Below are 93806 nucleotides of genomic sequence, written 5' to 3' on the forward strand. Positions count from 1 at the left end.
CTCACAACTTCCCGCTTGACCTTGCAGCAGCTACTGCCACCCCCGTGGCACTGACCGCACCTGCAATCGGTTGATAGTCAACAGCCCAGCTACGGCTGGGTAATACGGAATCCCAAAAGCTCCCTTGCATAAGGGAGCTTTTTTGTTGCCTGGGTGGTGGGGCTTGGTGGGCAGGATGAATATCAACCGCAAATAGGAAAACCATCAGAGCAGCCCCTACCCTGAAGGCGCAAGTTGGCGCCGGCCATGCGGATTGCTATTTCTGGATCCCATTCTCTCGGGAAGTCCACGGTCGTAAATGATTGGGTTGCGCTTAATGGCGAATACATACGGGAGGAGGAGCCATATCGAGTTCTTAGCTTGCGGGGTCCCTATGAGATTCTTTTTCGCGATGCCTCCACGCGATTGCATAACGGGATTCAGCTTTACTACAGCATTAGCCGTCTTAATCGCTATTCCACGCCTGCCCAACATGTCATCTTTGACAGGGCACCAGTTGATTACATTGCCTATTCCCAGTACACGGCAAACCAGCGTTCGACTGATATTGATGACGACTTCGTCCTGTCAATGGTCTCAGCGGCAAGGGAATCTTTAGATCGTCTTGATATCTTGGCCTTCGTGCCTCAGTCTGATGATTGGCCGGTGGCCATGGAGGATGACGGTATTCGTCCGGTCGATCATTCCTACCGCGACGAGGTAGACGCTATTTTTAAGGAGATTTATCGAGATGATCGCTTTGATATTTTGCCGAAAAAGAGCCCGCCGTTGTTAATTGAGCTGGTGGGTTCGCCCGAGCACCGTTTGCTGCAGTTGGCCCAGGCTGTTGAACAAGTGCAGGTCGAAACCCGCTGACGATAATGAGCTGTGCTCAGGCTGTCACTATTAATTTTATTTCTTAAGCCGGTGATCGGATTTGAACCGACGACCTACTGATTACGAATCAGTTGCTCTACCCCTGAGCTACACCGGCAGCTCAATGAAATTAGCATTCAGGGGTTGGCCTTGATGGGACGGGTAAGTGATGGGATCCAAGCCAGATTCAATTGATCCCGCCCTTAAGGCGAGGTTGCTCCAAGAAGCTCGTACCCCCTGGCGTGGTCTGCGGCGCGGTCTCTGGGTGGCCTTGGCAGCTTCTGGTGCTGTGGGGTTAGCAACGATGGCAATGCGATTGGCAAGCGGAGCTGAAGTTGCCTCAACCGACCTACTGATCCAGGTCGGTGCGCTCAGTTTGTTCGGCAGTCTCATCTGGTTGGATCGGAACCGTGTCGGCGACTGAAGACTCTTCAGGTTGGACGAGAGCCTCTGCCGCTGGAGCAGCAGGCAAGTCGTCAATTACCGGTTTGGCTGGTGCTGACTGCCTGGCAGCCGGCTGGGTGGTCAGAAGCGGGTTCAGCAGCAACAGGGGCAGCCCTAGGGACATTCGCTGGCTGACGAGCTGCTGCAGGCTCAGGGGTGGACGCTCAGGGAGCGTGGCGGGGTTGCGGACTAGCAGGGCGCTTGCCTGGATCAGTTGTTGCCACTGCCAGGTGATTACCGCTAGCAGCGGGCAGGTCACTAGCAGACCCACGAAGCGAGGGCTAGCGGCCAGTGGGGAGAGCGGTGTGGCCAGGGCGGCGTGCTGGTCTATCCACCAAAAAAGGGGCAGCAGGGCTGCAGCGCCAGCTGCCATCAGGAGCTTGAGCACCAGGCTGCTCTGCAGTGCCGCCAAGCTGAGCTGGGCCCCGCTCCTGGCTTTGATTGGTACCTGAATTACCAGCAAAGAGCAAACGTCGGCTGGGCGCTGCCAGAGCAGGATTGCTGGCCCTAGGGCGCCGATTGCCCAGGCCAGCATCCGCTCCAGCCCAGGCAGGGGGCCAGGATCAGCCCCCGCCAGCACAAGTACCAACCCCAGAAGCTCCAGTGGCACGGCCCCAAGGGCCACCAGCTGGAGCCAGAGCAGGGGCTCGCTGCGGGGGTTCACGGAGGTCAGATGGTGAGGGTTCGGCGCTGGGTGGCCAGTTTGAACGCCTCCACCCGATCCCCTTCCTGCCAGCCGGTGTAGCGGTCGGTGCCGATGCCGCACTCGAAGCCGGTAGCAACTTCCTTGACGTCGTCCTTGTTGCGACGCAGGGAGTCGAGGTCGCCCTCGAACACCTTCTCCTTGCCGCGCCATACCCGCACTTTGCAGTTGCGTTGCAGCTTGCCGCTGGTCACATAGCAACCAGCCACGGCACTGCGGCCAATGGTGAATACGGCGCGCACCTCAGCTTCGCCGAGGGACTCCTCCACCAACTCCGGCTCCAGCAGGCCTTCCATAGCCATCTGGATGTCTTCCAGCAGCTTGTAGATGACGTCGTAGTCGCGCACGTCGACGCCGGTGGCATCGGAGGCGCGTTTGGCGCCAGGGGCCATGGAGGTGTTGAAGCCAACGATCACGGCGCCGGAGGCGGCTGCTAGATCGACGTCGGTTTCGGTGATCTCGCCCGGTGCGGAGAGCAGCACCCGCACCTGCACCTCGCCCTGAGGGAGCTGCTCCAGGGAGCCGAGAATTGCTTCCACGGAGCCCTGCACGTCTGCTTTGAGGATCAAGTTGAGCTCCTTGAGCTCGCCCTCGCTGGCCTGGCCCGACATCGAGGCCAGGGAAACCCGGCGTGAAGCCATTTGCTGGGCAAGACGGGTGGCCCGTGCCTCGTTGGCGCGGTCGCCCACCACCGAGCGGGCGGTCTTCTCATCTGGATAGACCTCAAATTCGTCGCCGGCGGTTGGGACTTCGCTGAAGCCGAGGGCTTCAACGGCATAGGAAGGACCTGCCTCCTTAACCCGCTTGCCGGTGTCATCCACCATGGCTCGCACCTTGCCCAGTACCGGGCCAGCCGCCAGCACGTCACCAGCTTTGAGGGTGCCGTTCTGAATCAGCAAGGTGGCAACAGGACCCTTGGCCTTGTCGAGGTGAGCCTCGATCACGGTGCCCCGAGCCATGCGGTCCGGGTTGGCCTGGAGGTCTTCCACCTCGGTGACCAGCAGGATCATCTCCAGCAATTTGTCGACGTTCTCACCCTTGAGGGCGCTCACAGGCACCATCACCGTGTCGCCACCCCAGTCTTCCGCCACCAGTTCGAGGCCGGAGAGCTCCTGTTTGACCCGGTCGGGGGAGGCGCCTTCCTTGTCGATCTTGTTGATCGCCACCACAATCGGCACCTTGGCGGCCCGGGCATGGCTTATGGCTTCCAGGGTCTGGGGCCGAACACCATCATCGGCTGCCACTACCAGCACAGCCACGTCTGTGACCTTGGTACCGCGGGCCCGCATGGCTGTGAATGCCTCGTGGCCCGGGGTGTCTAGGAAGGTGATCTTGCGTTGTTCGCCTGCGTGGGGGATCTCCACTTGATAGGCGCCGATGTGCTGGGTGATGCCGCCGGCTTCGCCCGCTGCAACCCTGGTTTTGCGGATTGCGTCCAGCAGGCTGGTCTTGCCGTGGTCGACGTGTCCCATCACGGTCACCACGGGTGGGCGACGGATCAGGTGGGCGCGATCGCTTTCCTCGATCATTTCGACCGTCTTGGCGGCCGCTGCCTCGACGTCGTCTTCGAGTACCGGTACGCCGAATTCCTCGGCCACCGCTTCGATTGTGGAGAGATCAAGGCTCTGGGTCACCGTGGCGATGACGCCCTTGAAGAAGAGGCTCTTGATGATCTCGGAGCTTTCCACGCCGAGCTTTTCGGCCAGCTCCTGCACGGAGAGGTTGCCCTCCGGCACGATCAGCATTTCGGGCCGAACAGCCTTGGCCTCGCGGGTTGCCCGCAGTTCCATGGCCCGGCGGCGCTGCCGCTGGCGGGTGGTTTCCTTCTTGCGCTTGCGCATCGCCGCCATGGGCTTGGCGGCAGGGGCGGGTGCGGTGCGGGGCTTGGCCGGGCGGGCCAGGCTGGCCTGCAGCACATAGGCCTCCTGTTCACCGGCGTAGCCACCGGTTTCAGCCGTGAGCGCATCATCGTTTTCGCCGATGATGTGAACCTTGGTGCGCTGCTTTTGCGGCGTGCGGCTGCGCAGGGCCTCCAGTTTGGCGCTGTCGTCCCAGTCAGGGCGACGGGGGCGTCCGGCTGCACCAGCGGGAGTTGGCGCCCGGAAGCCAGGCCTTCTGGGGGCTGCTGGCGGGGTTGCGCTAGGTCGCACCAGTTCCGGGGTGCCACCTGGGCTGCTGGGTGCACCTGCTGGGGCTTCGCTGCGGTCGCCGGGGCGCCGCGGCGGCGGAGCTGTGGGGCGGCCGGAGGGCTTCTGGAGCTGCATCAGCTCGCCAGGAGCCATGGGCTTGCGCATGCCGGCTGGCATACCCGGACGGCCAGGTGCAGCCGGGCGACCTGGAGCTCCCAGGCCAGTAGGTGCTCCAGGGGCTGCGCTATCGCGGCGCATCGGCTTGCCGACAAGCTCCAATGGGGTTGGGCCAGGACGGCCCCCAGCTCCAGGCTGGCCGGGACGGGTTGGAGCTGGCACTCCAGCGCGTTGGGGGCTGGCGGGACGCTGACTCAGGGGCGCCCTGCCTGCAGGCGGAGCCGGGCGGCTGCTGGTGGTGCCCGCAGGGGTGCTGATGGGCCTACCTACCAGCTGGGGCTTGCCGGGCGCTGGCCGCATCGGCAATTCCGGTTTGCGGCTCGCAGCTGGTGCCGGGGCTGCAGGGGCCGGGCGGGACGGGGCTGGGGTGGCGGGGCGAGCTGGTTTGGATGCAATCACCACAGGCTTGCTGGGCGCAGCAGCGGCGGGCCTGGCTGGTGCTGGCGGCTTGCTCGGTGCCGGTGGCTTGCTCACCAAAGTGGGCTTGCTGGCAGCCGCTGGCTGTTTTACAAGTTCTGATGGTTTTACAAGCTCAGGCTGTTTGGCAGCCTCTGGCTGCTTAGAGACCAGCTGGGGCTTGGCAACCACTTGTGGCTTGGCAACGACCTGTGGCTTGGAGGCCAGGGGTGGCTGGCTTGCCAAGGGCGGCTTGTTGGGCTGGGCTGGCTTACCCGCAGGAGCTGCGGCAGGACGGGCCGGTGGCATGACCGGCTTGGCTGCCGCCGGAGCGACCGGCCGGGGGCTGGTGGCTGGCTGGGGAGGGGCGGGCGATGGGACAGGGGCGGTCTCAGCCTTTTTGACGGAGAGGATCGCTTTTGGTGGAGCTGCAGAGGCCGGCGCCGCCGCCTTGCTGCCGTTCGAGCCGCCCTCGATCAAGGAGCGAATCCGTGTCGCTTCGTCGTCGCTGATAGAGCTGCTATGGCTCTTTGCCGCAACCCCCAGCTTCTCGGCGGCGTCGAGCACGTCCTTGTTCTCCAGGCCTAAGTCCCGGGACAGCTCATAAATTCTGACTTTGCCGCTGCTGGTCATTCAGGTCTCCATGGGTCGGGGCCCAAGGGCCGCCATGCGGGGCCGAGGGGCACACCAGGCCGCACGCGCGCTGCGGCCAATGTTCATCTTGCCTCAGAGGCGAGATCGGCGCCTGGGGTCAGGCGCTTTTCCAGCGTTTCGACAATTGCATCTGCAACCTGGCAGCGCAGGGCCCGCTGCAGACGCTTACGTCGTTTCGCCTCTTCTAGACACGCCTGGTTAGGGCAGAGATAGGCCGAACGGCCCATGCCCTGATCCAACCCGAGTCCCCCTTCGGCCAGCCGAATTACCCGCCAAAGCTGCTGGCGATCCAGCAGCGCGCGGCAGGCAACACAGCGCCGAAGCACGGCACGGCGACTCACCGGGCATCTGCCTCGGTTGCCTGGGGCGCCTCCTCTGGAGCGGGCTCGTATTCGGCCTCGGCCACCTCCTCTTCCTCGTAGTAATCGGCTTCGTCTTCTGGCAGCGGATATAGCTCCCGCAGACGGGCATCTTCCTCGGCCCGGGCGGCCTGTTCGATTTCGAGGCGGGCTTCGGCTTCGGCCTGAAGAGCCTCCTCCTCTTGCCGCTGGGCAATCAGCTCAGCTACCACTGCATCTTCCGAGGCCTGGTCGTATTCGCCGGCGTTTTTGATGTCGAGCTTCCAGCCGGTAAGGCGGGCGGCTAGACGCACGTTCTGGCCTTCGCGGCCAATGGCGAGGCTGAGCTGATCGGAGGGAACCAGCACGTGGGCGTGCTGGCCTTCAGGGTCGACCAAGCGCACCATCTCAACCCTTGCCGGGCTGAGGGAGTTGGCGATGTACTGGCCCGGGTCGGGCGACCAGCGAATCACGTCGATTTTCTCGCCACGCAGCTCGTTGACCACTTGCTGAATTCGGGAGCCGCGGGCGCCAATGCAGGCACCCACTGGATCAACTTCGCGCTCCACTGAGTCGACGGCCACCTTGGTGCGCGGGCCGACTGAGCGGGAAGGGGGATTGGCTTCCCTTGCTACGGCGACGATTCGGACCGAACCCTCCTGGATCTCGGGAACTTCATTTTCGAACAAATAGACCACCAGGCCCGCGTTGGAGCGACTAACGAATAGCTGGGGGCCGCGCCGCGCCACCTCGCTCACTTCCTTGAGGAACACCTTGAAGGTGGCATTTGCCCTGTAGTTGTCGTTCGGCAGCTGGTCGCGGCGGGGCAGCTCGGCCTCGACCTCGGGGCGACCCAGGCCAGAACTCACGGCCATGATCACGCTTTGGCGCTCGAAGCGGATCACCCGAGCGGTGAGCACGGGATCTTCCAGGTCGGCGAACTCCTCTTGGATCATGCGGCGCTGCTGGTCACGCAGCTTCTGAGCCAGCACCTGCTTGGTGGTGGCGGCGGCCATGCGGCCGAAGTCGTCTTTCTCCGGGGTGACATCCAGCACCACCGTGTCGCCGATCTGGGCGTCATCGGCAACCTGCTGCACTTCAGCAAGGGCGATCTGGTGGTCTTCGCTCTCAACTTCCTCAACAATTATCTTCGAGGCCAGAACTCGGTATCCCTCCTCCTCCAGGTCCAAACCCACATCGAAGTTGGAGAAGTAGTCCTCTTCGAAGGGGTCTTCGCTGATCCCGAGGTAGAGGGTGCGGCGGTAGCGCTCGTAGCCCTTGAGCAGGGCTTCCCGCAGGGCAGCCTCCACCACGGCGGGCGCAAGTTTCTTCTCGTCGCTGATGTCCTCGATCAGGTTATTCAGACCGGGGAGCAGAACCAGGGCCATGGATCAGGGGTGAGAAATGGTCAGGGAAAGGTCAGTCGGACTCGGATGGGGTGACCAGGCAGACGCTGATCACGGAGTCTCGGGGGATGCGCTGAGTGCGGCCGCGGATGTTGATGTGAACATCCGTCGCATCGCGCTCTAGGAGGAGCCCTTCGCGCCGCACGTCGAGCCCTTGGTTGTCACGGCAGAGCACGACAACGGGAAATCCGCGAAATGAGCGGAAATCCCGATCGTCGCGCAGGTCGTCGCTGACGCCAGGGCTGCTGACCTCCAGCACATAAGCATCACCAAGCAGCTCGGCTGCCTCGATCGCCTCGGCCAGCGGTGCACTAAGGGAAGCGCACTCATCCAGGTTTATGTCACTGCCATCAGCTCGCTGCACCAGCACCTGCACCGTCATGGGGATGCGATGGGTGAAGACATGCACTCCTTTGAGCTCAAAGCCAGTAGCAACCACAGCCGCTTGGGCTAGGCGCTCCAGATCTGGCAGGAGAGGGTGGGGCAATGGGGCGGGGAAGCTGGGGGCAGGCGGCCCGCCGGCTTGTGCAGTACTAAAACTGCCCTGCAAACCACAGCTGTTCAGTAAAAAACTGAACCCTTAGCGAAGCGCTGAATGCTCAGCGAGGCGCCAAACCGTGACTGGAGGGTATGCCCGCCGGGCAAGCATTCACCCTAGGGGATGGACGGCTCAGGGGCCAGGCGCCGCCGCCGGAGGTATTTCGATGATCGGGGCTTCGGCGAAGTAATCGCTTTGTTGGACGGTGCCCCTTTGGCTGGCGTCCTGATTTAGGCACTGGGCCTGCTGCTCCCCGGTTCGCAGGTATTGGCATACCCGTGCCCAGAGCTTTGCCCGGGTGCCGGGGCCTCCCTGGCTGAAGTGGACTAAGTCGTTGCCGCCAACCATGCCCTGGATTTCCACCTGGCAAAGGCTGCATCGCTGACGCGTGCCTGGGGGAATTACTGCCATTGCCGCTGTGCGATCTCGATTCAATTTAGGCCGTTGCAACCGCCTGCCTGCCCCTATCCCCATTCCCTGCCGCCTTGATGGGCTCCCTAGCCTCATAGCCATGCGTCAAAAAACGTCGATGAAGTGGGTGTTGGGGGCGAGCTTGTCCCTAGTCAGGCTGGTTTGGACGGTCGGCCTCGGCTTAGTCCTGGGACTTGGATCTTTCAGCGCTGCTGCCCTAGCTCTGGACCCTGCGGTCGACCCCATTGCCCAGGCCATTCCCCACAGCTTTGTGGCCGAGGCAGCTCGGGCAGTGGCGCCAGCGGTGGTGCGGATCGACACCGAGCGCGAGGTGGCTCGCCAAGCATTTGATCCCGCCCTGCTCGATCCTTTGCTGCGCGATCTATTTGGCGATCCCTCCGGCAGCATGCGAGAGCGGGGGCAGGGGTCTGGCGTCGTAATCGATGCTGCCAAGGGCCTGGTGCTCACTAACGCCCACGTGGTCGATCAGGTCGACAGCGTTGAGGTCACCTTGGCCGATGGGCGCCATGTGGACGGTGCGGTGGTGGGCGCCGATTCGGTTACCGATCTGGCCGTGGTCAAAATCTCCGGTCCGCGGGATTTGCGCTCCGCCCGCCTGGGCGACTCCGAGGCCCTGGAGGTGGGCGATTGGGCCATAGCCATGGGCAGCCCCTATGGGCTTGAGCGCACCGTGACCCTGGGCATCGTTTCGAGCCTGCACCGCAACATCAACAGCCTGGGCTTCTCCGATAAGCGTCTCGATCTGATCCAAACCGATGCGGCAATCAATCCAGGCAATTCAGGTGGTCCGCTTATCAACGCCAGTGGCGAGGTGATCGGTATCAATACCCTGGTGCGCTCTGGACCAGGCGCAGGGTTGGGATTTGCGATCCCTATCAACTTGGCCCGAGGTGTGGCCAGCCAGCTCAGCAGCGGCGCCCACGTGATCCACCCCTATCTGGGCTTGCAGCTCGTGCCGCTCACTGCCCGCCGCGCTCGGGACAACAATCGTGATCCCGAGGCTCTGCTGCAGCTGCCAGAGCGGGATGGTGCCTTAGTGCAACGGGTGCTGCCCGCTAGTCCGGCGGAAACGGCTGGCCTGCGCCGTGGTGACCTGGTGGTGGCTGTGGCAGACCAGCCCGTGCCCGATCCGGCGAGCCTGCTGGAGCGTGTTGAGCGCAGCAGCGTTGGCGAGCCCCTGGCGCTCACGGTGGTTCGGGGTCAACGCGAACTCAGCCTGATGATCAAGCCGGCGGCCTTGCCCCACTCCGGTTGAGCACTGCTACGGTCGCGACCGATTCAGGAATATTGAATGTCGGATCTGCAGGACCGGATGAAGCAGGCAGTGGCTGCTGCGGCCACTGAGCAGATTCAGAGCGGCATGGTGGTCGGCCTGGGTTCCGGCTCTACAGCAGCCCTAATGATTCAGGCCCTCGGCGCCAAGCTCAAAAGCGGTGAACTCAGCGATGTGGTGGGTGTCACCACCTCCTTCCAAGGCGAGGTGCTGGCAGCTGAGCTCGGCATTCCGCTCAGGAGCCTTAATGCAATTGAGCGAATCGATCTTGCAATTGATGGCGCAGATGAGGTGGATCCCGCTTTTCAATTGATCAAGGGCGGTGGTGCCTGCCACGTTCAGGAGAAGTTGGTAGCAGTGCGGGCCGAGCGCTTTGTGGTGGTGGTGGATTCCACCAAGCTCGTCGACACCTTGAATCTCAGCTTTCTGTTGCCCGTAGAGGTTCTTCCTGGTGCCTGGCGTCAGGTGCAGGCCCAGCTAGCAGAGATGGGTGGCGATGCCCAGTTGCGCATGGCCGTAAAAAAGGCGGGCCCGGTGGTCACCGACCAGGGCAATCTCGTGTTGGATGTGAAATTCGCCGCAGGCATCAGCGATCCGGCGGAACTAGAGGCTGCGATCAACAACTTGCCGGGCGTTTTGGAGAACGGCCTATTCGTGAACATCACCGACCAGGTGCTGGTGGGCGAGATCGTGGACGGCGAGCCCCGGGTGCGTGATCTGGTCAAGCGCTGAGGCTCAGCCCCCAACCCCGCTCCCGTCTCCGCACAGCTGCAGCAGCACCTGGCGCTGACGGGGGCCATCCAATTCCACCAGCAGCACGGCCTGGTAGCGGCCCAGGCCCAAGCGGCCGTCCACGACCGGCAGGGTGAGGTGGTTGCCCAGCTTCAGGGCGATCAGGTGGGCATGGGCGTTGCGCGGCTCATCGGCGGGAATGCCCGGCCGCAGGTGCAGGTCGTTGTGGGCGTAAGCCCGGTCGGGGGGCGTCAGAGCCAGGAAATGGCGCTCGATGTCGCCGAGCAACCGTTCCTCGGCCTCGTTCACTACCAGGGCGGTGGTGGTGTGCTGGCCGGCGGCCACCAGCAGACCATTGCTGATCCCGGTGGCATCCACGAAGGCTTGCAGGTCGGCGCTGATGTCGTCGCAGCTGATGTTGGCCGTGGTGGTGCGTTCCAGCCGGGTGGAGTGAAACGTCACCATGGCGAGGCAAACTCCCCCATCTCAGTTCAGCCTGCGCTTGACGGACTCGGCGTGACTGTGGAGCCCCTCGCTTTCGGCCAGGGTGATCACCGCGGACCCGGTGGCCTCCAGGGCCTCCCGGTTAAAGCGGATCAGGCTGGTGTGGCGCATAAAGGTCTCCACGCTCAGGGCCCCGGCGAAGCGGGCCGTGCCCGCGGTGGGCAGGGTGTGGTTGGGGCCCGCTAGGTAGTCGCCGACGGCCTCGGGGGTGTATGGACCCATAAAGATGGCGCCGGCGTGCTGGATCTGTTCGGCCAGGATTTCGGGGTCTTCCACCAGCAGCTCCAGATGTTCGGGGGCGAAGCAGTCGCTGAGTTGGGCGGCGCGGCCAAGGCTGTCGCAGAGCACGATCAGCCCCCAGTCTTTGAGGGCGGTGCGGGTGATTTCAGCCCTGGGGTGGTTTTCAAGTTGGGCCGCCAGGGCTGCTGGCATGGCGGCGGCCAGCTCCGGGCTGGTGGTCAGCAGGATGGCGGCGGCCAGGGGGTCGTGCTCGGCCTGGGCCAGCAGGTCGGCGGCTACTTGGTCTGCCCTGGCGCTGTGGTCGGCGATCACCAGCACCTCACTGGGGCCTGCCAGCGAATCGATTGCCACGCGGCCGTAGACCGCTTTTTTGGCCAGGGTTACGTAGAGGTTGCCAGGGCCGCTGATCACGTCGACCCGGGGAATGGTGGCGGTACCGAAGGCAAGGGCGCCGATCGCCTGGGCGCCCCCAACCCGATACACCTCCTCGACCCCGGCCAGGTGGGCGGCCGCCAGCACGGTTTCATGGGGTTCGCCGCCGGGGCCTGGGGGCGTCACCATTACGAGCCGCTGCACCCCGGCTACCCGCGCCGGCACCGCATTCATCAGCACGGTGCTGGGGTACGAAGCCCGTCCCCCAGGCACGTAAAGGCCAGCCCGCTGCACCGGCCGCCAGCGCCGGCCCAACAGTTCGCCATGGGGACCGGTGACGGCCAGGTCGGCCGGCAGTTGATGCTGGTGGAAAGAGAGGATTCGCTGGTGCGCCAGGCGCAGGGCGTCCTTTAGGGACGCCGGTGTGGCTTGCCAGGCGTCAGCCAGCCGCTGTGGCGGAATCCGCAGGGGATCGGGGCGCACGCCATCAAAGCGTTCGGTGAGCTCCATCAGGGCGGCATCGCCTTCCGCTTGCACCCTGGAGAGGATCTCCTCGACCCGAACCATCTCCTCGCGCAGGCGCCCGCCACTGGTGCGTTCGGCGATGGTTGCCAGTCGATCAGCGGCGGCGTTTGAACCGTCATCGCGCAGGCAGCTGATCGATAGGGCAACAGGCGTTGCGACCACGGAACGGCTCAGGGTTACGAGATTGTCAAGTTAGGCCGGCACAGCTCTTGCGGGCGGTGAGGGTTCTTAGGAGGGTCTGGCGGTAGGATCTACTTTCTCTGATCCAGCGTCCGTCCGCCTGTGGCCAATAACACCTCATCGAAGAAGCGCATTGAGGTTGCCGAGCGCAACCGTCTTCGCAACCGCACCTACAAGTCGGCCCTGCGCACCTTGATGAAGCGCTGCTTCACCGCTTGCAGCGCCTACTCTCAGACCCCTGGTGAAGACGCAAAGACAGCTGTTCAAACCACCATGAACGCTGCTTTCAGCAAGATTGATAAGGCTGTGAAGGTGGGTGTGCTGCACCGCAACACTGGAGCCCACCAGAAGTCGCGCATCAGTGCTGCTGTGAAGAAGGTGACCGCGCCGGCCGCAGCCGCCCAAGCCTGAACCAGGTCCCGTCCGTGATTGCCTCGCCAGCAGCGACTGAATCGGGTTTGCCCGTTTTGGTTGACAGCCACTGCCACATCGTTTTTCGCAATTTCGACGACGATCTGGAGGAAGTGGCCCAGCGCTGGCGCGATGCTGGAGTTCGTTCCCTGGTGCATGCCTGCGTTGAGCCTGGGGAAATTCCAGCGATTCGCGCCTTGGCAGATCGTTTTGAAGAGTTGCGCTACTCCGTAGGGGTCCATCCGCTCGATACCGAGCATTGGCAGCCCGACACGCCAGAGACTTTGCGTCAAGCCGCCCAGGCTGATAGCAGGGTTGTGGCGATCGGAGAACTCGGCCTCGATCTGTTCCGTGAGCAGAATCTGGCTGCCCAGCTGGCCATGCTCGAGCCCCAGCTTGATTTGGCAGTGGAGCTAGACCTGCCTGTGATCGTCCATTGCCGCGACGCTGCCGAGCCGATGTTGACCTTGCTGAGGCAACGGGCCTCCTTAGGTGGCTGCCCTCGTGGGGTGATGCATTGCTGGGGCGGAGATCCTGGAGAGATGGCTGGTTTCTTAGAGCTCGGTTTCTTCATCAGCTTTAGCGGCACGGTGACTTTTCCCAAGGCTGAAGCCACCCATGCCTGCGCCCGCCAGGTGCCTGCCGATCGCTACCTAGTGGAAACTGATTGCCCCTTCTTGGCGCCGGTGCCCCGCCGCGGCAAGCGCAACGAACCGGCTTTTGTGGCGGCGGTGGCAGCCCGGGTCGCTGATTTGCGTGGGCAAACCCTCACAGAAGTGGCTCATACCAGCAGTTCCAACGCGGCAAGGCTGTTCGGACTGCCGCTTCACAATGTATGATGTTTTATTGGTCTGGAAGCGGAAGCGCTGCTTGTTGTCGACGTCTGCATTCTTGAAGCGACCCCGTTAAGCATGCCCCCGCGGGCAGCCGTTCCCTACGAGGGGAGCGGCTGTTTGTGTGGTCGGTTGCGGAGCATTCAAGTCAGCGGTGATCGGCGTCAGATGCGTTCCACTGCCCAGTCCTTATCCACCCGTTCCTGCAGGTTCACCGCATGAGCAGCGCGATCCAGGTCGCCAAGACCGCCACTTACCTCCCCGATTTGGTGGAGGTGCAGCGCGCGAGCTTCAAATGGTTCCTGGAGAAGGGCCTGATCGAAGAGCTCGAGAGCTTTTCGCCGATTACTGACTACACCGGCAAGCTTGAGCTGCACTTCATCGGTAGCGAGTACCGCCTGAAGCGCCCACGTCACGACGTTGAAGAAGCAAAGCGTCGTGACGCGACCTTTGCATCCCAGATGTATGTCACCTGTCGCCTGGTTAATAAGGAGACAGGGGAGATCAAGGAGCAAGAGGTTTTCATCGGCGAGCTGCCCTTGATGACCGAGCGAGGCACCTTCATCATCAACGGTGCCGAGCGGGTAATCGTCAACCAGATTGTGCGCTCACCTGGCGTCTATTTCAAGGACGAACAGGATAAAAACGGCCGTAAAACCTTCAACGCCAGCCTGATCCCTAACCGGGGTGCCTGGTTGAAGTTTGAAACTGATAAAAACGACCTGCTGCACGTTCGTGTTGACAAGACGCGCAAGATCAACGCCCACGTTTTAATGCGGGCTATCGGCCTGTCTGACAACGACGTGCTCGATAAACTTCGCCATCCCGAGTACTATCAGAAGTCGATCGAGTCGGCCAACGACGAGGGCATTTCTTCCGAAGATCAAGCTCTGCTTGAGCTCTACAAAAAGCTGCGTCCAGGTGAGCCTCCCTCTGTCAGCGGCGGCCAGACCCTGCTGCACAGCCGCTTCTTCGATGCCAAGCGCTACGACCTAGGTCGCGTCGGTCGTTACAAGATCAATAAAAAGCTTCGCCTCACCATCCCCGATGCGGTGCGCACCCTCACCCCTGAGGACGTGCTCAGCACCATCGACTACTTGATCAATCTCGAGCTCGATGTGGGCGGCGCCAGCCTCGATGACATCGACCACCTCGGCAATCGCCGGGTGCGCTCAGTGGGAGAGCTGCTGCAAAACCAGGTCCGGGTCGGTCTCAACCGGCTCGAGCGCATCATCAAAGAGCGCATGACGGTCGGTGAAACCGAATCGCTTACCCCTGCCCAGCTGGTGAACCCCAAGCCCCTAGTGGCGGCGATCAAGGAGTTCTTTGGCTCCAGCCAGCTGAGTCAGTTTATGGACCAGACCAACCCGCTGGCGGAGCTAACCCACAAGCGCCGGATCAGCGCCTTGGGCCCAGGCGGTTTGACCCGCGAACGGGCCGGCTTTGCGGTTCGCGACATCCACCCGTCCCACTACGGGCGCATCTGCCCGATCGAGACACCGGAAGGACCAAATGCAGGCTTAATTGGCTCCCTGGCTACCCACGCCCGAGTCAATGAGTACGGCTTCATCGAGACGCCGTTCTGGAGGGTGGAAGAGGGCATAGTCCATAAGAGCGGTGATCCCATTTACATTTCTGCTGATATCGAGGATGAGTGCCGCGTAGCCCCTGGCGACGTGCCCACCAACTCCGATGGCTACATCACCGCAGATCTGGTGCCTGTGCGCTATCGCCAGGACTTTGAGAAGGTGCCCCCTGAGCAGGTCGATTACGTCCAGCTTTCGCCGGTGCAGGTGATCTCGGTAGCTACCTCCTTGATCCCCTTCCTGGAGCATGACGACGCCAACCGGGCCCTAATGGGATCGAACATGCAGCGCCAGGCCGTGCCCCTGCTGCGGCCAGAGCGTCCCTTGGTGGGTACCGGTCTGGAAACCCAGGTGGCCCGCGACTCCGGCATGGTGCCGATCACCCGGGTCAATGGCACGGTCACCTTTGTCGATGCCACAGCCATCGTGATTCGCGATGAGCAGGGCACCGACCATGTGCACCACCTACAGAAGTACCAGCGCTCCAACCAGGACACCTGCCTCAACCAGCGACCAATCGTTCGCCAGGGCGATCCGGTGATTGCCGGTCAAGTGCTGGCCGATGGTTCTGCCTGCGAGGGCGGCGAGATCGCCCTGGGGCAAAACGTGCTGATCGCCTACATGCCCTGGGAGGGCTACAACTATGAGGACGCGATCCTGCTGAGCGATCGTCTCGTGCATGACGATCTATACACCTCGGTTCACATCGAGAAGTACGAGATCGAAGCCCGTCAGACCAAGCTTGGGCCTGAGGAGATCACGCGGGAGATCCCTAATGTGGCTGAGGAGAGCCTGGGCCACCTCGACGAGATGGGAATTATCCGCATCGGCGCCTACGTCGAAAGCGGCGACATCCTGGTGGGCAAGGTGACCCCCAAGGGTGAATCCGACCAACCCCCCGAAGAGAAGCTGCTGCGTGCAATCTTCGGCGAGAAGGCCCGCGACGTCCGTGACAACTCCCTGCGAGTGCCTGGCACTGAAAGGGGTCGGGTTGTGGACGTGCGCATTTACACCCGCGAGCAGGGCGACGAACTGCCGCCCGGCGCCAACATGGTTGTGCGGGTCTATGTGGCCCAGCGCCGCAAGATTCAGGTTGGCGACAAGATGGCCGGCCGCCACGGCAACAAAGGCATCATCAGCCGGATCCTGCCCCAGCAGGACATGCCCTACCTGCCCGATGGCACCCCCATCGATATCGTGCTCAACCCCCTAGGGGTACCGAGCCGCATGAATGTGGGCCAGGTGTTCGAGTGCCTGATGGGTTGGGCGTCTTCCCACCTCGACTGCCGGGTCAAGGTGGTGCCATTTGACGAGATGCACGGCGCTGAAAAGTCGAAACAGACCGTGCAGGCTTACCTCGAGGAAGCCGCCAAATTGCCCGGCAAGGAATGGGTCTACAACCCCGATAACCCAGGCAAGATTCAGTTGATCGACGGCCGCAGCGGTGAGCCTTTTGACCAGCCCGTGACTGTTGGGTACGCCCACATCCTCAAGCTGGTTCACCTGGTGGACGACAAGATCCACGCCCGCTCCACCGGCCCCTACTCCCTGGTTACCCAGCAGCCCTTGGGCGGCAAGGCCCAGCAGGGCGGCCAGCGTCTCGGTGAGATGGAGGTCTGGGCTCTTGAGGCCTATGGCGCCGCCTACACCCTGCAGGAACTGCTCACCGTCAAGTCCGATGACATGCAGGGTCGCAACGAGGCCCTCAACGCCATCGTTAAAGGCAAGCCGATTCCCCGTCCTGGCACGCCGGAGTCTTTCAAGGTGCTGATGCGCGAGCTTCAGTCGCTGGGTCTAGACATCGCCGTCTATACCGACGCCGGCGAAGAAGTGGATCTGATGCAGGACGTCAACCCCCGCCGCAGTACCCCCAGCCGCCCCACCTACGAATCCCTCGGCGTCGCGGACTATGACGACGACTGATCGCTGATTGATCGCGGATCGCTCCTCCAGCGGGCGAAGCCGTGCCTCCCATTCCTTTCTCGATCTCCGCGAGCTGCAAGCCGATGTCCAACAGCAACCTCCGCACTGAAAACCACTTCGACTACGTCAAGATCACCTTGGCGTCGCCGGAGCGGATCATGCAGTGGGGGCAGCGCACGCTGCCCAACGGTCAAGTGGTGGGTGAGGTAACCAAGCCCGAAACCATCAACTACCGCACGCTGAAGCCCGAGATGGACGGGCTCTTCTGCGAGAAGATCTTTGGCCCGTCCAAGGACTGGGAGTGCCACTGCGGCAAGTACAAAAGGGTGCGTCACCGCGGCATCGTCTGCGAGCGCTGTGGTGTGGAGGTGACGGAGAGCCGGGTGCGCCGCCACCGCATGGGTTTCATCAAGCTGGCTGCCCCCGTATCCCATGTTTGGTATCTCAAGGGCATTCCCAGCTATGTAGCGATCCTGCTCGACATGCCCCTGCGGGATGTGGAGCAGATTGTTTACTTCAACTGCTACGTGGTGCTCGATCCGGGCGACCACAAAGACCTCACCTACAAGCAACTTCTTACGGAAGATGAGTGGCTGGAGATTGAGGACCAGATCTATGCCGAGGATTCGGATATTGAGAATGAGCCCGTAGTGGGCATCGGCGCCGAGGCCTTGAAGCAACTGCTGGAAGATCTTGAACTCAACGAGACCGCTGAGCAGCTGCGTGGGGACATTGCCGCCAGCAAGGGGCAAAAGCGCGCCAAGCTGATCAAGCGCCTGCGCGTGATCGACAACTTCATCGCCACTGGTGCCCGTCCCGACTGGATGGTGCTCGATGTGATCCCGGTGATTCCGCCCGACCTGCGCCCGATGGTGCAGCTCGATGGCGGCCGCTTCGCCACCTCAGACCTCAACGATCTCTACCGCCGCGTCATCAACCGGAATAACCGGTTGGCCCGTTTGCAGGAGATCCTGGCTCCTGAAATCATCGTTCGCAACGAGAAGCGGATGCTGCAGGAGGCGGTAGACGCCCTAATCGACAACGGCCGCCGTGGTCGCACCGTGGTGGGCGCCAACAACCGAGCTCTGAAGTCGCTGAGTGACATCATCGAGGGTAAGCAGGGCCGCTTCCGTCAAAACCTGCTTGGTAAGCGGGTCGACTACTCCGGTCGTTCCGTGATCGTGGTGGGTCCGAAGCTGAAGATGCACCAGTGCGGCCTGCCTAAGGAGATGGCGATCGAGTTGTTCCAGCCGTTCGTGATTCATCGCCTGATCCGCCAGAACATCGTCAACAACATCAAGGCCGCTAAGAAGTTGATTCAGCGCGCCGACGATGAAGTTATGCAGGTGCTTCAGGAGGTGATCGAAGGTCATCCGATCCTGCTGAACCGAGCTCCGACCCTGCACCGTCTTGGCATCCAGGCCTTTGAGCCCATATTGGTTGATGGTCGCGCCATCCAGCTGCACCCCCTGGTGTGTCCGGCCTTCAACGCCGACTTTGACGGTGACCAGATGGCCGTGCACGTGCCGCTGGCGATCGAAGCTCAAACTGAGGCCCGCATGTTGATGCTGGCGAGCAATAACATCCTTTCGCCTGCCACTGGCGAGCCGATCATCACCCCGTCCCAGGACATGGTTCTTGGCGCTTATTACCTCACGGCCGAAAAGCCTGGAGCCATCAAGCCTGAATTTGGCGACCGGGCCAAGACCTTCGCCAACCTCGACGATGTGATTGATGCCTATGAGGAGAAGCACCTTCACCTCCACGATTGGATCTGGGTGCGTTTCAGCGGCGAGGTGGAGAACGACGACGAGGACAAGCAGCCCCAAAAAGAAGAAACCCTCAGCGACGGCACTCGCATCGAGCAGTGGCTGTTCCGCCGCGATCGCTTTGATGAAGATGGCGCCCTTATCAGCCGCTACCTGCTCACCACCGTTGGACGCGTCGTGATCAACCACACGATCATCGACGCCGTGGCTGCGACCTGACGGCCGTTCCGGATTAAAGGTTCCGGGTTTCCGTTTTCCTTCCTCTTACGTCTATCAACTGCGCGCAGCCATGACAGCCACACCCGCTAAGAAAACCACCAAGAAGAGCGCCAAGAAGGCCGCTGAGGCAGCCGCTCTCGAAATTGCAGCTGCTGCAGCACTAAAGGCGAGCAAGGCGCTTAGCAAGCAGGCGCCACCCTTCCGCAACCGCATCATCGACAAGAAGGCGCTGCGCAATCTGGTCGCTTGGGCCTACAAGCACCACGGCACGGCTGCTACGGCCTCACTGGCTGATGAGCTCAAGGATCTCGGCTTCCACTACGCCACCCAGGCCGCCGTTTCGATCTCCGTCGACGACCTGCGCATTCCTGGTGACAAAGCTGCTCTGCTGGCTGAAGCCGAGGAGCAGATCACTGAAACCGAAGAGCGCTACCGACTTGGTGAGATCACCGAGGTTGAGCGTCACACCAAGGTGATCGACACCTGGACCGAAACCAACGAACGTCTCGTGGCTGCGGTTCGCCGCAACTTCAACGAGAACGATCCACTCAACTCGGTTTGGATGATGGCCAACTCCGGCGCCCGGGGCAATATGTCCCAGGTGCGCCAGCTAGTGGGCATGCGCGGCTTGATGGCTAACCCCCAGGGGGAAATCATTGACTTGCCGATTCGCACCAACTTCCGTGAGGGTCTGACGGTCACCGAATACGTGATCTCCTCCTACGGCGCCCGCAAGGGTTTGGTGGACACCGCCCTGCGTACAGCAGACTCCGGCTACCTCACCCGTCGCTTGGTAGACGTAGCCCAGGACGTGATCGTGCGGGAAGACGACTGCGGTACAACCCGCAGCATTCCGATCGATGCTGATGAGAAAGGCAGGTTTGGTTTCAGGTTGATCGGCCGCTTAGCAGCCGAGCCCGTGGTGGCAGAGGACGGCGAAATTATTGTTGATCGCGACGGTGAGATCGATCCGATCCTGGCGCGCCGGATCGAGGCAGGTGGTGTGAAAACGGTGAAGGTGCGTTCGCCGCTTACCTGTGAGGCCTCTCGTTCGGTGTGCCGTAAGTGCTATGGCTGGGCCCTAGCCCACAACCAGTTGGTTGATCTGGGCGAAGCCGTCGGCATCGTCGCTGCCCAGTCGATCGGTGAACCCGGCACCCAGCTGACGATGCGGACCTTCCACACCGGTGGTGTGTCTACGGCCGAATCCGGCGTGGTGCGCTCTTTAGTAGATGGCACGGTCGAATTCGGGCCCAAGGCTCGGGTGCGCCCCTTCCGCACCCCCCACGGTGTGGAGGCCCAGCTAGCCGAAACAGACTTCACCCTCAGCGTTAAGCCCACGGGTAAAGGCAAGCTGCAAAAGCTCGATATTATTAGTGGCTCGATTCTGTTTGTCGCTGATGGCGACACCGTGCCCGGGGACACGATCCTGGCCCAGATCGCTGCTGGCGTGGCGGTTAAAAAGAGCATTGAGAAGGCCACCAAGGACGTGATCTGCGACCTGGCCGGTCAGGTGCGATATGAGGATGCGATCCAGCCCAAGGAGGTCACCGACCGCCAGGGCAACATCACCCTCAAGGCCCAGCGCCTGGGCCGGATGTGGGTGTTCAGCGGAGACGTTTACAACCTGCCCCCCAATGCCCTGCCCGTGGTGGGCGGCAACAAGCCCGTCACCACCGGGGAAGTGCTGGCCGAAAGCCGCCTAGTGAGCGAGTACGGCGGCGCCGTGCGCCTGCGTGACAGCGCCGGTGACTCCCGCGAGGTACAGATTGTTACCTCCAGTCTCACCCTCAAAGACTGCAAGTTGGTTGGTGAATCCACCCACTCCGGCGAGATCTGGCACCTCGAGGGCAAGGACAACATCCGCTACCGCCTCAATACCGCTCCGGGCAGCAAGATCGCTAATGGTGAGGTGATCGCGGAGCTCGCCGACGACCGCTTCCGCACCCAGACCGGAGGCACCGTCAAGTTTGCCCCTGGCCTTTCGATCAAGAAAGCCCGTAGTGCCAAGAACGGCTACGAGGTGAGCAAGGGCGGCACCCTGCTGTGGATCCCCCAGGAAACCCACGAGATCAACAAGGATATCTCCCTGTTGATGATTGAGGATGGCCAGTGGATTGAGGCTGGCACCGAGGTGGTGAAGGACATCTTCAGCCAGACCGCAGGCATCGTCACGGTGACCCAGAAGAACGACATTCTTCGGGAAATCGTTGTGCGCTCAGGCACTCTGCACCTTGTTTCCGATAGTAAAACCATCAGCAAATTTGCTGACGGCAAGATGGTTACTCCTGGCGAGGAGATCGCCAAGGGTCTTAAGGCAGAGGCGATTCTGTTTGTTGAGTCAGTTGAAACCCCCGACGGTGGGGCCCTGCTGCTGCGTCCGGTTGAGGAGTACGCCATCCCAGATGCTGCCCACCTGCCCGAATTAGGAGCGGTTAAACAGTCTGGCGGCCCCTCTTTGAATCTCAAGGCCACCCAACGCCTGGCCTTTAAGGACGGCGAGCTAATCAAGAGCGTTGATGGAGTGGAGCTGCTGCGCACCCAGCTGATCCTGGAAACCATCGACACCACTCCCCAGATGACGGTGGATGTGGAAGCGGTGTCTGATAAGCGGGCTAAGACGATCGAGCGCCTGCAGCTCACGATTTTGGAAACCCTGCTTGTGCGTCGCGACACCCTCTCCGACGCCAGCCACGGCTCCACCCACACCGATCTCCAGGTGGAAGACGGCATTGCTGTGAAGCGCGGCGATGTGGTAGCCACCACCCAAATCCTCTGCAAGGAGGATGGAGTGGTTCAGCTGCCTGATCTGGTCGATGGCGAGCCGATTCGCCGTTTGATCGTGGAGCGCGATGGCGACACCCGCAACATCGAGCTTGGTTCGGCCAAGTGTGAGGTTGGGGTTGAGCAGCGCATCGTCGACGGGGACCGGCTGGCGGAAGGGGTCGAAGCCCCTTGCTGCGGTCAGGTGGAGGCCATCAACGGCAGCACCCTCACGATTCGCCTCGGTCGCCCCTACATGGTTTCGCCCGACTCCGTGCTGCACGTGCGTGATGGCGAGTTGGTGCAGCGCGGTGACGCCCTAGCCCTGCTGGTGTTCGAACGTCAAAAGACAGGCGACATCGTGCAGGGTCTGCCCCGTATCGAGGAGCTGCTGGAGGCCCGCCGTCCGCGGGAATCCACAATTCTCTGCCGCAAGAGTGGCACCGTGCAGATCAAGCAGGGTGATGACGATGACTCGATAACCGTCTCGGTTATCGAGCACGACGATGCCATCACCGAGTACCCAATCCTTTTGGGTCGCAACGTGATGGTGAGTGATAGCCAGCAGGTGCACGCCGGTGAATCGCTCACCGACGGCCCGATCAATCCCCACGAGTTGCTGGAGTGCTTCTTCGAAGATCTGCGCAGCCGCAAGCCCACCATGGACGCGGCCCAGGAGGCGATCTCCAAGTTGCAGTTCCGGATGGTCACGGAGGTGCAGAACGTCTACAAGAGCCAGGGAGTTGCGATTAGCGACAAGCACATCGAAGTGATTGTGCGCCAGATGACCAGCAAGGTACGCATCGAGGATGCCGGGGACACCACCCTGCTGCCCGGTGAGCTAATCGAGCTGCGTCAAGTGGAGCAGGTCAATAGCGCCATGGCAATCACCGGTGGCGCGCCCGCCGAGTTCACACCGGTGCTGCTTGGTATCACCAAGGCTTCGCTCAACACCGACAGCTTCATCTCGGCTGCCTCCTTCCAGGAGACCACCCGGGTGCTCACGGAGGCGGCCATCGAGGGCAAGAGCGACTGGCTGCGCGGTCTCAAGGAGAACGTGATCATCGGCCGCCTGATCCCTGCTGGTACTGGCTTCAGCGGCTTCGAAGAGGAGCTGCGGGCAGAGGCGGGCCCCCATCCCGACATCCTCGAAGAGGAGGCCATGGGCTATCGCCGTATGCAGAACCTGCGTCCCGATTACACAGTCGAGATGCCTGCCCCGGCGGCGTCGATGGCCGTGCTGGATGATCCCTCCGATGCGGATCTTGAGGCAACTCGCAGCCGCCATGGCATCGAAGCCAGCGCCAGCGGCACGGCAGCTTTTACCAGGCCATCCGTTGAGGAGGGTCTGGAGGAGGAGCTGATCGCTGATCCCGCTGCCCTCGAGGGCCTACAGGAAGAGGGTCTGCTCACCGATGAGTGATTCCGCCCGCACCAGCCTGAATACGCCGGTGCCCCAGCGCCGGTTGCCCCGATTTGGCTTCCACACCCACACCGAGCTGCTCAATGGCCGCATGGCCATGCTCGGTTTTATTGCCCTGCTTGTGGCGGAGTGGAAGCTGGGCCACGGCTTGCTGATCTGGCCTTGAGCACATCGCCCGCTGCGCCGCTAGCCACTCCCCTGCTGGGGATGGGTTTGCCGGCCCTTGAGCAGTGGGCTGTTGGCCATGGTCAAGCCGCCTTCCGCGGCCGTCAGCTGCACGATTGGCTTTACGCCAAGGGAGCCCGCAGCCTCGACCAGGTAACGGTGCTGCCAAAGGCTTTCCGGGACCAGCTGGCCGGCCAGCCCCCCAGTGGTGCATCCGACTGGATCGGTCGCTCGCGGGAGCTGCACCGCAGCGTCGCCCGCGATGGCACCACAAAACTATTGCTGGGTACTCACGACGGCCTCAGCCTCGAGACCGTGGGCATCCCCGCAGAAGGCAGGCTCACGGTGTGTGTGAGCAGCCAGGTGGGCTGCCCGATGGCCTGTCGTTTTTGCGCCACCGGCAAAGGGGGGCTGCAGCGCTCCCTGGCGGTGCACGAGATCGTTGATCAGGTGCTGAGCGTGCGTGAGGTGATGGACCAGCGCCCCAGCCACGTGGTGTTTATGGGTATGGGTGAGCCCCTCCTCAACAGCGAGGCGGTGCTGGCAGCGATCGATTGCCTCTGCACCGATCTCGGTATGGCCCAGCGCCAGATCACCGTGAGCACAGTGGGGGTGCCCAAAAGCCTGCCCACCTTGGCGGAGCAGGCCCTAGAGCGGCTGGGTCGGGCCCAGTTCACCTTGGCGGTGAGCCTGCATGCCCCTGACCAGAAGCTGCGGGAGGAGCTGATCCCCACGGCCCATGCCTACCCCCTGGAGGCGTTGCTGGCCGATTGCCGCCACTACGTTGAGCTCACCGGCCGGCGGGTGAGTTTTGAATACATCCTGCTGGGTGGGCTAAACGACCAGCCCCGCCATGCGGAGGCCCTTTCGCGGCTCCTGCGTGGCTTCCAGAGTCATGTGAATCTGATCCCTTACAACCCAATTGCCGAGGAGGAATTCCAGCGTCCGGCGCTTGGCGCAGTGGAAGCGTTTCGACAGGCCCTGATCGATCGCCACGTGGCTGTCAGTGTGCGGGCTAGCCGCGGCCTCGATGCCGATGCAGCTTGCGGCCAACTACGTCGCCGGCTTGAGGGCAGCCTGGAGCCGGCGTGAGCTGGAGCTTGATCAGGTGGCGTCGCGGCTGGGATCGAAGGCGCCGCGTGCTTCCTTTTCCCCCCAGGGGGTGAGCTGCAGCATCAGCAGAAAAGCGGGTATGGCGGCAGCGGCCGTAGCCAGGAAAAACATGGGCCAGCCCACGTTGCCCGCCACCACGCCGGCCGGGGCCGACAGCAGCGAGCGACTCAGTGCGTAGATGCCGGAAAGTAGGGCGTACTGGGTGGCCGAAAAGCGCGGGTTGCAGAGGCTCATCAGCAGCGCCACAAACACCGCGCCCACCATGCCTCCGCTCAGGTTCTCCAGGCTCACGGCGGCGATCAGCCCACCGAAGCCCCAATTGAACTGGGCCAAGGCCCAATAGGTGAGGTTGCCGCAAACGCCGGCGATTGCAAACAGCCACAGGGAGAGGTTCATGCCGATCCGGGCAAACAGCACGCCGCCAATCACGGTGCCGGCCATGGTGGCGGCAATCGCCCAGCCCCCCTGCACCAAGCCGATCTGGGCATCGCTGAACCCCTGCAATTTCAGGAAGGGGATGGCCATGGCGTTCAGTAGGCCATCGGGCCAGCGGTAGAGCAGCACCAGCAGCAGCAACTGCCAGGCCCGGTTTGGTCCCGCCCGGAACAGGAACTCCCGCGCTGGACCAAGCACCGCCTGCCGCAGGCTCTTGACCGGGTGTTGCACCGGTTGCAGGGCCGGGGCCCAGATGGTGAAGGGCACTACGGCCGCCAGCAGAGCTGCGGCGGCAAGGAAGGCGGCCGGCCAGCCAAAGCGATCAGCCAGCAGGAAGCCACCGGCACCCACCGCGAGCATGGCGGCCCTGTAGCCGAGGGTGGCTCCGGCAGCACCTGGCCCCCGCTCCGCTTCGGGCAGGAGGTCGGTGCGGTAGGCGTCGACAGCGATGTCCTGGGTGGCACTGCAGACGGCCAGCACCAGGGCCGCGATGCCGATGGCGGTGAGGCTGGCTGGATTAGTGCTGGGTTGCAGCAGGGCCATCGCCGCAATCACAGGCACCAGGATTAGCTGCATCAGCAGCAGCCAGCCGCGGCGGCGATCGGGCCAGGCGATCGGCCAGCGGTCTAAAAGCGGCGCCCAGAAAAGCTTGAGGGTGTACGGCAGCTCAGCTAGCGGGATCAGGCCAATCAGGGCGAGAGGTACTCCGCTGGCGGTGAGCCAGCCCTGCAGCAACTTGCTGCCCACCATCAGCGGGGTGCCGCTGGCTACTCCCTCGGCGGTCACAGCTGTTAGACGCCGCCAGCTGCCAGAACTCTTATCTGCCATCACATAGGCGTTATTCGGCGAACCCTAGGGGCGATGATGGAAGCCAGCACTCGCAAACGCCTCGGCTGTGCAATTTTTTCGCTCCACCCTGCTGCCGGCCGCGATTGTGGTGTTGTTTGGTCTGGCCCTGTTTGCCGTGAGCGCCCGCATCTGGTTGCCAGGTGACATGGCGGCCCCCGCCCCGATTGGCTGAGTCAACGTTGTGAGCGTTTCTCCCCAGTCCGATAAGCCGTCCGGTGGGGATAGTCCCTTCGGTGGCAGTCCCCAGGAGCTGTACCTCGACCCCGAGATGCTGGCTCAGGAGCTGGCAGAAGAGCTGCGCGGTGATCCGCTCGACGATCTTGATAGCAGTGATCCAACGGCCAGTGATGTAGCGGCCGAGTGCGATCTGGGCTTGGCGTTGTTGCGGGGCGATGCAGGGGCAGACAGCCAGGAGCGGTGCATGCAGGGTTTGCGCATTTTTTGTGAACACCGTGATCCCCGGGCCCTGCCCCTGTTGCTGCCGCTGCTGAAGGAGAGCTGCCCGATCCTGCGGATGAGCGCGGTCTACGCCTTGGGCCGCAACCCCAGCCCCCAGGCGGTTGAGCCCCTGCTGGGCCTGCTGGTCTCAGATGACAACGGCTACGTGCGCAAGGCCGTGGCCTGGAGCCTGGGCAACTACCCCGACGCTCCCATCCTTAATCCCCTAATCCGCTCCCTGCAGGTGGATATCTCCGCGGTGCGCCTCTGGGCTGCCAGTTCCCTGGCTGAGGCGGGCTGCACCGGGCCGGCAAAGGCCGATCCAGCTGCGGCCCAGCTGTTGCTCAGCATGCGCATCGACAGTGAGCCGGCGGTGCGCAGCAACAGCGCCTGGGCCCTCGGTCGCCTCTACGGCGAGCTGGTGGAGCCCCGGCAGCAGCTGGTGGTTGAGTCCCTTTTGCATTCCATGCTCAACGATTTCGAATCGGGTGTGCGCGATGAGGCCCGGCTGGCCCTTGAGCAGCTCGAGCAGCCGGAGGTGTTGGAGCGTCTGCAGACCCTGGTGGAGGAGGGGTTGCTCAGCTGAACAGGAGCAGGATTTCCTGGTTAACATCTTCAAACCTTTCCAGCGTGAGATGGATCAGCTCACCATCCGTTATCGAATCCATCCCGATGGGCGCGTCGATGAGCTGGTGGAAGGGCTGAATGGCATGGCGTGCGAGCAGCTCACTGAGCGCATTGAGGCCAGGCTTGGAGTTGTGCAGCAGCGCCGGTCAACGGCTGAGGCCTTTCTCTGCGAGCGACAGGCCCAGCAAAGCCAGGTCCAGCAAAGCCAGGTCCAGCAAAGCCAGGTCCAGTCTCTCTCCTGAACCAATTACCTCTTCCTAGATCGATGTCGCACTTCAGCACCATCAAGACCGAGCTCCGTGATCGCCAGTCCTTGCTCGAGGCTCTCGAGGATCTGGGCCATGGCCCAAGGCAGGGAAGTTTGATGGTGCGCGGTTATCGCGGCCAAACCGTGGAGGCCCAGTTGGCTGTGGCCCAGCCCAATGGCGCTGATATCGGTTTTCGCCTCAATCCTGAAACCGGTAGCTATGAGCTGGTGACCGATCTCGACCTCTGGAATCAGGCCGTGCCGGTAGAGCGCTTCTTGGCCCAGCTCAATCAGCGATATGCCCTGCGCAGCATCCTGGCCGCCACGGCTGAGGAGGGTTTCCAGGTGAGCGAGCCAGCCCAGCAGCAAGACGGCTCCATTGAATTGGTGGTTACCCGTTGGGCCTAGATCCGGGAGCTCACCCCGGCATGGTTGATCCCTCCCTGGCGTTCACCGCCACCGCCCTTTCCCCCGAGTCACGGCGTAGTGGTCACGAACCACTGCTGGGTGGAGCTTTGGGTCAGAAGGCCGTCTGGGTTGACGAGGCTGTCTGCATTGGCTGCCGCTACTGCGCCCACGTGGCCGTCAACACCTTTGCGGTTGAGCCCCACTGGGGCCGCTCCCGGGCGATTCGCCAGGACGGCGACTCCACCGAGCTGATACAGGAGGCGATTGATACCTGTCCCGTTGATTGCATCCATTGGGTTGCTTATGAGCAGTTGCCCGAGTTGCAGCAGCAGCTAGACGGCCAGGAAATTCTTCCCCTTGGTGTGCCATCGCCGGTGCGGCTCAAGCGCACGTTGCCGCGCCTAGGGGCTGCTTAGCCGGCAGCCCCACGGCCCTGGGATAGGTGCGCGGGCAGGGGGCCAGCGGTTTAACCACCAGGGCGTGGCGGCTACCCCGGCCACTAGGTAATTCCCTGGCCAGGCACTGGTCGATGCCAGCCTTCAGGGGGATAAGGGCGGCGTTGAGGTCCCGTTGGTCATTGGCTGACCACTGGCCGCGATAAAGCAGGGCTCGCCCCAGGGGTTGCAGCAGCGGTACCAGGTATTCGGCCACCACTGGCGCGCTGGCCACGGCCCGGGCCAGAGCCCAGTCGAACTGGCCCCGACAGGCCTGCTGCTGGCCGGTGCGCTCGATCCTTTCGCAGCGCAGCTGCACACGCTCCCCAAGCCCTAGCGCTGCGGCCATGGCCTGCACCGCCTCCACCTTGCGCCCCACCGAATCCACCAGGGTCAACTGGGCCTGGGGAAAGGCGATCGCTAGTGCTAGGCCGGGGAAGCCACCGCCGGTGCCCACATCGATCAGCCGCAGCGGTGCCTGGGCTGCCCCCGATTGCAGCAGGGGCACCAGGGGCCAGAGGCTGTCAAACACCTGGGCTATCCAGAAGTCGTCGTCCTCCACCAGCCGGGTCAAGTTGAGCTTGCTATTCCATTGGCGCAGCTGCTCCTGCAGGTCGCTAAGCGACTGTTCTTGGGCTGGGCTGGGCTGCCAGCCGAGCTCCTGCCAGAGGGCATTGCCGGTGAGGGTGCTAGCCATCCAGCTTGGTAACGGGTTTCTGATCTCTAGGATCCCGCAGACCGGATCGTTTTCCCGGCGCCCTGCCCTTGGCCAGCTCCCCACCTAGTTATTACACGTTGCTCCAGGTGCAGCAGAGCGCCTCGCCGCAGGAGCTACGCCAAGCGTTCCGGGGGCTGAGCAAGCGCTACCACCCCGATACCACCGTGCTGCCGGCTGGGGAGGCTGCATTGGCTTTCCAGCAGCTGCAGCAGGCCTACGGGGTGCTGAGCGACCCGGCCCTGCGCCAGCGCTACGACGACCAGCTGCGACCGCCTTCGGTGCCCAGTAGCCCCGTTGCACCGCCCCCGACCATCATTACTCGGCCTGCTTCGGTGCGGCGTGATCTTTCTGGTGGCGAGTGGCTGGCGCTGCTGCTGCTGGGTTTTGCCCTGGTGTTGAGCTTGGTTCTGGGTGTGGGAGTCGCCTGGATGCGCGGCGCCCAATTGGTGCAATTGCCTAGCTGGTGGACTGAGGGCGCCCCCACCAACGTGACAGGGTTGGTTTCATGACCGAGATGCCCAGTTCCCAGACACCGCTGTACCACCACCCCCTGCCAGCTTTGGAGCACTGGCTGGAGCAGTTGGGTGCCAAGCGGCAGCGCGCCAATCCCTGCCTCTGGGACCTGCACCGCCCCGAATGGAGCGCCCAGATTGAGCTGGAGGTGGACGAGCTCAAAGTGAGCTGGCACAGCGACGGCCAGGTGTGCGTGCGTCACTTTCCCTATGGCTTGTCGCGGGCCGATGCCGAGGCGGTGATCCTGGCGGGGCCTTAACGGCAGATGCGGCTCTGGCGCTCCTCTGCGCTGGAGAGCGGCCCGCAGTTGATCCAGCGAACCAGGGAGGTTTCTACGTCGGTGAACAGCACCAACACGCCGCCGCAAAGCAGTACTAGGGCGCCACTTATTAACCAGTGCTGCTTGCTCATCAGTGGGGGTTGCACATCAGTGGGGGTTGGGGGCTGCGCCCATGGCTGCCGTCAGGGTACGGCCCAGGTCTTGCGCCTGCCATTGGGCAGCCAGCCCGGAGGCGGTGAGCGGTTCTAAAGGTGGCAGTTGGGCTAACACCGGCGCTTGGGCCAGGGCGGCCAGGGTGGCGGGATTGTCGGGATGGAGCGGGCCATTAAGCACCAGTCCCAGCAGGGGTATGGAGCGCTGGCGCAGGGCCTCCACCGACAGCAGGGTGTGGTTGAGGGTGCCCAGGCCGCTGCGGGCCACCAGCAGCACCGGCAGCCCCCAGGCGGCTAGCTGATCGATTTGCAGCCAGTCGCGGCGCAGGGGCACCAGCAACCCACCGGCGGTTTCAACTACCAATGCTCGGGCCACTGCCGGCAGGGCCAGCCGGGCCGGGTCGATCGTGATGCCCTCTAGCTCGGCGGCCCAGTGGGGTGACACCGGCGTCTGCAGCCGGTAGGCCTCCGGCAGCAACCGCTCCGCTGGCAGCTGCAGCAGGGCCTGCAGGCGGCCCGAGTCGCCGCCACCTTCTAGTCCGCTTTGTACCGGTTTCCAGTAGGTGGCCCCGAGCCCCTGGACCACAAGGGCGCTCACCACGGTTTTGCCCACGTCGGTGTCGGTGCCGCAGATCACCAGGGCGTTGCTGCAGCTGCTCATGGGCCGGTTCGCTGACCAAGAAGCACTAATACTTCCCAGCTGACGCAGCCATCTGCTGGCCAGCAGTGCAGCAGCCGGCGCAACTGGGCCGCACTGAGGCGGCTGGCCCGGCTGGCGCTGGCCCCGAGGCCCTGTAGCTGCTGCAGAAAGCCGAGGCCGCTGCCGTAGGCGCGGCTGAAGCGCAGCCGGCGGCTGTAGTGAGCCATCAGGCCGCCCCTGCTGGCCGCCGCCAGCAGGGCTTCGGCGTCGGGCAGGCTCAGAGCTGTGCAGGGCACCCCTGCAGCCGCGGCGGCCTGGTGCCACTGGGGGAAACTGGCGCTTGTCGGCACCGCCAGGCCGAGCCAGCCCCCTGGCCGCAACTGCTCGCACCAGTGCTGTACCTGGGCTTGGGGATTCTCCAGCCACTGCAACGCGAAGCTGGAGGTGAGCAGGGAGGCCTGGTCCAGTTGCTCCGGCAGCCCCAAGTTGAGGTCCCAGCTGAGCTGGCCGCCGGCAGAGGTTTGGGGGTTATGGGCCAGTAGTTCGGGGCAGATATCAAGCTGCAGGAGGGCTTGCTGGCATCCCTGAGCCCGCAGCGCCTGCCCCACCAGCCCGGAGCCCGCGCCCAGATCGGCCCGGGGGCCGGCGGCAAGGTGGAGAGGAGCGCACAGGTGGGCCAGGCGCCAGGCCACCCCCTGCTGCAGGCGGGCATGGCGGGCATAGCCGGCTGCGTGGCGGCCGAAGCGGCTGCTCACTCGCGCGCTAAATCCTGCGTCATTTAGAAGCGTGTCATTTAAAAGCGTGTCTCTCAAAACCGTGTCGCGCACTGGATTTGCGTTCATGGCAGGCCCTCTATCCAGCCACACACGGTGGGCACGAGGGCCGGGCTGAGCAGGCAATGCCCCACGCCCGCCAGCACCAGGTTGTCGGCGGCAGGTAGGAGGTTGCGCAGCTGGTGGCGGGCTTGCGTATTCACGATCTGATCCTCGCCGCCCTCCACTATCAACACCCGCGCCTGGGGCGGGAAGCCAGGCGGTAGCCCCGCCGTGGCCGCCAACAGGTCTAGATCTTCCGCCAGCCGCTGGCGGCCAGATGCAGCAAGGGGGGCGGCGGCGATGCCAGGGGACAGCAGGCTGGGGGGCTGGGGGGCTGCGGCGCGCTCCATGAAGGTTTGCAGCATGGTGCTGGCTTCCGGGCCGGCCAGCTGGCTTCCCATGGCCGCCACGGCGCTGCGCAGCCGCCGGCCGCTGGCCCCCCCTGGCAGGAATGCTCCGAAGCTGGCGAGCAGCACCACCGCATCGGCCTGGGCCAGCACGGAGGCAGGCAGCAGATGGGGCCCTAGCGAGTGGGCGATCACCAGCTTCAGCCCCAGGCCGCTCTGCCAGGCCACCGGCCTGGGCGCTTGCCCGCCGTAGCCCCGTTCGCCGCATTGCCACGCCCAGCCACGGGCGCTCCAGGCGCTGTGGAATGGTTCCCAGCCCTGGGCATCGCCGGCCCATCCGTGCATGGCGATCAGCTGCATGCAGGACTCCCCAGAGCCGTGAGCAATCGCTCCAATGTGCCCGCCGGTAGGTCGTGGCGCAGCACCAGCCGCAGCCGCGCCGTGCCTTCAGGCACGGTGGGGGGGCGGATGGCGACGCTCAATAGGCCGGCCGCTTCTAAGCGTTGTTGCAGCTCGAGAGCCCGGTGATCGTCGCCCACCAGCAGCGGCAGGATCGGCCCGCTGCCCGGCGGCCGCGGCCAGCCGGCCGCTTCCAGACAGGCGCGCCAACGGGCGGCTCGCTGCAGCAGGGCCTCGCCGCGGGGTTCGGCCTGAATCAGGGCCAGGGCGGCCAGGGCGCCGGCGGCCAATGGTGGGGCTAGGGCCGTGGTGTAGCGGAAGGCGCCGCTGGATTGCAGCAGCCAGTCCCCCACCAGGGCATCGCCGGCCAGAAAGGCCCCGCCGCCACCAAAAGCCTTGCCGAAGGTGCCGCTGATTAGGGCGATTTCGGGCTGGTTGTGGCCCAAGCCCCGTCCGCCGGGGCCGAGCACTCCCAGGGCATGGGCCTCATCGAGCAGCAGGGCGGCGCCGTGTTCGGCGCAGATGGCCGTCAGGACCGCCACATCCACACTGGTGCCCTGCATCGAGAACAGGCTCTCGCTCAGCACCAGCAGCCGCTGGCCGGGAGCGCGCCGGCGGGCTGCTTGCAGCTGGGAGTCGAGCTGGGCCAGGTCGTTGTGGGCGAAGCGTTGCAGTCGGGCACCGCTGGCGCGCACCCCGGTGAGCAGGGAGTGGTGGATCAGCCGATCGGCCAGCACCAGGCTGTGGCGATCGGCCAGGGCCCCTACCGCCGCCAGGTTTGCCTGAAAGCCGCTGGGGAAAAGCAGTACCTGCTCGCGCCCCAGCCAGGCAGCCAGTGCTGCCTCTAGCTCGCCATGCACCGGCCGACTGCCGCTCACCAGCCGCGAGGCTCCCGCCCCCAGTCCCTGGCTGGCCGCGGCGGCCTGGGCGGCTGACACCACCTCGGGGTGACGGCTCAGACCTAGGTAGTCGTTGCTGGCTAGATCCAGCAGGGGGGCACTCCTGCTAAGCGGAGTTGCCAGATCAAGGGTGGCGGCGGTTGCGGCGGGGGCAAAGTTGCGCAGGCCGCGGCGGCGCTGGGGGGGAATGGCTGCAAGTTGACGCCGCAATTCATCCCGCCAGCTGGCGGCTCTTTCCCCTGAGGGGGGAGAGGTGGTGCCGGGTTGTGTCAACGACCGGACAGTGCTGCGCAAACGCTAAATCCGAGCTTGTGCCACGGCCTGTTGCTACTAGAGCTGGCCCGAGGCGGAACAGGCTCCTCCCTCATAGGATGGCTTCATGATCCAGCTCAAATAGCAGCGTGCCTGAAACGGCGCCCAATGGGCTGGATCCTGCAGCAATTTTCCCCTTCCCGCTCGACGACTTCCAGCTCGAGGCGATCGACGCGCTCAACCAGGGCCACTCGGTAGTGGTGAGCGCCCCCACGGGCTCCGGTAAGACCCTGGTGGGTGAGTACGCCATCTACCGCGCTCTGGCCCATGGCCAGAAAGTTTTTTACACCACGCCGCTGAAGGCCCTCTCTAATCAGAAACTGCGCGATTTCCGGGAGCAGTTTGGTGCCGACAAGGTGGGGCTGCTAACCGGTGATATGAGCCTCAACCGGGAGGCCCAGGTGGTGGTGATGACCACCGAGATCTTCCGCAACATGCTCTACGCGGAAGCCGATGCGGGAGATGACCCGCTTGAGGGCGTGGAGGCGGTGGTGCTCGATGAGTGCCACTACATGAACGATTCCCAGCGCGGCACCGTCTGGGAGGAGTCGATCATTCACTGCCCGCTGCCGATTCAGTTGGTGGCTCTTTCGGCAACGGTGGCCAATGCCGGTCAGCTCACCGACTGGATAGAGAGAGTGCATGGGCCCACCCAGCTGGTGCTCAGTGACCACCGGCCGGTGCCGCTGGCCTTCAGCTTTTGCAGTGCCAAGGGACTGCACCCCCTGCTCAACGACGAGGGCACCGGGCTCCATCCCAACTGCAAGGTGTGGCGCGCCCCCAAGGGCAGCCAGCGCAAGGGTCCGAAAACACCGAAACCACCCCAGCCCGAGGCTCCGCCCCTGGGTTTTGTGGTGGCCCAGATGGCGGAGCGCGACATGCTGCCTGCCATCTACTTCATCTTCAGTCGCCGCGGTTGCGATAAGGGCGTCAAGGAGCTGGGCAAGGCCGCCCTGGTGACGCCTGCTGAACAGGTGCGCATCAAGGCCCGCCTGGATCTGTTTATGGCAACTACCCCCGAGGCGGTGCGGGAAGGCGGCCACGCCGAGGCCCTGCTGCGGGGCATTGCCGCCCACCATGCCGGCGTGCTGCCGGCCTGGAAGGAGCTGATCGAGGAGCTGTTCCAGCAGGGGCTGATCAAGGTGGTGTTTGCCACCGAAACCCTGGCGGCCGGCATCAACATGCCGGCGCGCACCACGGTGATTTCGGCGCTGAGCAAGCGCACCGAGCGAGGCCACCGCCCTTTGATGGGCAGTGAGTTTTTGCAGATGGCGGGCAGGGCCGGCCGGCGCGGCCTTGATACCCAGGGCTACGTGGTGACCGTGCAGAGCCGCTTTGAAGGCGTGCGGGAGGCGGGCCAGCTCGCTACTGCGCCGGCAGATCCGCTGGTCAGCCAGTTCATGCCCAGCTACGGCATGGTGCTCAACCTGTTGCAGCGCTACGACCTGGCTAAGGCCAAGGAGCTGGTTGAACGCAGTTTCGGCCGCTACCTGGCCACCCTCGATTTAGTCGAGGACGAGGCCCGCATCGGCCAGTTGATGCAGCAGCTCGAAGGCCTGGAGGATGGCTCCGGCGAGGTGCCCTGGGACGACTTCGAGGACTACGAAAAGCAGCGAGCTCACCTGCGCGAAGAGAGGCGCATCCTGCGGATCCTCCAGCAACAGGCCGAGGAAACCGTCGCCCATGAGCTCACCTTGGCGCTGCAATTCGCCAGTGAGGGCACTTTGGTGAGTCTCAAGGCGCCCCAGCTACGCGGCCGGGTAACGCCGGCGGTGATTGTGGAGAAGGTGAAAGGGCCGGGGCAGTTTCCTTTGCTCAAGTGCCTCACCGACGAGAACCTTTGGCTGTTGCTGCCCTGCCACGGGGTGGTGAGCCTCCATGCCGAGCTCAGTTGCCTGCAGGTGAGCCAGGTGGATCCCCCCGAGTTGCGCCAGCTTGGCGAGTTGCGCCACGGCGATCAGGCCAGCGGTGGCCTGGCCCTTGCCGTTGCCCACATGGCCAGTCGCCACGACATGGCCACGCCCCAGTACGACCTGGCCGGTGAGGTGCAGGACCAGGCCCAGCAGGTGCATCAGCTGGAGGAAAGCCTGGAGCTGCATCCGGCCCACCGCTGGGGCGACCGCCGCCAGCTCAAGAAGCACCGCCGCCGCATGGAGGAGTTGCAGCTGGAGATCGAGGAGCGCCAGCAGCTGCTGCACTTCCGCTCTAATCGCCACTGGGATACCTTCCTGGCCCTGATTGAGGTGTTGCGCTTTTTCGGTGCTTTGGCGGGAGCTGATGGCCTGGAGCCCACCGAGGTGGGCCGCACCGTGGCCGCCCTGCGCGGCGACAACGAGCTGTGGCTGGGACTGTCGCTGATGAGCGGCCACCTCGATGAGCTCGATCCGCCCCAGCTGGCGGCGGTGTTTGAAGCCATCTCCACCGAAGTCAATCGGCCCGATCTGTGGTGCGGCTACCCGCCTCCGCCGGCCGCCGAGGAGGCCCTGCATGATCTGCGCGGCCTGCGCCGCGAGCTGGAGCGTCAGCAGGAGCACGCCAAGGTCAACTTCCCGCTTTGGTGGGAGCCCGAGTTGATGGGCCTGGTGCACGCCTGGGCTAAAGGTGCCAGTTGGAGCGACATGATTGCCAACACCTCCCTCGACGAGGGTGATGTGGTGCGGATCCTGCGGCGCACCGTGGATTTGCTGGCCCAGGTGCCCTACTGCGAGGCGATCAGCGAGCAGCTGCGCAGCAAGGCCCGCGCTGCCCTCAAATCGATCAATCGCTTCCCTGTTTGCGAGATCGAGGATTTGGTGGCTAGTGGCAACGGTCAGTTGGATCCTGCGATCGAGCGCCCCCAGCCTTGAGGTTGGTGGGCCGTAACCCGTGATCAATCCCGCCCGCATTCGCATCATTGCCGTCGGCAAGGTGCGCAAGGGCTGGGTGAGCGAAGGGGTAGAGACTTATCGCAAGCGGCTCCCGGGCCTGGAGATCGTGGAGCTGAGGGACGGCGGCATGGCCCGCGAGGCGGAGGCCATATCCGCTGAGCTGCGCGGCGGCGAGCAGTTGGTGGCCCTGTGCGAGGAGGGCCAGAGCTACGACTCGTTGGCCTTCGCCAAGGCGCTTGAAGGTTCTGGCTCGGAGCGGCTGGCGTTTGTGATCGGTGGGGCCGATGGTCTCGACCCGGCGCTCAAGGGGCGGGCCCACTGGCGCCTGAGCCTCTCACCGATGACCTTCCCCCACGAGCTGGCGCGGCTGCTGCTGTTGGAGCAGCTTTACCGGGCCAGCTCGATTCAGCAGGGCGGGCCGTATCACCGCGCCGGCGCTTGACTGGGGTGGTGCTTACGCCCCGCGATGACCACGATTGACAGCCGCTACGAGGGAGCCCTGCGCTGCCACTCCAGCCACGGGCCTTCGGGCTGCGAGCTCGAGACCGATGCACCCACCGACAACCAGGGCAAGGGGGAGCGTTTCTCGCCCACCGATCTGGTGGCCACGGCCCTGAGCACCTGCATCCTGACGATCCTGGGGATCGTTGCCGAGCGCCACGGCTGGCCGCTGCAGGGGGCCAGCGCTCGGATTGAAAAAACCATGACCCCCGAGGCGCCACGGCGCATTGCCCTGCTGGAGGTGTGGATCAGCTTGCCGGCGGGTCTCAGCGAGGAGCAGCGGGCCGTGCTTCACCAGGCAGGAGAGACCTGCCCGGTGAAGCTGAGCCTGGAGGGTGCTGTGCCAATGCGGCTGCACTGGGCCTGAACTGCCTGCCAGCTCAAATCCTTAGCTAAATCCCCAGTCGCTGCCAGATCACGCCCAGGTTGGCCTGGTGCAGATCAGTGCTGAAACACTCAGCCAGGTGCTCAGCGCTGAGCTTGCTGGTCACCTCTGCATCAGCTTCAAGGTTGGCGCGGAAGTTGCCGCCATCTTTGTTCCAGGCGCTGTGGGCGTTGCGCTGCACAATCCGGTAGGCGTCTTCGCGGTTGATGCCGGCTTCCACCAGGGCCAGCAGCACTCGCTGGCTAAACACCACGCCGCCATAAACGTTCATGTTGCGGGCCATGTTGTCTGGGTAGACCCCTAGGCCCTTCACTACCTCGGTCATCTCCCGCAGCATGAAGTGCAGGGTGGCGGAGCAGTCGGGCAGCATCATCCGCTCCACCGAGCTGTGGCTGATGTCGCGCTCGTGCCAGAGGGCGCAGTTTTCCAGGGCCGCCACCACATAGCTGCGCAGCACTCGGGCCAGGCCACTGATCCGCTCGCTGCGGATCGGGTTGCGCTTGTGGGGCATGGCCGAGCTGCCCTTCTGCCCCTTGGCGAAATTTTCCTCCACCTCGAGCACGTCGGTGCGCTGCAGGTTGCGGATCTCGGTGGAGAAGCGCTCCAGTGCCGCGCCCACCAGGGCCAGGGTCTGCACGTATTCGGCGTGGCGATCGCGGGCGATCACCTGGGTGCTTGCCGTATCTGGCTCCAGGCCAAGCTTGGCGCAGGCGATCGCCTCCACCTGGGGGTCGGTGTTGGCGTAGGTGCCCATGGCGCCGCTGATCTGGCCCACGCTCACGACCTGCTCGAGCCGCTCGAGGCGCTCGCGGTTGCGTTCCACTTCCGCCAGCCAGCCGGCCACCTTGAAGCCGAAGCTGATCGGCTCGCCGTGGATGGCATGGCTGCGGCCGATCATCACCGTGCCCTTGTGCTGGCTGGCTAGATCCCTAAGTGCATCGGCCAATTGGTCGAGCTCGGCGCGCAGTAGGGCCACCGAAGCTTTCATCTGCAGGGCCAGGCCTGTGTCGAGCACATCTGAACTGGTCATGCCCACGTGGATGTAGCGGCCCGCATCCCCCACGTGCTCATTCACATTGGTGAGGAAGGCGATCACGTCGTGGCGAACCTCGGCCTCGATCTCGAGGATCCGCTCTACCGAAAATCTGGCCTTCGCCTTGATCGTTGCAACCGCCTCAGCAGGCACTCGCCCTAACTCACAATTGGCCTCGGTGGCAGCGATCTCGACATCGAGCCAGCTTTGGAACTTCGCCTGCTCGCTCCACAGGGCGCCCATCTCGGACAGGGTGTAACGCTCGATCAAGGCCGCGCCTGGCTCACTGCCAGACCAATGTATGGGTGCGCCCCTGCTGACCCCTCAGGCAGCCCTCCTTAGGCAGCGGGAGTCAGGCGTTGGTGCTCCACCTCCCACTGCACCAGGCTGCCCCAGGCCTGCTGCCGCACCCAGCAGCGACCGCCGCGGCATTGGATCAGCTGGAAGGGGGGCAGGTCGGAGGGTTGATTGCGCAGTTTGACGAAGCTGCCGGGGTAGAGCAGTTCCAGCACATTGGCTGCAGCATTCGCGGTCCGGATTGAGGAGGCCATCGTTGCCGGATCAACTTCTGGACGCCATCCTCTGCCGGGTTTTGGTGCGGAGGCAGAGATGCTTGGAATCTGTTCCGTTTGCGTTGTGGTTTGATCACAAAAGGTGGAGCGCCATGGCTCGCAAGCAACGACTGGATTTGGAGCTCGTGGCCCGCGGCCTGGCGGCTAGTCGTCAGCAGGCCCAGCTGTTGATTAGGGCCGGGCGGGTGCGCCACGGCGACAAAGTGCTCGATAAACCAGGCACCGAGGTGTTGCCGGAGGCCGAGCTGCTGGTGCAGCAGCTTCCTCGCTATGTATCAAGGGGTGGCGAAAAGCTAGTGAGGGCCCTTGAGGCCTTCCCCATCGACGTGCAGGGGCGCGTTTGCCTTGATGGTGGCATCTCCACTGGTGGCTTCAGCGATTGTCTGCTTCAGTACGGGGCCTGCCGGATTTATGGAATTGATGTGGGCTACGGCCAGACGGCCTGGAGCTTGCGCAGTGATCCGCGAGTAGTGCTCAAGGAGCGCACCAACCTGCGTCACCTCACCCCGGATGCTCTTTACGGCCCCGAAGACCCCTGGCCCGATCTAGCGGTGGCCGATGTGTCGTTTATTGCCCTGGCCTTGGTGCTGCCTGCCCTGCTGGCGCTGCTGCAACCCCAGGCCCCCGTGGATCTGCTGTTGCTGGTTAAACCCCAGTTTGAGGTGGGGAAGGGCCGGGTGGGCAAGGGCGGTGTGGTGCGTGATCCGGTTGCCCACTGCGATGCCATCGAAGGGGTGATCACCGCGGCCTCTGGTCTGGGCTTGGTGGCTTGCGGCCTGGTGGCATCACCAATCACTGGACCTGCCGGCAACCACGAATACCTGCTCTGGCTGCGGCGCTCCGATTGCGATGGGCAGGTCGGAATGGGTGATGTTGCCGGGGATGTTGCAGAGGATGTTTGTGAGCCTGTTGAACAGCTTGTTGAATCAGCCCAAAGCGACCCGAAATTCCGCCCTGCGCCAATCAGCCCAGAGCAAATAAAAACCCTGGTAGCCAGCACGCTGACTCCCAGGGAATAAAAATCAAAAGGGGTGCTGGCGCTCAGATGGCGCCGCTGTCCCGATCGCCGGTGCGGATTCGAACCACCGAATCAATCGTGCTCACGAAGATCTTGCCGTCGCCGATTTCGCCGGTGCGGGCCGCGTCTTGAACGGCGCTAACCACGGTGTCGACCTTGTCGTCATCGACAACGATCTCAAGTTTGAGCTTCTGGAGGAATTCGACAGTGAATTCAGAGCCGCGATAGCGCTCCACCTGGCCCTTTTGACGGCCAAAACCCCGCACTTCGCTCACGGTCATGCCCACGATCCCCGCATTGACCAAGGCGACCTTGACGTCCTCGAGCTTGAAGGGACGAATGATGGCCTCAATTTTTTTCATAGGATCAGCTCGGGCTAGGTAGGAAGTCTCTCAGGAAATCCCTGCCGATGGTAGGGAGTAAAGCCATTACGCCCGAGCTTTGCGGGGGTCGTCGTAGCGATTGCTACCGGCTCGGGCAGCCGTTGGCTGCGGCCATTTTCCTTAAGATTACTTAGTGGCACTGGCCCTCTCCCTTTCCTTGCTCCGATGTCTTCCAGCCCCGCTTCTGCCAGCGCGTCCTCCCTCACCCAGACGCCCATGTATGGCGAGCGCGCCATCGCTGAAGCGGAGCTGATCTGTTTTGATAATCCCAGGCTTGGCCGTGCCTACGAGATTTCCATCGAGCTGCCGGAGTTCACATGTAAGTGCCCATTTTCCGGGTACCCCGATTTTGCGGTGTTGCGCCTGATCTACCAGCCCGGCCCCCGGGTGGTGGAGCTCAAGGCGATCAAGCTCTACGTCAACAGCTACCGCGACCGCTCCATTTCCCATGAAGAGGTGACCAATCGCATTTTGGATGATCTGGTTGCCGCCACCGATCCCCAGTGGATGCAGCTGGAGGCCGACTTTCACCCCCGCGGCAACGTTCACACCGTGGTGCGCGTTAGCCATGGCACGCGGCTGGCTTGTTAGAGCTGGGAGAGCAGCTGGGGCAGCTCGGCAGCGAAGCCGGTGAGATTGCGGTTGCAGAGGCCCGCAACGTGCAGCTGACCCGCTTGGCCGGCCGGCTGCTCGGCAATGGCCCAAAGCTGACGCGTAGCAAGCAAGCTGAGACCACCGCCGGCTAGGGCGATCGCAAATCCTGCATAAACCAGTGGAACCCCCGGATCACGCTTCAGCAGGATGCCACTGGCGGGGAGCACGCTTTCAACCCGTATCGGTAGCCCTTTCACTTCCACAGCTGCGCCGCCTGGGGCTAGGCGGGCTAAGGAGATTCCGTCGGCGCCGTAGATCTCTACAGGCCCTTGTTCGCTGCCCAAGCTGAGCAGCACCGGCTCGCTGCCATCGGGACGGGTGGGCAGCACGATTCCCCAAATCTGTTCGCCTAGTTGAGGAAAGCTCTGTAGCGGTAGCTCCAGTAGGGGGCTTTTGCCCAGTTGCAGGCTGATAGTGGCCAGGGCCCAGTCGGCTTGATAAAGGGTGACCCCCTGGAAGCGCAGCGGATGGTTAACGCTAATCTCAGCCTGCTTCAGCAGGCTGCCGCCGCTGCCATCGCCCTCCAAGATGCGCAACTGGGAGGTGAATTGCTCAGGTCTTCCGGCGGGATCGCGCTGGATTGAAAAGTGGTCGAGGGCGAGGGTGAGTTGGCTGCTGCCCCGGCTGTCCATCAGCTCCAGGCTGCGGCCGGGGGCGAGGTATTGCTCAGCCCTTTGCCCCCCAAGTGCCCCCCAGGCGGCTCCGAGCATCAGCACCACCATCCCGGCGTGCACCAGCAGGGGCCCGACCCGGCCCAGCAGCCCCTTGCGGGCGGCTAGGCGGTCGTCGTGGCGCTGAATTTGCCAGCCCTGGCGCTGCAGCAGTCCGGCCAGCTGATCGAGGCTCGCCTTGGGGGAGTTGGTGCTGAGAGTTTCGGCCACGCTCAGCTTGCTGAGCTGGCGGGGGGTGCTGTAGTCGATCCAGCGCAGGGCGGCCTGCAGGGCGGGCCACTGGCGGCGCCAGCTGCACAGCAGCAGGGCTAGGGCCAGCCAGGCCAGCAGCCCCAGGAACCAGCCACTGGAATACACATGGTCGAGCTGGAGGGCCAGCACCCCATCAGCGTTCAGCAGTCCGAGCCAGGGCTGGGGGTCGTAGAGCCGGTGGTAGAGCTCGGCAGGTTCCCGCTGGGGGATGGCCGTGCCGACGCCACTGGTGACGGCAATCACCAGCAGCAGCATGATCGCTACCCGCAGATCGGAAATCCAGCCCACCAGCCGCAGCAAGGCTTTCATCGCCAGTTGGCCACAAGGGTGAGGGCGCCGGTGGTCACCAGCACCACGCCGCTGATCGGTGGAACCCATTGGCCCAGACGCCTCAGGCTCAGCAAGCCCGGCAGGCTGGCGGCTGCCGTGCCGGCCAGCAGCAGCGGCACCACCTGACCCGCTCCAAAGCTGGTGAGCAGCAACATGCCGACCAGTGGTTTGCCGTTCTGGGCCATCCAGGCCAGCAGCACAGCCAGCACTGGCGTTGTGCATGGGGTTGCGGCCAATCCAAAAGCCAACCCTGCTGCCAAAGGAGCTAGGGGGGCTGGCACCCGGCGACGCCAGACTTCAGGATCGGGTCCGGCGGGCAGGGGCAGCTTCAGCAGGCCCAGCAGGTTTAGGCCCATCAGCAGGGCAAGCACAGCCACCACCGTCGGAATCAGCCCGGGGATTTGGCCGTAGATCCGGCCCAGTAGGCCGCTAACCAGGCCCAGGAGCACCAGGGAGGCCACGATGCCGGCGGCAAAGCTGAGACTGCGCTGCCAGGGAGCCTGGCTGGGTTTAACGCCGGGCGTGCCGCCAAAACCAGCCAGATAGGCAAGGGTGACCGGCAAAAGCGACAGGGAGCAGGGCCCCAGGCTCGTGAGCAGGCCGCCAGCAAAGACAACCCCAACGGTGGTGGGGGTGGGGCTGGCCAGGGAGTGCTGCAGCAGCGTCTCGCTGCTGCGGGCCCAATCGGCCAGTTGGGGCCCAAAACTGATCATGGAATCAGCCTATCGGGCAGCTGCGGTGCGCCGGCGCCTGGGGTTAGGGGCAAGACCGCCTGCCTCCAGGGAGCAGCGGATCAGTAGGCCGCAAATAAGCAGGCTGGCCATCAAGGAGTTGCCGCCGTAGCTGATCAGTGGCAGTGGCAGGCCGGTGGTGGGCATGGCACCGCTGGCTACGGCGATATTGAGGATGGATTGGCCCACCAGCAAGGTGGTGCAGCCAATGGCGATCAGGCGCTGCTGGTTGCTGCGGCAGCTGAGGGCAACCCTCAGGCCCACAAAGCCAAACAGCAGCAAAAACAGCAGCAGTACCAGCGAGCCCACGAAGCCAAATTCCTCAGCAAACACCGCAAAAATGAAATCGGTGCTCTGGATCGGCAGGTACTGCAGCTTCTGGGTTGAAAGGCCAAACCCCTCGCCTAGGAAGCCTCCTGAGCCGATCGCCATCAAGCTCTGCACCAGTTGGTAGCCATCCCCCTGGGCATCCCGCCAGGGATCCAGGAAGGACACCACTCGCAAGCGCTGGTATTCGTTGATCATGATGCTGGCGCTGCCAAGCAGCCCTCCCGCTCCGGCTGCGCCGAGCAGCATGGGCAGGGAAAGGCCCCCAGCCAGGGCCATCAACCAGAGCAGCAGCCCTGATAGGGCGGCGGTGCTGAGGTTTGGTTGCTTGAGGATCAGCAGGATCAGGGCCCCAAATGCCCCTAGCCAGAGCAGTTTCTGGTCGTTGCCGATGCGCTTCCAGTGGGCAAAAAGGGCAGCGCCCTGCAACACCACAAAAGGCTTGACCAATTCCGATGGCTGCAGCTGTACCGGTCCAAGCACCAGCCAGCGACTGGCGCCGTTGACAGTGCTGCCCATCACCAGGGTGGCTGCGACCAGAACGATCCCAACCCACAACCCCAGCGGAGCCAGGTGCAGCCAGCGTCGCAGGCTGGTGCGCAGGCAGAGCCAGAGCAGCCCCCAGCTGGCAGCCATCCAAACCAACTGGCGCTTGAGATAAAAGGCGCCGTCACCCATCTCCCTTTCAGCTACCCACCAACTGGCGGAGGTGAGCACCAGTAGTCCGATCACGCTCCAGAGCGCCACCATGCCCAGAAGCAATCTGGCCTCTGCTGGCCATTGGGACCAGGGCAACGGCAGCAGCGCCCCAGCCTTCGGAGATCCGCTGACTGCGTCGCGGTGGGGGGTGTGAGTTGCGGTGCGGGCCAAGGCTGGAATTTGGGAGTGGCAGAGGTGGGGCCATCGTCAACCCATTGAGCCGTGCCCGGGGGGGTGTTGTCGACCCCTGGCAATCAGAGTCAAACAATAAAAAAGCCCGGCATCTGCCGAGCTTGGGGAGAAACGAAAGGTACTGACTATCAGTTGCCGACGTTTTGTTGGCGACGCCCAGCGGCTAGTTCTACTTTGAGGATCTTGCCGCCCTGTTTCATGATCCGCTGCTGCTCAGCGAACCAGCTGTCGTAGGGCACCCATTTGGTGAAATAGGTGTTTTGAAGCTCACGCTGGGAGCGGCTCTTTTCCGGGCAAGGAATGCAAGCCGTGATCTTGAACAGACGCATGGAGATGATCCTCGGGTGTGCCGATGGCAGGGATCAGTTGCCCAGGCCGGAGCAGATGTAGTCGAAATAGACGGCCATTTCACGACCGGCATCAGGACCCACCAGTGCAGCGGTGGTTTCCTTCATTGCCTGGATGGATTGCACGGTGGCACCAATGGGTACACCCAGGGAGTTATAGGTCTCCTTGAGACCATTCAGCACCCGCTCATCGAGGATGGAGGTGTCCCCAGCCAGCATGGCGTAGGTGGCGTAACGCAGGTAGTAGTCCAGATCGCGGATGCAGGCTGCATAGCGACGGGTGGTGTACATGTTGCCGCCCGGACGGGTGACATCCGAATACAGCAGCGACTTAGCTACGGCCTCTCTGATGATCGCCGAACCATTGGCGCTGATGGTGGCAGCGGCGCGGACGCGCAGTTCACCACTGGTGAAGTACTGCTCCAGGCGGCCCATGGCGGAGTCGTCCAGGTACAGGCCCTGAACGTCGGCCTGGTTAATGACGTTTGTGATCGCGTCTTGCATGAATCCAGCTGTGGTGGCGGGGAGTAGTAAAAGAACGCTGACTCAGGAGAGGGCGCCAATGACGTAGTCGAAGTAGAAGCCGGCTTCTTCAGCGTCAGAGCCGGTGAGTAGACCCATGGCGGCGTTCTTCATTTCCCGCACGGACTCAGCCATGGCATCTAGCGGAGTGCCGAGGGAGCGATACATCTCCTTTGCTCCGATGATGCCAACCTCTTCGATGGGGGTCACATCGCCGGCGATGATCCCGTAAGTCACCAAACGCAGGTAGTAGTCCATGTCGCGGAGACACGAAGCGGTCATCTCCTCGCCGTAGGCGTTGCCGCCGGGGGAAATCACGTCGGGACGCCGCTGGAACAGGGCGCCACCAGCGGTCTTGACGATGCGCTCGCGGCTTTCTCCGAGAACCTGGGCGACGCGGATACGACGTTGACCAGCGCCCACGAAGGACTTGATCTGGTCGAGTTCGCCAGGGCTGAGATAGCGGGCTTCCGCGTCCGCGTTGATGATCGAGTTGGAGACGATGCTCATGCAGTTCTGCCTCGAAACAAGCGGCCGCCTTGACGGAGACCGATATCCGGTGGGTAAGGGAAAGGATCGACTTGCGCCGATCGCCAAATCATTCTGCGGCAAAGCCCCTCGCTGCCCCCCTGGCGGTAACAGTTCTTCATGGCGTTTGTGGTTGAAAAACCCCTTGCGGCGCAATGGCTTTGGGCGCTATTGGTAATAGCGGCTTGGCGCAGCAATTATTCATCATTTTGCTTCGCTAATCGCTCCACTTGTTTCGGCTTGCGGCTCAACTTTTGCGACAATTATTATCTTGATCATAAAAAAGCCCCCGAAGTGTCTCCGGGAGGCTCGAATTCGCTGAAGCAGCGCGCAGGGGTGGCATGGGGTTGAGGCGTTGCTGGACGTAGGGGCCTACTTCCAGCGGCGAGTTGGGGCAGGTGCTTGGCGGATGCTTCCCGGCCCTGCGATGAAGTTGTCTTCGGGCCGAGATGCCGTCATGGTTTCCCCCCCTACGGTCTGAGCTGTCCAGCTCCCCACGACAATCTGCCGGCGCCCTGGCAGATTGCGATTGGTTACATCTCCGGTAGTGCGTATGCTCTGGTCAAAGGGCACGTTTGGACGTTTGCCCTGGGTAAATTCATTGGCATAGGCAGAGGCGTCGAAGGGACGGTTGAGGCCGGGCACCTTGCGCGCATTGCGATCAGTAGCGGTGACAAATCGCTCGTAGGGAACTATATCTTCACCGTAGGTTTCGTTGTATTCGACGCTGTTCAGGATCCCGTCGACGACGCCGTAGAAGCCTGTGCGGGCAGCGGTATCGAAGTAGGCGTCAATTTCCCATCGCCCGAAGGTTGGGCGACCTAGCAGCCGGCGATGTATAACCTCGATGGCCTTGGTGATGTAAAGGCCGCTCCAATAACGGCGGCGGAAGGCCTTGGAGCGGGCGACCTGGCGGATGAATTCCCGCAGGCTGATATCGCCGTTCTCGAGCTTGATTTCCTCAACCTTATTGCGCTCTCCGGCGTAGCCAGCAGTGCCTAAAACTTGCACATAGACCGCATTAATAACGGCCTGGGTGCTGGCTTCAGTGCCACGGATGCTGGGTTGGCCGCCGCGGCGGGGCACGGAGCTGCCGCCGGTAGCAATCTGCTGGAGGCGTACAACCTTGGGCCCCACCCGGCGGGGCTGGGCCTTACGGAACTGGGCGCTGTCCATCTGGCCAGGCTGGGCTAAGCCATTGCCGATCAGGATGCGGCGGCTGTCGTAGCCGTAGGGCGCTGGCCGGGTGGCCACTGAGGCGGTGCCGGAAGGGAAAATCGCGCCGAAGTTGAGGGCCAGGGGATCGTTGCCGCCGCCGTAGACGTGCTGATCGGCGAAGGGTTGGCGATAGGACGCGTAGAGGGTGACGTATTGGGGTGCGCCTTCAAAAGGAGCGCTGAAGCGGAATAGCTTGCGGTTTGATCCCCAGCCGGCACTCTCCTGGGCTTCTTCACCGAGATCCCGCAGGTAGGGCACGGTTTCCTCGCCGAACACCCGCGCGTATTCAAGGGTATTGATCAGGGAATCCACTAGGCCATTCAGGCCTTGGACGCTGACGATGTCGAAGTAGCGGGTGAATTCCTCACGGGAGCTGATGCCGCGACCGAGGAAGTGGCGGAAGGCCAGCTCAACCGCCCGGCTATTGGAGAAGCGGCCGAAAAACTGTTGGCGATATTCCTTGCTGTGGCCGAGGGAGCGGATGAATTCCCGCATGGAAAGCTGGCCCTGGCGCACCTGGCTGGCTTCAACCGGGCAGGGCGTCTGGCTGTAGGCCTTGGCGATGTCCCGTTCAAAAACCTGGCGGTAGGCGGCCCGAATCACTTCGGCCTTTTGGGCACCACTTAGGCGCGGCCGCATGATGAAGCGCTGCTTGCCGTCTGCGGCTAGGGCGTAGGTGGCAGGCAGTTGCAGGCCCTGACTTTCAGGGCTGCCGAGGCGCTGCCGGGTGCTTGGTGTGGCCACCTGCAGTTCGGCGAGCAGCACGTTGAAGTACTGGATCACCAGCTCGCGGGCCTGGGGATTGTCTTTGCAGAGGCCGGCGGCTGCGGCGCGCATTTCCTGCAGGGCCACATTGGTAGCCGCCAGGGAGCAGGCCTTCTCCAATATGTCGCGCAGGCCGCGGGTGTTCACGGCCAGGATGCTGGGATCCCCTGCCACCAGGGCGTAGCCCACGTAGCGGAGGAACCAGCCCATGTCGCGCAGCGACTTGCGCATCCGATCGGTGCCGTAACGGCCCACGGCAATCGGGCTGAAGCCGGTGGGCAGCACAACCCTTACATCGGCGTCGCCACCTGAGCTTTCGAGCAAGCGAGTGATCAGGTTGCCGCCGGAGTTGCCGGTGCCCTGGGCGAAGGTCTGCACCGAACGCTGGAAGGCGGCCTGGTCAGCGGCCAAGGGGGTGGCGTCGCTGGACCCACCGCTGACGACGCTCAAGGGAGCATCTAGGTAGGAGAGGGGCGTGCCGCCGGAGAAGATCCGGTTGGCCGCCTTGGCCACGATGAAATCAGCGTTTTCTGAGATGCGGCGTGCAGCTTCTAAGCGCTGCTGGCCACTCTGGAAAAACGCCACCAGGGTTTCAAGCTCGCCGCCGTCGGGGAAGCGATCCTGTTGCTCCGCCTGACGGACGCTGGAGAGCGGCAGGGTGTCGTAGCGCTGGGGTGAAACCCTGGTGCTGCCGCTGCTGGCGGTCACGGTCATTGACGAGAGCGAACCGGGCTGGGCCACGTTACGGCGGGCCCTCCGGGCCTTTGCCCAGCCATGAACAAATGTTTGCAGCTTCGCTGGCTTGCTGATGCCAATTGACCCGTTTTGACTCGTTCTACTGGCCGCTGGACGTGAAAAGCTCAGCCGGTTGCCGCTGATCCGTCCTTGCCTGCCAGTGATGCCGCCACGCCGATGGTGAGCGCCTTTTACGACCGTTTCCCCTACCCGGGAGACCCCCTTCAAGACGGCCCACCCCCTGGATACAACTGGCGCTGGTGCGTCGATAGCGCCTGGGCTGCTGCTACTGGAGCCCTAACGCCGCGCTCCGACCAAGGTGAACGGCCTTGGCGGATTCTCGACGCCGGCTGCGGCACCGGCGTCAGCACCGATTACCTCTGCCACCTCAACCCCGGTTCCTCGGTGCTGGCGGTAGATATCAGCGCCGGAGCGCTTGAGGTGGCACGGGAGCGCACCCGACGTTCAGGGGCTGCAAAAGCGGTGCGGGAGTTGCGTGTCGAACAGCGCAGCCTGCTGGATCTGGCGGGGGAGGGACCCTTTGATTACATCAATTCCGTTGGCGTGCTGCACCACCTGCGCGAGCCAGAGGCTGGTTTGCAGTCATTGGCTGGATTGCTGCGGCCAGGCGGGCTACTGCATCTCTTTTTGTATGCGGATGGCGGCCGCTGGGAAATTCACCGCACCCAGCGGGCCTTGGCAAGGCTGGCCGCCGGTTCAGGAGCGGAGGGGCTAAGGCTGGGTCGCCAGCTGCTGGCTGAGTTGCCTGAGGGAAACCGACTGCGCCAGCATCACGAGCGGCGCTGGATCGTCGACACGGCAGCAGATGCCAATTTTGCGGATATGTATCTGCACCCCCAAGAGACCAGCTACAACCTCGATCGTCTGCTGGCTTTTGTCGCCTCAGCCGGTTTGGAGTTTGCCGGGTTTTCCAATCCGGAGGTTTGGTCGCCCGCGCGCTTGCTTAGTGGTGAGCTGCTGGAGCGGGCCCAGGGCCTCAGTCAGCTTGAGCAGTGGAGCCTGGTGGAGGAGCTTGATCCCGATATCAGCCATTTCGAATTTTTTCTCAGCCATGGTGCGGTGAGGGCACCCGATTGGAGCGACGACGAAGTTTTGCTGGCAGCGCGGGGTGAAATAAACCGCTGCCTTTGGGGTTGGCCAGCCACCCGCTTGATGGGGCCAGACCTAATGCCCCTTGACGTCAGCGAGGAGGGGCTCGTTTTGATGGCTGCCGTTGAGAGCGCGCCGGCTGTGGCGATCGGGCAGCTGCCTTTGGATTGGCCTGCAGCGCAACGGCTTGCCGTGGCTCGCCAACTGCTGAATCAGAGGGTTTTGCTGCCGGTGCTCTGAAGGGGCGGGGATCAGCACCGTGATAGATTCCGCGCGCCTTTTCAGGGATTTGAGCGCGCTTGTCGGTATCTCTCCCCTGCCCCCTACTTCCCGACTCTGAACCCACCGTTTCAACGGCAGTTCAGGCTGGTGAGGCGGTCGTGCAGCTGGATGATGTCACCGGTGCATCAACCCTGCCAGCGCTAACCGCCGATGTCAGCAATGGCATGGATGGTTATTTCCGGCTCCAACGCCGGCTCTTGCTTGCAACCTTGCTGCTTTCGGCAGTGGCGGTGGCAGGAACAGCCGTTTTTGGCTCCATCCCCACGGCTTCTAGCCTGTTGGTGGGTGCTTTAGCTGGCCTTCTCTACCTGTGGCTGCTCAGCCGCAGTGTCACCAAGCTGGGAGAAAATGCCCGGCGGGTTAGCAAGGTTCAGCTGCTCGTGCCGGTCGTCCTGGTGCTGATCGCAGCCCGGACCCCCCAACTTTCGATCCTGCCGGCTCTTTTGGGCTTTCTGCTCTACAAGCCGGCCGTGATCCTTCAGGCAGTCTTCGACACCTGACCCCGTTTCCGTTCCGTCGCCCTGGCGACCCCGAACTCCCCTTCGCTGGCTCCGATGCCTCTCCTTCTCCCCTTTGCTGAACTGGAGGTTGGTAAACACCTCTACTGGCAACTTGGCAACCTCAAGATTCACGGCCAGGTCTTCCTGAGCTCCTGGGTGGTTATCGGTGCCTTGCTTGCCCTTGTAGTGGTTGGCACCCGCAAGCTTGAGCGTGATCCGCGAGGCACCCAGAACCTGCTGGAGTTCCTGTGGGATTACATCCGCGATCTCTCCCGTGAACAGATTGGTGAGAAGGCTTACCGCGATTGGATGCCCTTCATCGGCACCCTTTTTCTTTTCATCTTTGTGAGCAACTGGGGCGGAGCTCTGGTGCCCTGGAAGCTGATCCACCTGCCTAGTGGCGAGCTTGGGGCACCAACGGCTGATATCAACACAACCATTGCTTTGGCTTTGTTGGTATCCCTTGCCTACTTCTATGCAGGCTTGAGCCGTAAGGGGCTGAGGTACTTCGAGTACTACGTGGAGCCGACACCGATCATGCTTCCATTCAAGATCGTTGAAGATTTCACCAAGCCCCTTTCCCTTTCATTCCGTCTATTTGGCAACATCTTGGCGGATGAATTGGTAGTCGCAGTTCTGGCATTTCTGGTGCCCTTGATTGTGCCCCTGCCTGCAATGTTCCTGGGTCTTTTCACCAGTGCTATTCAGGCTCTGATTTTTGCCACCCTCGCCGCCTACTACATCGGCGAGGCGGTGCACGAAGAGCACCATTAGGAGCTCCTCGCCAGCTGCTCCGCTCCGGCGGTCTGCTAAATCTCCCTCGCGCAGGTCCGGAAGCATCCCGGGCCCATTCTTGAAAGGATGTCCTCAGCGCAGGGTTTTATTCCCGGTCCATAACGCGCCACAACCGCGACCCCAATCCCCCACTCCATCATGGATTCCATCACCTCCGCTGCGTCTGTTCTGGCCGCTGGTCTGGCTGTAGGCCTCGGTGCCATCGGCCCCGGCATCGGCCAGGGCACCGCAGCTGGCGGCGCCGTTGAAGGCATTGCACGTCAGCCTGAAGCCGAAGGCAAGATTCGCGGCACCTTGCTGCTGTCCCTGGCCTTCATGGAAGCGCTCACCATCTACGGCCTTGTGGTCGCCCTAGTGCTGTTGTTTGCCAACCCCTTCGCTGGTTGAGCCTTGTTGTGAGTGGAAGGAGGGCTGGGGCTTGTTGCTCCTGCCCTCCCTGGCTCACAAACCTCAATCCCGACCGATCGTTCCAGCGCCCTCGCCCAAATGACCAGCTGGCTTCTGCTCGCCGAAGCAGGTGTCCCTGAGGGAGGTCTTTTTGACCTCGATGCCACCCTGCCGCTGATGGCGGTTCAGGTTGTTCTCCTCACTTTCATTCTGAATTCGCTGTTCTTCCGCCCCGTAGGACGGGCCGTGGAGGAGCGTGAGAGCTTTATCTCCACTAGCCGCGCCGACGCCAAGCAGAAGCTGGCTCAAGCCGAGCGGCTGGAAGCCGATCTCAAGGAACAGCTCAAGGACGCGCGTCAGCAGTCCCAAAAGCTGATCCTCGAGGCCGAGCAGGAAATGGATCGTCTCTATCGCGATGCCCTTGCCGCGGCTACGGCCGATGCCAATGCTTCCCGGGAGCAGGCCCGCCGTGAGATTGATTCTCAGCGAGACCAGGCGATGGACCGACTTAATAAGGATGCCGACAAGCTCGGTGATCTGATCGTGACCCGCTTGCTGGCTGCCTCATGACTTTCCTGCTCCCCTCATTGCTAGCAAGTCACGGCGGATTTGGTTTCAACCTCAATCCGTTTGAGACCAACATCATCAACTTGGCGATTGTGATCGCCGGCCTTTGGAAGTTTTTGCCAGGTTTCCTCGGCAGCATCCTGGAGCGCCGTCGTGCAGCCATCCTCAACGATCTGCAGGATGCTGAGCAGCGTCTTCTCGCAGCAACATCTTCGTTAGCTCAAGCCCAGCAGGATTTGTCGGCAGCACAACAAAAGGCTGAGCAGATTCGCGCTGATGGTTTGGCCCGGGCCCAATCTTTGCGCCTGGAGAGCGAAAAGCGCACGATCGATGAAATGGCTCGGCTTAAGCAGGGAGCCATGGCCGACTTGAATGCCGAAGCAGCTCGAGTCACCGACCAGTTGCGCCGAGAAGCCGCCAATCGGGCTATTGCCCAAGCACTTGCCACCCTCCCCGGCAAGCTCAATGCAGATGCCCAGGCCCGACTGATCGATCAGTCCATTTCAACCCTGGGTAAAGCCTGATGCCACTCCTCAACTCGATTGCAACCCCTTACGCCGAGGCGTTGCTGCAGGTAGCTGAAGCTCGTAAGGAGACTGATGCTGTAGCCGAACAGGCAAAAGCTCTTCTGGCCGTATTGAGTTCGAGTCCCGAGCTCAAAGCTGCTCTGGCGTCTCCCGTGCTTGAACCCGAAGCCAAGAAGGCTGCTTTGGCAAAGCTTTTCGACGATCAGGTCACCCCTGCGGTGCAAAACCTGCTCAAGCTCTTGGCCGACCGCCAGCGCCTGCCCATGATGGAGGCTGTTTTGATGCGTTTCCTGGAGCTTTATCGGGAGCTGCGCAACATCACTTTGGCCAAGGTGACATCTGCTGCTGCCCTCAGCGAGGAGCAGCAGGCTGAGCTCAACCGCAAGGTTCAAGCGATTGCAGGCTCTAAATCGGTGGAGTTCGACCTTGTGGTTGACCCCTCCTTAATAGGAGGCTTCATCGTCAGCATGGGCTCCCAAGTCATTGACGCCAGCCTTTCTGGTCAGGTGCGCCGTCTCGGATTGGCGCTGGCCCAGGTGAGCTAGCTCCTCTGTCCGCCCAAGCTTCCGGAACCTTCTTGCTCCGGAAGCCCTCTCCCCGCTTCCCCGTCTTCCCCTCCATCAGCCCCCCTGTGGGGACTTCCTCCCATGGTTTCCATCCGCCCCGACGAGATCAGCGCCATCCTCAAGCAGCAGATTGAGGACTACGACAAGTCGGTTTCGGTTAGCAACGTTGGCACCGTGCTGCAGATCGGCGATGGCATCGCCCGCGTGTATGGCCTGCAGCAGGTGATGGCCGGTGAACTGGTGCAGTTCGAGGACGGCACCGAAGGCATTGCTCTCAACCTCGAAGACGACAACGTTGGCGTGGTGTTGATGGGCGAAGGTCGCGGCATTCAGGAGGGCAGCACCGTCAAGGCAACCGGCAAGATCGCCGCCGTGCCCGTTGGCGACGCCATGCTTGGTCGGGTTGTGAATTCGCTGGGCCAGCCCATCGACGGCAAGGGTGATATCGCCACCACCGAAACCCGCCTAATCGAATCGATGGCGCCTGGCATCATCCAGCGCAAGTCGGTGCACGAGCCCATGCAAACGGGCATCACCGCCATCGACGCCATGATTCCGATCGGCCGGGGCCAGCGCGAGCTGATCATTGGCGACCGTCAGACTGGCAAAACAGCTATCGCAATCGATACGATCATCAACCAGAAGGGCGAAGACGTCGTCTGCGTTTATGTGGCCATTGGTCAGAAGGCCGCATCCGTAGCCAACGTGGTTGAAGTGCTGCGGGAGAAGGGAGCCCTCGATTACACCATCGTGGTTGCTGCGAGTGCCTCCGAGGCTGCAGCCCTTCAATACCTGGCTCCCTACACCGGCGCGGCCTTGGCCGAATCGTTCATGTACAAGGGCAAGGCGACCTTGGTTATTTACGACGACCTCACCAAGCAGGCCCAGGCCTATCGCCAGATGTCCCTGTTGCTGCGTCGCCCCCCCGGTCGTGAGGCTTACCCCGGCGACGTCTTCTATTGCCACAGCCGTTTGCTTGAGCGTGCCGCCAAACTCAGCGATGCGATGGGCAAGGGCTCGATGACCGCGCTGCCGATCATCGAAACTCAGGCCGGTGACGTATCCGCCTACATCCCTACCAACGTGATTTCGATCACCGATGGCCAGGTGTTCCTGAGTTCCGACCTGTTCAACTCCGGTCTACGCCCCGCCATCAACGTTGGTATTTCCGTGAGTCGGGTGGGCGGTGCTGCCCAGACCAAGGCGATCAAGAAGATTGCCGGTACCTTGAAGCTCGAGTTGGCTCAGTTCGATGAACTGGCTGCCTTCTCCCAGTTTGCCTCCGACCTCGATGCTGCAACCCAGCAGCAGCTCGGCAGGGGTAAGCGCCTGCGCGAGATTCTCAAGCAGCCCCAGTTCAGCCCCCTAATCCTGGCGGAGCAGGTGGCTGTGGTTTATGCAGGCGTCAAGGGCCTGCTGGATGAGGTTCCTGTCGAGTCCGTGGTTCAGTTCTGCCGCGAGCTGCGCGATTACCTCAAGAGCAACAAGGCCGAGTTCATCTCCAAGGTGCAGACCGAGAAGCAGCTCAGCGACGAAGCTGAAGCCATGCTCAAGGATGCCATCAACGAGGTGAAGTCGACCATGCTCGCCTCCGTTTGAGGAGGGGCATAACTAATGGCAAACCTCAAAGATATCCGCGACCGGATCGGTTCGGTCAAGAACACTCGCAAGATCACTGAGGCCATGCGCCTGGTGGCAGCCGCCAAGGTTCGCCGCGCCCAGGAGCAGGTGCTGCGCAGCCGTCCTTTTGCTGACCGGCTCGCCCGCGTGCTGGAAAATCTTCAGTCACGCATGCGCTTTGAAGATGCCGACGCTCCCTTGCTTGAGCAGCGCGAGGTTGGCACCATCACTCTGCTTGCCGTTACAGGTGATCGGGGATTGTGCGGTGGCTACAACGCCAACATCATCAAACGCACCGAACTGCGCACTGCTGAACTTGTTGGTCAGGGCTACAAGGTCGATCTGGTATTGATTGGTCGTAAGGCGATCACCTACTTCCAAAATCGCGCTAATCAGTACACGATTCGCGCCACCTTTACCGGTCTTGATCAGGTGCCCAAGGCCAGTGAGGCAATGGGTATCGCCAACGAAGTGCTGGCGGAGTTTCTCTCCGGCAGCACCGACCGTGTCGAGATGATCTTCACCAAGTTCATCAACCTGGTGAGCTCCAAGCCCGTTATTCAGACCCTGCTACCCCTCGACCCCCAGGGCATTGCTATCCCTGAAGACGAGATCTTCCGCCTCACTACCCGGGACGGCCGGCTGGGGGTTGAAGTGGGTACGGCTGCTAACTTGCAGCCCAAGCTGCCCTCAGACATTGTCTTTGATCAGAGCCCTGATCAGCTGCTCAATGCCCTGCTGCCCCTTTATTTGGAAAACCAGCTTCTGCGTTCTCTGCAGGAGTCCGCAGCTTCTGAGTTGGCGAGTCGGATGACGGCAATGAACAACGCCAGTGATAATGCCAAGGCTCTAGCAAAGAGCCTCACGCTCGACTACAACAAGGCCCGCCAGGCCGCCATTACCCAGGAAATTCTGGAAGTGGTTGGCGGTTCTGCCGGTATGTCCTGAGTCTGGGGGGCTGGTTTGCAGATCGAGCCTCTGTTTCCGGTGGCTCTTGGCAGGGTTCAGCTATCGCCTGATCCCCTGGATACGGCACTGCAACTACAGGCCCTGCACGAGCTGCGGGGCCAAGCCAGCTCCAACCCCGATCCGGGCTGTGCCTGGACAGGTGACCTTAATGGTGTCTGGCAGTTGCAGCGTCAGCCGGCCTTTGCGCCTCTGATTGCTGGCTTGACAGGCCATGCAGAAGCTTTTCTGCAGCAATTGGGTTTCGATCTCAGCCGAGTGGCCTTGCACCTGCAGCGCTGCTGGCCCGTGCTCAGCGAGGAGGGGCAGGTGGTAGGTCGCCACCACCACCCCAACGCTCATCTCAGCGCCATTTACTACCTCAATGGAGATGGCAGCGGCCGCAGTGGCTGTCTGCGCCTGTGGCCGCAGCGGCAGGTGAATGAACTGGTGCCTGGGATGGCAGTTGGCCACGAAGGTCCGTTGGCTGCATCACCTTGGAGCGCGCCTTGGCTGGATGTGGCTCCCCAGGCTGGCCTGCTGCTGCTGTTTCCCAGCTGTCTGGATCACGCGGTGCTTCCCAACGAGGATCCGGATGATTTGCGCTGCTCCCTCAGCATTGATTTCGCCCTAACAGCCCCCGTGGCTAGGGATGGCTCCTCGCCACCGGAATATCTGGCGCCCCACCCCAGCCAGTGGCAGGAGCTTTGATCGCCGCGGCTGGTACGGGTGGGCTGGAACAATGGCCTCTAGCTGCCCACGCCGGCACCCTCCTGTGACCGAAACCCAGACCTTCACAATCAACGCCGAGTTTCAAGGCACCCAACACACTTTTTCCTGCCGCAGCGACCAAACCGTGTTGTCTGCAGCCGAGGCCGCTGGGGTCCCCTTGCCCAGTTCTTGCTGTTCAGGGGTCTGCACCACTTGCGCGGCTCTGATCAGTGAGGGCAGCGTGCACCAGCCCGATGCCATGGGGGTCAAGGCGGACCTGCAACTAAAGGGCTATGCCCTGCTCTGCGTTTCCTTCCCCCAATCTGACCTGCGGCTCCAGGCGGGGATGGAGGACGCCCTCTACGAAGCCCAGTTCGGTAAATACCAGAAATGAGTGCGGCGGCGGTGCGCCTGCAGCCCATAACTCTGCAGTTCCGCCGTGCTCCAGGGCCTTTGTTGTCCCAGATCGAGGCCGCTTTGGCTCCGCACGGCCAACCGCTGCGCTGGGCGATCACAGCGGTAGAACCTGGCCTGGCTGGATCTTGCCCATTGCTGACGCTTGAAGCGGTGGTGCTGGCATGACGACGAGCCGGCCTCTGCCTACCTTGCTGGTGATTCCCACCGGGATTGGATGTGAGCTGGGTGGTTATGCGGGTGATGGCCTGCCTGCCGCCCGCTTGCTGGCGGCCGCCAGTGGCTGCCTGATAACCCATCCCAACGTGATGAATGGGGCCTCGTTGTACTGGAGCGATTCCCGCATCCACTACGTGGAGGGCTCGGCCCTTGACCGCTTCGCTGCCGCTGGGATCGGCCTGCGGCCGGTGCGCCGGCAACGGCTGGGGCTGTTGCTCGATGCCGGTATCGAGGCGGAGCTGCGCTGGCGTCATCTGCAGGTTGCCGAGGGCTGCCGGGCCAGCCTGGGTTTGGAGATCGGGCCGGTGGTCACCACCGATGCCCCCCTGGAGGTGAGCCTGTGTCTGGGGGGCAGTGGCGCCAGCTGGGGGCAACTAGGCCGCCCCGAGCTGCTGCTGCGCGCTGGCCACATGCTCAAAGCTGCCGGGGCTACGGCTATTGCGGTGGTAACTCGCTTCCCCGAGGACAACTCCAGCGAGGCCCTAGCGGCCTACCGCCAGGGGTCTGGTGTGGATGCTCTGGCCGGTGCCGAGGCGGTGATCAGCCATCTGCTCAGCCGCGAGCTGGGCTTGCCATGCGCCCATGCGCCGGCCCTCAGTCCCCTGCCGCTCGATCCTGGTCTCGACCCCCGGGCGGCGGGGGAGGAATTGGGCTACACCTTTTTGGCCTGCGTGCTGGTGGGACTGAGCCGGGCGCCCGATCTGGTGCCGCTGGTGCCAGGGGTACCCGGCTCAGGAGCCTTGCCCGCAGCCGGGGCTGATCTGCTCCGCATCGAAGAAGTGGGGGCTGTGGTGGCCCCGGCAGGAGCCCTGGGGGGGGCGGCTGTGCTGGCATGTGCTGAGCGCGGCATTCCAGTGATCGCAGTTCACAACCCCTGCGTACTCAACGTGTCGGCGGCGGTCCTGGGCTTGGAGGTGCTCCCTGCGGAGAGCTATGCGGCGGCGGCTGGGTTGCTGGTCGCCCTGCGCGAGGGAATCAGCCCCTCTGCTCTGGTGCGCCCTTTGCAGCGGTTGAACACGATCAGCGCAGACAGGCCATCGGGTGCCGGGGAGTCACATCCAGGGCCCGGGCAACGCCGGGATGACACACCGCCCCATGCACCGTGTTGAGACCGGAGAGTAGTTCGGGGCGGTCGGTGACGGCTTCGACCAGGCCCCGCCCCGCCATTACGAGCATGTAGGGGAGGGTGACACTCACCAGCGCTTCGGTGGAGGTGAAGGGCACGGCCCCTGGCATGTTGCCGACGGCATAGTGCTGCACGCCGTGGAGCGTGTGCACCGGATCGGTGTGCGTGGTCTCGCGGCTGGTGGCAATGCAGCCCCCCTGGTCGATCGCCACATCCACAACCACGGAGCCGGGTTGCATTTGCTGCACCAGCGCCTCCGCCACCAGGGTGGGGGCCCGGCCACCGGCGGTGAGCACGGCACCAATCAGTAGATCGGCACTGGGCACTAGGCGCTCGATCAGGCTGCTGCTGCTCACCAGGCTCACCAGCCGGCCGCGGCGGTGGGCCTCGAGGCTGCGTAGCCGCTCGGGCGAGCGATCCAGCAGGAATACCTCCGCATCCATGGCGGCGGCGATCCGGGCCGCATTCCAGCCCACACTGCCTGCACCCAGCACCACCACCCGCGCCGGCCGCACCCCGGTGCAGCCCCCCATCAGGATGCCGCGACCGCCGTGGGGGCGCTCCAGCAAGTGGGCTCCCACCTGGGCTGCCAGCCGACCGGCGATTTCGCTCATCGGCGCCAGCAGGGGCAGGCTGCCGTCTTCGAGCTGCACGGTTTCGTAGGCCACGGCAGTGGTGCCCGCTTCCAGCAGGGCCCGGCCCACCTCCGGGTAGGCGGCCAGGTGCAGATAGGTGAACAGCACCAGATCGGAGCGCAGAAAGCCGAATTCCTCGGGCTGGGGCTCCTTGACCTTCACCACCAAATGGGCGCCCCAGGCTTCTGCGGCGCTCACCAGCCGGGCCCCGGCGGCGGCGAAGGCGGCATCGCTGAAGCCAGCCCCTAAACCTGCTCCCGCCTGGATGCGCACCTCCATGCCCTGGTTCACCAGATCGGCCACCCCGTCAGGGGTGAGGGCCACGCGCTGTTCATCGCGCTTGATCTCTGCGGGCACGCCGATGCTTGCCATCGGGGCCGTCAGGCTGGCGCCGCTGGAGCTGGGGGGTGCCATGGATGTACTGCCGTTTGTGGTTCCAGGTTGGCTGCGGCTGGCGATTGGCGCCATGCTTGATTTAGCCGGCGGCGATCGGCATGCGCCAGCCGCTGCCGAAGGCCCGGCCGCCGATCTTGAGCAGGGGCGGTGCCTGGCGCCGCTTGAACTCGGCCCGGCGCAGCAGCTGCATCACCCGTTCGGCCAGCTCCGCTGGGGTGCCGCTGGCGATCAGCTGCTCCGGACTGGCCAACTCCTCGATGTAGGCCTTCAAGATCGGGTCGAGCACGGCGTAGTCGGGCAGGGAATCGCTATCGAGCTGGTCGGGGCGCAGCTCGGCGCTAGGGGGTTTATCGCGGATCGCCCGCCCCACCAGCTCGCCTTCGCCTGGCAGCCCCAGCTCACGCCGGCAGGGGCCGGCGGCGGTCGAATCGAGCCAGGCGCAGAGCTCGAACACGCTGGTTTTGTAGAGGTCACCGATCACGGCCAGGCCGCCGTTCATGTCGCCGTAGAGGGTGCAATAACCGACGGCCAGCTCGCTTTTGTTGCCGGTGGAGAGCAGCAGCTGGCCCTGCTGGTTTGCCACAGCCATCAGCAGGGTGCCGCGGATGCGCGACTGCAGGTTTTCGGCGCTCAGACCGCTGGGTGGGCCCGCCAGCACCGGTGTTAGGGCGGTGTCGAAGCTGGCCATCAGCGCTGCGATCTCAGCGGTGCGGCAGCCCAGGCCCAGGCGCCCAGCTAGGGCCTGGGCATCGCGTAGGGAGCCATCCGAGCTCCAGGGGGAGGGCATCATCAGTGCCTGCACCCGCTCACCCCCCAGGGCAGCGGCGGCGATCACGGCCACCAGGGCCGAATCGATGCCGCCGCTCAGGCCCAGCAGGGCGCTGCTGAAGCCGCATTTGCGGGCGTAGTCGGCCACGCCCAGCACCAGGGCCCGAAACAACTGTTCGTTTTCAGTAGGCAAAGATGCCATTGGCAAAGACGCTGCTGGCCCCGCGCCGTTGACTTCCCAGCAGCTCACCTGCTCCTTGCAACTTGCCAGCTGGCTCACCACTCCGTTGCCGGCAACTACTCCGCCGCCGGCATCCACCACGAAGCTGGCGCCGTCGAACACCAGCTCGTCGTTGCCGCCCACCTGATTGACGTAGACCACCGGGCAAGCGAGCCGGCTGGCGGCGCGGCGGGCCAGGCTCTGACGCAGGGCCACTTTGGCCTGGCCAAACGGTGATGCCGAGAGGTTGAGCAGAAGGTCGATGCGGCTTGAGAGCAGCTCGGCGACGGGATCGGCACCAGCCAGGCGGTGGCCCTGCAGCTCCTCCTCAACCCAGAGGTCTTCGCAGATCGTTAGCCCTAGGCGCCAGGTTCGGCCGCCCCGCTCAAGCTCCAGCACACTCGGCCCCGTGGCGGCGCAGAAGTAGCGCTGCTCGTCGAAGACGTCATAGGTGGGTAGCAGCCGCTTACGGGCCACCACGCGCCAGCTGCCGGCCTCCACTAAGGCCACAGCGTTGAACAGGTTGGGCAACGGCGCGGCGCCTGATGGTTCGGCCATGCCCACCAGCACGGCCAGCTGGGGCAGCTCTTGGGCCAGGGACGCAGCCAGCTGGTTGAGCACGGCGCCTTGCTTAGCGATCAGGCTGGGGCGCAGCAGCAGGTCGCGCGGTGGGTAGCCCCAAAGGGACAGCTCGGGGGTGAGCACCAGATCAGCCCCCTGGGAAGCTGCCTGACGGCTGGCCGCCAGAATCAGCTCACCGTTGCCCGCCAGGTCGCCAACTAGCGGATTTAGTTGGGCCAGGGCGAGGCGCATTAGGGGAGTTTGAGGGGCTGGCTGAGGCTCGGATCGCCCCCCAGGCCGTAGAGATTGTGCTTGAGCAGTAGCGGCAACAGGGCCGCAGGTAGCTGGGCGGGGTCGGGGGTTTGGCGCAGCGCCGAGCTGGCGGTGGCGGGAACCTGCAGGGGCAGGATCACCACCCGGCCCCCCAGCTGGGTGAGCGGCTCCAGTTGTTTGGGCTGCAGGGGCCAGCCGGCCCGGGGGGCGATTGCCAGCACGCAGGCCTTCAGCACGGCTTCGGCCTGTTTCCAGCTGGGGATCTGGGCAGCCAGATCACTGCCCACCACAAACACCAGCTCGCTACCAGGCCACTGGGCCGCTGCCCGCTCCAGGGTGGTGATTGCCCAGGGGCTGCTGAGCTCCTGCCTGTGGCTCAGCCTCGGATCGCCGATGGCTGCCACTAGCTCGCCCAGCAGGGTGGACCGTTGCTCCAGGGGGGCGCCGTGGAGTTTTTGGGGGTTGTCGCTGGCCCAGGTGGCGACCTGGGGATAGAGCTGTACCAGGCCCTCCAGCAGGGCCTGGTGGCCGCGGGTCGGCGGGTCGGCGCTGGTGCCAAACAGGGCTACCGGCCCCTCTGCGGCTTTGACGACCCCGTTGCTCATGGCAGCAGAGCCTGGAGGTTGGGGGACGGCTCGCTTCGCTCGCCCAGCCACAGGCGCACCTGGGGATCGGTGATAGCCAGGCGCCGCAGCAGGGCGCCGGGTTGGCCGCCCCGCTGGGCGCTCCGCAGTAGTTCGGCGGCGGCGAGCCGGCCCGTGAGCCGGGTGGTGTGCACGGCCAGGGCCGCCTGGGCCAGGGCTACCGGGGCGGCTGGCGCGAGGCTGAGGCCGCCAGTGAGCGGCGCCGCCAGCAGCAGCAGTTGGCGTAGGGCGCCCAGGGCTAGCTGGATGCCGATCTGGGCGCCGCCCAGCAGGGCGTTGTGGCCGGAGAGCCGCCGCAGCAGCTGGCGGGCGCCGGCGCCGTGCATCGGCAGGCCGTAGAGCTGGCAGAGCTGCAGTACCAGGGCGGTGTCGCAGGCCAGACCGCCGGCCAGATCCAGCAGCACCAGGGGGTTGGCGGCTACGCCTGTGGCCTTGAGGGCGGCGAAGCGGCCGATCAGGCTCTGGGCGGCCTGGCGGCTGGCCCCCAGGCGCCAGCGTTGCAGGGACTGGTGAAAGCGCTCCGCGCTGCCCAGGGCATTAAGGGCAAGCAACAGGCAGCCGTGTTGCTCCAGCAGCTGCAGCAGCGACTGCCGCAGCGGCTCCACCTGCGGAGCTTGAACAACGCTGCGCACCCGGCCATCGGCCAGCAGCTGGGGTTGGCGTGGCGCGGCGGCCACCGGGATCAGCTCCAGGTGCCGGGCCGCTGCCGGCAGCCGCCGCTTGATGCTGGCGATCAGCTCGGCCTGCTCGGCCTCACTCCAGCAGTCGCAGCGGTTGAGCACCAGCATTACCGGCTTGCCGCTGGCCAGTAGCGGCGCCAGGGCGTCGTGCTCGACGCTGGTGAGGTCTCCGTCGAGCACCAAAAGCACCAGGTCTGAGCCGAGGGCTACTCGGGCCGCCAGTCGCGCCCTGGCGGCGGCGGCGATCTCATCGATGCCAGGGGTGTCCACCAGCTCCACCCGGCTTAGCCCCGCCATCGGTTGCGCCCAGGCCTGGGCCTGCTGGTGGCGCGTACAGCCGTGGGCCACGTCGGTGGCAAAAGCCGCTTCTCCCAGCAAGGCGTTGAGCAGGCTCGACTTGCCCACCCCCACTCGGCCAAACACGGCCACCCGCAGACTGCGCTGCTGCAGGCGACCTAGCTGGCGATCCAGGGCCAGAAGCTGGCCGGCCAGCTGGCTTTGCTCGCGGCCGCTGAGCTGGAGCTGGCGGCGCCACTGGTCGAGCAGGGATTGGCAGCGCTCCGGGATGGCGGGCGCCTGATGGGGGCACGGTTCGGGCCTCATGGCCGCATCCCTTCGCCCGCAGGTTGGGGACGGCGCCACCAGCCGGCCAGCACCGCCAGCACCGCTTCAGCGCCAATCACGCCCACGAAGCCGCCGAATTCGTCCACGACGACGCGAACGCCGCTGCTGTTGCGGCGGAAGCCCGTGAGCAACCGGTCGGCCCGGATCATTTCCGGCACGTAATCGACCGGCTCGCTTAGGGAGGCGGCAGTGCGATTGCCTTCGCCTTGGAGCAGGGCTGCCAAAAGTCGCTCCCGGCCGGCCACGCCCAGCACCTCATCCACCTCTTCGCCGAGCACCACCCACCATTCGGCGTTGTTCGCCAGTAGGTCTTCTCGCAACTTCTCCAGGCTGGTCGCCCCATCGAGGGTGGGAGCCGCCACCCGTGGTGTCATCAGATCGCGGGCGGTGAGATCGTTTAGCTGGAACACCTTGGCGATCATGGCCGCCTCATCGGCCTCGATTTGGCCCTTCTGGGAGCCCAGCCGAGCCAGCAGACGAATCTCTTCTTCGTCGGTGCTGATCTCGTTTTCGGCGGTGATCGCCGGCAGCAGCCGCTCCAGCAGCAGCACTAGGGGCAACATCAGGCCGGCCACGATCGACAGGGCAGGGGCGCTGGCCAGGGCCACCGGCAGGGCCAGGCGGCTGCCGAGGGCCTTGGGCAGGATTTCCCCCAGCAGGATCACCAGCACGGTGAGCCCTACGGAAAACAGGGGCAGGGCGATCCCCTCGATGCCCTGGCGTTTGAAAACGATGGCGGCGTAGCCGCCCAGCATCAAGCTGCCAAAAATGTTGAAGCCGTTATTGGCGATCACCAGCACCGACAGGGTGCGGCCCAAGCGCTGGCGCAGCTGCTCAAGGCGCCGCGCTCCGCGCACGGGCTTGCTGCGGGCGGCAAGTTCGTGCACCCGCACCGGGTTCACGGTGAGCAGAGCTGCCTCAACTCCAGAGCACAGGGCCGAACCTGCGATCACCAGCACCACCAGCAGCGCCAGGATGAGCAGGTCGTTCATTCCGCCATTTCGCCGCTCGCCATCTACCTATTAAATCGGCTTCGCCAGCGTCTGTCCCGCTGCCTGCTCCAAAATGGACTTATGCAGGGCCCGCCGGCCGCTTTTTCATGATCGATCCGTCGACCTTCGCCCAGCGGCGTCAGCGCTTCTTCGCTCAGCTCGGGGAAGCTGCTGCCGTGATTCCAGCGGCAACCCTGGTGACCCATCACGCCGACTGCGAGTGGCCCTTCCGCCAAAACAGCGACTTCTGGTATCTCACTGGTTTTGATGAACCCGAGGCGGTGGCCCTGTTTTTGCCTCACCGGCCCGAGGGTGAGCGCTACGTGCTGTTTGTGCAGCCCCGCGAGGCCAGCGCCGAGGTTTGGAACGGTTTCCGTTGGGGTACTGAAGGCGCCGTGGCCGAGTTTGGCGCCGACCTGGCCCACCCGCGCAGCGAGCTAGAGCAGCGCCTGCCCGACTACCTCAGGGGCGCTGAGGGCATCGCCTTTCGCGTTGGCAAGAACCCGAAGGTGGAGCCGCTGGTGCTGGCGGCTTGGGCCGCTCAGCTCGACCGAGCCCCCCGCAGCGGCAGGGCCGCCCTGGGCCTGGTGGCCCCCTGTCCGCTCCTGCACGAGCTGCGGCTGCGCAAGGGCCCCGAGGAGCTGGAGCGCATGCGCGAGGCGGCGCGGATCTCGGCCGAGGCCCATGAGCTGGCTCGTCAGGTGGTGCGGCCTGGCCTCAATGAGCGGCAGGTGCAGGCCGTGATTGAGCAGCACTTCCTGGAGCAGGGTGCCCGTGGCCCGGCCTACGGCACGATCGTTGCCGGCGGCGATAACGCCTGCGTGTTGCACTACATCGCCAACAACGCCCCGCTGAACGACGGCGATCTCCTGTTGATCGATGCCGGTTGCTCCTTAGCCGACTACTACAACGGCGACATCACCCGCAGCTTTCCGATCAACGGACGCTTCAGTGGTGAGCAGCGCGCCCTATACGAGCTGGTGCTGGCGGCCCAGGAGGCGGCGGTGGATTCGGTGGCCCCGGGCTTCAGCGCTGAAGGGGTGCACGAGACCGCCCTGCGGGTGCTGGTGGCGGGCCTGCTGGACCTAGGGCTACTGGCGGGATCCCTCGATGGGGTGATCGAGCAGGGGGCCTACCGCCACCTCTACATGCACCGCACCGGCCACTGGCTTGGCCTTGATGTACACGATGTGGGGGCCTATCGCCTCGGTGAGCACCACGTGGAGCTGGAGCCGGGCATGGTGCTCACCGTGGAGCCGGGCCTCTACGTGAGCGATCGGCTGCCGGTGCCAGATGGCCAGCCGGAGATCGAAGCTCGCTGGAAGGGCATCGGCATTCGCATCGAAGACGATGTGGCGGTAACAGCCCATGGCCATGAAAATCTCACCGCCGCCGCCCTGAAGTCTCCGGCGGCGCTGGAGCGCTGAGGTTTAGGGCAGGGCATCAGCCCAGCTGCTGCAGAAGCGATTCCAGCAGGTTGGCCGTGCTGGGAATCACCACATCGGCGCCGGCCTCCCGCAGGCGCGCCTCGTAGGTGGCTCGCGCTTCGGGCTGCCTGTGCAGATGGGGTGGCGCTACCGCAAAGCTCAAGAAGCGCTGAGCTGGGTACTGGGCTGGGCACTGGGCACGGGCGCGCTGCACGGTGAGCACATCGGCCACCGTGTCGCCCAGGTAAATCACCGGCGCTGCGCCAGCCCCCAGGCTCTCGCCGGCCAACTGGCTGGCTAGCTGCAGCAGGCCGGTGGGATCGGGCTTGTCTGGCGCATCGCCCATGGCGATCAAGGGCGGATTGGCGAGCCCCAGGCGGGTTTGCAGCACGTAGCGGCAGGAGGGGGGCTCAGCGCCACTCACGAAGCCGTAGGCCAGGCCTGCAGCCTCCAGAGCGGCAAAAAAGGCTTGCTGCACCAGTAGGGGCTCGTCGCGGATGAAGCCCCGCCAGTGGCCCGGATCGCCGGCGGGATCGCCGCCGAAATAGAAGCCTTCGAACACCGCCACCAGCTCCTCAAACGCCGGTAGCGGGGTATGGCCGGTGCGGCGCAGCAGCTCCATCGAGGCCTGCCAGTCGTTGTTCCAGCTTCCTTCGCTTTTGAGGCCGTCGATGGCGGCGGGCTCGGGACGCTGGCCATGGAAGTGGTGCACCGTTTCGACGATTGCCCGGCGGTAGCTGGCGCTCACATCGCGGATTACGCCATCGATGTCGAACAGCACGACGGCCCGGGGCGGAGAGGCGAACATGGGCATCAAGATTGGCTTTCAGGAACGGGCATCGCTTTCAAACTGGACGCTGGCTGCAGCGGTGGCCTCACTGCCGAATAGTTCAGTTGCCAGTGCCGGGCTGATCGTGAAGGTGTTCAGCCCTTCAGCGGCCAGGTGGCTGAGTTCGCTGGGCTGGCGCAAGCTGGCCACCAGCAGCCGCACGCTGGAGCCGAGCCCCGCAAGGCATCGCTGCATGGTGACCACTTCGGCTACCCCATTGCGCCCCTGATCCTGGATGCGGCCCAGGTAGGGGGCGATGTAAGCGACTCCCAGGGCCGCGGCGATCAGCACCTGGTGGGGCTCATAGCAGGCGGTGAAGGTGACGGCAACGCCGGCGCCAACCAGCTCTCGGGCAACCGCTGCTCCCTGCTTGGTCACCGGCAGCTTCACGGCGATGCGGCCGGGGGCCAGGGCCGCTAGTTCCTGGCCGCAGCGCAGCATGTCTGCCGTGGTGGCGCCCCATGCCTGCAGGTGGAGTTCGGCGATGCCATGGGCCAGGGCCGTGCGGCTGAGGGCTGCCAGGCTGTCGAGGGTGCAGGGCTGGGCGGCCCGGCGCAGCAGGGTGGGGTTGGTGGTCACGCCGTGAAATAGGCCGCTGGTCAGCCACTGCTGCCAGGCTTTGGGATCTGCCGAATCGAGGAACAGGCGCAGGGCCATAGCCGCAGGCGGGGGCCGAGGGCGGCCAGGCGGCTGGTAGGTTAGTTCTTTGCTCTGTTGCCTTGAGCACTCACCCCATGACAGCCTTCGAGAGCGCTCCTGACGCAGCAGTAACCGACATGGCCGAAGTGGCCGCGGCTGCCGAAGACACCACCACCCAGGGGCGTCCGGTGATGCGTGGCGGCAGTGCGGCTCTGGCGACCGCCATCATTGATGAGGATGGCGTTCCCTCTGGCTATACCCCCAAGGCTGACGAAGGTCGTTTCCTGCTCAAGATCCTGTGGCTGCCTGACAACGTTGCCCTAGCGGTGGATCAGATTGTTGGCGGTGGTCCGAGCCCTCTTACTTCTTACTTCTTCTGGCCCCGGGAAGATGCCTGGGAAACCCTCAAGACCGAGCTCGAAGGCAAGAGCTGGATCACCGATAACGAGCGCGTTGAGGTGCTCAACAAGGCCACCGAGGTGATCAACTACTGGCAGGAAGAAGGAAAAGGCAAGAGTCTTGACGATGCCAAGCTCAAGTTTCCTGATGTCACTTTCTGCGGTACCGCCTGATCTTCGCTGAATTCTGAAGCTTAGTTTTTTGCCCGGATAAAAATTATATCTACAAGCGCTCCGCGAGGAGTGCTTTTTTATTCATCTTTTTTTATGCATGGTTTTGCTGAGTAACGGTATAATCATAAAAAATCCGGAAGCCAACCCTGGGCACGGGTTGAAGTCCGGAATGAAATTCTTTGAAAACCTAGATTCCTTGAAAATCTAGATTCTTTGAAAATTAAACCGCTTTGCTGGCTTGAAAGCGGGCGCGAGAAGCAGCCAGTGCTTGCTGGGCTTTGAGCTTGTCTGGGCTAGCTGGCTTGCCCTCAAATGCAGCTGCTGCCGATTGGGCAGCCTCAAAGGCAGCCTCTGCGGATGCAGCATTAATTGAGCTGCCCAGCTCAGCGGCATTCACCAAAACGGTGACCTCGTCGGCCTCGACTTCGGCGAAACCACCCATCAGGGCGATCGTTGACCAAGCGCCGCCGGAGCGCAGACGCATTACGCCTGTATCCAGGGCTGCCAGCATGGTGACGTGGCCAGGCAGTATTCCTACTTGCCCAGTGGTGCTTGGCAGGATTACCTCTTCGGCGGTTCCATCAAAAACGCTCTGATCAGGGGCCAGAACGCGGAGGGTGAGACTCATGGGTAGGGGTCCTCAGGGAAAAGAAGGAATCAACCCTTGGCGTCGGCAAGAATCTTGGCGGCCTTGGCCCTCACCTGGTCGATGTTGCCCACCAGGTAGAAGGCAGCTTCAGGTAGGTCGTCTAGCTCGCCGGCCAGAATCATGTTGAAGCCCTTGATCGTGTCGTCCAGCTTGACGTACTCACCCTTTTGACCGGTGAAGATCTCGGCCACGAAGAAAGGCTGGGAGAGAAACTTCTCGATCTTGCGGGCCCGGTCAACCGTGCGGCGGTCGTCCTCGGAGAGTTCGTCGAGACCAAGAATCGCAATGATGTCTTGGAGCTCTTTGTAGCGCTGCAGGGTGCTCTGCACAGAGCGGGCGGTGCGGTAGTGCTCATCCCCCACCACGGCTGGCTGAAGCATGGTGCTGGTGGAATCCAGAGGATCCACGGCCGGGTAGATGCCTTTGGAAGCCAGGCCCCGGCTCAGCACGGTGGTGGCGTCCAGGTGGGCAAAGGTGGTGGCAGGTGCCGGGTCGGTGAGGTCGTCTGCAGGTACGTAGACGGCCTGGATCGAAGTAATCGAGCCTTCCAGGGTGGAGGTGATGCGCTCTTGCAACATGCCCACGTCGGTGCCGAGGGTGGGCTGATAGCCCACAGCTGAAGGCATGCGGCCGAGCAGGGCCGATACTTCTGAGCCGGCCTGCACGAAACGGAAGATGTTGTCGACGAACAGCAAGACGTCTTGCTTGTTGGTGTCGCGGAAGTGCTCAGCCATTGTGAGTGCTGAGAGACCCACGCGCATGCGGGCACCAGGGGGCTCGTTCATCTGGCCATAGCAGAGAGCCACCTTCGATTTAGAAAGGTCGTCGGGGTTGATCACACCCGATTCCTTGAATTCCTCGTAAAGGTCGTTACCTTCCCGGGTGCGCTCGCCAACGCCAGCGAACACGGAAACGCCGCCGTGCTCCTTGGCGATGTTGTTGATTAGCTCTTGGATCAGCACGGTCTTGCCTACGCCGGCGCCGCCGAACAGGCCAACCTTGCCCCCTTGGCGGTAAGGAGCCAGCAGGTCGATCACCTTGATGCCGGTCTCAAAAACCTTGGGCTTGGTCTCCAGCTCAGTGAGGAGGGGGGCGGCGCGGTGGATCGAAGCGGTCACGGTGGTGGTTACTGGACCCTTCTCATCCACCGGCTCGCCGAGCACGTTGAAGATGCGGCCGAGCGTGGCCTCTCCCACGGGTACGCAAATTGGGGCGCCCGTATCAATAGCTTCCATGCCACGGACCAAGCCGTCGGTGGTGCTCATGGCCACAGCACGGACTCGGTGATCGCCCAGCAACTGTTGGACTTCAGCGGTAAGAGCGACTAGCTGACCGGCCGAATTTTTGGCCTCAATCCGAAGCGCGTTGTAAATCTTGGGCAGCTTGCCGGCCGGGAATTCAACGTCTAAAACCGGGCCAATCACCTGCCGGACGGTGCCTTTGGTGCCGGTGGCGGTAGCAGCTGCCATAGGTAAGGAAATCTTGGGGAAGCGCAGGGGGAATCAGCCCGCCTGAAGCGGCGCAACCTTACCACCGCGACAGGCGGTGGACCCTGTTCAGCATCTGTTCACCCTGGTGGTTCGGTCACCCGCACGGTCTGGGCCTGGGCACTGAAACTTGATTGGGCATAGGTTGGCACTCGTTGAGCTCGAGTGCTAAATCGCCCCTCAGGCCCACTCAAGTTCACTGTTCTGTGGCGTCTCAGGCGTCATGTCATTGCTCCCGCAATCCATCCATGGCTGCTGTTTCTCTCAGCGTCTCCACGGTTAAGCCCCTAGGAGATCGCATTTTTATCAAGGTTTCCGAATCGGAGGAGAAGACCGCCGGCGGCATCCTTCTGCCTGACACCGCCAAGGAAAAGCCCCAGGTGGGCGAGGTGGTGCAGATCGGCCCCGGCAAGCGCAACGACGACGGCAGCCGCCAGGCTCCTGAGGTCAGCGTTGGCGACAAGGTGCTTTACAGCAAGTACGCCGGTACCGACATCAAGCTCGGCAGCGACGAGTTTGTGCTGCTATCCGAGAAGGACATCCTCGCCATCGTCAACTGACGACTGGCCGATTACTGAATCCGACCTAACCCCATAAGGACATCGCCTTCCATGGCTAAGCGCATTATTTACAACGAGAACGCTCGCAGAGCTCTCGAAAGAGGTATCGACATTCTGGCTGAGGCCGTTGCTGTCACCCTTGGACCCAAGGGCCGCAACGTGGTGCTTGAGAAAAAGTTTGGTGCTCCCCAGATCATCAACGACGGCGTCACCATCGCCAAGGAAATTGAGCTTGAAGACCACATCGAGAACACCGGTGTTGCCCTGATCCGTCAGGCCGCCTCCAAAACCAACGATGCTGCCGGCGACGGCACCACCACCGCCACGGTTTTGGCCCATGCCATGGTCAAGGCAGGCCTGCGCAACGTGGCTGCGGGCGCCAATGCGATCACCCTCAAAAAGGGCATCGATAAGGCTTCCGATTTCCTCGTAGGCAAGATCAAGGAGCACGCCAAGCCGATCTCCGATTCCAGCGCCATCGCCCAAGTGGGCACCATCTCCGCCGGCAACGACGAAGAGGTAGGTCGCATGATCGCCGATGCGATGGACAAGGTCGGCAAGGAAGGTGTGATCTCCCTGGAAGAAGGGAAATCGATGACCACCGAGCTGGAGGTCACCGAAGGCATGCGCTTCGACAAGGGCTACATCTCGCCCTATTTCGCCACCGACACCGAGCGCATGGAAGCGGTGCTCGAAGAGCCCTACATCCTGCTCACCGATAAGAAGATCGGCCTAGTGCAGGACCTGGTTCCCGTGCTTGAGCAGATCGCCCGTACCGGCAAGCCCCTGCTGATCATTGCCGAGGACATCGAGAAGGAAGCCCTCGCCACCCTCGTTGTGAACCGCCTGCGCGGCGTGCTCAACGTGGCGGCAGTCAAGGCACCTGGTTTCGGTGATCGCCGCAAGGCCATGCTCGAGGACATCGCCGTTCTCACCAACGGTCAGCTGATCACCGAGGACGCCGGTCTCAAGCTTGAGAACGCCAAGTTGGAGATGCTGGGCACCGCCCGCCGCATCACCATCAACAAGGACACCACCACCATCGTGGCCGAAGGCAACGAGGTGGCAGTGAAGGCCCGCTGCGAGCAGATCCGCAAGCAGATGGACGAAACCGACTCCTCCTATGACAAGGAGAAGCTGCAGGAGCGTCTGGCCAAGCTGAGCGGCGGTGTGGCCGTAGTCAAGGTGGGTGCCGCCACCGAGACCGAGATGAAGGACAAGAAGCTGCGCCTGGAAGACGCCATCAACGCCACCAAGGCGGCCGTTGAAGAAGGCATCGTTCCTGGTGGTGGCACCACCTTGGCCCACCTAGCCCCCGCCCTCGAGGAGTGGGCTGCGGCCAACCTCTCTGGCGAGGAGCTGATCGGCGCCCACATCGTGGCCTCCGCTCTCACCGCGCCTTTGATGCGCATTGCTCAAAACGCTGGCGTCAATGGCGCTGTCGTAGCTGAGAACGTGCGCAACAAGCCCTTCAACGAGGGCTATAACGCAGCCACCGGCGAGTACGTCGACATGCTGGCTGCCGGTATCGTCGACCCCGCCAAGGTGACCCGCTCCGGTCTGCAAAATGCCGCCTCCATCGCCGGCATGGTGCTGACCACCGAGTGCATCGTGGCCGACATGCCAGACAAGAAAGATGCAGCTCCCGCCGGTGGCGGCATGGGCGGCGGCGACTTCGACTATTGACAGCGAGATGGGTGCCTTCTAGGCCCCACTCCTTCATCGTCAGCGAGGGCAGAAGGGTTTTCCTTCTGCCCTCTTTTTTGTTCGTTTCCGTTCAGCCAAGCGGGCCCATCCATCCCGGCTGTATCAGTTGCCACCTTTAAAGGCTCTTTTGGTAGCGGTTGCTACTGGCTGCTGATCCGTTGGTCTTCAGGGTGGCGCCTGGTTTTGGGTTAGCTGTGCCGCTTCTGTTTGCAACCGATCTGGCCCTTCGCAGTGCCAACAATGGTTTTGTGCTGGTGAGTGCCGCCCTGGTGCTGATGATGACACCAGCCCTGGCCCTCTTTTATGCGGGCTTTGTTCGCAGCCGCAACGTGCTTAACACCATGGTGATGAGCTTCACCGCCATGGCCCTGGTGAGTGTGCTCTGGGTGTTGTTCGGCTACAGCCTGGCCTTCTCTCCCGGCAGCGGTCCCCTAGCTCCTTTCATCGGCGGGTTGCAGTGGGCGGGGCTCAGCAATTGGTCGGCTCCCTATGGGGATGGGCAACTCAGTCACGGTGCCGTTGCCCTGTTCCAGGTCACCTTTGCGATCATCACTCCGGCGCTGATTTCCGGTGCGGTGGTGGAGCGGATGCATTTCCGCGCCTGGATGGTGTTTCTGCTGCTCTGGAGCACCTTCATCTACCTACCCCTGGCCCACATGGTGTGGGGCCCAGGTGGGTTCCTGGGCAGCTCCGGCCTCGGTGCCATCGACTTCGCGGGTGGCCTGGTGGTGGAACTGGCCTCGGGCGTGGCCGCCGCCGTTGCTGCCCTGGTGGTAGGCCGGCGTCGCAGTGGGGGCGTGGGCTATGCCGCCCCACCCCACAACGTGCCCTTCATCCTGTTTGGGGCGGGCCTGCTCTGGTTCGGCTGGTTTGGCTTCAATGGCGGTAGCGGCCTGGTGGCCGGCAATTTGGCCTCCCTTGCCTGCCTCACCACCAATACCGCTGCCGCTGCAGCTGCCCTGGGCTGGATGCTGCTGGAAACATGGCAGCGCGGCAAGCCCACTGCCGTGGGTGTGGCTACCGGCGCCGTGGCCGGCCTAGTGGCGATCACCCCAGCGGCTGGCTATGTGAGCCCTCTGGCGGCCGTGTTGATCGGCTTTGCGGCAGCACTGGTTTGCAGCTATGCCATGCAACTCAAGAACCGCTGGCGTCTCGATGACAGCCTCGATGTGCTGCCGGTGCATGGCGTGGCCGGGTTGCTCGGCACTCTGCTAACTGGAGTGTTCACGTTGAAAAGTCTCAATCCCGCTGGCGCCGATGGACTGCTAGTCGGCCAGCCAGGTCAGCTCTGGATTCAGCTCAAGGCCGCAGGATTCACAATCCTTTTTGTTGGAGTAGGCACGTATGTGATTCTTATACTGATTCGCCTGGTGATGCCCCTGCGTGTTAACGATATTCAGGAACAGCAGGGCCTCGATATCAATGCCCACGGTGAAGAGGCCTACAACGGCGAATACACCGGTTAACCGGGGATGAAGTTGAGGGCAGCGCCGTTATTGCAGTAGCGCTTGCCACTGGGCTTAGGGCCGTCGTCAAACACGTGGCCCTGATGGCCGCCGCAGCGCCGGCAGTGGTATTCGGTGCGGGGCACGATCAACTTGAAGTCAACCTTGGTGGCGATCCCGTTGGGCAGCGGTTGCCAGAAGCTGGGCCAGCCGGTGCCGCTCTCGTATTTGGCCTTGGAGCTAAAGAGGGGCAGGGCGCAGCCAGCACAAACGAAAGTGCCTGGGCGTTTTTCGCTATTCAAGGGGCTGGAGAAGGGCCTTTCGGTCCCTTCCTGGCGCAGCACGTTGTAAGCGGCCGGGTTGAGACGTTTCTTCCAGCTGGCTTCGCTGAGCTGCCAGGCGGGATCCTGGGCCTTGGAAGCTGCTTCGGCGCGGGAGACGCCAGTGAAGAAGGCGCCCAGGCTTGATCCCAGGGCTACCAGCAGATTGCGTCGCGGCATTGGCGTCACAGACCTAACCGAGCCAGCCGGCGCTGAGCACAACGGCCAGGCCAAGAAAAATTGCTAGCAAGGTCCAGCTGATGCGGTTGAGGGTGGCTTCGGCGCTACGGGCACTAGTGAACATCGAACCGCCGCTAGCGGCCAGCCCGCCCATGCCATCGCCCTTGGGGCTATGTAGCAGCACGCTGATGATCAGCAGAACGCCACTGCCAATCCACACCCATGACAAAACTGAAGTGAACATGGGCCTCTTTGGATAGGGGCAGGTTAAACGTCCAGGGTCTGGGGGATGGGACTGGATGCGGCTGCGGTGCCAGTTGCCAGGATCAGTGATTCACCGCTCATGGTTGCGGGCTTGGGCAGGTGCAAGATCTCCAGAAGGGTCGGGGCGATGTCGGCTAAGCCGCCATGGTCACGCAGCGACACATTGGTGCCGTGGCCGGGCAGCTTGCGTTTCTCGCCCTCAACCAAAATCACGGGCACGGGGTTTGTGGTGTGAGCCGTCCAGGGGCGACCATCTGGGCCCTCCATCACTTCGGCATTGCCGTGGTCTGCGGTGATCAGCAGCGTGCCTCCCATGCGGTTGGTAGCTTCCATCAGCTTTCCTACGCAGGTGTCGACAGTGGTGATTGCTTCAGTGGTGGCTTTCATTTTGCCGGTGTGCCCCACCATGTCCGGATTGGCGTAATTGATTACTACCAACGAGTAAATGCCCTTTTTGATTGCGGCAATACAACTTTCAGTGAGCTCGCCGGCGGACATTGCCGGGGATAGGTCGTAGGTAGCCACCCGGGGGGAGGGGACTAGGTGGCGATCTTCTCCAGGGAAGGCCTGCTCAATGCCCCCATTCATGAAATAGGTGACGTGAGGATATTTTTCGGTTTCAGCTGTGCGGAACTGGCGCAGCCCCGAGTTTGACACCACTTGGCCCAGTAAGCCATCGAGAGATTCGGGCGGAAAAGCCACCGCTACGGGCAAGCCCCTTTCGTATTGGGTGAAGGTGACCACATCCAGTTGGGCTTGGCGCTGCCGGGAGAAGTCGTCAAATTCCGGCAAAACCAGGGCGCGGATCAACTGGCGCACCCGGTCGGGCCGGAAGTTGAAACACACCAAAGCATCTCCGCTCTTGATCAATCCCTCCGCCAATCGCAACGGTTCGAGGAATTCGTCGCCGATCTCTTGGGCGTAGGAGGCGTGGATGGCGTTGACCGGGCTGAGCTCGGATACTTCGCTTGGTTCGGTTAAAAGTCGATAGGCCTTTTCGGTGCGGTCCCAGCGGTTATCGCGATCCATGGCCCAGTAGCGGCCGCAGAGGGTAGCGATTCGGCCCACGCCGGCCCGACTGATCTGCTCTTGAACCTGGGTGACGAATCGGGGGGCACTGCTCGGGTCCGTGTCCCGGCCATCGGTGATCACGTGGATGCAGACATCCTTGAGACCGCGGCTCGCGGCCCATTGCAACAAACCCCCTAGGTGGGTGATGTGACTGTGCACGCCCCCATCGGAGCACAGGCCGATCAGGTGCAGGCATCCGCCCTTGAGAAGTAGGCGGTCGGCTAAGGAATTGAGCGCAGGGTTGGCGGCCAGGCTGCCGTCCTTGACAGCTTGGCTGATCCGCACCAGCTCCTGGCGAATGATTCGACCGGAGCCGATTGTGAGATGGCCCACCTCAGAATTGCCCATCTGATGATCTGGCAGGCCGACAGCGGCGCCGCTGGCCTCAATCAGGGTGTGGGGGTAGGCGTGCCAGAGGGCATCCATCACCGGGGTGCTGGCGGCACGTATGGCGTTGTGATCGGCTTCGTGGCTGTAACCCCAGCCATCCAAAATGGCGAGTACGACCGGGGCCACAGAGGATGAAGCCCTAGAGGCCGAAGCTGGGCCTGGCACCAGGGTGGATTGCTGCTGGGAGGGAATAGTCGTCACCCGTCTCGCCTAGCGACGTTGAACAAACGCCTTCCAATGCCAACTTACAGTGCAAATGTGCTGCGATCCCAACTGCTTCCCTCGGGGTCAGCCTTTGGTCACACAGCCAACCAGCCCTAGCCGACTTGCCTGATTCCCTAATGCATCGGCTCGAACTGCTCTCGGCCCTGGATTTGGGCCGCACCCTTGACCGGCTTGCCTCCCAGGTGTTGGAAGGCGTGGCCGATAGCAGCTCCTTGGTGCTTCTCGGCATACCCACCCGTGGAGTGGCGTTGGCTGAGGTTTTGGCCTCCCGCTTGGCAGTCTTAGCCGGCCATCCGATCGACCAAGGCAGTGTCGATCCCACCTTTCATCGAGATGACCTGGAGCGAGTCGGCACCCGTCTGGGCCAGCCCACCGATTTGCCCGTGGCTCTGGATGGGCGCCAGGTGGTGTTGGTGGATGACGTGATCTTTACGGGGCGCACTGTGCGGGCGGCCCTTGAAGCCTTGCAAGCCTGGGGGCGGCCCAAGCGGGTCAGCTTGCTGGCCATGGTGGATCGCGGTCACCGGGAGCTCCCGATCCAGCCTGATTTCTGTGGAAAGCTAGTGCCAACCAGTCGCCAAGAATCAATCCAGCTCTGCCTGCAGGAGATCGATGGCGAGGAGGGGGTGTTCCTGCTGCGGCCGGAGCTCTAGCGAGAGTCAGGCAAGTGATCAGGCGGGAGCCAGCTCATCTGAGCGGAAATGGGCCCGAAATTTGCCGAAGGCAACCACCACCGGCAAGGTTGGGCTGATCACCCGGCCCTTCCACTCGTTGAGCACGGTGACCACCTCACCCTGTTGCCCTTTGAGATCGAAGGCGACCCCGCGGTGCTGGGGGTGGTGGTAGACGACCACGCTTTGGGAGACCTGAACCTGATCACCTGGCTGCATGGCTCCAGAGCTTCATCGCGCGGCCAATCTTGTCACGCGCCAATCACCGCTTGCTGGATCGGCTCTGACAGGCCGTCTCCGGCCCGGCCTCAACCACCTGTCCACCTAAGGCCCGACAGGCCTCCTGGAACGCGGACCACTCGTCCATACCCTGGGAGATCCGTTGGCGCACCTGGGCATCGAGTTGGGCGGCGGGCACGGTGTGGGGCAGCTGGCCATGGGCGTCGTGTTCGCGCTCCTGCACTGACAAGCCTTCGATGCCCTTCTGCACCTTGGCTTGTAGGCCGCGGCTCTGGGTTTTCCACCAGGGATGGTCAATGCGGGTGAGGGCCTCGAGGGCCTCCCACCAGCGCTTTTGCTCTGTGAGGCCCTTGGCCCGCTCCAGCTGCAGCCGGTTGCGAGTCCAGTTTTCACTGAGTTTGTCGCCCAGGCTGTCGCCGTCGGCGCGGTGGTCATCGCCCATCACAGCCAGGATCTTCAGGGCTGCACGTAGGTCGCCCTCCTGGAAGCGGGTCATGGCGCGCTGCTGCAGGTTTTGCTGCCACACCACCAGTCGCTTGCGGTCTGCTTCGCTGCCGGCAAGGGAGTTCACCAGTTGCAATTGCAACTGCAGAGCCTCGCCCCAGCGCTCCTGCTGCCAGAGCTGGGCCGCTTTGCGGCGCCGGCAGCTGCCTTGTTCGGCAGGGGCCTGCCCCCCCAGCCAGCGCAGGGCTTCGAGCTGTTCGCTGTAGCGCAGGCAGGCTTCTAAGTCGCCGCTCCTTGCCGCCTGCTCCAACCGTTGCGGCAGCTGCTGCTCCCACCAGTAGGTCGCCCCAATGCCGCAGGCCACAAGACCCAGTGTGAGACCCAGCCAGAAACGGGGCAGCCTGTGGCGGCGTAGGGCCAAGGCAAATACGGAAATATGAAACTTAGTTTTATGGACGCTGCGGCCGAGATGCCCTCATCTGAGGGCAGCGCTTGCGGCGTCCACTTGAGTTTGCCGCTAACTCTCAGCGCACCGGGCCCAGAAGTTGGGGGGCGCTGAGGCGACCACTGCGTAGGTCCGTGACCTCCAGCACCAGCTGGCCCTGGTCGTTGACAGAAAATGACAACCGCAGACAGTCCTCGCCAGGCTGTCCCGGCACGTCCAGGGCAAGGTCTGGGGGTTGCTCGCTCCAGGGCATCACTCGGGCTTGCCCCGCTGGTCGCGGACGCAGCACCGGTAGCCCGGCCTCAAACACCACCTCGCTGCGTCTTTCGTTGTCTGGTTCCCCCAGCACCAGCTCCAGGCTTCGCTGGTTGGGGCTGCTGCAGGCCAGCACGATTTCCAGCGGCCGCTCACTCGGCCAGGTTTGCCCCGCCACAAACAGCGGTTGCCAGTGATGGCGGCTGGAGCGCTGATCCCAGGAGCGCAGGCAAATTCCGTGGCGCAAAACATCCCGCACCCGCACCCCCGGGGTGAGGGCCAGGGCCCCCAGGGCTACGGCTTCCACCGGCCGGCTTTCCTGCAGGGGAATGCCGCCGCAGCGCTCCTGCAGCCATTGGCGGATCAGGGGCATGCGGCTGCTGCCACCAACCGGCAGCAGGGCGGTGATCTGGTTTGGGGCCAGTCCATCGCGGCGGGCTCCCGCCAACACGACCTCCAGCAGATCATCGAGTTGGGCCAGCAAGCCCCGCTCCACCAACAAGGCGTTTAAGCGGCTGCGACTCAGCCGCAGTGGTTGGGGAGGCAGGCCCGCTGGACTCCAGAACACCAGGGCCTCTTCGGCGCTGCTGAGCTGGCATTTGAGCGATTCAGCTGCCTCCAGCAGGGCCCCATCAAGGGGGGCTCCGGGACAAAGGTGGGCTGCGATCCAGCGATCTATATCCCGGCCTCCCAGGGCTACCCCCGCCTTGCCGATCACCCGGGCACAGCGCAGGGCCTGGCGACTTGAACTCAGATCTCGGCCGGCGAAGCGCAGCAGCTGGGCCATGGGCGCCGGGCGACCCTCGCCACCCTCTAGGGCCACCAGGGACAGGTCGATGGTGCCGCCTCCCAGGTCCACCACCAGCACCGTGCTGCCGGCAGGCAATCCCGCACCGATGGCTGCGGCGGTGGGCTCGTCCACCAGGGCCAGCTCCGGCACCTCTAGCTCGCGGCATACCTCCTGCAGCCACTGGCGGTAGCGGGGGTAGCTGTCAATAGGAGCGGTCAGCACCAGCCGCTCGGGCGCAAGCCCTGGCGGCAGGGCGGCCCAGATTTGCCTCAGCAGCAAGGCTCCGGCCTGTTCTGGCCGCAGTGGCAAGGCTGGGGGTGGTTCGGGCGCCGGGCAGGGGAGCGCGCCGATTTGTCGTTTGAAGTCCCGATGCAACTGGGGGCCATCGCTGTGGGCCAGGCCCGCCTCCAATACCTGGCGACCGATCAGGGGCCGTGGCATGGCTGGATCGCTGAGCCATAGCAGGGTTGGCACCGCAACCGGCTCGCTGGTGCTGTAAGGCGGCAGGGCCAGCAGCTTGGCCGCGGTGTCTGGCCCCTGGTAGGCCACCACCGTGGTGCTGCTGCCTAGATCAATCGCCAGCGTGCCCCGCATTACACCCTTCTAAACGGGGAATTGCCCCTGTTGACCTAGGTTGAGGAGATTGCAAGGGTGCCCATGCAGAGCGGTATTGACGTCAACCACAAGGAACTGGCCCAGCGGGCCGAGAGCCTGATCCGCCACACCAGCAACCGTTACCTCACCACGGTGAAGATTGCTTTTCGGGCTAAGCAGCGTCGTTTCGATGATTTCGATGGCCTGCTTGACGATTCGATGATCAAACCCGTGCAGCGGGCCATCATCGAAATGAGCGATGAGCAGGACCAGCCCGATTTGCTGCCCGGCTGATTCCGCGGATGCGTGTTCAAGAAGGTGAGGGGTGGAGGTGGCTGGAGGATTCAGCCCGCCACCCCTTTTCTTTTTTGATTGGTGGCCAGGGCTGGGCCTCTGAGCTCACAGCGGAGGAGGCCCGGGGGCTGGGTCAGGCTCTGGTGCAGTTGGTGCAAGAGCACCATGATCTGGCCAGTCAGTTGATGGCTGAAGAGTCGATCAGCATTGAGCTCGAGCGCGGCCCTTTGTGGATTGCCTTGGAAGGCGACCGCAACGCCTGGTCGCTGCGCTTTGTGCTCACGCCTGGCGCTGATTGCCGTGCCGTTGAGGGCAGCTGGCTACCCGGGCCTAGCGCGGCTTTGGTGGCGGCCCTGGCTCAGGGGGCTGGCGGCTAGCTGGGGCATGTGGGCAAGCCAGCACGGTTGCAGCTGAGACCCAGCGGCAGTTGTAGCTGTTCAGGATTGCTGATCATTGCCGTTTTCCCGCCCAGCCCCCAGATCACTCTTGGTTTTGCTCAGTTTTTCCCCAGGTCAGTTGTTCAGATGGGGCTTGCCCACTAGGGCCTGGGGAGAAGCTCGCTGCCAGAGCCTTTCCCCTTGACAGCGCTGGCCCCAGCCTCACCGCTTGGCCCAAAGGCGAGGGGGCTACGGCAAATGCTCTGGCAGAGCTTGGTTCTTAGCCTGGGAGGCTGGCCAGGGCAGCTTCGCCAGGCCATTTGACGGGCCCGGCCTGATGTGGAGAACTGGTGCCACACAAGGCCGTTATCCCCCATGGATCTGCAGACTCCCGTCCGAGCTCAAGCTCCCGTGGAGGGGGAAGGCTTAACGGTGAGCTTTCGCGCAGAGGTGCCTGAGGCCTTACTTGCCTCGATGCGTGGCTTTATCGAGCAGCACCCCAATTGGGATCAATACCGGTTGTTTCAAGCTGCCCTGGCTGGTTTCCTAGTGCAGAACGGCCTTGGCGACCGGGAAGTCACCCGCTGCTACCTGGCAAATCTCTTTCCCGCCCAGGCGAGCTTCAGGCAGTAGTGAGCTGGCCCCGGTCCTCCTGGCCGAAGAGTTGCTGGTAGGCGGCCGTGAGGGTGCAGGCCGCCACTGGCAACGCCACCACCAGCCCGATGAGCAGCACCAGGAAGCCGGCCAGCACCATGGCCAGCAGCACCAGGGTTAGTCCAAGGGCTTGGAGCCAGTGGGGATCGGTGGCGGCCCGACCGCTGCGAAAGGCTGCCAGGGGGGTAAGCCCTCCGATTAGGGCCAGCGGCAGGCTCAGAATTTGATCGGCGCTCAAATAAATAACTGCTGCCAAACCCGCCACCAGCGGCAGGGGGGCTAACAGAGGTTGAATCATCGTGAGCAGCCAGGAGCTCGCCTGGGCCAGGCGCACTATCAGTGCCAGCACCACCAGGATCAGCACCACGGTTCCAAAGCAGCGCAACATCGCTCTGCCATCGACCCGGATCAGTGCTCCCAGCCTGGGTCGCCCCTGATTGAGAGCTAGTTGGGCCCCCCGCATCAACCCCACCACCAGCCAAAGCCCGGTAAGGGCATAGATGATCCAGGCAGCCGTCGCCAGGGTTATGGCGACGGGGTCGGGCTTGCCCAGCAGCGACAGCACCAGGCTGCTCTCGTAGCGATAAAGCAGCTGGGCAGCCAAATTGGCGCCGCCGCTCAGCAGGGTGAACCCCATCAGCACCCAGGGGCAGTGGCTGAAGGCAGCCCAGCCCCGCTCGACGGCGCTGCGGATGGCTAGGGGGGGCTTGGGGCTGATCCGGGCCAGCTGACTCATGGCGACTCAAGCAGGTCCAGCAGTCGCTTGGCACTGCTGGGCTCAACCGGCAGGATCGAAAGACGGTTGCCCCGCTTCACCACCCCCAGCTGCTCGGGGCTGAAGTTTTCCCGTAAGGCATCCAGGCTGAGCAGTTGCTGGAAGTGGCGTAAGTAGCGCAGCCGGCAACAGTCCCAGCGGGGCTTTTGCCGGCTTGCGGCGGGATCGAAATATTTGGAGTTGGGATCAAATTGGCTGGGGTCGACAATCTGGGTTTCAACCACCTCCATCAAGCCCACGATGCCCGGTGGTTTGGTATTGGAGTGGTAGAAAAAAGCCCGATCGCCAATTTGCATGCTCCGCATAAAGTTGCGGGCCTGGTAGTTGCGAATGCCGTCCCACAGGGTGCTGGCCTCCCGCTGTAAATGATCAATCCCGTAGACATCGGGCTCGCTTTTCATCAACCAATAGGCCATGGCCAGTTGCGTTCGCCTGGTGCGCGAATGTTAGGAGCTAGATAGCTGAACGCCCTTACAGCGACATCACCAGCTGGCGGAAATGATCACCACGGGCCTCAAAATCGTTGTATTGGTCAAAGCTGGCGCAGGCAGGGGAAAGCAGCACAGCTCGGCAGCGATGGCTGCGGGCTAATTGGTCGGCCAGGGGTACGGCTTCAGTCAGGCTGTCGCAGCAGTGCACAACTCCGCTAAAGCCTGCCTGGCTAAGTAGTTGATCAAACTCTGCCTGGGCAGCTCCGTAGAGCACCACCGCTGCGGCTTTCTGTTGCAAGGCTGCCAGCCAGCTATTGGGATTTCCCTGCTTTGATTCACCACCGGCTAGCACTACTAGCGGACCGTCCAGGGCATGCAGCGCCACCTCGGCGGCGTCGTAGTTGGTGGCCTTGCTGTCGTTGTAGAAGCTGATGCCTTGCTGCTCGCGGATGAGCTCAAGCCGGTGGGGCACGCCGGTAAAGGAGCGGAAGGCTTGCTCCATCTGGGCGCCGCTCAAGCCGGCTTCGAGCCCGGCCGCAGCGGCCAGCAGCATGTTTTGGCGGTTGTGGGCGCCGGGCATGGCTAGGCAATCCGCAGTCATTAAATGTTTGCCGGGGCCGGTCTCGCCGGGCTGGGGGGCTTGCCATACCTGGCCAGCTTCGATCCAGAGACTGGGCTGGATCGTGGGGGGGAGGTCCTCCCGGCTGCCGGCGGTGACCCAGATTGCCCGCTGCAAGCCCGTGGCATGGGCGCGAAGGTCGGCGTCATCGGCATTGAGTATGGGCGCCGTGGAACTCTCCAACAGGCTGTGTTTGATGGCCCTGTAGGCCTCGATAGTGCCGTGGCGCTCGAGATGGTCGGGGGTCAAGGTGGTCCAAATTCCCACCCGTGGTGCGACTTGCGGGGCCGATTCGATCTGATAGCTGCTGAGCTCCATCACCAGCCAGTCGGGTTGGGGATCGCCGCGCTCCAGTCGCTCCAGCACCAGCTCTGCCCCGGAGAAGCCCACGTTGCCACCCATGGGGGCATCGAGCCCAGCGTGCTGAAGCAGGTGGCTCACCAGGTGGGTAACGGTGGTTTTGCCATTGGTGCCGGTGATGCCGATCCAGGGCACTTCGCCACTGGCTTGGAAAGCCAGCGCCATGTCGCCTTTGGTGCTTACGCCTGAGTTGCGTAGCTCCACCAGGGTGGGATGGTCCCAGCGGATGCCTGGACTCACCACCACGGTTGCGGGAGTAGGGCCAAGGGCGGCAAAGGCGTCGCCGTGGAGGGGCACGCCAAGCTGCACATCAATGCCTGCCTGGCGCAACTCGCCCGCTTTGGCTTCGAGTGCTGGGCTGGATTGGCTCTCAATTACCAGCACCGCATGGCCGAGATGGTTAAGCAGCCGAGCAGCACCAATCCCTGAGCGCGCAAGTCCAACAACAACGGTCAGTTCCCTTGTTGCATCTACCATCTCGAAACTTAGGGCTAATACTGAACTTTAAAATGGGCGATACTGGATTCGAACCAGTGACTCCTACCGTGTCAAGGTAGTGCTCTACCTCTGAGCTAATCGCCCCAGAAGCTTTGCCAGGTTACAGGTAGGCCTGATTCAAGTAATCCCTCAGCAGCGCACCAGCTCGATTCGCCAGCGCTCCCGCTTGGTTGCTGTGACCGTCTCAAGCTGCAGTTCGCCCCGGCCCTCAAGCTGCACCCGGTCTCCCTCCGTCAGCGCCCTGCTGGGACTGCTGACTGGCTGCCAGTTGAGTCTCACCCTGCCTTGGCGGATCAGCTCGGCCATGCGGTTGCGAGATAGCCCGAATCCAGCAGAGGCCACCGCATCGAGGCGCAGGGAGGCTTCCACGGTTTGAAAGCGGCGGGGCAGGCGCGGCGCCGGAAGTTGCAACTCATGCAGGGGGCGGGCTTCCAGGGCCACCTCCACCGTGCGCACCACAGCGGTGCGGCCATCAAGGGCAGCAGCTTGAGCAGCCGTGAGAATTGCCTGGGCACCCCGGTCGCCTCGCAGCCAGAGATCGCCCAGCTCTCCCTCCGCAGCGCCGAGGGCTAGCAGGCCCGAGCGGAAGTCTTGTCGCTCAGCCGGGTCAAATAGGAAATTGCCGCCCAGCTCCAGGCCCATCAGGCCGGCGGCAACTTCATCGGCATCAATGGCTGCGTCGTAGCGCTGCAAAAGCAGACGCTGGCGTTCAGCTCCTGGGTAGCCCCCCCGGCTGGCCAGCTCCAGCTCGGCCAGCCCTGCCAGGTGCTCTTGGGCCTGCTCAAGCAACGCCCCATCAAGAAAGGGGGTCCATACCGGCTCCCAGGTGCGCAGGGCCTGGTCTGCGGCAGCGATCACGGCTTCAAGGTCCCTAGCCATCGCCCAGTCGCACCACCGCCAGGGGTTTGGCCTGCTGCAGGGAAATCCAGGGCATATCGACGCCGTTAGCTGTTTCGGCCAGTAGCAGCCAGTTGCCTTCTTCCACCCGGTTGCGCAGGCTGCGGATGCGGTCGTCCTCTTCGGAGCGCACGCTCGCGGCGGCTGCAAAGCTGCCCATCCAGCCTGAACCCATGCCGAGCAGGGCGCCGATTAGGTGCTGGCTCCAGGCACCCGCAAAGGCGAAGGTGTCCAGATCGGTGATGTAGGTGAAGGTGAGGCCAGCCAAAAAGCCAAAGGGAATTAGCCAGCGAGCCATGCCCTGCTGGCGGGCCCGCCGTGCCACCGCAGGGTTTAGCCGGGCAACCTCGGCCATGGCCTGCTCTCCCTCGCCGATGGCCTCCAACTGCAGCAGCGGCGGCTGCAGCTCGGCCAGTCGATCCCGAAGCTGATGCAACCTTTTGCGGTCGTTCAGAACTACCACCACACTTGTGCCCACGCTGCGCCCTGCTCAGTGTTGTTGGGGCGATTCTCGCCGCTCACTACACTGCACGGCCGGCTCTCCGCTTCGCACCGCCGGGCATGACAAAGGTTCTCGTTTCGGATCCCATCGACCAGGCGGGGATCGACATCCTGTCCCAGGTGGCTCAGGTTGATGTACGCACTGGCCTGCCCCCCGAGGAGCTCAAGGCGATCATCGGCGACTACGACGCCCTGATGATTCGCTCAGGCACCACGGTGACTGCCGAAATCATCGAAGCGGCCGACAAGCTGCGGATCATTGGCCGAGCCGGCGTCGGCGTCGACAACGTCGATGTGCCGGCGGCCACCAAGCGCGGTGTGCTTGTGGTGAACTCGCCGGAGGGCAACACCATCGCCGCCGCTGAGCAGGCCTTAGCCCTGATGCTGGCCCTGTCGCGCCACGTGCCCCATGCCCATGCCAGCACCATGGCCGGCGGCTGGGATCGCAAAAAATACGTGGGCAACGAGCTCTACAAGAAAAAGCTGGGCGTGGTGGGTCTCGGCAAGATCGGCTCCCACGTGGCCCGGGTGGCCAAGGCTATGGGCATGGACGTGATGGCCTACGACCCCTACGTATCTGCCGAGAGGGCCCAGCAAATGCAGGTCCGACTGCTGCCCCTGCCCGCCCTGTTTGCCGAAGCTGACTTCGTCAGCCTGCACCTGCCCCGCACCCCAGACACCGAGAACCTGGTGAACGCGGAGCTGCTCAAGACAATGAAATCGACGGCGCGGATCGTTAACTGCGCCCGCGGCGGCATCATTGATGAAGCGGCCCTCGCTGAGGCGGTTGAGAACGGCACCATCGGCGGCGCTGCCCTTGATGTGTACGCCAAAGAGCCCCTAGAGGCAGATTCGCCCTTGCGGCAGGTGAAGGAGCGCCTAATCCTCACGCCCCATTTGGGTGCCTCCACCGAAGAGGCCCAGGAAAACGTTGCGATCGATGTGGCCGAGCAGATCCGCGACGTACTGCTTGGCCTGCCTGCTCGCAGCGCTGTGAATATCCCAGGCCTCAATGCCGAGGTGATGGAGCAGCTCAAGCCCCACCTGCAATTGGCCGAAACTCTGGGTCAGCTGCTGAGCCAGCTGGCTGGTGGCCCGATCAGTGAGCTCGAGGTGAGACTCCAGGGCGACTTCGCCGCCCACCCTGCCCAGCCTCTGGTGGTGGCGGCCCTCAAGGGTCTGCTTTCCACCGCCCTGGGCGACAGCATCAACTACGTGAACGCCAGCCTGGAGGCCAAGGAGCGCGGCATCCACGTGCTCGAAGTCAAGGATGACGCCAGTCGTGATTTCGCCGGTGGTTCGCTGCAGCTCAGCTGCCGCAACTCCCAGGCCAGCCACAGCGTTACCGGAGCGGTGTTCGCCGAAGGCGAGCTGCGCATCACCACCATCGATGAATTCCCGGTGAACGTGGCTCCAAGCCGCCACATGCTGTTCACTCGCCACCGGGACATGCCTGGGATCATCGGCCAGTTGGGCTCCCTGTTGGGCGAGCACAACGTCAACATCGCCTCTATGCAGGTGGGCCGCCGCATCGTGCGTGGTGACGCCGTGATGGTGCTCAGCCTCGATGACCCCATCCCCCCCAGCCTGCTGGTCTCGGTGCACGCCATCAACGGCATTCAGGAAGCCCACCCGGTAACCCTTTGATGGCCGCTGCCCCGGGCTGGTGGCGACTGGAGCTGGCCTCCCTGCCGGAGCTGGAGGAATCCCTGCTCTGGAAGCTCGCTGACCTGGGCATAGCTCGGGTTGCGGTTCAGCACCGCCCCGAAACCCCCAGCCAGCGGCAGCTGATTGCCTGGTTGCCGGCAATCGATTGGCCTGAACTGGAGCGGCAACAGCTGGCTCTGGCCCTGGCGCCCCTGGCCGAGCCCTTCGGCTTGGCCCTGCCCCCGCTGCGGTGGAGTCAGCAGGCCGATGAAGACTGGAGCCTCAGCTGGAAGCAGCACTGGCAGGCCGATCCTGTGGGCGAGGGGCTGCTGATCCTGCCTGCGTGGCTGCCCTGTCCGCCCGAGCATGCCGAGCGGCGGCTAATTGCCATGGATCCGGGCAGTGCCTTCGGCACCGGCAGCCATCCCACCACCAGGCTGTGCCTGGAGGCCTTGGAGCTGCTGGCCGCCATGACTCCAGAGGGGCTGGCTGGCCTGCGGGTGGCCGACCTCGGCTGCGGTAGCGGCGTGCTGGGCCTGGCTGCCCTGCGGCTGGGCGCGGCCTCGGTAGCGGCTGTCGATACCGATTCGCTGGCAGTGCGAGCCACCACCGACAATGCTGGCCTCAACGGGCTCACGCCTCAAGTGCGGGTGCAACTGGGCTCGGTAGAAGCCCTGGCTGAGCTGCTCGAGGGCCAGCCGGCCGATCTTTTGCTGTGCAACATCCTTGCTCCGGTGATTCAGGCCCTTTGTCCAGCCTTCAACACCGTGCTGGCTGCCAACGGCGTGGGTTTGCTCAGTGGCCTGCTCGTTGACCAGGCTCCGGCGTTGCAGCTGGCCCTGCGGGACGAGGGCTGGCAGGCCGAACTCACGGCGGAACAAAGCCAGTGGGGCCTGATGACGATCCGGCGTGTCGCATAAGGCACGCTGATCTGTGCCTTCAATTTGATTGGCCTTCCAGCGTTCTGGCCGTCAAATCCACAGTTAGGGCGTCCGGCGGATGTATGAAGGGCGAGTCCTACAGGCCCGGCTTCCGGGTGCCTGTGAGCCCCAATCTTTTTCATGGCTTCCTACAAGGTCACCCTCATCAGCGAGAGCGAAGGCCTCAACAAGACCATCGAGGTTCCTGATGACCAGTACATCCTCGACGCTGCTGAAGAGCAGGGCGTTGATCTGCCCTACTCCTGCCGCGCCGGCGCTTGCTCCACCTGCGCAGGCAAGCTGACCTCCGGCACCGTCGATCAAAGCGACCAGAGCTTCCTCGACGACGACCAGATCGAAGCTGGTTTTGTGCTCACCTGCGTGGCCTACCCCACCAGCGATTGCACCATCAAGACCCACGCCGAAGAAGAGCTCTATTGAGCCCCAGTTCTGCCTGCGTAGGCTCGGCAAGTCCCGGACCTGCACTTGAGAATTCTGAACTTCTCTGCCACCCTTAGGGGTGGCTTTTTGCTGTCATCCCCGAGCCGCAGTTCTGTGTCAGCCCAGGCACCCCCCTCCAGGGGCAACGTCGCAGCCCTGCTGGAGCCAGGGAGCGAGCACACCAGCCCCGGCGGCCACTACAGCTATCGGGTGCTGGGCCCCTGCTGCCGCCTGTTTGATCGCGAGGAGTTGCCCTGGCCCTGCTGTCGGTTGGCCTGGCATAGCAAGGAGCCAAGCTGGCGGCGCATCGGCCGGCGCTTTGTGCCTGATCTGGCCTCCCGCCGCTGCCCGTCCTATGCCGTTGAGCTGCTGCAGCCCGGCGCCCGCCCCACCCGCACGGTTATCACCCTGTTCCCGATGCGGCTTGAATCCCAGTTGCAGGAGTGGTGGTACAGCAAGCAGCCCACCTCCCTAGACCTGACCAACTGCAAGCCACCGCCTTTTACGGCCAATAAAAAAGCCGGTGCTGTTGCACCGGCTGAACAAGGGGATTGAGGCTAAAAGTTGATCTGGTATTAAAAGTTGATCTGAGGCTAGAAGTAGATCTTGCCGCCGCCCCACTGGATGCCCTGAACCTTTGGGGACACCAGGATGTAGCCAGCCATCAGGCGCAGGTCGTCGTCGTCGAGGTCGCGCATTTTCACGAAGATGTCGCTGCTGCGCATGCTGGGGTGCACGTCAGCAATGCTGTATTCCCCGTCGTAGGAGGTGGGGTTCTTCATGTAGTCCACCAGGGCCTCAACGCTGTCCCGCGACGGCGTCGCCAGGGCCAGAGTTTCAGGGTCGAGGCCCACGTTCTGATTGGTTTTGGTGATGCCACCGGCGTGGCACTCGCCGCAGCTGCTGTTGAACACCTTGCGACCGGCCTTGATCTCCTGCTCGCTGAAGGTCACCAGGGTGCCGTCTGGCGTGGCGGGCACGGTGAGCTGCTCTGTGGTCCAGGCGGCTGCCAGAGCCGGGCTGCCGAAGCCCATGAACAGCAGCAGGGCCAGCATGGTTCGAGCAAGAACGCGAACCGCCTTGCGGAGGGCAGCCGAGGGGAAGGAGGAGGCCATTGGAAAAAGCCGGCGGGTAGGCGGTAAAGACCGCATCGGAGACCTTGTATCACGGGGAAAGGGCCCTCCGCAGCCGATCAACGCGAACTGTTGCAGGGCTAGGCCGTGGCTGGTTCGGATGGGGTGATGTCGATGCTGAGGAAATCCTTGGCCACCAGGGTGTTGGCAAAGATGGATTGGGCTTCCGCTACCAGGTCGTCGGGGGTCATCGGATTGCCTGGCATGTAGCGAGGGCTCAGGTGGGTGAGCACCAGTTGCTTGACGCCGGCCTCCAGGGCGGTTTGGGCCGCCATCGTGCTGGTGGAGTGCTGGCGCTGGTAGGCAAGCTCCGCTTCGGCGTGGGAAAAGGTGGATTCGTGGATCAGTAGGTCAGCGCCGCGGGCCAGCTCCACCGCCGCTTCGCAGAACACGGTGTCGGTGCAATAAACAACGCTGGCCCCCGGGCGATCGGGGCCGCAAAGGCTGGCGCCATTGATGATCCGGCCGTCTTCAAGGCTGATGTCGCGCCCAGCCTTGAGCTCGGCGTAGATCGGCCCTGGCGGGATGCCGAGGGCCTTGGCTCGCTCCACGTCGAAGCGGCCAGCCCGGGGCTTCTGATCGACCCGGTAGGCGTAGGCAGGCACCCGGTGGGTCAGCGGCGTGCAGCGCACCGTGAGGTCGTCGTCATCGAGGAGCAGGGCACCGCTCTCGGCAGCGGATCGCACCCGGTGGGTGCGAAGGGGGTAGCTGATCCGGGTGGAGGAGGTGCGCAGCACCCCTTCGAGGTAGTCGCGCAGGGGATCGGGGCCGTAGAGGTCGATGCCCGTGCAGGTGCCCGCCAGGCCGAGGCTGGCCAGCAGGCCGGGCAGGCCAAATACATGGTCGCCGTGCATGTGGGTGACGAAAATCCGCCGCAGCTGGCTCACCCGCAGGTCGCTGCGCAGAAACTGGTGCTGGGTGCCCTCGCCGCAGTCGAACAACCACAGCTCGCTGCGCTGGGGCAGACGCAGCGCCACCGCCGAGACATTGCGGCCCCGGGTGGGCACACCGGAGCTGGTGCCTAGAAAGGTGACCTGCACGGTCGTGCTGCCTCTGGCGCATGTTGCCACGCCGGGCACAATGGGCCACCTGAGTCGGGAGAAGCAGCCCCCGTGCCTGTAGCGCGCTTTTCCCTGGTGTCTTTGCTGGCAAGCGCCCTGGTGCTTACCGGTGCTGCTCCGGGACAGCTGCGGGCCCAGCAGGCCAACCCGCAGGTGCGGGTGCTGTTGCTTGAAACGGTCAAGCTCACGCTGGCGGCGCCTCAGCAGCCCTTGGTGTTGCGGGCCGGTAGCCAGCGCTGGTCGCTGGCGCCGCTGGAGCCGGTGGTGTTGGAGCTGGCTGCCGGCAGCCTTGTGCTGGAACGCGCCGCCGGCGTGGAGCGACTGCCTGCAGTTAGAGAGCTATGGCTGGAGCCGGCAGCCCAGTCCGCTGAAGCCCCGCTGAATTTGCAGTTCAGCCCCCAGGAAGGCGCCGATTTTCAGCTACAGCAGCGGGGCTATCGCGGCCGACTGCAGGTGCTTGTGGGTAGTTCATCCCTACAGGCCGTGAACCATGTGCCCCTCGAGGCCTACCTGCCCAGCGTGGTGGCCAGCGAGATGCCGGCGAGCTGGCCCCAGGCAGCCCTGCGCGCCCAGGCGGTGGCCGCCCGCACCTATGCCCTGCGTCAGCGCAAGCCAGCTGCCGCCTTTGACGTGAGCGCCACGGTTTCGAGCCAGGTTTACAAGGGTGTTGAGGCGGAAACCCCCTCAACCCGTCAGGCGGTTGTTAGCACCCGCGGCCAGGTGTTGATGTTTGGTCCCAGCCTGGCCAACGCTGTTTTTCACAGCAGCGCCGGTGGCAGCACCGAAAACAGCGGTGATCTTTGGAGCCAGCAGCTTCCGTACCTGGTGAGCGTGCCCGATTTTGATCAGCACAGCCCGGTGCACGCCTGGCAGTTGCGCCTGGAGCCCGAGCAGCTGCAGAAGGCGTTTGGCGAGATCGGCGGTGCCCAGCGCATCGATGTGCTCGCCACCACCGGCTCTGGTCGGGTGCGCCAGGCGCGGGTGACTGGCCCTGCCGGCACCCTGGTGCTCACCGGCGCCCAGCTGCGCAGCCGCCTAGGGCTCAAGAGCACCATGGTGCGCTTTGAGGTGCTGGCCCCACAGCTGGCGGCCCTGCCGGCCTCCCTGCCGGCCTCCCTGCCGGCCTTGCCGCCGCTGATGCCGCGGGCTGCCGAGCCTGCCATCACCCCGGATCAGGTGCCCGTGCAACTGCCGCCGCCTTCGCTGCTGGCGATCGGCCGGGGCTTCGGCCATGGTGTGGGTATGAGCCAGTGGGGCGCCCACGGCATGGCCAACCGGGGCCAGAGCTACGAGCAGATCTTGCATCACTACTACCGCGGAACGGAGTTGCGCTCCTACGTCAGCCCCTGAAGTTGGAGTTGCGCTGCCTCGTTGATGGGCCGGCCGTGGCTGCTGCGGTGGCTTCCCGCCTGCTGGAAGAGCGCCTGCAGCGGCCCTGGCTTCCCCTAGGACTGGCCACTGGCCGCACCATGGAGCCTGTCTACGCGGCACTAGCCCAGCAGCTTGAGCAGCTCAGTGGGGCGCAACAGCAGGCGATCCGCCAGGGCTGGCTGAGCTTCAACCTGGATGAATATGTGGGCTTGGCGGCCACCGATACCCGTTCCTTTGCGGCCTTCATGGCTGCCCGGCTGCAGCGCCCCCTGGGGTTGCAGCCTGAGCAGGTGCTGCTGCCCGATGGCCTAGCAAGCGATCCCCAGGCTGAATCCCGGCGCTACGGGGCCGCCCTCGCGGTGGCTGGTGGCGTGGGGCTGCAGCTGCTTGGTTTGGGCTTAAACGGCCATGTGGGCTTCAACGAGCCCCCCTGCGGAGCTCAAGCCCCCTGCCGCTGCCTGACCCTCAGCGCCGCCACCCGGACCCAGAATGCTGGTGCCTTTGGCGGCGATCCCGAGGCGGTGCCGGCCCAGGCGATCACGCTTGGATTGGCGGAGATCCTGGCGGCAGAGCGGATCCTGCTGGTGGTCACCGGGGCCAGTAAAGCTGCCATTTTGAAACGGGCTTTGCAGGAGCCCCCCTGCCCTGAGGTGCCAGCCAGCTGGCTGCAGCACCACCCCCGGCTGGAGGTGGTGGCGGATCGGGCGGCCCTAGGGACGTTCCTGCAGGGCAGGTAGCTGCCATTGCCCTGAAAGGGCCGACGGTCCTGGCCCATAGAGACGGCCCACGAAGAAGAAGGGCCCAGCAGGAGCCGGCAGCCAGTTGGAGACCTTGGCTGGGCCTGGGTTTTCATGCTGGAGATAGATCTCCAGGGAGCCATCTGCCCCCAGCTTCAGGCCCTCAGTGCGATCCCCGATCGAATAGCGGTTGATCGGATTGGCCACCAGCAATCGCTGGGGGAGTGAATACATCGTGATCGACCAGAACTCACTCACCGGCGGTAGCTGGCCGGCGGGGAAGCGCAGCACCCACTGGCGGCGGCCGTCGAGCACCTTGCCGTCGGGGCCTTTCTGCTGGGATGCATAGAAGGCCTCGGAACTGCTGTTGCCGTAGATACCCAGCATCGCCCCCATGGCCCGGTAGGTGAGGTAATCGCTCCCGAGTTCCTCGCGGGTGCCGAAGAAGCCCTTGGAACTGCTCTGGGCCAGGGCCTTGCTGCGCAGGTTGGTGGCGGCGGCGGCCACCCCGGCCTCGATGGCGCTGCGGGTGGCGGGAGTCAGTTGTTTGGGGTCAAAGGGCCGCCCTGGGCCGATGCCGATGCGGGCGAAGCGGTTCATCATCCCCTGCTCCGACGGCACGGTGGGCATGAACGGCAGCAGGGCGTTGAGATAGCCGATGAAGCCGATTCCCTCGGCCTTTGCCGGATCCCAGGCGGGCCAGTTCACCGGCGGAGCGGGCTTGGGCGGCTTGGTCCCTTCGAAACTCGAAAGGGGGATCAACTGGTATTTCGCCTGCAGCGCCTGAAGCGCTGGGATGTCCCCGGGCCCGTTGAGCTGGGTGCGGGTGAGGGTGCCGACGAAATCGGTTTCGGCGCGGAACACCCTGGTGATCCCCTTGGGCACGCTGCCCTGCCAGCGGGGGCCGGCGAACAAATAAGTGCCGGCGCCGCGCCCCGTTGCCCGCACACCGGTGTAGGCGAAGTTATGGGTGTAAAGGTCGAACCACTGGTTCACGTAGTAGCGAGGTGCCGGCACCGCCGGCAGCTTCAGCACAATCGGTTCAGCCCTTAGATCCAGCCAGGCCCAGGAATACGGGGTGTCGTTGTTGGGGGTAACGATGTCCGTGTCGGCCGGCGTGGCGGAGCGGCTGTAGTGGCGGAAGCGGTTGAAGCCGCCCACGTAGCCCGGGAAGGTCTTGTTCTGAGTCTGGTTCCAGAGGGTCTGGTAGCCCTGCAGGGGGGCATAGGCGTAGAGCCAGGCCTCCGCGGCGATGGCCTTTGCTTCGGCGGGCGTGGGGGCTGGCGCCACAGAGGCGGCTAGGGCTGGTCCCGGCGCGGCGCTGGTCACTGCCATCAGGGCGAGGGTCAGCCCCAGGCTTCTGGGCGGACGCTGGTTGCTGGTCTTCATGGCTGGATCGTCGTGATGTCGTTAAGTTGCCAGGTTTTGGCGAAATAGGGCTCGGTGGGGCCGTAGAGGCGGAAGTAGGCGAACCAGCCCTTACCTGGAGTGGTCTGGATCCAGTTCTTGGCACCAGCAGGCCGGATGGGCCCGAAATCCACATCCACCGAGCCGTCGGCGTTGCTCACCAGCTCGGGCTTGCGGGAGCTGAGGTCGGCGGCGCCCTGGGGGGTGATCAGCGGGCCGCGGCTGAGGTTGTCGTAGAGGGTGATCGACCAGAACTGCTTCACCGGCGCATTGGCCGGCACGCGCATGCGATAGCTGCGGCCGCCGTCGAGCCATTGGCCCTTGGAATCTTTGGAGGCCTCCAGATACACCTGGCCGAAGCCCACCACCCGGCCCTGCATCCCCACCGACATGGCTATGGCCTCGTAGAACCAGGAGCTGCGCTCGTCGAACTGCACGCGCCGCTTGTCGGGGGATTCCTGATCCAGATCGAACAGCACGGCGTACTCCCAGTGCTTGCCGGGGTACACCGTGGCGCCAGGGGTGCGCTTGTCGTAGGCGATGGTGCGGGCCATCAGGTCACCTAGCTGGGCCCCCTCGCTGAGTATTCGTGCCTGCCTGGCATCGGGCTTGAAGGGCTGGCCCGGCGCAATGCCGAGGGGCGACAGCATCCCAAACATCATCCGATCGCGGGGTGCCACCGGCTCGTTGGCGTAAAGATCACTGAGCAGCCGCCAGTAGGAGAGATCAGCGGGTTGGGCCGACTGCCAGGGGCGCCCACCCACTTCGCTGTAGCCGGTGGCCGCTGGGTTGGTGCGTTCGTTCCAGCTGTAGAGGCGGTGCTGGCGCACGGTGGCCTCGGCCACGGCCTTGTCCGGCGCCAGGCCCCGGGTGCCGAACCACACCTGGTTGCTGGGGGAGCGGAAGATGCGGTAGCCCGGGGCCACCACCTCCGGCCCACCCGGGGGGAGGATCAGGTACTTGCCGCCGGCGCCCTTGTCGGGCCCGGTCTGGCCCAGGTCGGTGACCGGCTGCTGCCAGATGTCGAGCACGCCGCCGGCGGTGAGCCCGGCCGGCACCTCCACCACCAGCGGGCCCTGCTTGGCCAGATCCCAGAAGCTGAAGGCGTAGAGGGTTGTGATGTTGGGGGTGAGCATCCCCGCCTTGTCCTGCAGCGTGCGGTAGAGCAGCACGTCGCCGTTGCGGACGCCCATGGTTTTGGCCTGGGCGTCGTAGAGGGCCTTGAAGCCCACCGCGGGCAGGGCTCACAGGTAGCCCTGGGTGGCGCGCTGCAGGTCGAGGGTGTCGTACAGCTTGCGGGCGGTGGCGGCCGTGGGGTAACCGTTCTCCAGTTGCAGGGGGCCCAAAGCCGGCGTGTCCACGCTGGTTTTGGCTGAGGCGGTGGGTGCGGCCTGGGCCAGGGACGGGCTGCTCAGGGAGGCCAGCAGGGCCAGGATTCCCAGGGCTAGGAGCGTGTTGCACATAGATCAGGGCAAGGCCTCTCCACAGACGCCCTGAAATCTGCCCAGATCCCAGTGTCAGCAATGAATCAGGACGAGAGAATGGGTCATGGTCAAGCCCAAGTCCTTCCG

Annotated in this window: 101 protein-coding genes, 2 tRNA genes and 1 pseudogene; 52 read left to right on the top strand and 52 right to left on the bottom strand. The window is 63.7% G+C overall.

What is annotated here, in order from left to right:
* Positions 1-246 precede the first annotated feature (246 nt).
* Positions 247-855 carry an AAA family ATPase gene (locus tag KBY83_RS07115; RefSeq protein WP_255018933.1) on the top strand — a complete coding sequence of 203 codons (609 nt, stop codon included), beginning with the start codon at positions 247-249 and terminating at the stop codon, positions 853-855.
* 46 nt (positions 856-901) lie between these two features.
* Here the strand turns inward: KBY83_RS07115 and KBY83_RS07120 are convergent.
* A tRNA-Thr gene (locus KBY83_RS07120) sits at positions 902-973 on the bottom strand.
* A gap of 51 nt (positions 974-1024) precedes the next feature.
* On the opposite strand from KBY83_RS07120, the gene KBY83_RS07125 reads away from it, so the two are divergent.
* Positions 1025-1279, top strand: a complete 255-nt coding sequence (locus KBY83_RS07125) for a DUF3493 domain-containing protein (protein ID WP_254940936.1) — start codon at positions 1025-1027, stop codon at positions 1277-1279.
* On the opposite strand, the gene KBY83_RS07130 is transcribed toward KBY83_RS07125, so the two are convergent.
* From KBY83_RS07130 to KBY83_RS07155, 6 genes are all read right to left on the bottom strand, one after another.
* A complete protein-coding gene (locus KBY83_RS07130; protein WP_255018934.1) occupies positions 1205-1963 on the bottom strand; it encodes a low-complexity tail membrane protein in 759 nt (252 codons plus the stop codon). The genes KBY83_RS07125 and KBY83_RS07130 overlap by 75 nt on opposite strands.
* 5 nt (positions 1964-1968) lie before the next feature.
* Positions 1969-5337 carry a translation initiation factor IF-2 gene (gene infB, locus KBY83_RS07135; protein ID WP_255018936.1) on the bottom strand — a complete coding sequence of 1123 codons (3369 nt, stop codon included), beginning with the start codon at positions 5335-5337 and terminating at the stop codon, positions 1969-1971.
* A gap of 83 nt (positions 5338-5420) precedes the next feature.
* Complete coding sequence (locus tag KBY83_RS07140) at positions 5421-5699, bottom strand: YlxR family protein (protein ID WP_106502372.1); 279 nt, start codon at positions 5697-5699, stop codon at positions 5421-5423.
* Positions 5696-7084 carry a transcription termination factor NusA gene (gene nusA, locus KBY83_RS07145; protein ID WP_255018937.1) on the bottom strand — a complete coding sequence of 463 codons (1389 nt, stop codon included), beginning with the start codon at positions 7082-7084 and terminating at the stop codon, positions 5696-5698. Before nusA ends, KBY83_RS07140 begins: the two co-directional genes overlap by 4 nt.
* A 31-nt stretch (positions 7085-7115) precedes the next feature.
* Positions 7116-7589 carry a ribosome maturation factor RimP gene (gene rimP, locus KBY83_RS07150; protein ID WP_254998201.1) on the bottom strand — a complete coding sequence of 158 codons (474 nt, stop codon included), beginning with the start codon at positions 7587-7589 and terminating at the stop codon, positions 7116-7118.
* Positions 7590-7772: 183 nt separating this feature from the next.
* The gene (locus KBY83_RS07155; RefSeq protein ID WP_255018938.1) at positions 7773-8051 is read right to left on the bottom strand and encodes a hypothetical protein; all 279 of its coding nucleotides are present in this window, start codon (positions 8049-8051) and stop codon (positions 7773-7775) included.
* 100 nt (positions 8052-8151) lie between these two features.
* Between KBY83_RS07155 and KBY83_RS07160 the strand changes: the two genes are divergently transcribed.
* Positions 8152-9327, top strand: a complete 1176-nt coding sequence (locus KBY83_RS07160) for a trypsin-like peptidase domain-containing protein (RefSeq protein WP_255018939.1) — start codon at positions 8152-8154, stop codon at positions 9325-9327.
* Positions 9328-9363: 36 nt separating this feature from the next.
* The gene (gene rpiA / locus KBY83_RS07165) at positions 9364-10077 is read left to right on the top strand and encodes a ribose-5-phosphate isomerase RpiA (protein ID WP_255018940.1); all 714 of its coding nucleotides are present in this window, start codon (positions 9364-9366) and stop codon (positions 10075-10077) included.
* A 3-nt stretch (positions 10078-10080) separates the two neighbouring features.
* Here the strand turns inward: rpiA and KBY83_RS07170 are convergent, their stop codons facing one another.
* On the bottom strand, positions 10081-10542 hold the full coding sequence (locus tag KBY83_RS07170) for a secondary thiamine-phosphate synthase enzyme YjbQ (protein ID WP_255018941.1): 462 nt from the start codon (positions 10540-10542) through the stop codon (positions 10081-10083).
* Positions 10543-10563: 21 nt separating this feature from the next.
* Positions 10564-11880, bottom strand: a complete 1317-nt coding sequence (hisD, locus tag KBY83_RS07175; protein ID WP_396093605.1) for a histidinol dehydrogenase — start codon at positions 11878-11880, stop codon at positions 10564-10566.
* Positions 11881-12000: 120 nt separating this feature from the next.
* On the opposite strand from hisD, the gene rpsT reads away from it, so the two are divergent.
* The 7 genes from rpsT (at position 12001) to rlmN (ending at position 24082) form a co-directional block, all read left to right on the top strand.
* Entirely contained in the window at positions 12001-12309 is a 309-nt protein-coding gene (gene rpsT, locus KBY83_RS07180) for a 30S ribosomal protein S20 (RefSeq protein ID WP_106502365.1), read from the top strand.
* Positions 12310-12326: 17 nt separating this feature from the next.
* Complete coding sequence (locus KBY83_RS07185; RefSeq protein WP_255018992.1) at positions 12327-13148, top strand: TatD family hydrolase; 822 nt, start codon at positions 12327-12329, stop codon at positions 13146-13148.
* Positions 13149-13360: 212 nt separating this feature from the next.
* Entirely contained in the window at positions 13361-16651 is a 3291-nt protein-coding gene (rpoB, locus tag KBY83_RS07190; protein ID WP_106502364.1) for a DNA-directed RNA polymerase subunit beta, read from the top strand.
* A gap of 83 nt (positions 16652-16734) precedes the next feature.
* Positions 16735-18639, top strand: a complete 1905-nt coding sequence (locus tag KBY83_RS07195) for a DNA-directed RNA polymerase subunit gamma (protein ID WP_255018942.1) — start codon at positions 16735-16737, stop codon at positions 18637-18639.
* A 70-nt stretch (positions 18640-18709) separates the two neighbouring features.
* On the top strand, positions 18710-22825 hold the full coding sequence (locus tag KBY83_RS07200) for a DNA-directed RNA polymerase subunit beta' (protein ID WP_255018943.1): 4116 nt from the start codon (positions 18710-18712) through the stop codon (positions 22823-22825).
* Positions 22818-22991, top strand: a complete 174-nt coding sequence (locus tag KBY83_RS07205) for a chlorophyll a/b-binding protein (protein WP_106502361.1) — start codon at positions 22818-22820, stop codon at positions 22989-22991. Before KBY83_RS07200 ends, KBY83_RS07205 begins: the two co-directional genes overlap by 8 nt.
* Positions 22992-23032: 41 nt before the next feature.
* Positions 23033-24082, top strand: a complete 1050-nt coding sequence (gene rlmN / locus KBY83_RS07210) for a 23S rRNA (adenine(2503)-C(2))-methyltransferase RlmN (RefSeq protein WP_255018993.1) — start codon at positions 23033-23035, stop codon at positions 24080-24082.
* Between the two features lie 12 nt (positions 24083-24094).
* Here rlmN and KBY83_RS07215 read toward each other — a convergent pair whose 3' ends face one another.
* Positions 24095-25366, bottom strand: coding sequence for an AmpG family muropeptide MFS transporter (locus KBY83_RS07215; RefSeq protein ID WP_255018944.1), 1272 nt, complete (start codon positions 25364-25366; stop codon positions 24095-24097).
* A gap of 67 nt (positions 25367-25433) precedes the next feature.
* Between KBY83_RS07215 and KBY83_RS07220 the strand changes: the two genes are divergently transcribed.
* From KBY83_RS07220 to KBY83_RS07240, 5 genes are all read left to right on the top strand, one after another.
* Entirely contained in the window at positions 25434-25559 is a 126-nt protein-coding gene (locus KBY83_RS07220) for a hypothetical protein (RefSeq protein WP_254931229.1), read from the top strand.
* Positions 25560-25655: 96 nt separating this feature from the next.
* Positions 25656-26411: a HEAT repeat domain-containing protein gene (locus KBY83_RS07225; RefSeq protein ID WP_255018994.1), complete on the top strand. Its 756-nt coding sequence runs from the start codon at positions 25656-25658 to the stop codon at positions 26409-26411.
* Between the two features lie 49 nt (positions 26412-26460).
* Positions 26461-26694 carry a DUF2997 domain-containing protein gene (locus KBY83_RS07230; RefSeq protein WP_255018945.1) on the top strand — a complete coding sequence of 78 codons (234 nt, stop codon included), beginning with the start codon at positions 26461-26463 and terminating at the stop codon, positions 26692-26694.
* Between the two features lie 23 nt (positions 26695-26717).
* Positions 26718-27107 (top strand): DUF1257 domain-containing protein, encoded by a 390-nt coding sequence (locus KBY83_RS07235; RefSeq protein ID WP_255018946.1) that lies wholly within the window; start codon positions 26718-26720, stop codon positions 27105-27107.
* 20 nt (positions 27108-27127) lie between these two features.
* The gene (locus KBY83_RS07240; RefSeq protein ID WP_255018947.1) at positions 27128-27523 is read left to right on the top strand and encodes a ferredoxin; all 396 of its coding nucleotides are present in this window, start codon (positions 27128-27130) and stop codon (positions 27521-27523) included.
* Here the strand turns inward: KBY83_RS07240 and rsmG are convergent.
* A complete protein-coding gene (gene rsmG, locus KBY83_RS07245) occupies positions 27489-28238 on the bottom strand; it encodes a 16S rRNA (guanine(527)-N(7))-methyltransferase RsmG (RefSeq protein WP_255018948.1) in 750 nt (249 codons plus the stop codon). The genes KBY83_RS07240 and rsmG overlap by 35 nt on opposite strands.
* 68 nt (positions 28239-28306) lie before the next feature.
* On the opposite strand from rsmG, the gene KBY83_RS07250 reads away from it, so the two are divergent.
* Positions 28307-28768, top strand: a complete 462-nt coding sequence (locus KBY83_RS07250) for a J domain-containing protein (protein WP_255018949.1) — start codon at positions 28307-28309, stop codon at positions 28766-28768.
* On the top strand, positions 28765-29031 hold the full coding sequence (locus tag KBY83_RS07255) for a DUF3143 domain-containing protein (protein WP_106502354.1): 267 nt from the start codon (positions 28765-28767) through the stop codon (positions 29029-29031). The genes KBY83_RS07250 and KBY83_RS07255 overlap by 4 nt, the downstream gene beginning before the upstream one ends.
* Here KBY83_RS07255 and KBY83_RS07260 read toward each other — a convergent pair.
* Genes KBY83_RS07260 through KBY83_RS07280 form a run of 5 tightly spaced genes read right to left on the bottom strand, consistent with a single transcriptional unit; the run spans position 29028 to position 32514 of the window.
* A complete protein-coding gene (locus KBY83_RS07260) occupies positions 29028-29183 on the bottom strand; it encodes a hypothetical protein (protein ID WP_255018950.1) in 156 nt (51 codons plus the stop codon). The genes KBY83_RS07255 and KBY83_RS07260 overlap by 4 nt on opposite strands.
* Before the next feature lie 16 nt (positions 29184-29199).
* Positions 29200-29865, bottom strand: a complete 666-nt coding sequence (gene bioD, locus KBY83_RS07265) for a dethiobiotin synthase (protein WP_255018951.1) — start codon at positions 29863-29865, stop codon at positions 29200-29202.
* Positions 29862-30686, bottom strand: a complete 825-nt coding sequence (locus KBY83_RS07270; RefSeq protein ID WP_117434958.1) for a methyltransferase domain-containing protein — start codon at positions 30684-30686, stop codon at positions 29862-29864. Before KBY83_RS07270 ends, bioD begins: the two co-directional genes overlap by 4 nt.
* Positions 30683-31351 carry an alpha/beta hydrolase gene (locus KBY83_RS07275; protein ID WP_255018952.1) on the bottom strand — a complete coding sequence of 223 codons (669 nt, stop codon included), beginning with the start codon at positions 31349-31351 and terminating at the stop codon, positions 30683-30685. The genes KBY83_RS07270 and KBY83_RS07275 overlap by 4 nt, the downstream gene beginning before the upstream one ends.
* 5 nt (positions 31352-31356) lie before the next feature.
* Complete coding sequence (locus tag KBY83_RS07280; RefSeq protein WP_396093635.1) at positions 31357-32514, bottom strand: aminotransferase class I/II-fold pyridoxal phosphate-dependent enzyme; 1158 nt, start codon at positions 32512-32514, stop codon at positions 31357-31359.
* 191 nt (positions 32515-32705) lie between these two features.
* On the opposite strand from KBY83_RS07280, the gene KBY83_RS07285 reads away from it, so the two are divergent.
* Genes KBY83_RS07285 through KBY83_RS07295 form a run of 3 tightly spaced genes read left to right on the top strand, consistent with a single transcriptional unit; the run spans position 32706 to position 36351 of the window.
* Positions 32706-35462: an RNA helicase gene (locus KBY83_RS07285; protein WP_255018954.1), complete on the top strand. Its 2757-nt coding sequence runs from the start codon at positions 32706-32708 to the stop codon at positions 35460-35462.
* Positions 35463-35484: 22 nt separating this feature from the next.
* Positions 35485-35925: a 23S rRNA (pseudouridine(1915)-N(3))-methyltransferase RlmH gene (locus KBY83_RS07290; protein ID WP_255018995.1), complete on the top strand. Its 441-nt coding sequence runs from the start codon at positions 35485-35487 to the stop codon at positions 35923-35925.
* Positions 35926-35949: 24 nt separating this feature from the next.
* Positions 35950-36351, top strand: a complete 402-nt coding sequence (locus KBY83_RS07295; protein ID WP_255018955.1) for an OsmC family protein — start codon at positions 35950-35952, stop codon at positions 36349-36351.
* 25 nt (positions 36352-36376) lie between these two features.
* Here KBY83_RS07295 and purB read toward each other — a convergent pair whose 3' ends face one another.
* Together purB and KBY83_RS07305 are read right to left on the bottom strand one after the other, a co-directional pair.
* Positions 36377-37672, bottom strand: coding sequence for an adenylosuccinate lyase (gene purB / locus KBY83_RS07300; protein ID WP_255018956.1), 1296 nt, complete (start codon positions 37670-37672; stop codon positions 36377-36379).
* Positions 37673-37740: 68 nt separating this feature from the next.
* Positions 37741-37953 (bottom strand): hypothetical protein, encoded by a 213-nt coding sequence (locus KBY83_RS07305; protein WP_255018957.1) that lies wholly within the window; start codon positions 37951-37953, stop codon positions 37741-37743.
* A gap of 113 nt (positions 37954-38066) precedes the next feature.
* Here KBY83_RS07305 and KBY83_RS07310 point away from each other — a divergent pair, with 113 nt between their 5' ends.
* Complete coding sequence (locus KBY83_RS07310) at positions 38067-38993, top strand: TlyA family RNA methyltransferase (protein ID WP_255018958.1); 927 nt, start codon at positions 38067-38069, stop codon at positions 38991-38993.
* A gap of 22 nt (positions 38994-39015) precedes the next feature.
* Here the strand turns inward: KBY83_RS07310 and KBY83_RS07315 are convergent, their stop codons facing one another.
* Positions 39016-39354, bottom strand: coding sequence for a P-II family nitrogen regulator (locus KBY83_RS07315; RefSeq protein WP_106502346.1), 339 nt, complete (start codon positions 39352-39354; stop codon positions 39016-39018).
* A 186-nt stretch (positions 39355-39540) separates the two neighbouring features.
* Here KBY83_RS07315 and queF point away from each other — a divergent pair, with 186 nt between their 5' ends.
* Positions 39541-39966, top strand: coding sequence for a preQ(1) synthase (gene queF / locus KBY83_RS07320; RefSeq protein WP_255018959.1), 426 nt, complete (start codon positions 39541-39543; stop codon positions 39964-39966).
* Here the strand turns inward: queF and KBY83_RS07325 are convergent.
* The 6 genes from KBY83_RS07325 to KBY83_RS07350 form a co-directional block, all read right to left on the bottom strand.
* Positions 39963-41261 (bottom strand): cytochrome c biogenesis protein ResB, encoded by a 1299-nt coding sequence (locus KBY83_RS07325; RefSeq protein ID WP_255018996.1) that lies wholly within the window; start codon positions 41259-41261, stop codon positions 39963-39965. The two genes, queF and KBY83_RS07325, sit on opposite strands and share 4 nt — an antisense overlap.
* The gene (locus KBY83_RS07330; RefSeq protein ID WP_254940966.1) at positions 41258-41995 is read right to left on the bottom strand and encodes a cytochrome c biogenesis protein CcdA; all 738 of its coding nucleotides are present in this window, start codon (positions 41993-41995) and stop codon (positions 41258-41260) included. Before KBY83_RS07330 ends, KBY83_RS07325 begins: the two co-directional genes overlap by 4 nt.
* 9 nt (positions 41996-42004) lie before the next feature.
* A complete protein-coding gene (locus KBY83_RS07335) occupies positions 42005-43144 on the bottom strand; it encodes an FtsW/RodA/SpoVE family cell cycle protein (RefSeq protein WP_255018997.1) in 1140 nt (379 codons plus the stop codon).
* A gap of 215 nt (positions 43145-43359) precedes the next feature.
* Positions 43360-43560, bottom strand: a complete 201-nt coding sequence (locus KBY83_RS07340) for a phycobilisome linker polypeptide (protein ID WP_106502342.1) — start codon at positions 43558-43560, stop codon at positions 43360-43362.
* A gap of 33 nt (positions 43561-43593) precedes the next feature.
* A complete protein-coding gene (gene apcB, locus KBY83_RS07345; RefSeq protein WP_106502341.1) occupies positions 43594-44082 on the bottom strand; it encodes an allophycocyanin subunit beta in 489 nt (162 codons plus the stop codon).
* A gap of 42 nt (positions 44083-44124) precedes the next feature.
* Positions 44125-44610, bottom strand: a complete 486-nt coding sequence (locus tag KBY83_RS07350) for an allophycocyanin (RefSeq protein ID WP_106502340.1) — start codon at positions 44608-44610, stop codon at positions 44125-44127.
* A 138-nt stretch (positions 44611-44748) separates the two neighbouring features.
* Between KBY83_RS07350 and KBY83_RS07355 the strand changes: the two genes are divergently transcribed.
* Positions 44749-44979, top strand: coding sequence for a hypothetical protein (locus tag KBY83_RS07355; RefSeq protein ID WP_255018960.1), 231 nt, complete (start codon positions 44749-44751; stop codon positions 44977-44979).
* 24 nt (positions 44980-45003) lie between these two features.
* Here KBY83_RS07355 and KBY83_RS07360 read toward each other — a convergent pair.
* Positions 45004-47325, bottom strand: a pseudogene (locus KBY83_RS07360) (phycobilisome rod-core linker polypeptide); the annotation flags it as partial.
* A gap of 198 nt (positions 47326-47523) precedes the next feature.
* Here KBY83_RS07360 and KBY83_RS07365 point away from each other — a divergent pair.
* The 13 genes from KBY83_RS07365 (at position 47524) to KBY83_RS07425 (ending at position 57098) form a co-directional block, all read left to right on the top strand.
* On the top strand, positions 47524-48696 hold the full coding sequence (locus KBY83_RS07365) for a class I SAM-dependent methyltransferase (protein WP_255018998.1): 1173 nt from the start codon (positions 47524-47526) through the stop codon (positions 48694-48696).
* Between the two features lie 59 nt (positions 48697-48755).
* A complete protein-coding gene (locus tag KBY83_RS07370; RefSeq protein WP_255018961.1) occupies positions 48756-49238 on the top strand; it encodes an ATP synthase subunit I in 483 nt (160 codons plus the stop codon).
* Positions 49239-49292: 54 nt separating this feature from the next.
* The gene (atpB, locus tag KBY83_RS07375; protein WP_396093617.1) at positions 49293-50012 is read left to right on the top strand and encodes a F0F1 ATP synthase subunit A; all 720 of its coding nucleotides are present in this window, start codon (positions 49293-49295) and stop codon (positions 50010-50012) included.
* 159 nt (positions 50013-50171) lie between these two features.
* Complete coding sequence (gene atpE, locus KBY83_RS07380; protein ID WP_106502337.1) at positions 50172-50420, top strand: ATP synthase F0 subunit C; 249 nt, start codon at positions 50172-50174, stop codon at positions 50418-50420.
* Between the two features lie 99 nt (positions 50421-50519).
* Positions 50520-50990 (top strand): F0F1 ATP synthase subunit B', encoded by a 471-nt coding sequence (locus KBY83_RS07385; protein WP_254937414.1) that lies wholly within the window; start codon positions 50520-50522, stop codon positions 50988-50990.
* Positions 50987-51511, top strand: a complete 525-nt coding sequence (locus KBY83_RS07390; protein WP_106502335.1) for a F0F1 ATP synthase subunit B — start codon at positions 50987-50989, stop codon at positions 51509-51511. Before KBY83_RS07385 ends, KBY83_RS07390 begins: the two co-directional genes overlap by 4 nt.
* Entirely contained in the window at positions 51511-52059 is a 549-nt protein-coding gene (gene atpH / locus KBY83_RS07395; RefSeq protein WP_255018962.1) for an ATP synthase F1 subunit delta, read from the top strand. The genes KBY83_RS07390 and atpH overlap by 1 nt, the downstream gene beginning before the upstream one ends.
* 102 nt (positions 52060-52161) lie before the next feature.
* Positions 52162-53679: a F0F1 ATP synthase subunit alpha gene (gene atpA / locus KBY83_RS07400; protein WP_106502333.1), complete on the top strand. Its 1518-nt coding sequence runs from the start codon at positions 52162-52164 to the stop codon at positions 53677-53679.
* Between the two features lie 15 nt (positions 53680-53694).
* Entirely contained in the window at positions 53695-54648 is a 954-nt protein-coding gene (locus tag KBY83_RS07405) for a F0F1 ATP synthase subunit gamma (protein WP_255018963.1), read from the top strand.
* Between the two features lie 15 nt (positions 54649-54663).
* Positions 54664-55356, top strand: coding sequence for a TIGR02466 family protein (locus KBY83_RS07410; RefSeq protein WP_254940973.1), 693 nt, complete (start codon positions 54664-54666; stop codon positions 55354-55356).
* Between the two features lie 31 nt (positions 55357-55387).
* Entirely contained in the window at positions 55388-55750 is a 363-nt protein-coding gene (locus KBY83_RS07415; RefSeq protein ID WP_261354265.1) for a 2Fe-2S iron-sulfur cluster-binding protein, read from the top strand.
* On the top strand, positions 55747-55938 hold the full coding sequence (locus KBY83_RS07420) for a hypothetical protein (protein WP_255018965.1): 192 nt from the start codon (positions 55747-55749) through the stop codon (positions 55936-55938). Before KBY83_RS07415 ends, KBY83_RS07420 begins: the two co-directional genes overlap by 4 nt.
* Complete coding sequence (locus KBY83_RS07425; protein ID WP_255018966.1) at positions 55935-57098, top strand: DUF3326 domain-containing protein; 1164 nt, start codon at positions 55935-55937, stop codon at positions 57096-57098. Before KBY83_RS07420 ends, KBY83_RS07425 begins: the two co-directional genes overlap by 4 nt.
* Here the strand turns inward: KBY83_RS07425 and ald are convergent.
* The 5 genes from ald to KBY83_RS07450 all read right to left on the bottom strand — a co-directional run bounded on the left by ald (position 57010) and on the right by KBY83_RS07450 (position 62908).
* Positions 57010-58122, bottom strand: a complete 1113-nt coding sequence (gene ald / locus KBY83_RS07430) for an alanine dehydrogenase (protein WP_255018999.1) — start codon at positions 58120-58122, stop codon at positions 57010-57012. The genes KBY83_RS07425 and ald overlap by 89 nt on opposite strands.
* Before the next feature lie 103 nt (positions 58123-58225).
* Positions 58226-59947 (bottom strand): NAD+ synthase, encoded by a 1722-nt coding sequence (locus tag KBY83_RS07435; protein ID WP_255018967.1) that lies wholly within the window; start codon positions 59945-59947, stop codon positions 58226-58228.
* Complete coding sequence (locus KBY83_RS07440) at positions 59947-60573, bottom strand: nicotinate-nucleotide adenylyltransferase (protein WP_255018968.1); 627 nt, start codon at positions 60571-60573, stop codon at positions 59947-59949. The genes KBY83_RS07435 and KBY83_RS07440 overlap by 1 nt, the downstream gene beginning before the upstream one ends.
* Entirely contained in the window at positions 60570-61895 is a 1326-nt protein-coding gene (locus KBY83_RS07445; protein ID WP_255018970.1) for a GTP-binding protein, read from the bottom strand. Before KBY83_RS07445 ends, KBY83_RS07440 begins: the two co-directional genes overlap by 4 nt.
* Positions 61892-62908 carry a CNNM domain-containing protein gene (locus KBY83_RS07450; protein WP_255018971.1) on the bottom strand — a complete coding sequence of 339 codons (1017 nt, stop codon included), beginning with the start codon at positions 62906-62908 and terminating at the stop codon, positions 61892-61894. Before KBY83_RS07450 ends, KBY83_RS07445 begins: the two co-directional genes overlap by 4 nt.
* A 107-nt stretch (positions 62909-63015) precedes the next feature.
* On the opposite strand from KBY83_RS07450, the gene KBY83_RS07455 reads away from it, so the two are divergent.
* Entirely contained in the window at positions 63016-64335 is a 1320-nt protein-coding gene (locus tag KBY83_RS07455; RefSeq protein WP_106502324.1) for an aminopeptidase P N-terminal domain-containing protein, read from the top strand.
* Between the two features lie 16 nt (positions 64336-64351).
* On the opposite strand, the gene KBY83_RS07460 is transcribed toward KBY83_RS07455, so the two are convergent.
* Together KBY83_RS07460 and KBY83_RS07465 are read right to left on the bottom strand one after the other, a co-directional pair.
* Positions 64352-65143, bottom strand: coding sequence for a TIGR01548 family HAD-type hydrolase (locus tag KBY83_RS07460; protein WP_255018972.1), 792 nt, complete (start codon positions 65141-65143; stop codon positions 64352-64354).
* Between the two features lie 18 nt (positions 65144-65161).
* Positions 65162-65821: a transaldolase family protein gene (locus KBY83_RS07465; RefSeq protein ID WP_255018973.1), complete on the bottom strand. Its 660-nt coding sequence runs from the start codon at positions 65819-65821 to the stop codon at positions 65162-65164.
* Positions 65822-65940: 119 nt separating this feature from the next.
* On the opposite strand from KBY83_RS07465, the gene KBY83_RS07470 reads away from it, so the two are divergent.
* Positions 65941-66375 carry a 30S ribosomal protein PSRP-3 gene (locus KBY83_RS07470; RefSeq protein ID WP_254959893.1) on the top strand — a complete coding sequence of 145 codons (435 nt, stop codon included), beginning with the start codon at positions 65941-65943 and terminating at the stop codon, positions 66373-66375.
* A 220-nt stretch (positions 66376-66595) separates the two neighbouring features.
* On the opposite strand, the gene atpC is transcribed toward KBY83_RS07470, so the two are convergent.
* Positions 66596-67003, bottom strand: a complete 408-nt coding sequence (atpC, locus tag KBY83_RS07475; RefSeq protein WP_106502320.1) for an ATP synthase F1 subunit epsilon — start codon at positions 67001-67003, stop codon at positions 66596-66598.
* Positions 67004-67032: 29 nt separating this feature from the next.
* Positions 67033-68493: a F0F1 ATP synthase subunit beta gene (gene atpD / locus KBY83_RS07480; protein ID WP_255018974.1), complete on the bottom strand. Its 1461-nt coding sequence runs from the start codon at positions 68491-68493 to the stop codon at positions 67033-67035.
* Between the two features lie 266 nt (positions 68494-68759).
* Here atpD and groES point away from each other — a divergent pair, with 266 nt between their 5' ends.
* The 3 genes from groES to KBY83_RS07495 all read left to right on the top strand — a co-directional run bounded on the left by groES (position 68760) and on the right by KBY83_RS07495 (position 72244).
* Positions 68760-69071: a co-chaperone GroES gene (gene groES / locus KBY83_RS07485; protein ID WP_094561335.1), complete on the top strand. Its 312-nt coding sequence runs from the start codon at positions 68760-68762 to the stop codon at positions 69069-69071.
* Between the two features lie 51 nt (positions 69072-69122).
* Complete coding sequence (gene groL, locus KBY83_RS07490) at positions 69123-70757, top strand: chaperonin GroEL (protein WP_106502318.1); 1635 nt, start codon at positions 69123-69125, stop codon at positions 70755-70757.
* 215 nt (positions 70758-70972) lie between these two features.
* Positions 70973-72244, top strand: coding sequence for an ammonium transporter (locus KBY83_RS07495; RefSeq protein ID WP_255018975.1), 1272 nt, complete (start codon positions 70973-70975; stop codon positions 72242-72244).
* Here KBY83_RS07495 and msrB read toward each other — a convergent pair.
* From msrB to gpmI, 3 genes are read right to left on the bottom strand one after another with little or no spacing between them, the layout of a single operon-like run.
* Positions 72241-72723: a peptide-methionine (R)-S-oxide reductase MsrB gene (gene msrB, locus KBY83_RS07500; RefSeq protein WP_106502317.1), complete on the bottom strand. Its 483-nt coding sequence runs from the start codon at positions 72721-72723 to the stop codon at positions 72241-72243. The genes KBY83_RS07495 and msrB overlap by 4 nt on opposite strands.
* Before the next feature lie 13 nt (positions 72724-72736).
* A complete protein-coding gene (secG, locus tag KBY83_RS07505) occupies positions 72737-72967 on the bottom strand; it encodes a preprotein translocase subunit SecG (protein WP_254959833.1) in 231 nt (76 codons plus the stop codon).
* Positions 72968-72990: 23 nt separating this feature from the next.
* Positions 72991-74574 carry a 2,3-bisphosphoglycerate-independent phosphoglycerate mutase gene (gene gpmI, locus KBY83_RS07510; RefSeq protein WP_255018976.1) on the bottom strand — a complete coding sequence of 528 codons (1584 nt, stop codon included), beginning with the start codon at positions 74572-74574 and terminating at the stop codon, positions 72991-72993.
* A gap of 215 nt (positions 74575-74789) precedes the next feature.
* On the opposite strand from gpmI, the gene pyrR reads away from it, so the two are divergent.
* Entirely contained in the window at positions 74790-75326 is a 537-nt protein-coding gene (gene pyrR, locus KBY83_RS07515; protein WP_255019000.1) for a bifunctional pyr operon transcriptional regulator/uracil phosphoribosyltransferase PyrR, read from the top strand.
* A gap of 18 nt (positions 75327-75344) precedes the next feature.
* Here pyrR and KBY83_RS07520 read toward each other — a convergent pair whose 3' ends face one another.
* The 3 genes from KBY83_RS07520 to KBY83_RS07530 all read right to left on the bottom strand — a co-directional run bounded on the left by KBY83_RS07520 (position 75345) and on the right by KBY83_RS07530 (position 78112).
* A complete protein-coding gene (locus KBY83_RS07520; RefSeq protein ID WP_254959830.1) occupies positions 75345-75563 on the bottom strand; it encodes a ferredoxin-thioredoxin reductase variable chain in 219 nt (72 codons plus the stop codon).
* A 43-nt stretch (positions 75564-75606) separates the two neighbouring features.
* Positions 75607-76449 carry a hypothetical protein gene (locus tag KBY83_RS07525; protein WP_255018977.1) on the bottom strand — a complete coding sequence of 281 codons (843 nt, stop codon included), beginning with the start codon at positions 76447-76449 and terminating at the stop codon, positions 75607-75609.
* A gap of 103 nt (positions 76450-76552) precedes the next feature.
* On the bottom strand, positions 76553-78112 hold the full coding sequence (locus KBY83_RS07530) for an Hsp70 family protein (protein ID WP_255018978.1): 1560 nt from the start codon (positions 78110-78112) through the stop codon (positions 76553-76555).
* A 63-nt stretch (positions 78113-78175) separates the two neighbouring features.
* Between KBY83_RS07530 and KBY83_RS07535 the strand changes: the two genes are divergently transcribed.
* The 3 genes from KBY83_RS07535 to KBY83_RS07545 all read left to right on the top strand — a co-directional run bounded on the left by KBY83_RS07535 (position 78176) and on the right by KBY83_RS07545 (position 79416).
* Positions 78176-78406 carry a DNA-directed RNA polymerase subunit omega gene (locus KBY83_RS07535; RefSeq protein WP_106502311.1) on the top strand — a complete coding sequence of 77 codons (231 nt, stop codon included), beginning with the start codon at positions 78176-78178 and terminating at the stop codon, positions 78404-78406.
* A gap of 8 nt (positions 78407-78414) precedes the next feature.
* Positions 78415-78783, top strand: a complete 369-nt coding sequence (locus KBY83_RS07540; protein ID WP_106502310.1) for a DUF1818 family protein — start codon at positions 78415-78417, stop codon at positions 78781-78783.
* A gap of 375 nt (positions 78784-79158) precedes the next feature.
* Positions 79159-79416 (top strand): DUF2811 domain-containing protein, encoded by a 258-nt coding sequence (locus KBY83_RS07545; protein ID WP_255018979.1) that lies wholly within the window; start codon positions 79159-79161, stop codon positions 79414-79416.
* Here the strand turns inward: KBY83_RS07545 and KBY83_RS07550 are convergent.
* The 6 genes from KBY83_RS07550 to KBY83_RS07575 form a co-directional block, all read right to left on the bottom strand.
* Positions 79406-80173 (bottom strand): hypothetical protein, encoded by a 768-nt coding sequence (locus tag KBY83_RS07550; RefSeq protein ID WP_255018980.1) that lies wholly within the window; start codon positions 80171-80173, stop codon positions 79406-79408. The two genes, KBY83_RS07545 and KBY83_RS07550, sit on opposite strands and share 11 nt — an antisense overlap.
* Entirely contained in the window at positions 80170-80628 is a 459-nt protein-coding gene (locus tag KBY83_RS07555; protein WP_255018981.1) for an EVE domain-containing protein, read from the bottom strand. Before KBY83_RS07555 ends, KBY83_RS07550 begins: the two co-directional genes overlap by 4 nt.
* Before the next feature lie 55 nt (positions 80629-80683).
* Positions 80684-82099, bottom strand: a complete 1416-nt coding sequence (gene murD / locus KBY83_RS07560) for a UDP-N-acetylmuramoyl-L-alanine--D-glutamate ligase (RefSeq protein ID WP_255018982.1) — start codon at positions 82097-82099, stop codon at positions 80684-80686.
* A 33-nt stretch (positions 82100-82132) separates the two neighbouring features.
* Positions 82133-82204, bottom strand: a tRNA-Val gene (locus KBY83_RS07565).
* 45 nt (positions 82205-82249) lie between these two features.
* Positions 82250-82999: a photosystem II S4 domain protein gene (locus KBY83_RS07570; RefSeq protein ID WP_106502304.1), complete on the bottom strand. Its 750-nt coding sequence runs from the start codon at positions 82997-82999 to the stop codon at positions 82250-82252.
* A complete protein-coding gene (locus KBY83_RS07575) occupies positions 82992-83495 on the bottom strand; it encodes a hypothetical protein (protein WP_106502303.1) in 504 nt (167 codons plus the stop codon). The genes KBY83_RS07570 and KBY83_RS07575 overlap by 8 nt, the downstream gene beginning before the upstream one ends.
* 83 nt (positions 83496-83578) lie before the next feature.
* On the opposite strand from KBY83_RS07575, the gene serA reads away from it, so the two are divergent.
* The 4 genes from serA to KBY83_RS07595 all read left to right on the top strand — a co-directional run bounded on the left by serA (position 83579) and on the right by KBY83_RS07595 (position 87081).
* Positions 83579-85165, top strand: coding sequence for a phosphoglycerate dehydrogenase (gene serA, locus KBY83_RS07580; RefSeq protein ID WP_255018983.1), 1587 nt, complete (start codon positions 83579-83581; stop codon positions 85163-85165).
* A complete protein-coding gene (prmA, locus tag KBY83_RS07585; protein WP_255018984.1) occupies positions 85165-86085 on the top strand; it encodes a 50S ribosomal protein L11 methyltransferase in 921 nt (306 codons plus the stop codon). Before serA ends, prmA begins: the two co-directional genes overlap by 1 nt.
* Positions 86086-86226: 141 nt before the next feature.
* Positions 86227-86526 carry a ferredoxin gene (locus KBY83_RS07590; RefSeq protein WP_106502300.1) on the top strand — a complete coding sequence of 100 codons (300 nt, stop codon included), beginning with the start codon at positions 86227-86229 and terminating at the stop codon, positions 86524-86526.
* Positions 86527-86640: 114 nt separating this feature from the next.
* The gene (locus KBY83_RS07595) at positions 86641-87081 is read left to right on the top strand and encodes a hypothetical protein (protein WP_254959817.1); all 441 of its coding nucleotides are present in this window, start codon (positions 86641-86643) and stop codon (positions 87079-87081) included.
* A gap of 38 nt (positions 87082-87119) precedes the next feature.
* Here the strand turns inward: KBY83_RS07595 and psbV are convergent, their stop codons facing one another.
* Entirely contained in the window at positions 87120-87641 is a 522-nt protein-coding gene (psbV, locus tag KBY83_RS07600) for a photosystem II cytochrome c-550 (protein ID WP_255018985.1), read from the bottom strand.
* Positions 87642-87739: 98 nt separating this feature from the next.
* The gene (rnz, locus tag KBY83_RS07605) at positions 87740-88699 is read right to left on the bottom strand and encodes a ribonuclease Z (protein ID WP_254941039.1); all 960 of its coding nucleotides are present in this window, start codon (positions 88697-88699) and stop codon (positions 87740-87742) included.
* Positions 88700-88795: 96 nt separating this feature from the next.
* Between rnz and KBY83_RS07610 the strand changes: the two genes are divergently transcribed.
* Positions 88796-90070, top strand: a complete 1275-nt coding sequence (locus KBY83_RS07610) for a SpoIID/LytB domain-containing protein (RefSeq protein WP_255018986.1) — start codon at positions 88796-88798, stop codon at positions 90068-90070.
* A 35-nt stretch (positions 90071-90105) separates the two neighbouring features.
* Positions 90106-90828, top strand: a complete 723-nt coding sequence (locus KBY83_RS07615) for a glucosamine-6-phosphate deaminase (RefSeq protein WP_255018987.1) — start codon at positions 90106-90108, stop codon at positions 90826-90828.
* Here the strand turns inward: KBY83_RS07615 and KBY83_RS07620 are convergent.
* Genes KBY83_RS07620 through KBY83_RS07630 form a run of 3 tightly spaced genes read right to left on the bottom strand, consistent with a single transcriptional unit; the run spans position 90802 to position 93698 of the window.
* Positions 90802-92217, bottom strand: a complete 1416-nt coding sequence (locus KBY83_RS07620; RefSeq protein ID WP_255018988.1) for a DUF1254 domain-containing protein — start codon at positions 92215-92217, stop codon at positions 90802-90804. The genes KBY83_RS07615 and KBY83_RS07620 overlap by 27 nt on opposite strands.
* On the bottom strand, positions 92214-93467 hold the full coding sequence (locus tag KBY83_RS07625; protein WP_255018989.1) for a DUF1254 domain-containing protein: 1254 nt from the start codon (positions 93465-93467) through the stop codon (positions 92214-92216). The genes KBY83_RS07620 and KBY83_RS07625 overlap by 4 nt, the downstream gene beginning before the upstream one ends.
* Before the next feature lie 12 nt (positions 93468-93479).
* Complete coding sequence (locus tag KBY83_RS07630; protein WP_255018990.1) at positions 93480-93698, bottom strand: hypothetical protein; 219 nt, start codon at positions 93696-93698, stop codon at positions 93480-93482.
* Between the last annotated feature and the right edge of the window lie 108 nt (positions 93699-93806).

This window comes from Cyanobium sp. WKJ7-Wakatipu (assembly GCF_024345355.1).
Classification (GTDB): domain Bacteria; phylum Cyanobacteriota; class Cyanobacteriia; order PCC-6307; family Cyanobiaceae; genus Cyanobium_A; species Cyanobium_A usitatum.

Coding starts and splice junctions, on each gene's coding strand:
- KBY83_RS07115 (WP_255018933.1), top strand. CDS start 247: ATGCGGATTGCTATTTCTGGATCCCATTCTCTCGGGAAGTCCACGGTC.
- KBY83_RS07125 (WP_254940936.1), top strand. CDS start 1,025: ATGGGATCCAAGCCAGATTCAATTGATCCCGCCCTTAAGGCGAGGTTG.
- infB (WP_255018936.1), bottom strand. CDS start 5,337: ATGACCAGCAGCGGCAAAGTCAGAATTTATGAGCTGTCCCGGGACTTA.
- nusA (WP_255018937.1), bottom strand. CDS start 7,084: ATGGCCCTGGTTCTGCTCCCCGGTCTGAATAACCTGATCGAGGACATC.
- KBY83_RS07155 (WP_255018938.1), bottom strand. CDS start 8,051: ATGGCAGTAATTCCCCCAGGCACGCGTCAGCGATGCAGCCTTTGCCAG.
- KBY83_RS07160 (WP_255018939.1), top strand. CDS start 8,152: ATGCGTCAAAAAACGTCGATGAAGTGGGTGTTGGGGGCGAGCTTGTCC.
- rpiA (WP_255018940.1), top strand. CDS start 9,364: ATGTCGGATCTGCAGGACCGGATGAAGCAGGCAGTGGCTGCTGCGGCC.
- KBY83_RS07170 (WP_255018941.1), bottom strand. CDS start 10,542: ATGGTGACGTTTCACTCCACCCGGCTGGAACGCACCACCACGGCCAAC.
- rpoB (WP_106502364.1), top strand. CDS start 13,361: ATGAGCAGCGCGATCCAGGTCGCCAAGACCGCCACTTACCTCCCCGAT.
- KBY83_RS07195 (WP_255018942.1), top strand. CDS start 16,735: ATGTCCAACAGCAACCTCCGCACTGAAAACCACTTCGACTACGTCAAG.
- KBY83_RS07200 (WP_255018943.1), top strand. CDS start 18,710: ATGACAGCCACACCCGCTAAGAAAACCACCAAGAAGAGCGCCAAGAAG.
- KBY83_RS07205 (WP_106502361.1), top strand. CDS start 22,818: ATGAGTGATTCCGCCCGCACCAGCCTGAATACGCCGGTGCCCCAGCGC.
- rlmN (WP_255018993.1), top strand. CDS start 23,033: ATGGGTTTGCCGGCCCTTGAGCAGTGGGCTGTTGGCCATGGTCAAGCC.
- KBY83_RS07215 (WP_255018944.1), bottom strand. CDS start 25,366: ATGGCAGATAAGAGTTCTGGCAGCTGGCGGCGTCTAACAGCTGTGACC.
- KBY83_RS07225 (WP_255018994.1), top strand. CDS start 25,656: ATGCTGGCTCAGGAGCTGGCAGAAGAGCTGCGCGGTGATCCGCTCGAC.
- KBY83_RS07230 (WP_255018945.1), top strand. CDS start 26,461: ATGGATCAGCTCACCATCCGTTATCGAATCCATCCCGATGGGCGCGTC.
- KBY83_RS07235 (WP_255018946.1), top strand. CDS start 26,718: ATGTCGCACTTCAGCACCATCAAGACCGAGCTCCGTGATCGCCAGTCC.
- KBY83_RS07240 (WP_255018947.1), top strand. CDS start 27,128: ATGGTTGATCCCTCCCTGGCGTTCACCGCCACCGCCCTTTCCCCCGAG.
- rsmG (WP_255018948.1), bottom strand. CDS start 28,238: ATGGCTAGCACCCTCACCGGCAATGCCCTCTGGCAGGAGCTCGGCTGG.
- KBY83_RS07255 (WP_106502354.1), top strand. CDS start 28,765: ATGACCGAGATGCCCAGTTCCCAGACACCGCTGTACCACCACCCCCTG.
- KBY83_RS07260 (WP_255018950.1), bottom strand. CDS start 29,183: ATGAGCAAGCAGCACTGGTTAATAAGTGGCGCCCTAGTACTGCTTTGC.
- bioD (WP_255018951.1), bottom strand. CDS start 29,865: ATGAGCAGCTGCAGCAACGCCCTGGTGATCTGCGGCACCGACACCGAC.
- KBY83_RS07270 (WP_117434958.1), bottom strand. CDS start 30,686: ATGAACGCAAATCCAGTGCGCGACACGGTTTTGAGAGACACGCTTTTA.
- KBY83_RS07275 (WP_255018952.1), bottom strand. CDS start 31,351: ATGCACGGATGGGCCGGCGATGCCCAGGGCTGGGAACCATTCCACAGC.
- KBY83_RS07295 (WP_255018955.1), top strand. CDS start 35,950: ATGACCACGATTGACAGCCGCTACGAGGGAGCCCTGCGCTGCCACTCC.
- KBY83_RS07305 (WP_255018957.1), bottom strand. CDS start 37,953: ATGGCCTCCTCAATCCGGACCGCGAATGCTGCAGCCAATGTGCTGGAA.
- KBY83_RS07310 (WP_255018958.1), top strand. CDS start 38,067: ATGGCTCGCAAGCAACGACTGGATTTGGAGCTCGTGGCCCGCGGCCTG.
- KBY83_RS07315 (WP_106502346.1), bottom strand. CDS start 39,354: ATGAAAAAAATTGAGGCCATCATTCGTCCCTTCAAGCTCGAGGACGTC.
- queF (WP_255018959.1), top strand. CDS start 39,541: ATGTCTTCCAGCCCCGCTTCTGCCAGCGCGTCCTCCCTCACCCAGACG.
- KBY83_RS07325 (WP_255018996.1), bottom strand. CDS start 41,261: ATGAAAGCCTTGCTGCGGCTGGTGGGCTGGATTTCCGATCTGCGGGTA.
- KBY83_RS07330 (WP_254940966.1), bottom strand. CDS start 41,995: ATGATCAGTTTTGGGCCCCAACTGGCCGATTGGGCCCGCAGCAGCGAG.
- KBY83_RS07340 (WP_106502342.1), bottom strand. CDS start 43,560: ATGCGTCTGTTCAAGATCACGGCTTGCATTCCTTGCCCGGAAAAGAGC.
- apcB (WP_106502341.1), bottom strand. CDS start 44,082: ATGCAAGACGCGATCACAAACGTCATTAACCAGGCCGACGTTCAGGGC.
- KBY83_RS07350 (WP_106502340.1), bottom strand. CDS start 44,610: ATGAGCATCGTCTCCAACTCGATCATCAACGCGGACGCGGAAGCCCGC.
- KBY83_RS07355 (WP_255018960.1), top strand. CDS start 44,749: ATGGCGTTTGTGGTTGAAAAACCCCTTGCGGCGCAATGGCTTTGGGCG.
- KBY83_RS07365 (WP_255018998.1), top strand. CDS start 47,524: ATGGTGAGCGCCTTTTACGACCGTTTCCCCTACCCGGGAGACCCCCTT.
- atpB (WP_396093617.1), top strand. CDS start 49,293: ATGCCTCTCCTTCTCCCCTTTGCTGAACTGGAGGTTGGTAAACACCTC.
- atpE (WP_106502337.1), top strand. CDS start 50,172: ATGGATTCCATCACCTCCGCTGCGTCTGTTCTGGCCGCTGGTCTGGCT.
- KBY83_RS07385 (WP_254937414.1), top strand. CDS start 50,520: ATGACCAGCTGGCTTCTGCTCGCCGAAGCAGGTGTCCCTGAGGGAGGT.
- KBY83_RS07390 (WP_106502335.1), top strand. CDS start 50,987: ATGACTTTCCTGCTCCCCTCATTGCTAGCAAGTCACGGCGGATTTGGT.
- atpH (WP_255018962.1), top strand. CDS start 51,511: ATGCCACTCCTCAACTCGATTGCAACCCCTTACGCCGAGGCGTTGCTG.
- atpA (WP_106502333.1), top strand. CDS start 52,162: ATGGTTTCCATCCGCCCCGACGAGATCAGCGCCATCCTCAAGCAGCAG.
- KBY83_RS07405 (WP_255018963.1), top strand. CDS start 53,695: ATGGCAAACCTCAAAGATATCCGCGACCGGATCGGTTCGGTCAAGAAC.
- KBY83_RS07415 (WP_261354265.1), top strand. CDS start 55,388: ATGGCCTCTAGCTGCCCACGCCGGCACCCTCCTGTGACCGAAACCCAG.
- KBY83_RS07420 (WP_255018965.1), top strand. CDS start 55,747: ATGAGTGCGGCGGCGGTGCGCCTGCAGCCCATAACTCTGCAGTTCCGC.
- KBY83_RS07425 (WP_255018966.1), top strand. CDS start 55,935: ATGACGACGAGCCGGCCTCTGCCTACCTTGCTGGTGATTCCCACCGGG.
- ald (WP_255018999.1), bottom strand. CDS start 58,122: ATGGCAAGCATCGGCGTGCCCGCAGAGATCAAGCGCGATGAACAGCGC.
- KBY83_RS07435 (WP_255018967.1), bottom strand. CDS start 59,947: ATGCGCCTCGCCCTGGCCCAACTAAATCCGCTAGTTGGCGACCTGGCG.
- KBY83_RS07440 (WP_255018968.1), bottom strand. CDS start 60,573: ATGAGCAACGGGGTCGTCAAAGCCGCAGAGGGGCCGGTAGCCCTGTTT.
- KBY83_RS07445 (WP_255018970.1), bottom strand. CDS start 61,895: ATGAGGCCCGAACCGTGCCCCCATCAGGCGCCCGCCATCCCGGAGCGC.
- KBY83_RS07450 (WP_255018971.1), bottom strand. CDS start 62,908: ATGAACGACCTGCTCATCCTGGCGCTGCTGGTGGTGCTGGTGATCGCA.
- KBY83_RS07455 (WP_106502324.1), top strand. CDS start 63,016: ATGATCGATCCGTCGACCTTCGCCCAGCGGCGTCAGCGCTTCTTCGCT.
- KBY83_RS07460 (WP_255018972.1), bottom strand. CDS start 65,143: ATGTTCGCCTCTCCGCCCCGGGCCGTCGTGCTGTTCGACATCGATGGC.
- KBY83_RS07465 (WP_255018973.1), bottom strand. CDS start 65,821: ATGGCCCTGCGCCTGTTCCTCGATTCGGCAGATCCCAAAGCCTGGCAG.
- KBY83_RS07470 (WP_254959893.1), top strand. CDS start 65,941: ATGGCCGAAGTGGCCGCGGCTGCCGAAGACACCACCACCCAGGGGCGT.
- atpC (WP_106502320.1), bottom strand. CDS start 67,003: ATGAGTCTCACCCTCCGCGTTCTGGCCCCTGATCAGAGCGTTTTTGAT.
- atpD (WP_255018974.1), bottom strand. CDS start 68,493: ATGGCAGCTGCTACCGCCACCGGCACCAAAGGCACCGTCCGGCAGGTG.
- groES (WP_094561335.1), top strand. CDS start 68,760: ATGGCTGCTGTTTCTCTCAGCGTCTCCACGGTTAAGCCCCTAGGAGAT.
- groL (WP_106502318.1), top strand. CDS start 69,123: ATGGCTAAGCGCATTATTTACAACGAGAACGCTCGCAGAGCTCTCGAA.
- msrB (WP_106502317.1), bottom strand. CDS start 72,723: ATGCCGCGACGCAATCTGCTGGTAGCCCTGGGATCAAGCCTGGGCGCC.
- secG (WP_254959833.1), bottom strand. CDS start 72,967: ATGTTCACTTCAGTTTTGTCATGGGTGTGGATTGGCAGTGGCGTTCTG.
- pyrR (WP_255019000.1), top strand. CDS start 74,790: ATGCATCGGCTCGAACTGCTCTCGGCCCTGGATTTGGGCCGCACCCTT.
- KBY83_RS07520 (WP_254959830.1), bottom strand. CDS start 75,563: ATGCAGCCAGGTGATCAGGTTCAGGTCTCCCAAAGCGTGGTCGTCTAC.
- KBY83_RS07530 (WP_255018978.1), bottom strand. CDS start 78,112: ATGCGGGGCACGCTGGCGATTGATCTAGGCAGCAGCACCACGGTGGTG.
- KBY83_RS07535 (WP_106502311.1), top strand. CDS start 78,176: ATGCAGAGCGGTATTGACGTCAACCACAAGGAACTGGCCCAGCGGGCC.
- KBY83_RS07540 (WP_106502310.1), top strand. CDS start 78,415: ATGCGTGTTCAAGAAGGTGAGGGGTGGAGGTGGCTGGAGGATTCAGCC.
- KBY83_RS07545 (WP_255018979.1), top strand. CDS start 79,159: ATGGATCTGCAGACTCCCGTCCGAGCTCAAGCTCCCGTGGAGGGGGAA.
- KBY83_RS07550 (WP_255018980.1), bottom strand. CDS start 80,173: ATGAGTCAGCTGGCCCGGATCAGCCCCAAGCCCCCCCTAGCCATCCGC.
- KBY83_RS07555 (WP_255018981.1), bottom strand. CDS start 80,628: ATGGCCTATTGGTTGATGAAAAGCGAGCCCGATGTCTACGGGATTGAT.
- murD (WP_255018982.1), bottom strand. CDS start 82,099: ATGGTAGATGCAACAAGGGAACTGACCGTTGTTGTTGGACTTGCGCGC.
- KBY83_RS07570 (WP_106502304.1), bottom strand. CDS start 82,999: ATGGCTAGGGACCTTGAAGCCGTGATCGCTGCCGCAGACCAGGCCCTG.
- serA (WP_255018983.1), top strand. CDS start 83,579: ATGACAAAGGTTCTCGTTTCGGATCCCATCGACCAGGCGGGGATCGAC.
- prmA (WP_255018984.1), top strand. CDS start 85,165: ATGGCCGCTGCCCCGGGCTGGTGGCGACTGGAGCTGGCCTCCCTGCCG.
- KBY83_RS07590 (WP_106502300.1), top strand. CDS start 86,227: ATGGCTTCCTACAAGGTCACCCTCATCAGCGAGAGCGAAGGCCTCAAC.
- psbV (WP_255018985.1), bottom strand. CDS start 87,641: ATGGCCTCCTCCTTCCCCTCGGCTGCCCTCCGCAAGGCGGTTCGCGTT.
- KBY83_RS07620 (WP_255018988.1), bottom strand. CDS start 92,217: ATGAAGACCAGCAACCAGCGTCCGCCCAGAAGCCTGGGGCTGACCCTC.
- KBY83_RS07630 (WP_255018990.1), bottom strand. CDS start 93,698: ATGTGCAACACGCTCCTAGCCCTGGGAATCCTGGCCCTGCTGGCCTCC.